General features: G+C 47.8%; 108 protein-coding genes (1 of these 108 running past the window's edge). 59 read left to right on the plus strand and 49 right to left on the minus strand.

Annotation, left to right across the window (positions count from 1 at the left end):
* The 4 genes from P1P86_08705 to P1P86_08720 form a co-directional block, all read right to left on the minus strand.
* The coding region (locus P1P86_08705; protein MDF1575253.1) for a hypothetical protein at positions 1 to 257 on the minus strand (257 nt) is incomplete at its 3' end.
* 163 nt (positions 258 to 420) lie between these two features.
* The gene (locus P1P86_08710) at positions 421 to 1,071 is read right to left on the minus strand and encodes a histidine kinase (GenBank protein MDF1575254.1); all 651 of its coding nucleotides are present in this window, start codon (positions 1,069 to 1,071) and stop codon (positions 421 to 423) included.
* 380 nt (positions 1,072 to 1,451) lie between these two features.
* Entirely contained in the window at positions 1,452 to 2,555 is a 1,104-nt protein-coding gene (locus P1P86_08715; protein MDF1575255.1) for a hypothetical protein, read from the minus strand.
* Positions 2,555 to 3,610, minus strand: a complete 1,056-nt coding sequence (locus P1P86_08720) for a histidine kinase (GenBank protein ID MDF1575256.1) — start codon at positions 3,608 to 3,610, stop codon at positions 2,555 to 2,557. The genes P1P86_08715 and P1P86_08720 overlap by 1 nt, the downstream gene beginning before the upstream one ends.
* Before the next feature lie 287 nt (positions 3,611 to 3,897).
* Between P1P86_08720 and P1P86_08725 the strand changes: the two genes are divergently transcribed.
* A complete protein-coding gene (locus P1P86_08725) occupies positions 3,898 to 4,617 on the plus strand; it encodes a LytTR family DNA-binding domain-containing protein (protein MDF1575257.1) in 720 nt (239 codons plus the stop codon).
* Positions 4,618 to 4,826: 209 nt separating this feature from the next.
* On the opposite strand, the gene P1P86_08730 is transcribed toward P1P86_08725, so the two are convergent.
* From P1P86_08730 to P1P86_08745, 4 genes are read right to left on the minus strand one after another with little or no spacing between them, the layout of a single operon-like run.
* Positions 4,827 to 5,690, minus strand: coding sequence for a hypothetical protein (locus P1P86_08730; GenBank protein MDF1575258.1), 864 nt, complete (start codon positions 5,688 to 5,690; stop codon positions 4,827 to 4,829).
* 17 nt (positions 5,691 to 5,707) lie between these two features.
* Positions 5,708 to 7,222: a SusD/RagB family nutrient-binding outer membrane lipoprotein gene (locus P1P86_08735; GenBank protein ID MDF1575259.1), complete on the minus strand. Its 1,515-nt coding sequence runs from the start codon at positions 7,220 to 7,222 to the stop codon at positions 5,708 to 5,710.
* A gap of 12 nt (positions 7,223 to 7,234) precedes the next feature.
* A complete protein-coding gene (locus P1P86_08740) occupies positions 7,235 to 10,258 on the minus strand; it encodes a SusC/RagA family TonB-linked outer membrane protein (protein MDF1575260.1) in 3,024 nt (1,007 codons plus the stop codon).
* Positions 10,259 to 10,267: 9 nt separating this feature from the next.
* The gene (locus tag P1P86_08745) at positions 10,268 to 10,447 is read right to left on the minus strand and encodes a carboxypeptidase-like regulatory domain-containing protein (GenBank protein ID MDF1575261.1); all 180 of its coding nucleotides are present in this window, start codon (positions 10,445 to 10,447) and stop codon (positions 10,268 to 10,270) included.
* Positions 10,448 to 10,803: 356 nt separating this feature from the next.
* Here P1P86_08745 and P1P86_08750 point away from each other — a divergent pair, with 356 nt between their 5' ends.
* Complete coding sequence (locus P1P86_08750; GenBank protein ID MDF1575262.1) at positions 10,804 to 12,177, plus strand: hypothetical protein; 1,374 nt, start codon at positions 10,804 to 10,806, stop codon at positions 12,175 to 12,177.
* A 774-nt stretch (positions 12,178 to 12,951) separates the two neighbouring features.
* On the opposite strand, the gene floA is transcribed toward P1P86_08750, so the two are convergent.
* Genes floA through P1P86_08770 form a run of 4 tightly spaced genes read right to left on the minus strand, consistent with a single transcriptional unit; the run spans position 12,952 to position 16,737 of the window.
* On the minus strand, positions 12,952 to 13,962 hold the full coding sequence (floA, locus tag P1P86_08755) for a flotillin-like protein FloA (GenBank protein ID MDF1575263.1): 1,011 nt from the start codon (positions 13,960 to 13,962) through the stop codon (positions 12,952 to 12,954).
* A gap of 2 nt (positions 13,963 to 13,964) precedes the next feature.
* A complete protein-coding gene (locus P1P86_08760; GenBank protein MDF1575264.1) occupies positions 13,965 to 14,435 on the minus strand; it encodes an NfeD family protein in 471 nt (156 codons plus the stop codon).
* Between the two features lie 7 nt (positions 14,436 to 14,442).
* Entirely contained in the window at positions 14,443 to 14,727 is a 285-nt protein-coding gene (locus tag P1P86_08765; protein MDF1575265.1) for an ATP-dependent Clp protease adaptor ClpS, read from the minus strand.
* A 54-nt stretch (positions 14,728 to 14,781) separates the two neighbouring features.
* The gene (locus tag P1P86_08770; GenBank protein ID MDF1575266.1) at positions 14,782 to 16,737 is read right to left on the minus strand and encodes an SPOR domain-containing protein; all 1,956 of its coding nucleotides are present in this window, start codon (positions 16,735 to 16,737) and stop codon (positions 14,782 to 14,784) included.
* Between the two features lie 132 nt (positions 16,738 to 16,869).
* Between P1P86_08770 and bcp the strand changes: the two genes are divergently transcribed.
* The 3 genes from bcp to P1P86_08785 are packed head-to-tail and all read left to right on the plus strand — an operon-like array spanning position 16,870 to position 18,810.
* Entirely contained in the window at positions 16,870 to 17,334 is a 465-nt protein-coding gene (gene bcp / locus P1P86_08775) for a thioredoxin-dependent thiol peroxidase (GenBank protein MDF1575267.1), read from the plus strand.
* Positions 17,335 to 17,347: 13 nt separating this feature from the next.
* Positions 17,348 to 18,367 (plus strand): recombinase RecA, encoded by a 1,020-nt coding sequence (gene recA, locus P1P86_08780; protein MDF1575268.1) that lies wholly within the window; start codon positions 17,348 to 17,350, stop codon positions 18,365 to 18,367.
* A 29-nt stretch (positions 18,368 to 18,396) separates the two neighbouring features.
* Positions 18,397 to 18,810 (plus strand): hypothetical protein, encoded by a 414-nt coding sequence (locus P1P86_08785; protein MDF1575269.1) that lies wholly within the window; start codon positions 18,397 to 18,399, stop codon positions 18,808 to 18,810.
* On the opposite strand, the gene miaA is transcribed toward P1P86_08785, so the two are convergent.
* Positions 18,797 to 19,711: a tRNA (adenosine(37)-N6)-dimethylallyltransferase MiaA gene (gene miaA / locus P1P86_08790; protein MDF1575270.1), complete on the minus strand. Its 915-nt coding sequence runs from the start codon at positions 19,709 to 19,711 to the stop codon at positions 18,797 to 18,799. The two genes, P1P86_08785 and miaA, sit on opposite strands and share 14 nt — an antisense overlap.
* A gap of 58 nt (positions 19,712 to 19,769) precedes the next feature.
* Here miaA and smpB point away from each other — a divergent pair, with 58 nt between their 5' ends.
* On the plus strand, positions 19,770 to 20,222 hold the full coding sequence (smpB, locus tag P1P86_08795) for an SsrA-binding protein SmpB (GenBank protein MDF1575271.1): 453 nt from the start codon (positions 19,770 to 19,772) through the stop codon (positions 20,220 to 20,222).
* A gap of 8 nt (positions 20,223 to 20,230) precedes the next feature.
* Here smpB and P1P86_08800 read toward each other — a convergent pair whose 3' ends face one another.
* The 7 genes from P1P86_08800 to P1P86_08830 all read right to left on the minus strand — a co-directional run bounded on the left by P1P86_08800 (position 20,231) and on the right by P1P86_08830 (position 29,589).
* Positions 20,231 to 21,583 (minus strand): EF-hand domain-containing protein, encoded by a 1,353-nt coding sequence (locus P1P86_08800; protein ID MDF1575272.1) that lies wholly within the window; start codon positions 21,581 to 21,583, stop codon positions 20,231 to 20,233.
* A gap of 24 nt (positions 21,584 to 21,607) precedes the next feature.
* Complete coding sequence (locus tag P1P86_08805) at positions 21,608 to 22,915, minus strand: hypothetical protein (protein ID MDF1575273.1); 1,308 nt, start codon at positions 22,913 to 22,915, stop codon at positions 21,608 to 21,610.
* Positions 22,916 to 23,000: 85 nt separating this feature from the next.
* The gene (locus tag P1P86_08810) at positions 23,001 to 23,711 is read right to left on the minus strand and encodes a TIGR00730 family Rossman fold protein (GenBank protein ID MDF1575274.1); all 711 of its coding nucleotides are present in this window, start codon (positions 23,709 to 23,711) and stop codon (positions 23,001 to 23,003) included.
* A gap of 33 nt (positions 23,712 to 23,744) precedes the next feature.
* On the minus strand, positions 23,745 to 26,576 hold the full coding sequence (uvrA, locus tag P1P86_08815; GenBank protein ID MDF1575275.1) for an excinuclease ABC subunit UvrA: 2,832 nt from the start codon (positions 26,574 to 26,576) through the stop codon (positions 23,745 to 23,747).
* An 18-nt stretch (positions 26,577 to 26,594) separates the two neighbouring features.
* The gene (locus tag P1P86_08820; GenBank protein ID MDF1575276.1) at positions 26,595 to 27,566 is read right to left on the minus strand and encodes a lytic transglycosylase domain-containing protein; all 972 of its coding nucleotides are present in this window, start codon (positions 27,564 to 27,566) and stop codon (positions 26,595 to 26,597) included.
* Positions 27,567 to 27,658: 92 nt separating this feature from the next.
* Positions 27,659 to 29,005: an outer membrane beta-barrel protein gene (locus P1P86_08825; protein MDF1575277.1), complete on the minus strand. Its 1,347-nt coding sequence runs from the start codon at positions 29,003 to 29,005 to the stop codon at positions 27,659 to 27,661.
* Between the two features lie 14 nt (positions 29,006 to 29,019).
* A complete protein-coding gene (locus tag P1P86_08830; GenBank protein ID MDF1575278.1) occupies positions 29,020 to 29,589 on the minus strand; it encodes a sigma-70 family RNA polymerase sigma factor in 570 nt (189 codons plus the stop codon).
* Positions 29,590 to 29,771: 182 nt separating this feature from the next.
* On the opposite strand from P1P86_08830, the gene P1P86_08835 reads away from it, so the two are divergent.
* Positions 29,772 to 30,992, plus strand: a complete 1,221-nt coding sequence (locus P1P86_08835) for a serpin family protein (protein ID MDF1575279.1) — start codon at positions 29,772 to 29,774, stop codon at positions 30,990 to 30,992.
* 31 nt (positions 30,993 to 31,023) lie between these two features.
* Here P1P86_08835 and lpdA read toward each other — a convergent pair whose 3' ends face one another.
* The 4 genes from lpdA to P1P86_08855 all read right to left on the minus strand — a co-directional run bounded on the left by lpdA (position 31,024) and on the right by P1P86_08855 (position 35,269).
* Positions 31,024 to 32,415 (minus strand): dihydrolipoyl dehydrogenase, encoded by a 1,392-nt coding sequence (lpdA, locus tag P1P86_08840; GenBank protein ID MDF1575280.1) that lies wholly within the window; start codon positions 32,413 to 32,415, stop codon positions 31,024 to 31,026.
* Between the two features lie 136 nt (positions 32,416 to 32,551).
* On the minus strand, positions 32,552 to 33,700 hold the full coding sequence (locus tag P1P86_08845; protein MDF1575281.1) for a serine hydrolase: 1,149 nt from the start codon (positions 33,698 to 33,700) through the stop codon (positions 32,552 to 32,554).
* A gap of 154 nt (positions 33,701 to 33,854) precedes the next feature.
* Entirely contained in the window at positions 33,855 to 34,784 is a 930-nt protein-coding gene (locus P1P86_08850; protein MDF1575282.1) for a paraslipin, read from the minus strand.
* Between the two features lie 41 nt (positions 34,785 to 34,825).
* Positions 34,826 to 35,269 carry an NfeD family protein gene (locus tag P1P86_08855; protein ID MDF1575283.1) on the minus strand — a complete coding sequence of 148 codons (444 nt, stop codon included), beginning with the start codon at positions 35,267 to 35,269 and terminating at the stop codon, positions 34,826 to 34,828.
* A 138-nt stretch (positions 35,270 to 35,407) separates the two neighbouring features.
* Between P1P86_08855 and ppk1 the strand changes: the two genes are divergently transcribed.
* The 3 genes from ppk1 to P1P86_08870 are packed head-to-tail and all read left to right on the plus strand — an operon-like array spanning position 35,408 to position 39,758.
* Positions 35,408 to 37,498 carry a polyphosphate kinase 1 gene (ppk1, locus tag P1P86_08860; protein MDF1575284.1) on the plus strand — a complete coding sequence of 697 codons (2,091 nt, stop codon included), beginning with the start codon at positions 35,408 to 35,410 and terminating at the stop codon, positions 37,496 to 37,498.
* Between the two features lie 7 nt (positions 37,499 to 37,505).
* Positions 37,506 to 38,606: a methylmalonyl Co-A mutase-associated GTPase MeaB gene (gene meaB, locus P1P86_08865; protein MDF1575285.1), complete on the plus strand. Its 1,101-nt coding sequence runs from the start codon at positions 37,506 to 37,508 to the stop codon at positions 38,604 to 38,606.
* Positions 38,607 to 38,666: 60 nt separating this feature from the next.
* The gene (locus P1P86_08870) at positions 38,667 to 39,758 is read left to right on the plus strand and encodes a TlpA disulfide reductase family protein (protein MDF1575286.1); all 1,092 of its coding nucleotides are present in this window, start codon (positions 38,667 to 38,669) and stop codon (positions 39,756 to 39,758) included.
* A gap of 37 nt (positions 39,759 to 39,795) precedes the next feature.
* Here the strand turns inward: P1P86_08870 and P1P86_08875 are convergent, their stop codons facing one another.
* Positions 39,796 to 40,881 (minus strand): DUF1573 domain-containing protein, encoded by a 1,086-nt coding sequence (locus tag P1P86_08875; GenBank protein ID MDF1575287.1) that lies wholly within the window; start codon positions 40,879 to 40,881, stop codon positions 39,796 to 39,798.
* A 185-nt stretch (positions 40,882 to 41,066) separates the two neighbouring features.
* Between P1P86_08875 and P1P86_08880 the strand changes: the two genes are divergently transcribed.
* From P1P86_08880 to P1P86_08900, 5 genes are all read left to right on the plus strand, one after another.
* Positions 41,067 to 44,342: a hypothetical protein gene (locus P1P86_08880; GenBank protein MDF1575288.1), complete on the plus strand. Its 3,276-nt coding sequence runs from the start codon at positions 41,067 to 41,069 to the stop codon at positions 44,340 to 44,342.
* 16 nt (positions 44,343 to 44,358) lie between these two features.
* Positions 44,359 to 45,573 carry a M20 family metallopeptidase gene (locus tag P1P86_08885; GenBank protein MDF1575289.1) on the plus strand — a complete coding sequence of 405 codons (1,215 nt, stop codon included), beginning with the start codon at positions 44,359 to 44,361 and terminating at the stop codon, positions 45,571 to 45,573.
* Between the two features lie 62 nt (positions 45,574 to 45,635).
* Entirely contained in the window at positions 45,636 to 45,803 is a 168-nt protein-coding gene (locus P1P86_08890; GenBank protein ID MDF1575290.1) for a 4Fe-4S binding protein, read from the plus strand.
* A gap of 72 nt (positions 45,804 to 45,875) precedes the next feature.
* On the plus strand, positions 45,876 to 46,688 hold the full coding sequence (locus P1P86_08895) for an ion transporter (protein MDF1575291.1): 813 nt from the start codon (positions 45,876 to 45,878) through the stop codon (positions 46,686 to 46,688).
* Positions 46,689 to 46,874: 186 nt separating this feature from the next.
* A complete protein-coding gene (locus P1P86_08900) occupies positions 46,875 to 49,196 on the plus strand; it encodes a glycoside hydrolase family 3 N-terminal domain-containing protein (protein MDF1575292.1) in 2,322 nt (773 codons plus the stop codon).
* 76 nt (positions 49,197 to 49,272) lie between these two features.
* On the opposite strand, the gene P1P86_08905 is transcribed toward P1P86_08900, so the two are convergent.
* Positions 49,273 to 50,289, minus strand: a complete 1,017-nt coding sequence (locus tag P1P86_08905; protein ID MDF1575293.1) for a hypothetical protein — start codon at positions 50,287 to 50,289, stop codon at positions 49,273 to 49,275.
* Positions 50,290 to 50,434: 145 nt separating this feature from the next.
* Here P1P86_08905 and P1P86_08910 point away from each other — a divergent pair, with 145 nt between their 5' ends.
* The 4 genes from P1P86_08910 (at position 50,435) to P1P86_08925 (ending at position 54,428) form a co-directional block, all read left to right on the plus strand.
* Complete coding sequence (locus P1P86_08910; protein ID MDF1575294.1) at positions 50,435 to 51,091, plus strand: porin family protein; 657 nt, start codon at positions 50,435 to 50,437, stop codon at positions 51,089 to 51,091.
* Between the two features lie 6 nt (positions 51,092 to 51,097).
* Complete coding sequence (locus tag P1P86_08915; protein ID MDF1575295.1) at positions 51,098 to 52,756, plus strand: NAD+ synthase; 1,659 nt, start codon at positions 51,098 to 51,100, stop codon at positions 52,754 to 52,756.
* A 70-nt stretch (positions 52,757 to 52,826) separates the two neighbouring features.
* Entirely contained in the window at positions 52,827 to 53,528 is a 702-nt protein-coding gene (locus P1P86_08920; protein ID MDF1575296.1) for a Crp/Fnr family transcriptional regulator, read from the plus strand.
* A 3-nt stretch (positions 53,529 to 53,531) separates the two neighbouring features.
* On the plus strand, positions 53,532 to 54,428 hold the full coding sequence (locus P1P86_08925; protein ID MDF1575297.1) for a lysophospholipid acyltransferase family protein: 897 nt from the start codon (positions 53,532 to 53,534) through the stop codon (positions 54,426 to 54,428).
* On the opposite strand, the gene P1P86_08930 is transcribed toward P1P86_08925, so the two are convergent.
* The 3 genes from P1P86_08930 to P1P86_08940 are packed head-to-tail and all read right to left on the minus strand — an operon-like array spanning position 54,429 to position 58,237.
* A complete protein-coding gene (locus P1P86_08930) occupies positions 54,429 to 55,190 on the minus strand; it encodes a glycosyltransferase family 2 protein (protein MDF1575298.1) in 762 nt (253 codons plus the stop codon). It lies immediately after the preceding gene.
* 2 nt (positions 55,191 to 55,192) lie between these two features.
* Entirely contained in the window at positions 55,193 to 57,649 is a 2,457-nt protein-coding gene (locus P1P86_08935; GenBank protein ID MDF1575299.1) for a bifunctional UDP-N-acetylmuramoyl-tripeptide:D-alanyl-D-alanine ligase/alanine racemase, read from the minus strand.
* Between the two features lie 6 nt (positions 57,650 to 57,655).
* Positions 57,656 to 58,237: a thymidine kinase gene (locus P1P86_08940; GenBank protein ID MDF1575300.1), complete on the minus strand. Its 582-nt coding sequence runs from the start codon at positions 58,235 to 58,237 to the stop codon at positions 57,656 to 57,658.
* A gap of 66 nt (positions 58,238 to 58,303) precedes the next feature.
* Between P1P86_08940 and P1P86_08945 the strand changes: the two genes are divergently transcribed.
* From P1P86_08945 to P1P86_08955, 3 genes are all read left to right on the plus strand, one after another.
* Complete coding sequence (locus tag P1P86_08945; GenBank protein MDF1575301.1) at positions 58,304 to 58,933, plus strand: hypothetical protein; 630 nt, start codon at positions 58,304 to 58,306, stop codon at positions 58,931 to 58,933.
* Positions 58,934 to 58,936: 3 nt separating this feature from the next.
* On the plus strand, positions 58,937 to 59,614 hold the full coding sequence (gene rsmI, locus P1P86_08950; protein ID MDF1575302.1) for a 16S rRNA (cytidine(1402)-2'-O)-methyltransferase: 678 nt from the start codon (positions 58,937 to 58,939) through the stop codon (positions 59,612 to 59,614).
* Positions 59,615 to 59,795: 181 nt separating this feature from the next.
* Positions 59,796 to 60,191 carry a hypothetical protein gene (locus P1P86_08955; protein ID MDF1575303.1) on the plus strand — a complete coding sequence of 132 codons (396 nt, stop codon included), beginning with the start codon at positions 59,796 to 59,798 and terminating at the stop codon, positions 60,189 to 60,191.
* A gap of 86 nt (positions 60,192 to 60,277) precedes the next feature.
* Here the strand turns inward: P1P86_08955 and dnaB are convergent, their stop codons facing one another.
* Positions 60,278 to 61,789 carry a replicative DNA helicase gene (gene dnaB / locus P1P86_08960; GenBank protein ID MDF1575304.1) on the minus strand — a complete coding sequence of 504 codons (1,512 nt, stop codon included), beginning with the start codon at positions 61,787 to 61,789 and terminating at the stop codon, positions 60,278 to 60,280.
* A gap of 130 nt (positions 61,790 to 61,919) precedes the next feature.
* On the opposite strand from dnaB, the gene ispE reads away from it, so the two are divergent.
* Positions 61,920 to 62,738: a 4-(cytidine 5'-diphospho)-2-C-methyl-D-erythritol kinase gene (ispE, locus tag P1P86_08965; GenBank protein ID MDF1575305.1), complete on the plus strand. Its 819-nt coding sequence runs from the start codon at positions 61,920 to 61,922 to the stop codon at positions 62,736 to 62,738.
* Here ispE and P1P86_08970 read toward each other — a convergent pair.
* From P1P86_08970 to tgt, 4 genes are all read right to left on the minus strand, one after another.
* Positions 62,735 to 63,085, minus strand: a complete 351-nt coding sequence (locus tag P1P86_08970; protein ID MDF1575306.1) for an acetyl-CoA carboxylase biotin carboxyl carrier protein subunit — start codon at positions 63,083 to 63,085, stop codon at positions 62,735 to 62,737. The two genes, ispE and P1P86_08970, sit on opposite strands and share 4 nt — an antisense overlap.
* A 9-nt stretch (positions 63,086 to 63,094) precedes the next feature.
* Positions 63,095 to 64,639, minus strand: a complete 1,545-nt coding sequence (locus P1P86_08975) for an acyl-CoA carboxylase subunit beta (protein ID MDF1575307.1) — start codon at positions 64,637 to 64,639, stop codon at positions 63,095 to 63,097.
* A gap of 93 nt (positions 64,640 to 64,732) precedes the next feature.
* A complete protein-coding gene (locus P1P86_08980; protein MDF1575308.1) occupies positions 64,733 to 65,866 on the minus strand; it encodes an LptF/LptG family permease in 1,134 nt (377 codons plus the stop codon).
* Positions 65,824 to 66,954 (minus strand): tRNA guanosine(34) transglycosylase Tgt, encoded by a 1,131-nt coding sequence (tgt, locus tag P1P86_08985; protein MDF1575309.1) that lies wholly within the window; start codon positions 66,952 to 66,954, stop codon positions 65,824 to 65,826. Before tgt ends, P1P86_08980 begins: the two co-directional genes overlap by 43 nt.
* An 86-nt stretch (positions 66,955 to 67,040) precedes the next feature.
* Here tgt and P1P86_08990 point away from each other — a divergent pair, with 86 nt between their 5' ends.
* From P1P86_08990 to P1P86_09035, 10 genes are all read left to right on the plus strand, one after another.
* On the plus strand, positions 67,041 to 68,183 hold the full coding sequence (locus tag P1P86_08990) for a glycosyltransferase (GenBank protein ID MDF1575310.1): 1,143 nt from the start codon (positions 67,041 to 67,043) through the stop codon (positions 68,181 to 68,183).
* Entirely contained in the window at positions 68,174 to 68,779 is a 606-nt protein-coding gene (locus P1P86_08995) for a sigma-70 family RNA polymerase sigma factor (protein MDF1575311.1), read from the plus strand. The genes P1P86_08990 and P1P86_08995 overlap by 10 nt, the downstream gene beginning before the upstream one ends.
* A 16-nt stretch (positions 68,780 to 68,795) precedes the next feature.
* The gene (rsmG, locus tag P1P86_09000) at positions 68,796 to 69,416 is read left to right on the plus strand and encodes a 16S rRNA (guanine(527)-N(7))-methyltransferase RsmG (GenBank protein ID MDF1575312.1); all 621 of its coding nucleotides are present in this window, start codon (positions 68,796 to 68,798) and stop codon (positions 69,414 to 69,416) included.
* 31 nt (positions 69,417 to 69,447) lie between these two features.
* A complete protein-coding gene (gene rpmH / locus P1P86_09005; protein MDF1575313.1) occupies positions 69,448 to 69,606 on the plus strand; it encodes a 50S ribosomal protein L34 in 159 nt (52 codons plus the stop codon).
* Positions 69,607 to 69,709: 103 nt separating this feature from the next.
* Positions 69,710 to 70,531: a PASTA domain-containing protein gene (locus tag P1P86_09010; GenBank protein MDF1575314.1), complete on the plus strand. Its 822-nt coding sequence runs from the start codon at positions 69,710 to 69,712 to the stop codon at positions 70,529 to 70,531.
* A gap of 4 nt (positions 70,532 to 70,535) precedes the next feature.
* The gene (locus P1P86_09015) at positions 70,536 to 72,407 is read left to right on the plus strand and encodes a T9SS type A sorting domain-containing protein (protein ID MDF1575315.1); all 1,872 of its coding nucleotides are present in this window, start codon (positions 70,536 to 70,538) and stop codon (positions 72,405 to 72,407) included.
* A gap of 9 nt (positions 72,408 to 72,416) precedes the next feature.
* Positions 72,417 to 73,439 carry an RluA family pseudouridine synthase gene (locus P1P86_09020; GenBank protein MDF1575316.1) on the plus strand — a complete coding sequence of 341 codons (1,023 nt, stop codon included), beginning with the start codon at positions 72,417 to 72,419 and terminating at the stop codon, positions 73,437 to 73,439.
* A gap of 134 nt (positions 73,440 to 73,573) precedes the next feature.
* Positions 73,574 to 74,545 (plus strand): D-alanine--D-alanine ligase, encoded by a 972-nt coding sequence (locus P1P86_09025; GenBank protein MDF1575317.1) that lies wholly within the window; start codon positions 73,574 to 73,576, stop codon positions 74,543 to 74,545.
* 31 nt (positions 74,546 to 74,576) lie between these two features.
* Positions 74,577 to 75,017, plus strand: coding sequence for a hypothetical protein (locus P1P86_09030; GenBank protein MDF1575318.1), 441 nt, complete (start codon positions 74,577 to 74,579; stop codon positions 75,015 to 75,017).
* Positions 75,014 to 75,730: a hypothetical protein gene (locus tag P1P86_09035; protein ID MDF1575319.1), complete on the plus strand. Its 717-nt coding sequence runs from the start codon at positions 75,014 to 75,016 to the stop codon at positions 75,728 to 75,730. Before P1P86_09030 ends, P1P86_09035 begins: the two co-directional genes overlap by 4 nt.
* A gap of 1 nt (position 75,731) precedes the next feature.
* On the opposite strand, the gene trpA is transcribed toward P1P86_09035, so the two are convergent.
* The 7 genes from trpA to P1P86_09070 are packed head-to-tail and all read right to left on the minus strand — an operon-like array spanning position 75,732 to position 82,186.
* Positions 75,732 to 76,523, minus strand: coding sequence for a tryptophan synthase subunit alpha (trpA, locus tag P1P86_09040; GenBank protein MDF1575320.1), 792 nt, complete (start codon positions 76,521 to 76,523; stop codon positions 75,732 to 75,734).
* Positions 76,524 to 76,528: 5 nt separating this feature from the next.
* The gene (gene trpB / locus P1P86_09045) at positions 76,529 to 77,710 is read right to left on the minus strand and encodes a tryptophan synthase subunit beta (GenBank protein MDF1575321.1); all 1,182 of its coding nucleotides are present in this window, start codon (positions 77,708 to 77,710) and stop codon (positions 76,529 to 76,531) included.
* 5 nt (positions 77,711 to 77,715) lie between these two features.
* Positions 77,716 to 78,348 carry a phosphoribosylanthranilate isomerase gene (locus P1P86_09050; protein ID MDF1575322.1) on the minus strand — a complete coding sequence of 211 codons (633 nt, stop codon included), beginning with the start codon at positions 78,346 to 78,348 and terminating at the stop codon, positions 77,716 to 77,718.
* A gap of 30 nt (positions 78,349 to 78,378) precedes the next feature.
* A complete protein-coding gene (locus P1P86_09055; GenBank protein ID MDF1575323.1) occupies positions 78,379 to 79,164 on the minus strand; it encodes an indole-3-glycerol phosphate synthase TrpC in 786 nt (261 codons plus the stop codon).
* A 1-nt stretch (position 79,165) separates the two neighbouring features.
* On the minus strand, positions 79,166 to 80,158 hold the full coding sequence (gene trpD / locus P1P86_09060; protein MDF1575324.1) for an anthranilate phosphoribosyltransferase: 993 nt from the start codon (positions 80,156 to 80,158) through the stop codon (positions 79,166 to 79,168).
* Entirely contained in the window at positions 80,155 to 80,757 is a 603-nt protein-coding gene (locus tag P1P86_09065) for an aminodeoxychorismate/anthranilate synthase component II (GenBank protein MDF1575325.1), read from the minus strand. Before P1P86_09065 ends, trpD begins: the two co-directional genes overlap by 4 nt.
* 7 nt (positions 80,758 to 80,764) lie before the next feature.
* The gene (locus P1P86_09070) at positions 80,765 to 82,186 is read right to left on the minus strand and encodes an anthranilate synthase component I family protein (protein MDF1575326.1); all 1,422 of its coding nucleotides are present in this window, start codon (positions 82,184 to 82,186) and stop codon (positions 80,765 to 80,767) included.
* A gap of 228 nt (positions 82,187 to 82,414) precedes the next feature.
* Here P1P86_09070 and P1P86_09075 point away from each other — a divergent pair, with 228 nt between their 5' ends.
* Positions 82,415 to 83,170: a signal peptidase II gene (locus P1P86_09075; GenBank protein ID MDF1575327.1), complete on the plus strand. Its 756-nt coding sequence runs from the start codon at positions 82,415 to 82,417 to the stop codon at positions 83,168 to 83,170.
* A gap of 9 nt (positions 83,171 to 83,179) precedes the next feature.
* Here the strand turns inward: P1P86_09075 and P1P86_09080 are convergent, their stop codons facing one another.
* From P1P86_09080 to P1P86_09090, 3 genes are all read right to left on the minus strand, one after another.
* The gene (locus P1P86_09080) at positions 83,180 to 83,704 is read right to left on the minus strand and encodes a hypothetical protein (protein ID MDF1575328.1); all 525 of its coding nucleotides are present in this window, start codon (positions 83,702 to 83,704) and stop codon (positions 83,180 to 83,182) included.
* Between the two features lie 16 nt (positions 83,705 to 83,720).
* Positions 83,721 to 84,902: a hypothetical protein gene (locus tag P1P86_09085; GenBank protein ID MDF1575329.1), complete on the minus strand. Its 1,182-nt coding sequence runs from the start codon at positions 84,900 to 84,902 to the stop codon at positions 83,721 to 83,723.
* A 183-nt stretch (positions 84,903 to 85,085) separates the two neighbouring features.
* The gene (locus tag P1P86_09090; protein MDF1575330.1) at positions 85,086 to 86,018 is read right to left on the minus strand and encodes an oxidoreductase; all 933 of its coding nucleotides are present in this window, start codon (positions 86,016 to 86,018) and stop codon (positions 85,086 to 85,088) included.
* An 87-nt stretch (positions 86,019 to 86,105) separates the two neighbouring features.
* Between P1P86_09090 and P1P86_09095 the strand changes: the two genes are divergently transcribed.
* The 11 genes from P1P86_09095 to P1P86_09145 all read left to right on the plus strand — a co-directional run bounded on the left by P1P86_09095 (position 86,106) and on the right by P1P86_09145 (position 96,863).
* Positions 86,106 to 87,398, plus strand: a complete 1,293-nt coding sequence (locus P1P86_09095) for a carboxypeptidase-like regulatory domain-containing protein (protein MDF1575331.1) — start codon at positions 86,106 to 86,108, stop codon at positions 87,396 to 87,398.
* Between the two features lie 110 nt (positions 87,399 to 87,508).
* Positions 87,509 to 88,057 (plus strand): RNA polymerase sigma-70 factor, encoded by a 549-nt coding sequence (locus P1P86_09100; protein MDF1575332.1) that lies wholly within the window; start codon positions 87,509 to 87,511, stop codon positions 88,055 to 88,057.
* Complete coding sequence (locus tag P1P86_09105) at positions 88,044 to 89,033, plus strand: FecR domain-containing protein (GenBank protein ID MDF1575333.1); 990 nt, start codon at positions 88,044 to 88,046, stop codon at positions 89,031 to 89,033. Before P1P86_09100 ends, P1P86_09105 begins: the two co-directional genes overlap by 14 nt.
* 9 nt (positions 89,034 to 89,042) lie before the next feature.
* Positions 89,043 to 90,596 carry a carboxypeptidase-like regulatory domain-containing protein gene (locus P1P86_09110; GenBank protein MDF1575334.1) on the plus strand — a complete coding sequence of 518 codons (1,554 nt, stop codon included), beginning with the start codon at positions 89,043 to 89,045 and terminating at the stop codon, positions 90,594 to 90,596.
* Between the two features lie 137 nt (positions 90,597 to 90,733).
* The gene (locus tag P1P86_09115; GenBank protein MDF1575335.1) at positions 90,734 to 92,020 is read left to right on the plus strand and encodes a hypothetical protein; all 1,287 of its coding nucleotides are present in this window, start codon (positions 90,734 to 90,736) and stop codon (positions 92,018 to 92,020) included.
* Positions 92,021 to 92,090: 70 nt separating this feature from the next.
* Positions 92,091 to 92,723 (plus strand): S9 family peptidase, encoded by a 633-nt coding sequence (locus P1P86_09120; GenBank protein MDF1575336.1) that lies wholly within the window; start codon positions 92,091 to 92,093, stop codon positions 92,721 to 92,723.
* A gap of 6 nt (positions 92,724 to 92,729) precedes the next feature.
* Positions 92,730 to 92,897: a hypothetical protein gene (locus tag P1P86_09125; GenBank protein MDF1575337.1), complete on the plus strand. Its 168-nt coding sequence runs from the start codon at positions 92,730 to 92,732 to the stop codon at positions 92,895 to 92,897.
* Between the two features lie 107 nt (positions 92,898 to 93,004).
* Positions 93,005 to 93,652 carry a Crp/Fnr family transcriptional regulator gene (locus P1P86_09130; protein ID MDF1575338.1) on the plus strand — a complete coding sequence of 216 codons (648 nt, stop codon included), beginning with the start codon at positions 93,005 to 93,007 and terminating at the stop codon, positions 93,650 to 93,652.
* Positions 93,653 to 93,705: 53 nt separating this feature from the next.
* On the plus strand, positions 93,706 to 94,287 hold the full coding sequence (locus P1P86_09135; GenBank protein ID MDF1575339.1) for a glutaredoxin domain-containing protein: 582 nt from the start codon (positions 93,706 to 93,708) through the stop codon (positions 94,285 to 94,287).
* 35 nt (positions 94,288 to 94,322) lie between these two features.
* A complete protein-coding gene (locus tag P1P86_09140) occupies positions 94,323 to 94,604 on the plus strand; it encodes a co-chaperone GroES (protein ID MDF1575340.1) in 282 nt (93 codons plus the stop codon).
* A 153-nt stretch (positions 94,605 to 94,757) separates the two neighbouring features.
* The gene (locus P1P86_09145) at positions 94,758 to 96,863 is read left to right on the plus strand and encodes a M3 family metallopeptidase (GenBank protein MDF1575341.1); all 2,106 of its coding nucleotides are present in this window, start codon (positions 94,758 to 94,760) and stop codon (positions 96,861 to 96,863) included.
* 53 nt (positions 96,864 to 96,916) lie between these two features.
* On the opposite strand, the gene P1P86_09150 is transcribed toward P1P86_09145, so the two are convergent.
* A complete protein-coding gene (locus tag P1P86_09150; protein ID MDF1575342.1) occupies positions 96,917 to 98,335 on the minus strand; it encodes a sugar transferase in 1,419 nt (472 codons plus the stop codon).
* Between the two features lie 112 nt (positions 98,336 to 98,447).
* On the opposite strand from P1P86_09150, the gene P1P86_09155 reads away from it, so the two are divergent.
* The 3 genes from P1P86_09155 (at position 98,448) to gcvP (ending at position 102,703) form a co-directional block, all read left to right on the plus strand.
* Positions 98,448 to 99,098, plus strand: coding sequence for a protein-L-isoaspartate(D-aspartate) O-methyltransferase (locus tag P1P86_09155; protein ID MDF1575343.1), 651 nt, complete (start codon positions 98,448 to 98,450; stop codon positions 99,096 to 99,098).
* 1 nt (position 99,099) lies between these two features.
* Positions 99,100 to 99,744 carry an MBL fold metallo-hydrolase gene (locus tag P1P86_09160; protein MDF1575344.1) on the plus strand — a complete coding sequence of 215 codons (645 nt, stop codon included), beginning with the start codon at positions 99,100 to 99,102 and terminating at the stop codon, positions 99,742 to 99,744.
* Positions 99,745 to 99,835: 91 nt separating this feature from the next.
* Positions 99,836 to 102,703 carry an aminomethyl-transferring glycine dehydrogenase gene (gcvP, locus tag P1P86_09165; GenBank protein ID MDF1575345.1) on the plus strand — a complete coding sequence of 956 codons (2,868 nt, stop codon included), beginning with the start codon at positions 99,836 to 99,838 and terminating at the stop codon, positions 102,701 to 102,703.
* 15 nt (positions 102,704 to 102,718) lie between these two features.
* Here gcvP and P1P86_09170 read toward each other — a convergent pair whose 3' ends face one another.
* On the minus strand, positions 102,719 to 103,174 hold the full coding sequence (locus P1P86_09170) for a MerR family transcriptional regulator (GenBank protein ID MDF1575346.1): 456 nt from the start codon (positions 103,172 to 103,174) through the stop codon (positions 102,719 to 102,721).
* Positions 103,175 to 103,333: 159 nt separating this feature from the next.
* Between P1P86_09170 and P1P86_09175 the strand changes: the two genes are divergently transcribed.
* From P1P86_09175 to P1P86_09190, 4 genes are read left to right on the plus strand one after another with little or no spacing between them, the layout of a single operon-like run.
* Positions 103,334 to 103,765 carry a cytochrome c3 family protein gene (locus P1P86_09175; GenBank protein MDF1575347.1) on the plus strand — a complete coding sequence of 144 codons (432 nt, stop codon included), beginning with the start codon at positions 103,334 to 103,336 and terminating at the stop codon, positions 103,763 to 103,765.
* 20 nt (positions 103,766 to 103,785) lie between these two features.
* Entirely contained in the window at positions 103,786 to 104,514 is a 729-nt protein-coding gene (locus P1P86_09180; GenBank protein MDF1575348.1) for a 4Fe-4S dicluster domain-containing protein, read from the plus strand.
* 31 nt (positions 104,515 to 104,545) lie between these two features.
* On the plus strand, positions 104,546 to 105,709 hold the full coding sequence (nrfD, locus tag P1P86_09185; GenBank protein ID MDF1575349.1) for a polysulfide reductase NrfD: 1,164 nt from the start codon (positions 104,546 to 104,548) through the stop codon (positions 105,707 to 105,709).
* Between the two features lie 13 nt (positions 105,710 to 105,722).
* Positions 105,723 to 107,384 carry a hypothetical protein gene (locus tag P1P86_09190; GenBank protein ID MDF1575350.1) on the plus strand — a complete coding sequence of 554 codons (1,662 nt, stop codon included), beginning with the start codon at positions 105,723 to 105,725 and terminating at the stop codon, positions 107,382 to 107,384.
* Positions 107,385 to 107,396: 12 nt separating this feature from the next.
* Here the strand turns inward: P1P86_09190 and ssb are convergent, their stop codons facing one another.
* Complete coding sequence (gene ssb / locus P1P86_09195) at positions 107,397 to 107,753, minus strand: single-stranded DNA-binding protein (protein MDF1575351.1); 357 nt, start codon at positions 107,751 to 107,753, stop codon at positions 107,397 to 107,399.
* Between the two features lie 342 nt (positions 107,754 to 108,095).
* Between ssb and P1P86_09200 the strand changes: the two genes are divergently transcribed.
* From P1P86_09200 to P1P86_09215, 4 genes are all read left to right on the plus strand, one after another.
* Positions 108,096 to 108,287, plus strand: coding sequence for a cold-shock protein (locus P1P86_09200; GenBank protein ID MDF1575352.1), 192 nt, complete (start codon positions 108,096 to 108,098; stop codon positions 108,285 to 108,287).
* Between the two features lie 96 nt (positions 108,288 to 108,383).
* Entirely contained in the window at positions 108,384 to 108,581 is a 198-nt protein-coding gene (locus P1P86_09205) for a hypothetical protein (GenBank protein ID MDF1575353.1), read from the plus strand.
* 244 nt (positions 108,582 to 108,825) lie between these two features.
* The gene (locus P1P86_09210) at positions 108,826 to 109,251 is read left to right on the plus strand and encodes an RNA polymerase sigma factor (GenBank protein ID MDF1575354.1); all 426 of its coding nucleotides are present in this window, start codon (positions 108,826 to 108,828) and stop codon (positions 109,249 to 109,251) included.
* Between the two features lies 1 nt (position 109,252).
* Complete coding sequence (locus tag P1P86_09215) at positions 109,253 to 109,972, plus strand: hypothetical protein (GenBank protein MDF1575355.1); 720 nt, start codon at positions 109,253 to 109,255, stop codon at positions 109,970 to 109,972.
* Here the strand turns inward: P1P86_09215 and P1P86_09220 are convergent.
* Both P1P86_09220 and P1P86_09225 read right to left on the minus strand, forming a co-directional pair.
* On the minus strand, positions 109,957 to 111,429 hold the full coding sequence (locus P1P86_09220; protein MDF1575356.1) for a hypothetical protein: 1,473 nt from the start codon (positions 111,427 to 111,429) through the stop codon (positions 109,957 to 109,959). The two genes, P1P86_09215 and P1P86_09220, sit on opposite strands and share 16 nt — an antisense overlap.
* 35 nt (positions 111,430 to 111,464) lie before the next feature.
* On the minus strand, positions 111,465 to 112,925 hold the full coding sequence (locus P1P86_09225) for a PQQ-dependent sugar dehydrogenase (GenBank protein MDF1575357.1): 1,461 nt from the start codon (positions 112,923 to 112,925) through the stop codon (positions 111,465 to 111,467).
* A gap of 116 nt (positions 112,926 to 113,041) precedes the next feature.
* Between P1P86_09225 and P1P86_09230 the strand changes: the two genes are divergently transcribed.
* The 3 genes in view from P1P86_09230 to P1P86_09240 are tightly spaced (at most 38 nt apart) and all read left to right on the plus strand, a layout consistent with a single transcriptional unit that may run on beyond the window.
* Complete coding sequence (locus P1P86_09230) at positions 113,042 to 113,470, plus strand: GNAT family N-acetyltransferase (GenBank protein ID MDF1575358.1); 429 nt, start codon at positions 113,042 to 113,044, stop codon at positions 113,468 to 113,470.
* 12 nt (positions 113,471 to 113,482) lie between these two features.
* Entirely contained in the window at positions 113,483 to 114,190 is a 708-nt protein-coding gene (locus P1P86_09235) for a class I SAM-dependent methyltransferase (GenBank protein MDF1575359.1), read from the plus strand.
* A 38-nt stretch (positions 114,191 to 114,228) separates the two neighbouring features.
* Positions 114,229 to 115,343: the 5' portion of a serine hydrolase gene (locus P1P86_09240; GenBank protein MDF1575360.1), read on the plus strand. 463 nt of this gene lie beyond the right edge of the window; only the first 1,115 of its 1,578 coding nucleotides appear in the window; its start codon is at positions 114,229 to 114,231; its stop codon lies off the right edge, out of view.

Raw genomic sequence — 115,343 nt, forward strand, 5'->3', positions numbered from 1 at the left:
AACATAAACTCGCCGTTGAAAGCGACAAATGAGGTACACTGGCCCTCGTTATTAACCGCAGTATTCATGTTCATCGACGGATCGTCGTAATAAACCCTGAATACTTCATACCCCCGACCCATATAATGAAACACGTCACTCGTAGTCTGCACCACAAAATCGCCAGCTGACGAAGTGGAAGTGCCTGTCAGATAAACCTCTGAGGTTTCTCCATCTGCAAATGCAAATGTGGTAAACACACAGAATGCAACGACCATAGCCGCCAATCTACTAAACAAACTAACCTTCTTCATAGCATTCACTTATTGAGATTTAGAATAAAACTACTGCGAAAGAAATGCAGAATCAATAAAGTTCAATCAACGACCCGAAGCAGGATATGTAATACAGGTAAAATAGTGTAAATGACTCTGATGCCTTTTAAGCAGCCACTCTGTCGATGATCAGGTCAACGGCATATACATTTCCGATTGGCCGGGCATTCAGATGAAAATGCTTTCTGTAAGAAGACTCCAGCATCTTTCTAACGGCCTTTATACCCAGTCCGGTGTTTGTTACCGTAGAAAGCTGATTGTCCTCCTCACTCTGCTGAGTACCGTTTCGAACTTTGAGCAGGATTTTATCGTCCTTAACCACCAGATGAATGGTCACCCAGCAGTTATTCCTGCATTTGCGGATACCGTGTTTAAATGCATTCTCAATCAGGGTATAGATAGTCAGAGGAGGAATGGTAACACCCGCCGTATCACCCTTGACCTGAAAATCCATAAAGAAGGAGCATTCACCCAGCCAGATCTTTTCCAGGGCAATGTATTCTTTGATGAGAGCAATCTCCTCCGACAAAGGGATCGTCTCCCTGCAGGAATAAGAAACAACCCGCTCCAGGAGGCAGGAAAGGCCAGCAATGGCTTCAGGAGTTTCTTCAGACCGCTTTAAAGAAAGTGCATACAGGTTATTCAGGGAATTGAAAAGAAAATGAGGCTGCAGGAGATTCTTGAACAACTCAAGCTTGTTGCTGTTTTCCTCAGGCTGCCTGTGATTCCGGTAAATCAAGTATTGATCTGCGACCATGGTATTATCTTCTTTATACCGTCTCTGTACATTCCCTAAAACGAATATCACTTATTATGCCAATTATTTTTATCACTTGAATACCTGAATATTACAATACTTTTCCCTGTATTCCTCAAAGGTTAAAAGCGTCCGAAATTGAACAAAGCTGTGCGTCTGGGTACGATTTTGAATCTTACATTAACAGCCTGGGTGCCTTAAACCAGCGGAGCCGGTTAAGCAGAGAAGCAGGAAATGAAAGTGGAGAAAAAAACTTGCCGTCGGGTGAGTTACTTATTAAACCTAAAACCTTAAAGTAAGACTGCTGACGGCAAGTTGTCAATTGATGTACATAGAGTCACTTCAAATGTAACAGAGAGATGCAGGGAATAAAAACTTATTCAGTTTACAACCTGTTGGGAGCTGTTAATAGCTTCCGGCCGGGGGTAAAAGGTCTTCTCAGTACCCGGGTCCATGTTTCTGACGATAATGTAATAACCATAAGCGTGCGACTCCGTACTCACAGAAACCTGTCCCTTAAAACAGGATTCTACCTGTTGGAGTGTTCTCAGGCATTCCTTCATACTCTCCTCTTGCTTTTTTGGTCCGCTGTAAAGTATCTGAATGGTTATCATATTGGAATACCCCGAAGCCTCAATATTTAACTCAGGCATGGCAGGCTCGCCTTCATACTTCCTGAATATTAGGTCCACCAGTGTAAACAGGATCATGGGGGGCATTTGAATCTGCCCGGGGTCGCCGGATACAAAAAATTCCACATCTGGTTTGCACTCCTTGATCAGAGAGACCAGCACCACCAGTTTTCTGACCAGCTCAATCTCCTCGGAGAACAGTTTATGCTGCTCCTCGTGGTAAGTCATCACGTCGTTCAGAAGTTCAGAAGTTAAGGCAATGGCTCTGGTTACATGGGGCGATGATTCGCTTACCATACGATCGATATGATCAATCGCATACAGCAGCATATGAGGCTGAACCCTCGTGATGGCATTCTCCACCTGCTGCTGCAATTCAATATGCTGCAACTCTTTACTTCTGGTATCGGCCCGGTACCATTCCCTGAAGGTCGTGACAGCCAGAAATACAAAAACAATATAAAGATTACCCAGACCGCTCATAACTACATTGGCCGGAGCCAGATAGAGCTCGGTCACCTCGCTGCTTGTCTGGTACCACTTGAATATGAATTCATTGCTCAGGATAAGTTCCAGCACTGAAAACCCGTAAAAAAACAAAAGAAACAGAACAAAGAACACGGGGAACAACCTCTTATTCAGGAAGTAGGGGATCAGAAAATAAGCCACTACATAGGTATGAGCCATAAAGATGGGCAGAGTGATCAGGTAGTAGGAGAACCAGCCCAGGTAAACTTCAAAAGATTCCCCAAAGCTCTTTATGAATGTAAATCCGATAACCCATATCAACCAGAATACCAGATGTCTGAAGCTCCTGTTACCTTCCGGTTTTATGAGGAGGTCCGGTCTCATTACAGGCTCATATGTAGTTCAACTTCATGCTCGCTTTTTCTCTCCCGGACAGCCAGTCTGTGACTGTTAGGATACTCCAGCTCCAGTCTTCTTATACTGTTTTCATTTCTTGTATGACTACCTTTGTCAATGTGATCTTGTGAATCGGAGAGCGAATTGGCTGCCACAAAACGAAGCCTGGAGTCCTGCACTTTCAACTCTATTCTGATCCATGACTTATAAGGATTTCGTTCAGCACCGTAGACAAAACAATTCTCAACGAACGAGTAGAGAATCAGGGGTGCAATCTTTAAACCGCTCATTTGACCCTCCACATCAAGATGAACCTTTAGGCGGTCGCCAAATCTTAAAGTCTCAAGGCCTACAAAGTTTTCAATCATCTCTACCTCTTTTTCCAGAAAAACCTTATCGCTTCTGCTCTCATTAAACAGATAATGAAGAATGGCTTTCATCTTTTTCACTGTAGATTTGAGATATTCGGGCCGGTAGATCGAAATGGAATATAGACTGTTAAAATTATTGAATATCACATGAGGATCCATATGGCGTTCTATCAGCTGCAGCTCTGCCTCCAGCTCCTTTCGCTGCAACTCCCTGTTGTTCAAATCGACCGTATAATGGTCCCTGGCAAACTTAACCAGTGCAAAAAGAGCAACAATGAAGGTCATGTCCTTCGTGTTCACCAGCAGCACTTTCAATGAAATCAAATTTACAGATGGTGCATTTTCAGGAGCTATGGCCTGGTAAAAAATATAATCCGAAAAGAGAAATTTCAGCATGGAAAGCCCCAGTCCGGCAAGAACGAACAAGCTCAGAAAAATGGCTGCCTTCTTCCTGATCAATAATCGCGGAATCAGCACGTATACCGTAAAATAGGCGTATCCGAAAAAGAAGAACGCATTGGTAAATACCATGGAAAATCCCCTCCAGAAGCCCCCGGGTTCCTCAGACCGCGAATACGCCACCCAGGAAAAAAGAAAGACCATGCCCAGAAACAGGAGCAGATGCCTGAAAATCCGGAAGGACAATTTCTGACTGATTAAGAAATCGTACATAACTTAAAAATAGCCTTCATTCGGTGAACTACCATCTCTTATCAATCAATGCAGCATGCCAGCCCCCCCAGTTACTGGTATGAGCGTATATACGCAGTTAACAGATGTTACTGAGTCATTTGCCGGGGTTTTCTCGCTTTTCACTGAAATATTTTAAGAAAAGCGTGTAAATTTGTTATGTTCAAGTGAGATTGTAGGATTGTTTTCATGTTCCTTTATTGTTTTAAGCCCAAACGAAGTAACATACAGCCACCTGTTGGTTGTGGACGACTTATAATTTTAAAAGCATGAAAACAAGGTGTTTGATCGTTGACGATGAACCCCTGGCCAGAGAGCTGATCCGGGGACATATCCATAAACTGGAGAATTTTGAGGTTGTTGATGAGTGCGACAACGCAATGAAGGCTATTGAAGTCCTGCGCAAGCACTCCGTCGACCTGATGTTCCTCGATATCAAAATGCCCCAGATGACAGGGATCGATTTTCTGAAAACCCTGAAAAGGCCTCCCAAGGTGATTATTACCACTGCCTACAGCCAGTATGCGCTGGAAGGTTTTGAACTGGATGTGATCGACTACCTGATGAAGCCGGTTACCTTTGAGCGCTTTTTTAAATCGGTCAATAAGTATTTCCAGTCGGGACACACGGAAGAAGTGGAAGTGGAAGGCGGTAAGGGTGTAAACAGTGATGCCTTTATCTATGTCAAGGAAAATAAAAAAGTCATAAAAATCTATCTGAAGGAGATACACTTTATCGAGGGATTGAATGAATATATCAGGATCCACACGGATAACCGGAGGGTAGTTGTGAAAAGCAGTCTTCAGGGGATTGAAAACAAACTGCCTCCGGATCAGTTTATCCGGATCCATAAATCCTATATTATCTCCATACCGAGAATCAGAGCATTCAATGCAACCACTATTGAACTGGAAAACGCCAAACTGAGAATCGGGAGGAACTACAAAAACCAGGTTTTCAGTGCACTTCACTACAAACAGGAGATATAGATTGATTCTCCTCGCAGCAAGCTGCGAGGAATCATCGATTAATTGTTTATTTTAAATGTGCTCGCTTACCCCGCAGCAGAGCTACGGGGAATGCGCTCGCGTAATTCAACATTTTTTCGTGTTGACCGGCCTTTTGCTGAAAAAAAAGAGGATGCCCATTTAAGACATCCTCTTTTTTATGAATCATGCACCTGCTAAAGTGCTACAGTCTATTGCTTGGTCAGCACCGCGGTCCATTCCTCGCCGTAACCGGTTCCGCCAACCACCGTAATTGTACCATCCGGATTGAAGGTGAGATCGCCAAATCCCACTTCCCCCCAGGGATCGAAGGTATTTACCATAAAGAAATTCCCGCAGACATCCTGGATCGTTCCGGGCCAGTCGCCAAAGGGACACCAGCCTACTGCAGCATAGAAATGATCGTAGGTGCCAAAGGTGAAATCGGAAATCGTATAGAACCCCTCATTCGCTGTAGCTGTGATGCTTACTTCACTCACCAGACCCCCAACCGGATCGGCAAAGTCAGGAAAAGTGGAATTGGTGACCGAAGTGTAGGTTCCCACAATCACATCGGGATCTGAAGGACATACCACTGCTGCAGATATTTTGAAACCCTGGAGTTGCTCGGCGCTGGCCACCAGGTTATCCTGCAGGTTATCGTAGGTGGCTACTTTGCCATCGGTGCCGGTGGCAACACCCCTGAACTCATAGAAGTTGGAAAAAGTCTCTTCCACCGGCACCCCGAACAGGGCTGCCAGTTCATTACCATCCATGGAGAATTGATAGGGGAAGCTGGTGATGGTTGTCACCGGCAGAAAATCTGATTCACTTTCCCCATTGTCGTAAATTCGTTTGACCGTAATCTCGTGACTGGCCACATTACTCGCAGGAGCATCGAAGGTTCCCGATATTGGGGTACCTTCAATATCCTCCGAATTAATATTGGTGTTCACCGGATCGAAGGTCACAAATATCCCCCGCTCCACATCTGCCGGATCAATCAGCATGGGAGTCTCACAGGCGTATAGCAAGGCTGTAAGGAAGATGAATGTAATATATCTAGTTATTTTCATGATCTTTCTCGTTTATGTTATTGAATTATCCCTGCAGGATTGGTATCCCAGAACACCTGCACCGTATGTGGTTTCTGTGCTATGGATGAGTTCAGATTCACACAGGTTGCAGGATAGTTAAAGGTTCTTGGAAAGTTTCCAGCATCGCCCAGCACTCCGGGCTGCAAATTGGATGGCATCCCCGTTCTTCTTACCAGGTTATAGGATTCGACGCCGTTCCCAAACAGGGCGATATAGTACTCCTTAACAATTACCTCCAGGCGCTCATCATCGGTGGCAGCAGCATCATACAGGGAGCCCACCTCGGCCAGGTAATCATTGATATCCTGCTGAGTCGGAATAAAGCTCTGCGCAGCCAGAACTTCGCCAAAGGCCAGCACGTGAGTAATGGAGGCCTCCACGGCATCCAGCAGGAGTTGCCTGGGATCGCCCGTAGTTCCAAGGGTAAGGGCCGCTTCAGCCAGCATAAATTTAACGAAGCTTTCCTGCATAATCACTTCGGCACCGGCGCCCAGCAGGCCTGAAGCGGCAGTACCGGGTACTCCCTGGTCCATGTCAAATTCACCACCGGCAGGATATACTCCCCACAGGGTTCTGGACCTGGTATCCGGTGGAATTCCGTCATCGTCCAGGTGATCCCGTCCCCAGTAACCATCTTCCAGGGTACAGTAGGGAGTTCCGGGTGAATAATGACTCGGAAAATCCGTACCGTAACAGGGAAGCTCCTGGAAATCCTCCGAAGAATAGGTCTGCTGACGATAGAAGTAGTAGCGCATTCTCGGATCCACCACTGCCTTTTCATCATAGAGTGTCCACATGAAGTAATTGGCCATATAGTCATTTCCCCCGTTCAGGTAATTATAGGTAAAATAGGGATGACGACTGTCCGGATTATCCGTATTACGGCTGTATAAGAATACCCAGTCCTCGGACGGATCATCAATCAGATCATTCCCGGAGATCAGGCTGTTAATCTCTGTCGTGGCTCCGGCTTCATCTACCAGCCTCAAATTCAGATACACTTTCAGCTTAAGTGTCTTTGCAAGTGTGATCCAGGCCTCAGTATCCCCCCCGTAGAATAGATCGTTGGATGGAGTTGCGAGGGCTTCTTTGCCCAAATCAGCGATGGCCTCATTCAACTTGCTGATGGCCACATTATACACGGTCTCATCATCCTCGGCTGCCGGATTGAAATTACTTGCATCAAAGGCTTCGGTCCAGGGAACATCGCCGAAGAAGTCCACCAGGGTCACCAGTACATAAGCCTCCAGGATCTTCGTAATTCCTGCATGAATCCACCACTTTTGCTCCTCGTAGATAGGCAGGAAACTATGGGCATCCATCAATAGGCCCTCAAAGGCATTGGCCCAGACATTATCAAAATTAGTGGGATTGTACGCATAGTCAGGATTGGCATCAGCCAGCACCACTGCATCGGGATCCGAGGTCAGCTCCAGTTCAAAAAAGTCGCATGCACCGGTAAGGAAGCCCAGCAGAAGGGTGACTGAAATAATTATAAATGTCTTTTTCATGTTTCTCAATATTTAATGTTCCTGGAATGTCACTTTTATGCTGGCACCATACCTGGTGGAACTGGGACCTGTGATAAAGTCAAATCCAAGTCCGTTCCCCACACCAAGGCTCAGCATATCGGTATCGAAGTTCACATGCTCCGGGAAATTGACGGCTTTGAACCAGATATTCTGGCCCACCAGGGAAATATCAATACTTCCAAAAGGTGTTTTGGCCATCCAGTTCTTGGGAAGGGAATAGGTCAGTGAGATTTCCCTGAGCCTGATGGTGGTGCCGTCAATCACATTGACCTCGCTGGGTGCCTGTGATCCGAAATTGTTAAAGTAGGCATCGGTAGCATTGATTTGAATGTCGTTGGGACTTCCGTCTGCCAGTACACCCGGCATAACAAAAGACTGCATACGGTCAATATTGGTATCTTCGGTGATCCCCCTTCCAATCAATGTATTCACAGTCTCTGAATAAATATCACCTCCCTGGCGATAGTCCCACTGCATGTTTAAGGATAAGCCTTTAAAGCGAAGGCGGTTGATGATGCTTGTCTCGAAATCGGGATGGGGATTTCCAATGATGGCTGGTTCATCCGATTGAAGGAAGTTCCCTTCGCCATCGATAATAAAATTCCCCTCCTCATCACGGGCCACTTCGTATCCGTACATAACACCGTATGGCTGACCGGCAATGGCATAGTTGCCCAGGTCGGTAAAGCCGTTGATCAGAACCCGTTCCAGTCCGGCCCCTAATTCGTCCACTATGCTTTCATACTTGGTGAAGATTCCCCGGACGGTCCAGCTGAAATTGGTGGTCCGGACCGGTGTTACATGGACCTCCAGCTCCAGCCCGCGGTTGGTCATCTGCCCGATATTTACATAGGTCTGCGAATAACCGGTCGAGGGATCCAGCCTGGCATCGGTAATCAGATTGCTGGTTTTCTTCTGGTAAACAGTGACATCGGCCCCCAGGCGGTTACCAAACATGGCAAATTCAACCCAAAATTCGGCCTCCGCATGCAACTCGGGTTTCAAATCGGGGTTCCCCAGGAACCAGTTAATGCTGTTGGAGGGAATCACTGTTCCGTCCCTGTCCACATAAGCCCTGGCGTTGGCCGACAGTACGCTTTCTGTCACGTACAGCGGCGGGAATCCGGCCGAGGTACCATAACCGATCCTAAACTTCAGTAAATCGAATTTAGCATTGGTCTTCAAGCCTTCAAAAAGCTGGGAAGGAATGAAGGAAAGGCTTGCACTGGGATAAAACTGGCTCCTGTTCTCCGGTTGCAGAGAGGAGAACCAGTCGTTCCGTGCAGAAAGATTCAGAAACAGGTAGTTGCTGTAACTGGTTGTTAACTGTCCGAAAGCACCCAGGGTATTTGCGGCGGCGTTGCTCTGGAGCGCATAACCATTAAAGCTGTTGTAGGTGCTGTGATCGCTGAAGTTGTAATGGTTCATCACCCCAAAAACCAGCTGGTTGGTACTCTCCATTCCATCGGTAGTCCGGATATCCCTGACAGAAGAGCCGCCCAGGAGTAAATCCATGGTAATCTTATCCCCGATGTCCTGTTGTAAGGTCAGAAGAACCGACTGGTCCCAGGTGGTACTCATAATATGCCGTGTACGATACAGTCCATTGATATAGTTGTCATTCTGAACCGATCCTTTGTTCAGCTGGTACTCCTGTGTCTCCGAGAAATGGTCAATTCCATACCGGTAGGTCAGGTTCAGTTTTTCCAGGATGTTATAGCTCAGGTTCCCCGATCCGTAGATACGGTTCACATTATCGATCGATTTGGCATATTTGGTCGTCCAGCGGGGATTCTGTATGTCGTTACCCCTTCTGTAATATACACTCCGGTGATCCACAGGGCTCTCAAAGGGAAGTCCCATCAGGTCCACAGACCGCGGTGTATAGAGCACGTCGGCAAAAACAGAAATTCCGCTGCCTCCCCCGATACCGCTTCCATCTCCATAACTGATGGGAGGGGTTACCATATCGGTTTTAACGAAATTCATGGTGCCACTGAAGGTAAGCCGCCTGGTAATCCGGGAACTACCCCCGATCCCTGCATTAAATTTATTCAGCTCATTTCCGGGAAGGAATCCTATATCGTTCAGATAGCTCACATTGGCACTGTAGCTGGCCTTGTCATTACCACCTCTCATGGTCACAGCGGTATTGGATGCAATCCCCGTGCGGAAGAACTCGGTCACATTGTCGTAGGGTTTCAGTTCATACTGAACTCCATCCTGATACTCCGGGAAAGCCCCTATCAGTGATTGATCGGCAAAAAGTGAGTAAGGATGATCTGTCAGAGTGGGAGGATCGGTAAAAGCAGCACCCCAGTTGCTGAAGAAAAATCCGTTCTGCTGGTTAAAGCCATTTCCACAGGAATTCTGAAAAGTAGGCAGATTGACCCTGTTCAGGAAAACAGATTGATTCACCGTAATTTCCGATTCCCCTTCTGCATTGGATCCGTTTTTGGTGGTGATGAGAATCACACCATTTCGTCCCTCAGCCCCGTAAATGGTTGTGGCGCTCAGGCCTTTTAGTACCGAGATGTTCTCCACACTGTTGGGATCAATATCCAGGAAGCGGCTCGAGGTGGCCTGGTTCCCTTCGAGGAATCCCTGTTCATTGTCGGTTCCTGAATTGGTGCTTCCGGAGAAGCGTACCCCGTCCACAATAAAGAGGGGCTGGTTGTTCCCCTTAATGGATGAATAGCCCCGGATGGTGATATTGGTACCTGACCCGGAAACCCCGCTGGTGGCGGTAACACGTACACCTGCCACCTTCCCGCTGAGTACCCTTCCGATGTCGTTTTCCGAATTTTGTTCGATATCCTCCGCATTGATTTGTGATACCGAATAACCCAGGGCTTTCTTCTCCCTGGAGATACCGAGCGCGGTGACCACCACCTCATCCAGTTCCAGCAGGTCCTGTTCCATCACAACATCGATCACTGTGCTGGAACCGATCTCCAGCTCCCGGGTGAGGAGCCCTACGAATCTGAATACCAGGATTTCACCGTCGGTCGGCACAGTAATTACTTAATTGCCATCGACGCTTGTAATGGTCCCCACCGAGGTTCCCTTTACGGACACAGAGACACCCGGCAAAGGTTCCCCGTTGTCAGCGCTGACTACCGTACCGGTAATTTCCCGGGCCTGCCCAAAGAGGGTCAGGGTGCCCAGCGCTATAAATAGCAGAAAGCTTACAAATCTTTTCATAGACTCAGATTTAGATTAACATTTAAGAAATTCGAATGAAAGAAAGCAGAAAGCGTTCTGATTATCCAATAATTTCAGGCAATGGCAGGCTGTTGCAGCCATTCGGTCATTTCACATAAGTTGATATCCATTGACAGCCGGATTGCAGTCATTGACGGGGCAACTTGGCGTCATTGGCTGACAGATTCCTATAGCAAGAGGGAAAAGAAGCCTATAGCTGAGGGTCAATAGGTATCTGAAAGGGGGTCAACGGCCCGGGTTGAGATTTGAATAGTAAAAAGCCCGTACACCGGCTAAATGAAGCCGGTATACAAATTTTCCTATATTTATGAACTTATATACCTAAACTAAACTCTATGCTGACTGTTGCCGACTACCTGATTATTTCCGCCTATTTTCTTGTTATTCTGATTGTTGGAGCCCTCACCGGAAGGAACCAGGAGAAAGAGGATTTTCTGATCTCCGGAAGGAAACTGACTTCCCTCCAGGCCACCACCACCATCTTTTCCAGTCGTATCGGGGCAGCCATCCTTCTTACCTATACGGCCCTGGTCTACATGTACGGAATGGGTGCCCTCTGGTACTTTGTGGGCTCTGTATTCGGGCTCTTTGTCTTCTACTTCTTCGGATTGAAGGTTAAAAAACTTGCCGATAAAGAGAAATTTTACACCATGCCGGACTTTTTCTTCTTCCTGAAAGGAAAAACGGCCGGTTACATGGCCACCATTACCACCATTATCATCATGTTCGGATGGGTCGTCCTGAACTTTACTGCCGGAGCCAAGCTGGTATCTGAGTATACCCCTATCACCTACGATCTGTCGGTCATTATTGTGGGAGGCATTATACTGATCTACCTGATAGCAGGGGGCTTCGATGCCGTGGTCAAGACCGATATCATACAGACTTTTGGAATTTTCCTGCTTTTCGTGCTGATGATGTATCTTCTGACCACCACCAACACCAAACCCGGGCTGGTTTTTATGGACCTCTTCAGCATCCCCGCCATGCAAATAATCAGCTTTTTCCTGGCCGGGTTCTTCATCCCCATGGCCTCACCGGAACTCTGGCAGAGGGTTTATGCCATCAAAAACAAGAAGCACTTCCGGAGAAGCATCTTTTTGTCTTCCCTGTTCTACATCATTGTTGGCTTTATCCTCCTGCTGATCGGACTGGTTATCCGTGCCGATATCCCCGGTATTGCACCCGATACCTCCCTGATCGTGGGTTTCAGTAGACTCTTGCCGGTGGGACTGGCCGGATTGTCCGTAGTGATCATTTACTCGTCGGTCTCCTCCTCGGCCGATACCTATATGTTTACAGCATCCGCTTCAGTGACCCAGGACTTCCTGGAGAAAACAGGTTTAACAAAAACGTATAAGCTGAAAACCACCATGCGGTGGAGCATGCTGGTGCTGATGATCCTGGGAGTAACCATGTCCCTGATTCTCCGGGATATTGTGGATGCCACCTTCTTTTTTGTCTCCCTGACCATGTCGCTTGGACTCCTGGTCCTGGTGCTCTGGATCTATCCAAAAATCAATCGGCTGAGCGTCTGGCTCGCTATCCTGTTCTGCCTGATCGGGGTGATTGTGCCGGCTATTCTGTTCGGAATCTCTGAGCAGTTGGTGATGTGGGCCTTTGCGGCATGTCTCTTTGGCGTGCTTCTGGGAATGATCGTGGAAGGGATCCGGAAATTAAGCGGCCGTTCGAAAAACGGACTGCAATAATCTTTCTTTAAGTGGATAAGAACAAAATGGGAGCAAACTTTTGGGTTTGCTCCCATTTCACTGATAAGTACCCATAGCCACCAATCAGTGCCGAGCTACAGTTATTATGGCCGGCCCAACCAATCATCCCCGAAGGGTTTATAAACAGGCAGGCCCGGGTTCTCGGCCCGTGTTCCGTAAAACACTGACCTGCAACCGTCCTTTCATCCAATGCTTTACACCGGATTTCCGGGACTGGCTCCTGAAGGCCCCTGCCTCAGCCATTTCTTAAGATATGTCTGAGACCAGAGTGAGAAAGCTTAGCGGAACCCCGGAGGATTCTTTTTGGCTCTTCATCCTTAAGGACCAACCATTAAAAGAACATCCAATAGGAGATCTGTGGTTAAATATACCCGGAGACTCTGTCTCCCGGCATATGCCTGGCTCTGGATGAATCTCCGGATCGGGGAAATCCCGATTCCGGCTGGTTCGCTAACCAGATCCCTTGGGTCTGGCTCTCTACACCAGGCGATTCTTCGAGCGGCCTGTTATCTCTTACTCGGTACAATCAAAAATAGACCATCGCCCGACGGAAATCAAGAAACAGGGACAAATCTATATTCACAATTCATCCACAGGGCTTATTAACAAATTGTGAATATCTCCAATCTCAAGCATAGCAAACAATACCTGCCATATCCCGTATGACTATCAACAGGTCCCTGTGCTCTCATGGACGTTTTTTGAAGGGAATCATATCAGCCTGGAGCAGTTTGAGCTCAGGGTACAGGAGTATTATTTCTCCGGATTATCGGACCGCCCCGGCTTTCTCCGGGAACCCTGTGTCCCTTTGGAAATGGAATCCCTCATGGTGGTATCCGCCTCAATATTCTTAAACTTATAGTAATCCATGATGCCCAGGTTCCCGCTTCTGAATGCCTCAGCCATGGCAAGCGGAATCTGCACTTCCGCCTCAATAACCTTGGCCCTGGCCTCCTGAGACTTGGCTTTCATCTCCTGCTCGGTAGCCACTGCCATGGCCCTGCGCTCCTCCGCCTTGGCCTGGGCAATATTTTTATCCGCATTGGCCTGATCCATCTGAAGCACAGCGCCAATGTTTTTTCCGATATCTATATCGGCCACATCAATGGATAGAATCTCAAACGCTGTTCCCGCATCCAGTCCCTTTTCAAGTACGATCTTCGAAATATAGTCAGGATTTTCAAGCACCTCTTTGTGAGATTTGGAGGAACCAATGGATGAAACGATCCCTTCACCAACCCTGGCCAGGACAGTCTCTTCACCGGCTCCGCCAACAAGTTGTTTGATACTCGCCCTTACAGTAACGCGTGCCTTGGCAATCAACTGGATCCCATCTTTAGCTACTGCCGTTACCGGAGGAGTATTGATCACCTTCGGGTTTACCGACATCTGAACCGCTTCGAGCACATCCCTTCCTGCCAGATCAATGGCTGTAGCCATCTTGAAAGAGAGGTCAATATTGGCCTTGCTTGCCGAGACCAGTGCGTGGATCACCTGTTCCACATGTCCACCTGCCAGGTAGTGTGCTTCCAGTTCATCCCGTTGAATTGAAGCAAGTCCTGCCTTATATGCTTCAATCATGGATCTGACGATAATGGTGGGCGGAACCTTCCTCCATCTCATTAGAATCAGCTGTAACAGAGAGATTCGAACACCCGAAAGCAGGGCGGTGAACCACAATCCGATGGGGATAAAATATAAGATAATCCAGAGGCCAATGATACTGGCCACAACAATAATAATCCATGTGAAATCAAATTCCATATCTATTTTTCTTTAACTGGTTTTACACTAATCCGGGTCCCCTCAACAGAGACTACCATTATATCGGAATGTTCATCAATATATCCTTCGGTAGACTTGGCTTCCCGGACAATTCCGTTCACCTCAATCTTACCCATGGGTGCAAGCCGGGTCAGGCTGGTTCCCATATCACCTGCTTTGATCTGGTCCTCGGTAATATTACTGTCCACCGTACTATTTACATCGGTCTTTAGCACCAGACGGTTCCAGGTCCTGGCCCTGAGCGACATGGCAATCACAAATACACTGAGCATCAGGGTGCCGATCAGGACCCATACCCCGGTGGAGGATCCAAAATCATTAAAAGCCTTATAAACACCGACAACAGTCAGCACAAGTCCCCCAATGCCCGCAATGGTAACTCCGGGCACCAGCAGGAACTCGATGACAAAAAGCAGAATCCCCAGTACAATTAAGATGATAATTACGGTCATAACAGAATTAATTATCCACGGAGGCATTCAAACCCCGCGAAATTAACTGGTACCTGAGTTCCCTCATCTCTGTCAGGGAACCGGATCTGACTTCGCACTTGCCTTTAAAATGGGTTATGGTGGCGCATTGCTCTGCCTGTGTCAGGGAGTGATCACAAATTTCCACCAGCACCTCCATCACATAATCGAAGGAATTGACATCATCGTTAAGGAGAATCAGTGTTGCCTGGTTCTGATTATCCACTCCACCCGATCGTAACTTATGAGGCCTGCTGGTAAAATTACTGTCCATCGTAAATGACTATCACACTCATCAAATATATAAAAAAACTTCTTCAATCAACACTCACTCCAATTGTTTTGCCTTCTGTGTGGATACCATGATTCCATGATACCACGCCACAATGAACGCATCTTCATAACCCTGGGAATGAACCCTGGGTATGGCCGTCGAAGCATCCTGATAGCGGGAGAATTTTCCTGCATAATATTTGACCAGGCCCTTCCCCTCCACGTGCTCTCCCGTAATGGGACTGATTCCGCCAAAAGCATCGGGTTCCACCTCAGCCCCAAATGCACCCAGTTGAATCCTGTAAAATGTTCCGGATGGCAATCTCAGGTCCATGGGGATGGGATTGACCTCACTATAAGGAGAACGAGTCAGAATATCGAAGCTGTGGACCACAGAGGAAACAGGGGGTGTTTTTACCCGGGATGTCCCGACCCCCGGCTTCTCCTTATGTTCAGGTTCCGCATAACGATAAACCGTAAGGCCATCCACGACCCTGTCGACTACAATGGTTTCAGGAGGATGAACTGTTTTACTGCTTGCACTTTCCGGTCTTTTTTTCTCCATTTCTGCATAAAGCAGATCTGCCTCTGCCTCCTCATCACGGGCCCTTTTCTCCCATACCATGATCTGTTTTTGCCAGACCCACCTGTCATTCGAATCGTCCGATTCCCTGACCTTTATCCTGGCAATGGCCGCCAGGTCCTTCAGCGAATCGGAAACAGCCTGATGCCTCAGGGCACCTGCCAGGGACTCCCGGTATATGGAAACCTGCTCAATTTCAGGTTCCTTTGAATCACCTGCAGGAGGAAAATCATTCTTTGAAACGGGCGTCTTTTTACTGACCGGCAAAGAATGCCCGGCTTTCCCGATTCCGGCCAGCATCATTTCAGCAGCACCTCCCAGCCGGGCTATCTCCCGGAGCCTCTGATGATCATCCGGGGCTACCTCCTTCTTCGGTTCGACCAGGTGAACCCGGTACACCGTTACCGTGGAATCGGTCCCCATCCTGGTAGAAAAGAAAAGAACCATACCCAGATCTGAACCAGGGAGCAAAAGGTATTCATCCATCACCGAATTCACCGGGAAGCCCAGATTTACAGGATCGGTCCACTGATCGCGGTCCTTATCGTAATGAGACTTGTACAGGTCAAAGCCTCCCACACCCAAGCGTCCATCGGAGGCGAAATAAAGATCATTTTCAATGGGATCAAAATAAGGGAGTATTTCATCTCCGGAACTGTTCAGTGCTGCTACCTCCTCCGGATCGCCCCATGATTTTCCCGCCCCTTTCCTGACTCTGAATATCTGAGCTCCATCCTTTCTGCTCCTGGAATATCCGGAAAAATAGAGATAATCCCCCCTGACCGGATCTTTCGGAATAAACATCAGTCCGGTCAAAGCTTCAGGGTCCTCATCTGACAGAAAATAGGCCTCCGGTTTCTTATTCAGTTCTCCACCTTTCATCTTTACCTGTGTGAATTGCAGGGAATCGGAGAGATCCATAAAAGTCACATTCATCACCTCGTAGGGATTATAAGAGGATGTAATTTCCATGGCACTCCTGCAGGTGCTGATCAGGTGCTTCACATCAAGCTTCTTCCTGTCCTGCCTGCTGGCCAGCATTTCATACTTTTCGTAGCAGTTCCTGGCATCCCTGAAATTATAATGGAGGTGGTAGGCCCTGCCCAGGTAAAAGACGGCATCGGGGAAGTCACTACTTTTGGAAGCCCCGTAAAGCAGCTCTATCGCCTCATCCAACTCCTCGTTCAATTCCACCAGGCATCTGCCGGTATAATAGCTGTAGAACGGATCCCTTCCCCGGACTTCCATTAGAGATCTGAATCCTGAAAGCGCAGCACGAAAATGGCCCTGATTGAAATGACTCAGCGAGGATTCCTTCAGCTCCTGCCTCCTGTCTGGCTGTTGCTGCCCGTAAAGGCATGATCCGGTGAAAAACAGCAGCAGGACCAGAGCTGCAACAAAAGTTTTGGAAACTTGTTTAATCATCATATAAATCCATCATTGGAGAGCAAAAATAGTAATAATCCGGTGCAAGCAGGCAGCCTGAATTGTTAATAAAGACTCTGCCTTACAGGCTACCTGTTTACAGCAATCTTCGTACCTTTAAACTTTAATTTTATTATGTCAGATCTGAAAGAAGGAGATCTCGCTCCTGCCATAAATGCCACAGACGAAAACGGACAATGGATCACCCTCGAAGAATACAGAGGTAAGAAAGTTGTGCTCTATTTCTATCCCAGGGATAATACACCCGGTTGTACTGCCGAGGCATGTGATCTGAGAGACAATTACGCCCGCTTCATTGAACAGGGTTATGAAATCATTGGAGTCAGTGCCGATAGCGAAAAATCGCATCAGAGTTTTAAAAATAAATACGATCTTCCTTTCCGGCTGATCTCAGATGTAAATAAAAAGGTTCTGCAGGATTACGGAGCCTGGGGTGAGAAAAAAATGTACGGGAAGAGTTATATGGGTATCTTGCGGAAAACCTTCATCATTAATGAAGAAGGCTTTGTTGATAAGATTATTGAAAAAGTAAAAACCAAAGAACACAGCAAACAGATATTCACAGAATCATCACATTAAGTAATAAAGTCATATGAGCAACGGAAATGGCAGTGATACGAAGCAGGAGAAACTAAAAGCTCTTCAGCTTACCCTGGATAAGATTGAAAAAGGATATGGTAAGGGTGCCATCATGAAACTGGGCGATAATGCAATTGAAGATGTTCAGGTGATCCCGTCAGGATCACTGGGTCTGGATCTGGCTCTGGGTGTTGGAGGTTATCCCCGGGGAAGAGTGATCGAGATTTACGGGCCGGAATCATCCGGGAAAACTACTCTGGCCATTCATGCCATTGCAGAAGCTCAGAAAGCTGGTGGAATTGCTGCCTTTATAGATGCTGAGCATGCTTTCGACCGCTTTTATGCAAAAAAACTGGGAGTTGATATTGAGAACCTGTATATCTCTCAACCCGATAACGGGGAACAGGCACTTGAAATCGCCGATCATCTGATCCGTTCAGGGGCCATCGATATTATTGTGATTGATTCAGTGGCTGCACTCACCCCCAAGTCTGAAATAGAGGGAGAGATGGGTGAATCAAAAATGGGCCTGCAGGCCAGGCTCATGTCCCAGGCCCTCAGGAAACTTACAGCCAATATCAACCGTACCAATACCACCTGTTTTTTCATTAACCAATTGCGGGAGAAGATTGGTGTGATGTTCGGAAATCCTGAAACCACCACCGGGGGTAATGCACTGAAATTTTACGCATCGGTGCGCATCGATATCAGGCGCATCGGTCAGATAAAAGAGGGAGAAGACATACAGGGGAACCGGACCAGGGTGAAAGTGGTTAAGAATAAACTGGCACCCCCCTTCCGAAAGGCGGAATTTGACATCCTCTATGGCCTGGGGATTTCTAAATCGGGTGAATTGATTGATATGGGGGTAGACCTGAACATATTGAAAAAGAGTGGTTCCTGGTTCAGCTACGGGGAGACCAGGCTGGGGCAGGGCAGGGATGCTGTAAGGAATCTTTTAAGGGATAATCCCGAATTAGCAGAGGAGATCGAAGAAAAAATCAAGCAGGCCATCCAGGATTCTGAAGTATAGATAAAAAAATACTAATCTGTCTGTCAGACATGAATTTCCTGTTACATTTCATATTTATCGCAGCTTTTCTGCTTATTTATATCATTGCGATTATTATTCTAAAACCATTCCGGATACATCGGAAACGCCCCGTTTCTACCATCCTTATCAAAGCCAGTTACCTGATATATCTGGCCTGCTTCCTGTTGATGGCCTATCTCATTCTTTTCTTTTCAGCCAGTTCAGAGCCGGCCGATGAGGTAGATGAGGAGAAGATACTCAACGCTCTCACGGTGTTTAGCATCTTCGCTTTTTTCATACCGAATATCGGGATCATGATTCGCCGCAGAATTGGCACCTGGCGTGTCACCTACAATTATATAGTGGCCGGTTTGAATCTTCTTATAGCCCTGGGAATGATCTGGTTTATTATGGACCTGCCCTGGAAATTCAGGACTCATTGAGCAGTCTCAATGCCGTTTCTATCTTCTCTTCCATGGAGAGAGTACCCTCCAGCCAGTGGATTTTAATGCCCCTGCGCTCCATCCCCCTGAAGTAGGTCATCTGCCGCTTGGCAAACTGGTGTATGGCGGTATTCAGTTGGCTGAACATCTCTTCAAAGCTGAGCTCGTTTAACAGGTACTTACTCACATAGCGGTATTCCAGTCCATAGTAGTCAAGCTGAGCGGCCTTCACCCCTCTCCTTAACAGCTCCTCCACCTCTTCCACCATCCCTTCTTCCATTCGCAAGCTTAGCCGTTGGGTGATCCGCTCCCTTCGCAACGTCCTTTCGAACCGGATTCCCAGTACAAGGGCACTCCGTTCCTTTTCCGGAGCCGGATCTTCTTCCCGGACAGACTGGTGCCTGGCAATCTCAATGGCCCGGATCAATCGTTTACGATGCGCTGTATCAGTAATATTATGAAGAGGGACATGCGACTTGAGAATAGCCGTCAGTTCCTCATCGCTCTTTTTTTCCAGCTCCTGTCTCAGAGAAGAATTCAAAGGCACATTCAACAAGCGGTAATTCCGGAGAACGGCTTCCAGGTACAGGCCTGTCCCCCCGCAAAGCACCGGGAAAATCCCTCTTTCGGAGATATCAGTAAACACCCGTAAGAAATCACGCTTAAAAAGATAGACATTGTACTCATATCCAGCATCCAGGATATCAATCAGGTGAACCGGCACCCGGCTGTGTTCTACCAGGTAATCATCGTAATCCTTTCCGGTTCCAATATCCATTCCCCGGTATACCTGCCTCGAATCGGCACTGATAATCTCTCCTCCCAGCTCCTTTGCCAGATGAGCGGCAAAAGAGGTTTTACCTGCTGCCGTATGTCCGAGAACCGTTAATATTTCCACCATTTCCTGGTCACGTGAAATCAAATATACCTTTTTTATATCTTTGAGGACATTTACAGTTTTGGGAAATAAAGTCCACATAAGGAACAAGAAGGCCTACCACGACTACGAGATTCTGGAAAAATACGTGGCAGGGATTCAGCTACAGGGGACCGAGATAAAATCGATCCGCATGGGTAAGGCAAGCCTGGCAGACTCTTACTGCCTCTTTGTAAACAAAGAACTTTATGTCCGGGGCATGCAGATCGCGGATTATACCTGGGGCAGTTACAACAAGCACACACCAGGCCGTGACAGAAAACTGCTGATGACGCGCCACGAACTAAAAAAGCTGCAGAGAAAGACCCGGGAAAGCGGCCTCACCATCACCACACTGAAAATCTTCATTTCGGACTCCGGATATGCTAAGCTAGAGATCGGATTAGCCAGGGGAAAGAGAGAGTTCGATAAGCGTGAAACCATTAAAAGAAAAGATACCCAGCGCCAGATGGATCGCTTGCATAAGATTAAATAGCCCGGGTCTTACTGAGAGAAAAAGAAATCATTAAGCTTTCTCACCTCCTCCAGGTCCAGCTGATAATCAAAAAACTGATCGATCACCTGCAGCAACTCCTCAAATGAGAGTTCGCCATCTCCGTCCGTATCAAGCATCTGGAAATTTTCCGGAATTTCAAGCTGCGAATCCAGCCGGTACTGACCGCTGATAATAGTCGTATATGCATCCACATCCTCCCGTGGCATGGCATTGTCCCAAGGCTCCATGACTGTCAGATAATCCTCATCCGTAACCGTAATACCTTCTTCATCGACCCAGGCGCCCGGTTGTGTGGACAGCTCTCTGTCCAGATAATCAGCCACTCCATCCATATCACCATCCAGCGGGCAGCCGAGTGAGTCCACCTCAACTCCGTAAGGTGAGCCCGGACAACGGTCCGTGACATCCAGAACAAAATCTCCGTCTTCGTCATCAAAGAGAAGGGGATCAAACTCCACATCCGCATACAGGAGCTCGACGGTCCTGGTACTAGGATCGGAGAACAGATCGAAGTGAAGGGACAGGTGGGAAAATACAAAACTGTCATTCCCCTTTCTTCCTGCAATGCTGGTTCCTTCAAAAGCCACATTATCGAGCATATCTGTCATGGCATAGTGATAGGAAATTCCCAGGCTGAAAAAGGCACGGCTGCTGATCCTGAAATGACTCCCAAGTCCAATGGGAAGCACCAGGGCCTTCTGACTATAAGCTCCCAGTCCAAATTCCTCCTGCTCCAGAAGACGAAGGTCGGTCTCATATTCGAAGTCCCTGTACAGTGGAAGAGCTCCTTCCGGAAGTGATTCCGGGCTATCCATGATCGAACCATCCGACCAGTAATAATATGTATGTCCACCGGCATCTGTCAGGTCCCCTTTTGCACTGAAGGTGAGGACCCCCACTCCCACCGACACATAGGGCCTGAGCAGGGCCTTTTTCTTAATCATATGGCCAAACCTGTATTCTACATTTGCCCCGATAGAAGACACCGATGATCTGAAATTCAGATTCCTCGATAAATCGCCATAAGAATAGGAGTTGCCACTCAGGTTTCCGAGCAGATAGGAGAAGTTCCCTGTGAAATGGTGCTTCCTGTCCACAAAAGTGGCGATATTCAACGATACAGCATTGTTTCCGATCACCGGGCTTAGCATACTGTTGCGCACATCGCCACGGAAATTTAACACCCCGTATGAAAATGAAACCACCGGCATATACACCGGATTCTCCACGGTGTCGATCCGCTGAAGCAGCGAATCATAATCGATCTCCTGTGCATTCAGAACAAAGGGGAGCATGGCGAAAACCAGAAACAGCTGCCTGTATGTGCGATTGTGTTGCAAAGGCCTTGAGAATTACTTTATTTCTTATCTGAGGGCCCCGGCAGAAACACGATTGCCATTTCTGTAACCCACCACAAATGCGCCCACGACCTGCGGATAAGTATCAACTCTCTCTTTGTACGAAAGAGCCTGCTCATAGGTTTGGAAAGGACCAACCGTATATTTAAAGAAACCCTGATGCTGCTCAACAAATACCTCCCTGTCCACTCCTATCTGCCTGTAAAATGCATTGGCATCAAAGGCATTCAGATTGGCCGACAGTTGTACCCGGAAATAGCTTCCTGTGCCAGGTTCAAGTACCTTCGTATTGGCTATCAGCTTTTCCGAAACCCGTCCTTCACTGGATGTGCTGACAGGAGGACTGCTCTCTCGCTCCAGGGCTGTTATTGTTCCTGTACTTCCCGACGGAATCGTTCCCTTTTCAAGAAGAGCACGTTTCTGAGACTGGTTCAGATTTTCCAGGGGCACATCCATCTCTACCACCTCGGTAACCCTGTTTTCATTTCCAGCTATATAGGTCAGCAATCCTTCCACCAGCATATTCCCCTGAGGTTCATTCTGTTTGGGCACAAGCCTGTAAACCACCTCAAATTCCGGCTGCTCAGGCAAGTTCATCCATATGAACTTTACAGTTGAGGCTGCATGTGAAACGATTCCATCATTTGAATTCACCTCTTCAAAAAGATAGCCCGATGGGATGGTCTCCTCAATTTTGGTATATTTGCTTCCAGCGGGAGTATTTATTAAAAGCCGAACCTGGTAAGCACCGCTGGACTGCAGCTCAGGCTTTTGCCTGATAGCCATCGTAAAAGTGGTCCCCTCCGGAGCCGTGGAAGGAGCCACAACATCCCACCCCCTGAAATCCCCGATATCGAGCATTAAGCCGGGATCGATGGAGCTGTTGGGTACGATGGTGATCTCCCTTTTTTGATCGAAATTCAGAAATTTACGTTCGTCTTCAACCACATAAGCAAAAACACCTCCCAATGTGAATGATCCCTTGAGCCTTGGATCCACAGACACTTTGTAGGATACAGAAATTTCGTTTGTATTGGGCATTTTCAGCCATATGATCCTCACCCTTTGTTCGTCAAAACTGAAATCTGCATTGGGGGAGCTCACATTCGTGGCAGACAGCCCCATAGGAAGGTCCTGAGAAAAACGGGAATAGTCTGTAAGTGAGCCCTTTTTGATGGTCACGGTCACTGTAAAATCCTCTCCGGCGTTCACCCTCAGAGGATGATCTACGGATAGTTCCACCTCCTGTCCGGAAAGAGAGTATGACAGGAGAAACATGGAAACGGCCAGACAATAAGACATGTACTTCATCATAAAGAAGGGTTAATTCACGATACAATGTACAAAATAATTTCTCAAATAGTCCCCGTAATTACTAACACTGAGCCATTAGAGCACTCTAGAAATTAGGACTCAGGAGATATTTTGAGTAGAACTTGTTGATTACACTCACAGCATCTTCCGCAGTGTCAACAATAGTAAAAAGACCCAGATCCTCCTGACTGATATTCTTCTGTTCCTCCTGTACCACATTTTCGATCCAGTCCACCATTCCTTTCCAAAAACCGGAACCAACAAGCACGATGGGAAATCGTCCGATCTTCCCGGTCTGAATAAGGGTCGCCGATTCAAAAAATTCATCCAGGGTCCCGAATCCCCCTGGCAATACGATAAATCCCTGAGAATACTTCTGAAACACCACTTTTCTGACAAAAAAGTGCTTGAATGTGATCAACTTATCCGCATCAATGTAAGGATTGGAGCCCTGCTCAAAAGGGAGATGTATGTTTAATCCCACACTGACCCCATCACCCCTCATTGCCCCTTTATTGGCTGCCTCCATAATACCGGGGCCTCCTCCGGTTATAACCCCGTAGCCACTCTGGGTCAATTGAAATGCAATCTCATCCGCCAGTTTATAATACTTGCTATCCGGATTTGTCCTGGCCGAACCAAAAACGGAAACGCAGGGACCGATGGAGGTCATTTTTTCGAAACCCTCCACAAATTCAGCCAGGATTTTAAAAATCTGCCAGGAATCAGAAGCTTTTATCTCATTCCAGGTTTTCTGCTTAAAGGCCTTCTTGATCTTATCTTCATTGGCAATCATTATCTTCTGCTTTTTATGAACAATTTAATATAATTATCTCGAAATCAGCTCATCCCTCAGGAAATTACCTGTATAGCTATCCTTCACTCCGGCAAGCTCTTCAGGGCTCCCTTCGGCAAGAATGCTTCCTCCCTGGCTGCCACCCTCCTTGCCCAAATCAATGATGTGATCGGCCACCTTTATGACATCCATATTATGCTCGATCATGATCACCGTGTTGCCCCTGTTTACCAGCCTGGCAATTACTTCCAGCAATACCCGGACATCCTCAAAATGAAGACCCGTTGTAGGTTCATCCAGGATGTAAAGAGTTTTGCCGGTATCTTTTTTTGCCAGCTCGGCTGAAAGCTTCACCCGTTGTGACTCTCCTCCCGAAAGAGTAGTGGAAGGTTGCCCGAGTCGGATATATCCCAGTCCAACCTCCTGGAGGGTAAATAATTTCCTGCGTATGGAGGGTATACTGGAGAAGAACTCCACGGCCTGGTTAATGGTCATCATCAGAACATCATTGATATTTTTGTCCTTGTACCTGACCTCCAGAGTTTCCCTGTTATAACGTTTTCCGTTGCACTCCTTGCAGCGTACATATACATCAGGCAAAAAATTCATCTCAATGGTTTGAAGGCCGGCACCACCACAGGTTTCACAACGCCCCCCTTTCACATTGAAGGAGAATCTGCTTGCTTTATATCCCCGTATCTTTGCATCGGGAGTCTGTTCAAACAACTTCCTGATATCGCTGAAAACGCCCGTGTAGGTCACCGGATTTGACCTGGGGGTCCGGCCCAGGGGACTCTGGTCCACTTCAATCACTTTATCAACCAGCTCAAGGCCCTCCAGTGACTCATAAGGAAGCGGCTCCCTGTTGGACCGGTAAAGCTTCTGGCTTATAATGGGGTGCAGTGTTTCATTAATTAATGTGGATTTGCCGCTTCCGCTGACCCCTGTAACACAGATAAATTTCCCCAGCGGAAAAGCAACACTCACATGCTTAAGGTTATTGCCGGATGCTCCGCGAAGGATCAGCAGCTCCCCGCTTCCGGATCTTCGCTTTTCAGGTACAGGGATCTTCTTTGTCAGGTTCAGGTACTGGGCGGTAAGCGTCCGGCCCTTCAGAATCTGCTCCGGTGAACCACTTGCCACCAACTCCCCTCCCAGCCGGCCTGCCCCCGGACCCAGATCCACAATATGATCGGCAGAAAGGATCATGTCCTTATCATGTTCCACCACGATCACTGAGTTGCCCTGGTCGCGAAGACTCTGGAGTGAAGCAATAAGCTTTCTGTTATCCCGCTGATGCAGACCGATACTCGGTTCATCCAGTATATAAAGCACATTGACCAGCCGGGAACCAATCTGTGTAGCCAGACGGATGCGCTGACTCTCTCCCCCGGATAAAGAACGGGCACTGCGCTGCAGCGAAAGATAGTTAAGCCCCACATCCAGTAAAAATCCAAGCCTGCTTCTGATCTCTTTCAGGATGTCCCTGGCAATGATATTTTGCCGATCGTTCAGATAATCCTCCATGTGGCTGAACCACCGGGAAAGCTCCCCAATATCCATGGCCGACAGATCAGCGATATTCTTTTCATTGATCCGGAAATATAACATTTCTGCCTTCAGCCTGTTCCCTTTACAAACAGGGCAGGTCACTTTCCGGATAAATTGCCTTGCTTGCTGTTTTCCCTGCAATCCGTTTCCCTCTCCTGCATGGTTCTGTATATGGTTGATAATGCCCTCGAAACTTAAAAAATAGTTGGAGTCGGCTCCCAGAGGGGTGTTCTGCAGTTTCAGGGGCTCCTCCGATCCGAAGAGAATACAGTTCAGAGCCTGTTCGGGGATCTCCTTCACCGGGATATCCAGGCTAAAACCGTACCTGGACGCAATGGCTTCCAGTTGCCAGAATATCAGGGAATTTCTGTACTTGCCAAGGGGCTCCAGGGCCCCGCTGCGGATGCTTTTACTATCGTCCGGAATGATTTTACGAATATCCACGTCATTAATGGTCCCCAGTCCGTTACAGTTCGGACATGCTCCCTGTGGCGAGTTAAAGGAAAAACTGTGAGGAGCCGGTTCATTATAGGAGATTCCCGAAGTGGGACACATCAGCTGGCTGGAGAAATAGCGGGGCTCACTTCCATCCTTCTCCATGATCATGGTAACTCCCTTGCCCTGTTTCAAGGCTGTTGAGAGGGACTTTCTGAGCCTTTCCCGGTCCTTGTCCCGGACAGTGAGCCGGTCTACAACCACCTCAATATCATGATTTTTATAGCGGTCTATACGCATCCCGGGGATGAGCTCCTCAATCTCACCATCGATCCGGGCATAGATATAACCATTCCGCCTGACCTGCTCAAAGAGCTCCCGGTAATGACCCTTTCGTCCCCTCACCACCGGAGCCAGGACATAGATTTTTTTCTCCAGAAAAGCATCCATAATGATGTTCAGGATCTGATCCTCGGTGTACTTCACCATCTTCTCGCCGGTCACATAGGAGTACGCTTCGGATGCCCGTGCAAACAATAGTCTCAGAAAATCATAAATTTCGGTTACCGTTCCCACGGTGGAACGTGGATTCTTGTTGGTCGTTTTCTGTTCGATGGATATCACCGGACTCAGGCCGGAAATCTTGTCCACATCGGGACGTTCCATATTGCCCAGGAACTGGCGGGCATAGGCACTGAGGGTCTCCATATACCTTCTCTGTCCCTCTGCATAGATGGTATCAAAGGCCAGGGATGATTTACCACTTCCACTTAAACCGGTAATGACCGTCAGGCAGTTCCGGGGTATAGTAACATCAATGTTTTTCAGATTGTGAACCCGTGCACCCAGCACTTCTATTTGTTGCTCTTTCTTTCTCACGGCAGATTGCTTTCCCTCTTACTTATGCGGGTCCCATGCATCACTGCGGCGAAAGCCTTGTTCCGGGATCAGAATCTCGTACTTCTTTCGGGAATTATTAGTTAACTGAATATCTCTTAACCAGGGATTCAGATACTTTAAAATCTTGTAATTGGTCCCATGGGCTTCTGCAAAATCAACGAAATCAGCTATGGTAGAATCCACTTCCAAGGTATATACAGGAATTTCGGGATACATTTCTTTATCTGACAGCTTAAAACCATAGGCCGCAGGGTCTTCAAAGATAAGTTTAAAAGCCAAAACCCTGTACAGGTAGCGTGCGGTCTCTTCATTCAGGAGCAAATCATAATAATTGTCCTTTTTTTGCCGGTCGATCTGCCGGTCCATTCCCCTTCTCCCGGCATTATATGATGCGGCAGTCATGGTCCAGTTGCCATATTTCTCAAAGGAATCAATCAGGTACTGACAGGCTGCCTCTGTGGATTTTCCCACATGATAACGCTCATCCACCTCGGAGTTCACCTCCAGTCCGTAGTCCTCGGCTGTACCCTTCATCAGCTGCCAGAATCCAACAGCCTTTGCGGGAGAGACTTCCTGTGTTAAGCCACTTTCAGCCACTGCCAGGTATTTGAAATCATCGGGCACCAGGTTTTTCTTGAGCACCGGTTCGATCTGAGGAAAATAGCGATTGGCCATCTTGATCAGCCTGATGGTCTGGGAATGAAAATATGTATTGGATAGCAACTCCCTGTCCAGCGCCTCGCTGACATCAAAGAGGTCCAGGGGAACCGGTTCACCCGCAAATGTAACCTGGCCGGGGACCTGCACCCCGTAAACCGTATACGACTCTTTATCTTCAGGCTCTGCCTCGCCCGGTCCGGCTCCGGTAAAACCTGTAGCCGCCAGTCCAACCGCCAGCATAGCTGTGATGGTGAATAACACAATGAAAAGGGAATGTTTTGCCCTTCTCTCCTTCTTCTCCCAAAGCATAATTTCTCAAAATAAAATGAAAATCCTTTTCTACAGCAACGTGTAAAATTACTTTTTTGTTTCCATTCTGCTAAAGAAAGAGATGAAAGCTGCTAGAAGGTGTAGCTAAGGCCGGTATAAAGCCCCAGAGAATAGGGTCTGGTGGAAGGAAGGGTGGCATCGTTGATCGAGTTGATGAAATAACGGAACCTGGGCTCTACCATAAGACTGAGTTTCCCTCCCAGATGATAGATCATCCCCAGGCCTGCATTGCCCGAATAATTAAAGGTGTTTACATTGGAAAGGTAACCAATCTCCTCCCTTCCCGCAGCGGTCTCCATGGTCACATAATTTCCGACCAGGATATTTGTGCTCATGCCACCCACAAGTTGTAGTTCAATGGTCCGGTCAATAAGCGAATAACGCAGGTTAAAAGGCACCTCCAGGTAATCCAGATGCTGCCGGATACCCGCTTCAGAAGCCTCTGCCTGGCTCAGGACTCCGTTTGAGTATGCTGCTGAATTGTTTTCAGCATTGATCTTGTATCCGTTCATATAGATATCTCCGGAATAGGCAACAATATTGCCCACCGAATTACTCACAGTCTTTATATCGGCCTGTTCTGTTCCGTTTCCGAAGAACATTTCATCGTAAATCTGATTAAATACCTGGATACCAGTGGCCCCGATAGCAATACCGGTTCTGTTGTAATAGATCCCCGTTTCGAAGGCGAGTCTGGAATTTCTCCGGTAACTTATATGGACACCGGTAGAATATGAGAGCACTCCGGTCTCGGCAGGATTGTCAGGGACAACTCCGGCTTCAGCATCACGGAAACTGTAGAGGGGCGACAGGGAAGCACCCAGCATCCAGCGGGGATCCCTCTTCCGCTCCGGAACGCTTACCGGGAAGGGATCCTGCTGAAGATCAGGGACTGAATCCGGAAGAGGGTCCATGCCTGGATGTTTCACCGGTTCAGGTTCTGAGGGGCTTACAGTGGCCGCTTTAACCCTTATTTCCGGTTCAGCTTCCTGTTCAGCCGGCCTCCCGCTTGCCGCCTCAGTCAGAGTTTCCATTTCACGCCCTGCTTTCACTGGCGTCTCACCAGCTTCATCTCTGGCCATGGCAATCTGCCTGGCGGCAGGAAGCGCTGAATCCTCAGGAAACGCAGCCAGGGCTTCAACGACCTTCTGCTCCAGATTTGTAGGCTTATCTGGTCCGGCAGGCCCTTCTGCATCCGTCTCACTTATCAAAGAGTCCTCCCGGGGCAGATCGGGACTAAAATAGTGTATTCCCAGGGTAACAACCAATGCAATAGATGCTGCCGAGGCCAGCAGCAGGATATAGATCCTCTTCCTGTTACGCCCGTCATGGATTTGGCCGGAAATACCCTCCCAAACCTTTTCCGGCGGATCCACCCGGTAATTTACCAGCTTATCCTTCAGCGTTGCTCTGTTCATATCTGACTGGTCCTTCATTTTACTAATGCTGATCCATACATGGTCCTGACCTTCTCCTGCAAAATAACCCTGGCTCTGGAAAGGTTCGACTTGGAAGTCCCCTCAGAGATTCCCAGCTCTTCACTGATCTCCTGGTGTGAGTATCCTTCGATGGCATACAGGTTAAAAACCATCCGGTACCTGGGGGTCAAAGTCTGAATCAATCCCACCAGCTCCTCGCTGGTGATCCTGTCCAGGGCCTCCTCCCCGCTTTCCTTATCATACTCCTCCTTCACCTCATCGACCCGCTGGAGAATGATCTGGCTACGGTATTTCTCCAGTGCCGTGTTGATCATGATTCTGCGGATCCAGCCAGGCAGGGCAGCCGGATTCTTCACCTGATCCAGTTTCGTAAATACCTTAATGAACCCCTCCTGCAAAATATCCTGGGCATCCTCTTCGCTGGTGGCATATTGCAGGCACAAACCATACATGGCTGAAGCGAAACGCCTGTAAAGCTCCTCCTGGCTTGCTGCCTTACCACGTTTGCACTTCTTTAATAATATATCCAGCGTATCTGCCAATCCAGTTTTCCTCCGAGACAAATTTATGCAAATTGGCAGGATTTCACATCCAATATCACAGGAACAGGATGCAAATGAGTTTACAGAGGTTGCGTACGCAACCTGCAGCTGTCCTGATACGTCTTATTTTTGAAAAGGACCTGCCGGATCACCATATGGCAGCAGCGTATTCGTAGTATAAACAACGTTAATAGGCAGGAAACATGAAACCAAACAGATTTATCCTCCTGTATTCCCTGGCACTCTCTGTGCTGGGATGCAGTTGCAGCCAGGAAATAATAGCTCCGGAATTCGACTACAATCTTAAGTCTGCCAGGCTTATCGAAACCAACAATGAATTCGGCCTGGAGCTTCTTAAAACGGTATTGACAGCAGAAGAGGAGCCTAATGTGATGATCTCTCCGACCTCTGTCAGCATCGCACTGGGCATGGCTTATAATGGAGCCGGGACCGCCACCAGAGAGGCCTTTGAAGAGGTCCTGAACTATGAAGGGCTCACCCGGGAAGAGATCAATGAGATCACCAGAGAGCTGATCCATGTACTGGTCACCAATGTCGATGGCAACCTCCTGGAGATCGCAAACTCCATATGGTACAGGGAGGCTTTCCCGGTGGAACCCGAATTCATCAGTTTAAACAGGCACTATTTTGATGCGGAAGTAAATGAGCTTGACTTCGGGAGGGCCGATGCCGTTAAGACCATCAACGACTGGGTGAATGACCAGACACATGGCAAGATCGAAGAGATCATCGATGCCATTGATCCTGAAGAGATGATGTTCCTGATCAATGCCCTCTACTTTAACTGTGTATGGGAGGTGGAATTTGACCCGGAAAATACCCGTCAGGAAAATTTTTACAACGAAGACGGAAGCCTTTTCGGAAAGGTGGATATGATGCAGATGGAAAGTAACTTTATGGTGGCAGAGGGCAGCTCTTTCAGAGCCATAGAACTACCTTACAAAAACGGAAAATTCAATATGCTCCTGTTCCTCCCTTCCGCAGAGAGCTCCGTAGACCAGCTGGTGCAGGAGCTGGATGGTGCAAGCTGGCAAAGCTGGATCGACAGTTTCCAGGAACAGGAAGAGTTTATGGTCTTCCTTCCCAGATTCGAGTTCGAATTTAAACGTTCACTGAAGGAGGATCTGGAAGCCATGGGACTGGAAATACCCTTTACAGACCAGGCCGACTTTAACGGAATCAGCCCCATTCCTCTATTCATTTCAGATGTGATCCACAAGACCTATATCAAGGTGAATGAAGAAGGAACCGAGGCTGCTGCTGTAACAGCGGTCGTCATGGGAGTAACCTCTGTCGGGCCTCTGAAGGAACTTCGTCTGGACCGCCCCTTCCTGTTTGCCATCACAGAAAAGAGCAGCCGGTCCATTCTGTTTATGGGGAAAGTGGACGAGCCGGACTATTGATCCTCCCGGCAGTATATACCCGGGTTCAGGTCTAGATGTGTATAACCTCCCCGTAAGCGGCTGCGGCAGCTTCCATAATGGCCTCCGACATGGTGGGATGCGGATGGACCGCTTTGATGATCTCTTCTCCGGTGGTCTCCAGTTTCCGGGCCACTACAAGTTCGGCGATCATTTCAGTCACATTGGCACCAATCATGTGCGCCCCGAGCAATTCCCCGTATTTGGCATCAAAAACCAGCTTGACAAATCCATCCTTTGCACCAGCAGCAGAAGCTTTTCCGGAAGCGGAAAAGGGAAATTTACCCACCTTCAACTCATAACCTGCATCCTTTGCAGCTTTTTCGGTCATCCCCACGGAAGCCACTTCAGGGCTGGTATAGGTACAACCTGGAATATTCGTATAATCCACGGGCTGCGGATGATGCCCGGCAATCTTCTCCACGCAGGTAATTCCCTCTGCCGAAGCCACGTGTGCCAGGGCAGGACCACCCACAATATCTCCAATAGCGTAAACACCGTTTACATTGGTCCGGTAGTAGTCATCCACCTTTACCTTGCCTGCTTCCATCTCAATTCCAAGCTCTTCCAGTCCGATACCCTCCACATTGGGGGTCACTCCAATGGCGGAAAGAACAATTTCCGCTTCCACCTCCTGCTCGCCTTTGGGGGTCTTTATCTTTACCTTGCAGAGCTTACCGGAAGTATCGACGGACTCCACCGAAGAGGAGGTCATGACCTTCATCTTTGACTTTTTAAAAGAGCGCTCCAGCTGCCTGGATACCTCTTCATCCTCCAATGGAACCACATTTGGCAGAAACTCCACCAGGGTCACTTCTGTCCCCATGGTATTATAGAAGTTCGCAAACTCGCTGCCGATCGCCCCTGAACCAACAACCACCATGGATTTAGGCAGGGAAGGAAGGGTCATGGCCTCCCGGTACCCGATGATTTTCTTCCCGTCCTGTTTCAGGTTGGGAAGCTCCCTGGATCTCGCTCCGGTTGCCAGAACAATATGAGATGCTTTTACTTCCGTGACTTTTCCGTCTTTATCGCTCACCTCAACAACACCTGGAGCTTTTAATTTCCCGGTGCCCTTGATCACTTCGATCTTATTCTTCTTAAATAAAAACTGGATCCCCTTGCTCATACCCTCGGCAACCGTCCGGCTGCGTCCGACCACCTTTTCAAAATCTGGTTTTACCGAGCCATCAAGCACAATGCCATAGTCGGCAGCATGCAGGAAGTACTCGTATACCTGGGCACTCTTCAACAAAGATTTGGTGGGAATACATCCCCAGTTCAGGCAGATCCCTCCCAGGGATTCACGTTCTATCACTGCAGTTTTCAATCCTAGCTGGGTGGCACGAATAGCCGCCACATAACCTCCGGGTCCACTGCCAATCACAATAAGATCAAAATTCATTTTGCTTGGGTTTTTGTTATCTCACGAATTTACGAGATTATAACAAGCAAAACGAATTAGGGTTTAATGAATCAGTAAAAATCCGCCGGATTCATGAAGCCACGATTGAACTGTTTTTAAGGTAATAAAGCTGATTTTAGATGGATTCCAGGAACAAATCCATGAATGCGGGCACACAACGGGACGCCAGGTCATTGGGTGAGTTCTGCAGGAAGGCAATACCTACATCTTCGGAGGGACAAAATGCGATCTCCGCTCTGTAACCCCGTATATATCCGCCGTGATAAATGATTTTTCTTCCCTGGTATTGATAGATTCTCCATCCCAGACTATAGTAACGTTCCCTGAAAGGCTTCCAGTACCTGGTGTATTGCCATTTCAGAGGAGTGTATATCACCGGAGTGGAAATCTTACTGATAAGCGTTTCGGACATCCACTCTTTCCGATGGCCCAGTAAGGCCAGCAGCCACTGCCCCATATCAGAGATACTTGCATTGACCCCGGCTGCAGGCAATACGTTATAATAACCCTCATGCGGTTGAAGTGCAACATACCCCTTGCTGGTCCTCACATGAGGGAAAGCCATATTTGAATTCTCATTCAGTTCAATGGGGCCGGCCGAAGCATCCCTCATTCCCAGGGGCTTGAATATCTTCTCCTGCAAGAGCACGGGGTAAGGGATCCCCGTACTTCTCCGGGCAATGGGATCAAACATGCTGAACATGACATTCTGGTAACCGTAGAGTTCCCCGGGGGGCGCCGAGATATCCACTTCATCCAGGTGGTCTATGATGGTATATAATTCCTGGTTTGCCTCCACCAGGTTATCAAAAGCATAAGGTACCAATCCCGAGGTATGGCTCAGGAGGTGTTTAATGGTAAGACCGGCTGTATTGACGGAATCCTTCAGGGAAAATCCCGGATAGTGATCCACGACCCTGTCGTTCAGGGAGAAAGCACCATCCTGCTCCAGCATTCCGGCCAAAACCCCGGCAAATCCTTTGGATACAGAGGCCAGCCTGAATAGGGTATGCTCATCCACCTCTTTCCGGCTTCCATATTCCCGCTCTCCGTATGTCCCCGTATAGACTATCTTCCCGGCATGAACGATCGTAAAAGCTGCTCCCACCGTGGAGCTGCTATCCAGTTCCTGTTCCATGAACCGGACAAATTCCCTGATTGGCGGGGCAAGGGGGACCGGGATCCTCTCTGCAACCGGCTGCTCCGTCATCTGTACCGAAGGAGTATCCAAAGATTTGGATCCGCTGGCAACAAAAATAGTCATTGCGGACAGCAGCACCGTTACTGATAACAATACCGCTGTTTTAATCCATCGACCGCTCATACTACACCCATCTTAAGCTCCTCTATCTGCTAAACAGGCAAAAGTATAACTATATCCAAAACTACAAGGCGGGTTTTGAAAAAAAAATCAACAATCAGGATTCTTTTGTTGCATCAAAGACCTTGGTTGCCGTAGCAATGATACTGGAAATATCGGCCAGGTTGGAAGGCATAATCATGGTATTGGACTCCTTCGCCAGTTTCCCAAATTCAAGAAGATACTGTTCAGCAATCCTCAGGTTCACTGCATCCTTTCCACCCTTTTCATTGATTGCCATGGCAATGGCCCTGATCCCGTTTGCAGTGGCCACAGCCACCTGTTCAATTTCCGAGGCCTTGCCTGTAGCCTCATTGATCCGCTTCTGCATCTCCCCTTCCGAATTCTTGATCAGCTCCTGCTTGGAACCTTCAGCCACATTGATCTTGGCCTGCTTTTCTCCCTCCGACTCGGCAATTACGGCGCGCTTTTCACGTTCGGCACGCATCTGTTTCTCCATGGCATCCTTAATGCTCTGGGGAGGAATGATATTCTTTACCTCGTAACGGGTCACTTTAACACCCCAGGGATCACTGGCCTTATCCACCGCATTCACAATGCTGTTATTGATGGTCTCCCGTTCTTCGAAGGTCCGGTCCAGCTCCAGCTTTCCAATAATGCTTCTCATGGTGGTCTGTGCAATCTGTATGGATGCGAACTGATAATTATCGATCCCGTAGGAGGCTTTCATAGGGTCAATCACCTGCAGGTAGAGGATTCCGTCAACCTCCACCGAGATATTATCTTTGGTGATACAGATCTGTGAGGCCACATCAATGGCCTGTTCCTTCAGGGTATGGCGGTAGCGTACCCGGTCGATAAAGGGAACAATGATATTAAAACCGGCCGTCAGGGTCACCCGGTATTTGCCCAAACGTTCTACAATAAAGGCGCTGCGTTGGGGGACCACTTTAATGGAGGATAAAAGGAGAATCAGTGCCAGGAAGATCAATCCGGCATACACAAGGGTGAGTGCATTCATTTCCATAAGATTGTATTAGATTGTTATAAAATCGAGAATGAAGGTGATTATGAGCCTTTACCGACCTTAAGGGTAAGACTATCCTTGCTGCGGATAAATACCCAGTCGCCTTTGGAGACAGCTTCATCGGATATGGCAGACCAGCGTGTCCCCTTAAACTCAACCTTTCCGGCTCCGTCCTTGAAATCATCAACAGCTTTGGCTTTTCTGCCAATAAACTCTTCCAGCTGATCGTCGGTTTCCTTATCGGACCGGCTGAAGAATTTCTTTTTCAGGTATTTCCGGAGTAAAACCAGCCCCAGTAAAGAGGCCACCAGAAAGATCAGTATCTGCCCATTCAGAGAAATATCAGAAATGGCGCAAACCAGTGCCGTTACCCATGCCCCGGCACCAAAGAACAGAATGACCAGGCCGGGCAGGACCAGTTCCAGAAGCAGCAGGCCCAGTCCGACCAGGAACCATATCACCGCGGGATCAGATAATATTTCCATGTCAGGGAGTTTTTTACTAAATTAAAAAAAAACGGGATATACTCCATTCAAATTCCAGGTAAAATGGGACCTGTATGGCTTATTTCATGCGCTTCAGTTTACAAACTATCATTACATTTGCAGATATATCTTCTCTCAATGGGCAAATACGAATACACAAACCGCGATATCAGCTGGCTCTCATTTAACTTCAGGGTGCTTCAGGAAGCCATGGATAAAACTCTGCCTTTGTATGAACGTATTAAATTCCTGGCTATCTATTCCAATAACACAGAAGAGTTTTACCAGGTAAGGGTGAGTTATTACAAACAGATGCTTCGGCACGAAGGGGAGTTTCCCAAACAACACTTCAGGGAGGTGAACCCGGCAAGCATTATCAGGCAGATCAATGAGATCGTGACCAACCAGCAATCGATCTTCCACCTGATCTTTGAGGAAGAGATCCTTCCGGAGCTTCGGAAAAACAATATCATCGTCGTAAATGAAAAGGATGAGCTGACCGAAGAACAGCACAGGTTTATCAGGGAGGTATTTTATTCGACCATCATCACATCCATTCAACCAGTTCTCCTGGTAAAAAAGAAGGTCCGGCCTTTCATGAAGACCGGTCAGCCCTACATGGCCCTTAAGATGGTCAGTAAAGACAGCAATAAGCATAAACAGCAGGAACGCTACGGAATGATAAAAATTCCAACCGATCATAATATCTCCAGATTTTTGGAACTGCCCGAAAAGGACGGCAAGCATTACATCATGTTCCAGGAGGATGTGATCATGAAGCACATCGATGCTATTTTTCCCGGATACCATGTCAAAGATTCTTACTCTTTAAAACTGACCAGAGATGCCGATATGGAGTATGACGACTATGAGGGAGAGGATCTCATTGACGCCATCGACCGGATCAGGTCGGTCCGATCGGTTGGGAAACCCAACCGTTTCCAGTACGACAGGGCCATGCCGGAGAAACTTCTGGAATACCTGGTCACCTCCTTCGATATCCCCAGAGACATCCTGGTGATGGGTGGAGACCGGCACAATTTCAGAGATTTTTTCAGTTTCCCGAATCCTGCCTATCCCAAATTTGAGATCCAAAGCCTGCCGCCCATACCCATCCCTGCTCTGGCCAACCAGAAAAAACCCATTGCCAGTCTGATCAGTAAGAAAGATTTTCTTTTAAGCGTTCCCTACCAGCCCTTTGAGCACTACCTGAGGTTCCTCCGGGAAGCTTCCACCGATCCCAGTGTTAAAGAGATTAAAGCCACCCAGTACCGGGTATCGGATCATTCAGTGGTAGTTAATTCCCTGATTGCAGCCGCTGAAAACGGAAAGAAAGTAACTGTGTTTGTCGAGTTGAAAGCCCGATTCGACGAGGAGGCCAACCTGAAATGGGCCTATGAAATGACCAAGGCGGGAATTCGCATCATTTACAGCATCCCCAAGCTGAAGGTACATGCCAAAATCGCCCTGATTATCCGTAAAAAGGGTACGAAATACGGAGATCAGGCCTATCTCGGAACCGGAAACTTCAATGAGAAGACAGCCCGCCTTTATGGAGATCACGGTTTATTCACTTCCAATCCTGAAGTTGTCAGTGAGGTTAAAGAGTTGTACAGGCACCTGGAGGATCAGGAGATCCGTCCCGATTTAAAACATATAATGGTGCCGGGTTTTAATATGGTTCCGGAATTTACCAGGCTGATCAACAAAGAGATAAGCAATGTGAAACAGGGTAGAATCGGGTATATCCTATTGAAGATGAACGGGCTGCAGGACAGAGAGATGGTGGACAACCTCTACAGGGCCAGTGAAGCCGGTGTAAAGGTGGACCTGATTATCAGAGGCGTATGCACACTCCGGACAGGAATGCCCTATAGCAGGAACATCCGGGTCATCCGCATTGTGGACAGGTACCTGGAACATGCCAGGGTCTTTATATTTCTGAATGATGGGGACCACCAGATCTACCTGGGATCGGCCGACTGGATGAAACGAAACCTGCGGAGCCGGGTGGAGTGCGTCTTCCCGGTTTACGATCCGGATTTGAAGAAAGAGTTACTGGATATACTGAACCTTCAACTCTCCGATAATGTGAAAGCCTGCGAGATAGATGAAAATCTGAAAAATCAGAGGATCATTACCAAAGGTCCCGATATCAGGGCTCAGATAGCCATTTATGAATATTTCAAAAATAAGTACACCATACCCAAGTATTCCGTGATTCCCTGACAATCCGATGCACGAGAGTAAGAAGAATATATCTGCCCTATCAGTCTCTGAAGGTGTCCCGCAACCGGGTTCCATAAACCAGCGGGCCGTGGATCAACGTAAAAAGGCTAAGAAAAGGCCCTACACCAGCGATGAACTGCTCCTGGAGATCCGCCGGGGAGACATCAGCATGCTGGGTCAGGGCATCACCCTCGTGGAGAGTTCCCTGGAAAGCCACTTTCTGACCGCCCAGGAGCTTGTTGCGGCTTGCCTGCCCTACTCAGGATCAGCCTTACGGGTGGGCATCACAGGGGTTCCCGGAGCGGGGAAGAGCACCTTTATTGAATCCCTGGGTAAGCATGTACTCCGTAAAGGGGGCAGGCTGGCAGTGCTGGCCATTGATCCAAGCAGCGAACGCTCCAGGGGCAGTATACTGGGCGATAAAACCCGGATGGAGGAGCTGGCAGGAAGCCACCAGGCCTATATACGCCCCTCACCCACCGGAGGCACACTGGGCGGAGTTGCAAGAAAAACAAGGGAAACCATAATTCTCTGCGAGGCGGCTGGTTTCGATACCATTTTCGTGGAAACAGTCGGAGTCGGACAATCCGAAACAGCAGTTCACAGCATGGTCGATTTCTTCCTTCTGGTCATGCTGGCAGGGGCTGGGGATGAACTGCAGGGCATAAAAAGGGGAATTATGGAAATGGCCGATGCCATTGTAATCAATAAAGCCGATGGTAATAATATGGGAAAAGCCCGGAGGGCACAGGCCGAGTTTGCCAATGCACTGCACCTGTTTCCACCTGCGCGCTCTGGCTGGACTCCCCAGGTAAAGACCTGTTCCTCCATTTACAACATTGGGATCACTGAAATATGGGAAATGATACAGGAGTATGCTTCCCTGGTATCAAAAAGCGGCTTTCTGAAAGAACGCAGGCTGGAGCAGTCCAGATACTGGATGTATGAGACACTCAGGGATGGCTTGTACAAGCAGGTATTTAATGATCCAGCACTGAAAAAGGAGCTGGAAATTCACGAAAAAGCCATTTCCGAGGGGCGCACTACTGCCTTCATGGCCGCCTCTGCTATCTTGAATAAATTTAAATCAGGTAATTCCTCTTTCTGACTCTTCCCCTCTTAAAGAATTAGTTGTATCATTGCGCTTCCATACAAAACTCAATTTGATATGCGCAAGTTAATCTGGATCATGCTGGCCATCATCGCCCTGCAGGCCTGTGATCAAAAAAATGAGACTTACAACATCGAAGTCAGCCTGGAGGGATCCGAAGGAAAATGGATCAAATTACTGGCCCGGGAAGACCGGAATTATGTGACCCACGATTCTGTCCTGGCGGAAGCCGGTTCGGCTGCAGTACTTAAGAAAGGTGTTAAGGGTGTAACTACCATGTACCTGACCGTGGAGGATGCCGAGGGATCCATCCGCTTGCTGGTGGATAACAGCAATTATTCCATTCGGGGGAACATGGATGATTTCGAGATTGAAACAGATAGTAAACCCCAGAGTGACCTGAATAACTATAATGAAACACTGAAGCTCGTCAGGGAAAAAATGAACGAATTGGTGACTGAGCTCCGAAAAAGTCCCGATCCTGAAAATCCTGCAAAAAGTGACAGCCTGCGAGAGGCATATTATGCCCTTTATGAAAAACAGGATGCCATGGACTCAATTTATATCGCGGAGAATCCAGCATCCTATGCTTCCGTACTTGCATTGAGGAACACCTTCTATACCCTGGATACCGAAGGACTGGAAACAGCTCTTGCCAGACTGGATGCACCTCTTCACCAGATGGAAGAGTATATCTACATGTACGGAAAACTGGAAAGAATGAAGGCGGTGAATATCGGACAGCCCTATACCGATTTTGGACTGGAAACACCGGAAGGCGAAATCCTGAAAGTTTCGGATGTTCACCAGGGTGGGGTGTTGCTGATCGACTTCTGGGCCAGCTGGTGCGGTCCCTGCCGTAGGGCCAATCCGGAAGTGGTTGAGATTTACCATGAGTATCACGATTTGGGCTTCGATATCCTGGGAGTATCCCTCGACCGGGATTCGGCCAGCTGGATAAAAGCCATCGAAGATGATCATCTGGTCTGGAACCATATTTCAGATCTGAAGTACTGGAATTCAGAGGGAGCAGAACTTTATGGGGTGCCGGCGATCCCGCATACCGTACTCATTGACAGGAACGGGATTATCACAGCCAAGAACCTGCGTGGTGATGAACTCCGCGAAGCCATAGAGTCCCTCTTATAATAATCCCGGGCAGCGGGTACCCCGAAAAGCGATCCCGCTAGCTGGTCTTAATAACTTCTCCTTTGACCCACAGGATCAGTTTACTCTTCCTGGGATCATTGGTTATGATTGTAACCGTTTTGTTCTGGTTCCCAAGCTTGCCGGCGGAGTTAAATACCGTCTTGATATTAACCGATTCACCCGGAGCAATTACATTTTTTTCAGGCTGAACGGCTGTACACCCGCAGGATGCCTTCACTTTCCTGATAAGAAGATCTGATTTGCCGGAATTGCTCAGCACATAGGTATGCTCCACCTTCTCTCCCTGACTGATCTTCCCAAACTGAAACTCCGTATCATCCACATGGATCACCGGGGCCCTGGCCAGTTCTGCTTCGCTCAGCGCAGAAAAATCCTCCTCAATATTAGCACTGACGACCAGGCTGTAGGTTCTCTCCGTTTTCCCGTTGATATCCAGCGGCATGCGGTCGATTACAAATCCCCAGTCATTTCTCTCAGGTGCGCTGTAGCCGGCAATGATCATGCCCTTTTGTCCGGGTTTCAGCGTGGCAGGTTCCATCTTAATGGTCACATGGCCGGGGACCCTCTGAAAAGCCACACTCACATTCTCATCCGAATTATTAATAACTTCCAGCTGCTTCTCGGTATTGGCAGTATGTTTCAGATTGCCAAAAGCCAGGTGATTAGATTGCAGGCGCAGGGGGCCCATGGCATACCTGTAGTCATCCTCTATAGTTCTGGGTTTGGGCTCCACCTCTCCGGCAATGGTCAGCCTCACACTTCCAGGATTGGAGTTTGAGATCACGGTCACATATTTCCTGAATGCACCGGGCCTGCCAGCCGGGTCATACGTGGCGGCTACATAGCCTTTCCCGCCCGGAGGAACCGGCTCCCGCGTCCATCTGGGTGCCGTACAACCACAGGACGCCGAAACATTTTGAATGATCAGGTCACTACCCCCCGTATTAACAAATTCAAACTTATAGCTTACTTTCCCATCCGCTTCTCTAAATTTACCGAAATCGTGCTCGATTTCGTTAAATGAAATTTTGGGCTGTACCGTCTGTGACATCAGCGGCATCATGAAAGCGGCCAAACAGATCAACAAAAATCTCCGTTTCATATTCCAAAAATTTATATTTATGCGCTAATAAAATAATTAGATTCATTCACAACTGTAAAATTAACACAAATAAACCAAAAATAGTTGCATAATTTTTGAGGTACCCTTAGGAGTACAAAAATCGGGCCGGGATTAAAAGCTCTGTTTTACGAATAATGCTTACTTTTAAAATGCCAAAACAGGAAATGAGAAGCGTTGCTAGAATAGGGCTCCTGTTGTTCCTGATGCTCAGTTCTGCAAATTTGTCTGCCCAGTTTTATAACGGGATGCAGATGAACTTCGGAAAGAACAGAGTACAGTATAACAACCGGTACTGGAAGTATTATCGTTTTGAGAGATTTGATGTTTACTCTTACGAAAACGGGACCGATCTCTCTTTGTATGTGGCCGATTTTGTTGAAAAAGAACTGGCTCTGATCGAGCGCTTTTTCGATTACGAGATAGAGCGGCGTCTAATTTTCCTGACCTATAACAAACTTTCAGATTTCAGGCAGAGCAATATAGGGCTGGTCTCCGAGGCCGAGGAGTATAATATCGGGGGAACCACAAAAATTATTCAAAACAAAGTGTTCCTCTATTTTGACGGCGATCATATGAACTTCGAGCGGCAGATCAGGGCTGCCATAGCAGAGGTATTGCTGACTGAAATGATGTATGGGAATGGGGTCAGGGACAATCTGACCAGCAGCACCATGATCAACCTGCCTGAATGGTACCTGGAGGGCCTGATCTCTTTTGTCTCCAATCCCTGGGACTATGAACTGGAGAACCGCGTTAAGGATGGGATTGTTTCCAATAAATACCGCAAGTTTGTCAACCTGCAGGACGATGATGCCCGTTATGCCGGGCACTCCTTCTGGAAGTATGTTGCCGACCTCTACGGAGCCTCCATCATCCCACAGATACTATACATAACGAAAATCAATAAGAGTGCCGAGAGCGGCTTTCACTATGTTCTGGGCAGCAAACTCAAAGAGCTTTCCATAGACTGGACCGCCTACTACCTGGGCCTGTATACCTCCACGGAAGAACGTGCAGGGCTCCCGGATCAGGGAAAAATACTGGAGAAACCCCATAAAAGGAGGGTTTACCAGAATATCAGGATTAGTCCCGATGGCCGCATGGTAGCCTATGTGACTAACCAGAAGGGTCAATACAAGATCTGGATACACGATGAAAGCTCAGGCAAGTCTAAGAGAATTTATAAAAGGGGGGAGAAACTGGACCAGATTAATGATTACTCCTTCCCTGAAATCGCCTGGCACCCCTCCTCACAAATTCTGGGTTTTGTGAGCGAAGAGAAGGGTGAGCTTAAATTCCATGTTTATAACCTGGAGACTAAACAGATCACTACCAGGAACCTGCTCTATTTTGAAAAAGTACTGGACCTTAGCTTCTCACCAGATGCACGAAAACTGGTCATCTCCGCGGTGGTTGACGGTCAGACCGATATCTGGGTCTTTGATATCGCTGCATCGACCAATGACCGGATCACCAATGACCTGGCCGACGATTTCAATCCGAAGTTCATAAACAATATGAACAACATCTCCTTTGTCTCGAACCGCAGAAGCGATACTCTTTACCTGGAAAACGATCCTGAAAACAATACGACAACCGCCTATGCGGTATTTGTATATGATTATGCGAACAGGAGCCCCGAACTCCAGAAAATATCAGAAGGAAATTATATCAATCATACACAGCCCCTTTCGCCAGGTCACAACGAATTCTTTTACCTGAGCGACAAGAATGGGATTGTTAACCGCTATTATGCCAGATACGACAGCACGATCAGCCTGGTCGACACCACCATTCACTACCGCTATTTTGCCAACAGTTTCCCTCTTTCCAATTATAAACGTAATATTCTGTCGCACGACATCAATACGGAAACCCAGGAGATTGCCGAGATCATTTACAACGATCGCAGGTATCATATGTATAAATATCCCATGGAATTTGACCGGAAATACGGAAATAAACTGGAAGCTACTGAATACAGGGACCGGCATGTGAGCAGGCTTACCACGGAAGACTCCATCCATCACGTGGAAAAGAAGGTTATTTCCATGAAGGATATTGCCAACAATCAACTGGTTCATGAGGGCGATACGATAGCCCTGCAGGAGTTTAAGATCGATATTAATAAGTACATCTTTGAGCGGGAAAAGCTAAATTACTACAATAACCAACTCCGAAACAGGAATCTGAATCTGGTGCTGGACTCTATGGAGAACAAGCAAATGGTGTATATCGATTACACTACTTCCTTCTATCCCAACAAGCTGGTTAACCAGATCGACTTCAGTTTCCTGAATGCCTCTTACCAGGCCTTCACCGGTGGGGCCTTCTACTTTAATCCGGGTCTGAACCTCTTGTTCAAAGTGGGGGCCAATGACCTGTTTGAAGATTACCGGCTGGTGGGAGGTGTCCGCTTTTCCACAGATTTTGACAGCAATGAATACCTGCTTAGTTTTGAAAACCTGAAACAGCAACTCGATAAACAACTGATTTTTCACCGCCAGGTGTTTAAAAACTATATCGATTACAATACCTGGGTCAAAACCTTCACGCATGAACTACTGGCTTCCGTGAAGTATCCCATAAGCCAGACCCTGGCTGTGAAAGGAACGGCCTCCTTCAGACATGACAACTCCGTGTTCCTCTCCACGAACAGTGAAAATCTCAACAAAGAGAATATACTGAAAGTCTGGGGAGGGGTAAAAGGGGAGTTAATCTTTGATAATACCAGGAAACTGGGGACCAATCTGTACAGCGGTATGCGATGGAAAGTATTCGGTGAAGCATACCGCCAGATAAATGCGGCTAAATCTGACCTGTTTGTAATCGGAGCCGATTTCAGGCACTATACCAGGATCCACCGTTCGCTGATCTGGGCCAACAGGATCGCAGGAAGCGCCTCCTTTGGCCGGAGTCCCCTGATCTACTACCTGGGAAGTGTGGATAACTGGGTCAACCTGAACCAGTCCAGGACCCCCACTTTCAATGAATCAGTAGCCATAGATTACTCCCGGAATTATGCCTATCAGGCTCTTGCAACAAATCTCAGGGGCTTCTCACAAAATATCAGGAATGGAAGCAACTTCCTGGTCATCAATACAGAGCTCAGGTGGCCCATCTTCCGCTACCTGGCTGGTCACCCTCTGGGATCGGGTTTTCTTAACAATTTCCAGGTGGTCGGATTTGCCGATGTTGGTACCGCATGGACCGGCCTTCATCCGTTTAACGATGACAATGCCTGGAACACGGAAATTATCGAAAATGGCCCCATGACCATTACCATTGATGCAAACAGGGATCCAATTGTTGGCGGATACGGATTTGGGGTCAGGAGCCAGCTGCTGGGATATTTTATCCGCCTGGACTGGGCCTGGGGAGTGGAGAACATGCAGGTGCAGCCAAGAATGTTTTATCTCTCACTGAGTCTGGATTTTTAAATCCGTATTAGCACTGATGAACCTGGAGCAGCTGATAGCCCACACCCTGACCGACACTCTTATGGAAGAGATTATCTCTATCCGTCGTCAGCTTCACCAGTATCCCGAACTTTCATTTCAGGAGTACAAGACCTCCGCACTGATCAGGGAAATTCTGGACCGGTGGGGAATCGGCTACACTTTTCCACATGTAAACACCGGTATCGTGGCCCAAATCAAGGGAACAAGTCAGGGCAAACGGATCGCCCTCCGTGCTGATATGGATGCCCTGCCCATTTCGGAAAAGAGCGGGCTTCCTTACACCTCAAAGCACAGCGGGGTGATGCATGCCTGTGGTCATGACATGCATATGGCTTCCATGCTTGGCACCATCCGTATTTTATCACAACTGAAACATGAGATTAAAGGAGAGATCCTCTTTGTTTTTCAACCAGGCGAAGAGCGAATCCCGGGCGGAGCTAAACGGATGCTGGAGGAAGGGGTCTTTAAAGGACGGGAACCAGATATGATTATCGCCCAGCACGTTCTGCCCGAGATGGATGCCGGACACGTGGGTTTCAAACCAGGGGTCTATATGGCAGCCAATGATGAGATCTATATAAGAGTCAGAGGTAAAGGCGGGCACGCTGCATTGCGTCAACAGATCAGGGACCCGGTCTTAATGGCCTCCCGGATCCTTCTCTCCCTTCAGGAGGAGATCTTGCGTTTGGCTCCCCGGGATTCTCCCACAGTTCTCTCCTTCGGGAAAGTACTGGCTGATGGTGCTATGAATGTGATTCCGGATGAGGTAATCATGGAGGGTACTTTCCGGACCATGAACGAGGAATGGCGAAAAGAAGCGCACACACACATCAAAGAGATTGCCACGGATATTGCCTACGCCGGTGGAGGATCTGTGGAGGTGGAGGTCAGACATGGTTACCCCTTCCTGAAAAACCATGAACAGATAACAAGGGAATCCAAAAGACTGGCCATTCAGCTGCTGGGAAAAGAAAAGGTGGAGGATATGGATATCCGGATGACTGCGGAAGATTTTGCCTGGTTTACTCAGGATATCCCCGGCATGATGTACCGGTTTGGAGTCGGGGTTCCTGGTTCCGGCCAGCCTTATTCCCTCCATACTCCTCAGTTCAGAGCTAACGAATCTGGCCTGCGTACCGGAATCTCACTGATGTCTTACCTGGCTGTAGAATTACTCAAAATAGAGCCTTTTGAAAAAATAAATCCCTGACAGGGATTGCTTAATAGAAATTTGAAATTAAATTTGCTGCGTAGGAATTAAAAAAAACAGATATGGCTTACGTAATTTCAGATGATTGTACTGCATGTGGCACCTGTATTGATGAATGTCCGGTTGAAGCAATAAGCGAAGGAGATATTTATATAATAGACCCTGAACTGTGTACTGACTGCGGCGCTTGCGCAGATGTTTGTCCCGTTGAAGCAATCAGCCCGGAATAGGGTCGGGATATTAAAGCATGAAAAAAAGACCGCCTCCCGAGGGGCGGTCTTTTTTTATAACTTTGTTCTGAGATGAATCTCAGGAACAGGATATTTGTGATCATTTTCGGCACCGATACCCGGGCCGGAAAAACCTTTGATGTGCTGCTGCTCTGGATGATTATTCTGAGCGTCACTGTAGTAATACTGGAGAGTGTTTCCTCTCTCATGGAAGCTCATCACCAGATTTTTATTTCCACTGAATGGTTTTTTACCATTGTTTTTAGTCTGGAGTATTTACTGAGAATATATAGCTCCCCCCGGCCATGGAGGTATATCAGCAGCTTTTACGGGATTATTGATATTATGGCCATTCTTCCCACCTATCTGGGACTGATTTCTGATCAAGCCACCTTCCTGCTTACCATCCGCGCGCTCAGGCTGCTCCGAATGTTCAGGGTGTTAAAGCTGGGAAGATATATCAGTGAAGCTGCCATTCTGGTGCGGGCGTTGAAAATGAGCATCCATAAAATAATCGTATTTTTCGGTGCCGTGATGAGCCTGGTTCTGATCCTGGGCTCTATCCTCTACCTGATTGAAGGCGAGGAGAACGGATTTACCTCCATTCCTCAGAGTATTTACTGGGCCATTGTGACTGTGACGACTGTCGGCTACGGTGATCTTGCCCCGGTCACGGTTCTGGGAAAAATCATAGCCTCCATGGCTATGCTCACTGGTTACTCCATCATTGCGGTTCCCACCGGGATCATAACCGTGGAAATGGGAAAGGCTGCAAAAGCGAGCCTGAATAGCAGACCGGCAAGCTGCACAAATTGTGGACATAAACAACACGATAAGGATGCCCGTTACTGCAAGATCTGCGGCACCAGGATAGTGGATTCGTAACAGTATGGTATATGTCTTGATTCGGGTAGTTTAATCAAAAAATACTACGCTTTCAGGAAACGAACTGAAGCTTCCTGCAGCTATACACGCATGCTCTTTTATTTCATATCCTGCTTTAAACTTTCATCCTTCGAATCTGTCTAACTCTCATAACACTAAGCTCAACCTGTACTAAATCAACTGACCATGAAAACATGCAACACCTTTTTACTTCTTTTTACAGGGCTCGCCCTTCTGACCCTGAGCGGATGCGGCCCCAAATATACCGTTGAAGACCAAAATGGTATATCCATCGTCCAAAACAAAGGCGGCCAGACCCTGGGGTTTTCTTCCGCTTCCGGAGTGACTCTGATCGAGAATAATGGCTTTGCCTTTAAGGACCTGAACAAGAATGGTGAACTCGACGTTTATGAAGACTGGAGGCAGGCCGTGGACGACAGGGCCAGGGACCTGGTCAGCCAGATGAGCGTGGAGCAAATGGCCGGACTGATGCTTTACAGCGGTCACCAGGCTATTCCGGCCGGAGGCCGTGGCCGCTTTGGCGCAACCTACGGGGGTAAATCCTTTCCGGAGAGCGGGGCCGCGCCCTCCGATCTTTCCGATGCCCAGGTGAAATTCCTTTCCGAGGACCATCTGCGTCATGTGCTGATCACCTCTGTGGAGAGTCCCAAAATTGCCGCAGAGTGGAACAACAACGCCCAGCAACTGGCGGAGGGACTGGGATTGGGTATTCCGGTGAATACCAGTTCAGACCCACGCCACAGAAGCGTGGCCGATACAGAATACAATGCCGGTTCCGGCGGGACCATTTCCATGTGGCCGGCCACCCTGGGAATCGCAGCCTCCTTTGATCCGGAGCTGATGAAACAATTCGGAGAAATCGCCTCGATAGAATACCGGGCACTGGGAATTGCCACAGCCCTTTCGCCGCAAATCGACCTGGCCACAGAACCCCGCTGGAGCCGTTTCAGCGGTACCATGGGCGAAGATCCGGACCTAGCTTCCGATCTGGCCCGTGCCTATGTGGATGGCTTTCAGACTTCCACCGGTGAAGATGAGATCCTGAATGGATGGGGATATCACAGCGTAAATGCCATGGTCAAACACTGGCCGGGGGGAGGACCCGAAGAGGGGGGCCGTGATGGACACTTTGGCTATGGGGCCTATGCGGTCTATCCGGGTAACAATCTGGAGGACCATCTGAAACCCTTTACAGAAGGAGCCTTTAAACTGGAGGGAGCCACCGGCATGGCCTCCGCGGTGATGCCCTACTACACCATTTCCACCGATGTCGATACCAAATACGGGGAAAATGTGGGCAATGCCTACAACAAATATATCATTACTGACCTCCTGCGCGATAAGTACAGGTACGATGGCGTGGTATGTACGGACTGGGGCGTTACCGGAGATGTAAGCAGCGTGGAGGAGTTCTCGGGAAAATCCTGGGGCGTGGAAACCCTGAGTGTGGCCGAGCGCCATTACAAGGTCATCGAGGCCGGAGGGGATCAGTTTGGCGGAAACAATGACATGGGGCCGGTGCTGGAAGCATACAAGATAGGAGTGGCCGAACATGGAGAGGAATATATGAAAGCCCGTTTTGAAAAATCGGCCATCCGGCTTTTGCGCAATATATTCCAGGTGGGTCTGTTTGAAAATCCTTACCTGGTCCCGGACGAGACAGCAAAAATCGTGGGGAATCCCGAATACATGAAAGCAGGATACGAAGCGCAGTTGCGTACGGTGGTCATGTTGAAAAACCATGAACAGGCCCTTCCCCTGGAGAAGCAATTAAAGGTTTACATTCCCCAGCGCTTTGTCCCCGGAGGAAGAAACTGGTTCGGACAGACCGCTCCGGACAGATGGGTGGATGCTTTCAGCAAGGAGATCGTAGCCAAATACTACCAGGTGGTGGACAAGCCTGAGGAGGCCGATTTCGCGCTTGTAGGAATCTCCAGTCCCGATGGAAGGGTCGGATATGAAGGTGCGGACCGGGAGAAGGGAGGCAATGGCTATGTTCCCATTTCACTGAAATACGGTCCCTACAAGGCAGAGTATGCCCGCGAGACCAGTCTGGCCGGTGGAAGTCCCTTTGAGGATTTCACCAACCGCAGCTACAAAAACAAAACCACTACCGCTCTGAACATCCCCGATATGACCCTGGTGGTGGAGACCCGGAACCAGATGGGTGAGAAGCCGGTGATCGTCCTGGTCAACGTGTCCAAACCCATGGTATTTGAAGAAATAGAACCCCTGGCCGACGCCATCCTGGTTCATATGGGTGTGCAGGACCAGGCCCTGCTGGATCTGGTTTCCGGTGAAGCCGAACCTTCGGCCCTTCTGCCATTCCAGATGCCGGCTTCCATGAAGACCGTCGAAGAGCAGTTTGAGGATGTCCCCAGGGATATGGAGTGCTACACCGACGCTGACGGCCATGTGTATGACTTTGCTTTCGGATTAAACTGGAGCGGAGTGATCAGCGACGACAGGGTTTCCAGATACAGGTAAGCTTATTATATAAGATTCTCAGGTATTAAATGAGGCTGTCAAAAGGGACAGCCTCATTTTTTTTGTCAGAATCCGCTTATGGATCATACTTCGAGAGTCTGAGCAATTCCTGGTAATTACGTTCAGCCATGATCTGGGGGACTGTCAGTTTCGGGTTCCTTTTCGCAAAGGCGTTAATAATCTGCCAGCCCTGCCATACCGCTGCCCTTCCGGGCGATTCGGAGGTATAAAATCTGGTATAGGGCGCATCTTCCACCAGTTTACGGATGTTCATCGGATCGGTGGAAAAGAGTAACTTCTCCTCCACCAGGTGGGTCCACATTTGTTTTTCATTGTTCCTGCACCACTTCATCTGGTCATCGGTGAAGCCCATAATCAGCTGCTCTTCCAGCTCAGGGAACATAGCTCCGACAAACCAGGCCAGCTGTCCAAAATAGATCATCCTGGAAAGTACGTTATCCACTGAGTCATTGAAAGGATATAGCTGGGTGGCCCAGGCAAGCATCGCATCTGCAGGTATTCGCCACGGCTCTTTTTTCTGAGCCAGGTAACGGGGCAGCCCCATCTGCTGGTAATAGTCACAATCACTCCCCAGGTACTGGTCCAGGCCAATCCCCACAAAACGATCCACCGTAAAAAGCCCCTGGTTGAACCTGCTCACATAAGCCACCACCCGGGGAGCCGCCGAATCGGGATAGTGATACAGATAGTGCCGGAATCCGTCACTCAGAACAGATTCAGTTTCAGAGGTGGAGGCAAAGACCTGATTGGTGTACTCAAATACCTCTCTGTTGGTGGGATCATTGATAAACATGGATAAGTAGGAGGAGTATCTTCTGGAGGAGGCCTGTCCGATGCTGATCACATGAACATTGAACACATCAAAAAAATCTCCGTATCGCCTGTATAGGCTTCCAATGGCAGCATCTATGGTATCCTGATCCATTTCAAACAGATCCCTGTCGAAACGCTCCAGTTCAAGCTGTAAGTCAATTCCTGAAATATCAACATCCAGGGGATCGCTGCTGCATGCGGTTATCAATAGGGCGATGCCCAACAGAAAAAGCCGGGTCCCATGGACAGGTCTCATCATAATCATTAAATTTGAGTTCTATTTCGCCAGACAAAAATATAAAATATGCAGCGTACGTTATAATAATTACACAAACAAGCCAGGTGAAAGGTAATTGTAGTTCTGATAAGTGACAAGAGAGCATTTAAAATCTAAATTATTTCGGATGAAACGAGTATTAGCCATATCCATTATTCTGGGAGGAATGATCTCTGTTCAGGCCCAGTCAAATATAAAATTCAATTTACATGCGGACCCGCAATTCTCCTGGTTCAGCTCGGATGAAGAGACTGTTGAACCCGATGGTTCCGTCTTTCACCTGCAGGCCGGACTGCATATGGATTATTTTTTCGCAGAGAATTATGCCTTTACTTTGGGACTGGGCATTAATAACCTGGGAGGGAACCTGCTTTATGCCGATTCCACCGAGTTCAGCTCCGGGGGCGAGACCCTGCTGGTGGAACCCGTTCAGTCTGTAAAACTGAATCTGCAGTACCTGGATATCCCGGTCGGGCTTAAACTGAAAACCGAAGAACTGGGATACAGCACCTTCTTTTTTCAGCTGGGCTTCAATCCGATGTTCAATCTGAATGGGAAAGCCACGTCCAACGAGGCCTTTATGGATAAGGAGGATATCCGTGACAACATTCACTTGTTTCATCTGGCTTATCATGCAGGTCTTGGTGTCGAATATAAACTGGGAGGAAGTACTGCTTTCTTAGGAGGTATCCGCTGGACCTCCGGGTTAACCGATGTGACCAAAAACGACCGGGCCAACGTGAAGATAAATACGGTCTCCATCCACCTGGGAATTCTCTTTTAATCTGTCATGAAGATTGCCCTTGCTCAGCTAAACTATTTCATCGGTGATTTTGAAGGAAACCTGGCAAAAATCACGGCAGCTGTTTCTGAGGCTGCTGCATCTGGTGCCGAACTGGTAGTTTTTTCGGAACTCTCCATATGCGGCTATCCTCCCCTGGACCTCCTGGAAAGAAAAGAGTTCATCTCTCAGTGCCTGGACTACGTGGGGAAACTGGCAGCCACGGTGGACCCGGGCACAGGGGTTCTGGTCGGGGGCCCTGAGTTTAATTCCTGCAGCGATGGAAAACTGCTGTTCAATTCAGCATTTTTTCTCTATGAAGGAAAGATTCAGCAGGTCTTCCGGAAAGCCTTGCTTCCCACCTACGATATTTTTGATGAGTACCGTTATTTTGAACCCAACAGGGAGTTCAGGATTCTGAAGTTCAAAAACAAAAAGCTGGCCGTGACCATTTGTGAAGACCTCTGGGATGAGCAACCTTTCGAGAATGAGTTTTCGCGCAGCAGGCTCTATACCACCAATCCCCTTGAAGAATTGGCCGGATTTGCACCCGATGCAATTATTAACATAGCTGCATCGCCCTTCTCCCACCGGAAAATGGATGTCAAACAATCCATCTTCACCGGAAAAGCAGCGCGATACAAACTCCCTTTACTCTATTGCAACCAGGTGGGTGCACAGACAGAACTTATATTTGAAGGGGGATCCATGGCCATTAACCCGGACGGACAGGTAGCCAGCAGGCTCCCTTACTTCAGGGAGGATATTCTGATCACCGATCTGGATGAACTGGCCGCATCCAGGCCACAGCTCTCTCTTGCCAGATTGCCCGGTCGTATCGAAGCCATGGCCGATGCGCTTATTTGCGGGATCAGGGATTATTTTGGTAAACTGGGATTCCCCACGGCCACACTTGGACTATCGGGGGGCATCGACTCGGCGGTAACGCTGGCCCTGGCAGCTGAGGCTCTGGGTACCGGCAATTTGCACGTCCTGTTGCTGCCCTCCCAGTACTCTTCTGATCATAGCGTGAACGACTCGGTAGAAATGGCCCGGAACCTGGGAATCAAATACAATATCCTGCCCATTGAATCTCTGTTTAATCAGTTCCGGGCGACCCTGGACCCTCTTTTTACCGGCCTGCCTGAAGATATTACGGAGGAAAATATCCAGGCCCGTATCCGGGGCGCTTTGCTGATGGCCCTTTCCAATAAATTTGGGAACATCCTCTTGAATACCAGTAATAAAAGTGAAACCGCTGTGGGATACGGCACCCTTTATGGAGATATGAGCGGCGGACTCTCCGTGCTGGGAGATGTATACAAAACCGATGTCTATTTACTGGCTGAATACCTGAACCGGGACAGGGTGATGATCCCGTCAAATATCATTGCCAAACCCCCATCGGCTGAGCTGAGACCCGGCCAGAAAGATAGCGATTCACTTCCCCCATACGAAGAGCTGGACCGGATCCTGGAGGCTTACATTGAGAAGCAGCTGCCGCCGGAGAAAGTCGCTGAGATGGGATATGATCCGGCACTGATCGACCGGATTATCAGGATGGTGAATCAGAACGAATACAAACGCTACCAGACACCTCCGATTCTGCGTATATCCTCAAAAGCCTTCGGTATTGGGAGACGACTCCCGCTGGTAGCCAGATATTAACGTGAAATCGATAATTTTTTCTAATTTTGTCTGTTATTCAACATAATTACGATCTAACCGGAAGATTACAATGCAGGAAAGGAACTATAATGCAGATGATTGCATAGACAATCCAAAATCTGTATTTACGGTACTTACTCCCAAAGAAAAAGAATTCCTGAAGCAGAACTACACCTGCGCTTTTTACAAAAAGGGTGAAATTATTTTCAAGGAAGGGGATAAACCCATGGGGCTGATGATCCTGGCTGAGGGGAAAGTGAAGATATTCAAGGAGGGTGTGGGCGGTAGAGAGCAGATTGTCCGGATGGCAAAACCGGTTGGTTTCATTGGCTACCGGGCGCTTTTCGCAGAGGAAAATCATACGGCCACTGCCGTGGCCATTGAAGATTGTGTATCGTGCGTCGTCGATAAAGAGAGTGTATTCAGGGTCATGCGAAGCAACGCAGATTTAAGTATGAGTGTTATTCAGTCTTTTGCTTCAGAACTTGGATTCTCACATGATCGTACGGTCACTTTGACTCAAAAACATATCAGGGGCAGACTGGCGGAGTCTCTGATCTTTCTGAAGGATACCTATGGCTATGAGGATGACAGCAAGACCATCAAAATATACCTCTCCCGGGAAGATGTAGCCAATCTCTCCAACATGACCACCTCCAATGCCATCCGCACCCTGTCCACCTTTGCACAGGAAGGGGTGATCTCCATCGATGGACGGAAAATCAGGATCCTGGACTTGCCCAAGCTGGAACGCATCAGTGAGCTGGGATAGAACATGAAGTTCCTGGCCTATATCTTCACCAACAGTTTTGTATGGCTGCTCCATCTATTGCCTGAGCGCTTCCTTTATCTGATATCAGATCTCCTCTACCTGCTCATGTACCAGGTGGTGGGCTACAGGAAAAAAGTAGTTTATGAAAACCTCGAAAAGGCTTTCCCTGAATTTGACAAACCCGGAAGAAAGCGAATCGCTAAGAAATTCTATCACCACCTCAGTGACTTGATCCTGGAATCAGCTGTATTCCCCTTTTATTCTGAATCAAAGGCCAGGCAAAGATTTCGGGTTAAAAATCCCGGACTGCTCAATGAACTCCACGGGAAAGGAAAAATGGTGATGGCCGTACTGGGGCATTATGGAAACTGGGAATACCTCTCCTCACTTGGACTGTCTGTCGATTACCCGGTTGTGGCCATCTATAAACCGCTTCGAAACAGCTATTTCGACAGAATGGTTCAGAAAAACCGGAAAACATATGGGGTGATTCCCGTCCCCATGAACCAGATTGCACGTAGACTGATCGAATTTAACAAGAATAAGAAAGCTGTTCTCACCCTTTTCCTCGGCGATCAGAGACCCCAGTATCATCAGATTCACTACTGGACCAAATTTATGGGCCGCGATACCCCCATGTTCCTGGGAACGGAAAAACTGGCCCGGAAATTAGATGCTGCTGTTGTATTCCTTAAGATCAGAAAGCTGGAAAGAGGCCGCTACGAAATGGAAGCGGAACTGATTTGTGAAGAGCCCGGAGATCTGAAGACTTTTGAAATCACAGACCGCCATGTGCGTATTCTTGAGGATCTGATTAGGGAGGAGCCCGCCCACTGGCTATGGTCGCACCGGCGCTGGAAACACTCATACGAAAAATACAGGCAGGAACACGGGGAGTAATTACTTTTCCTGTTTATAAATAGCCCTTAGTTTAACAAATCGCAGAAACACAGCCTGGGCTGAGTTGACACTTACCACAAATCCGTAAAACCCATCCATAAAACCTCTTAAAATGATAAAGTCCTTGAAGAAACGCCAGAACGGTCGAAAAACAAGCTTAAAAAAATCGACTTTTATGCCCTGTTCATAATAGGTACGTGCCATAATTGAAGAAAACGAATCTATCTGCTGCATGTGCTCACTCACTGAATAATAGGAGTAGTGCAAAAGATCTCCTTTCAAATAGGAGCGGCTAGCTCCCTTATTCAAAATAAACCTGTCATGAGGATTAAAACCACCCCAGCTACCTTTTCTGGAATCCCAAAGCCTCAGTTTCCTGGAAGGATACCAGCTGGTGTGACGGATCCATTTGCCGCAGTAAGAGGTTAGCCTCTTAAAATAGTAGCCGTCGTGCATCCAGTTCTCCTTGATCCTGAGGATGGAATCCATCAACTCCCTGGACAGAGCTTCATCAGCATCCAGAGAGAGGATATATGGATAGCTAGCCTGGAGAATGGCCCAGTTCTTTTGCTCGATATGTCCAATAAAGCGATGCGGGATGAATACCGTATCATAGGAACGGCATATTTCTTCGGTGCGGTCGCTTGAATAACTGTCCACAACCACGATTTCATCGGCCACCCCCTTCAGAGACTCCAAGCAACGCCTGATATTGGCCTCTTCGTTGTAGGTTATTATAACTGCTGAGATCTTAACCTTCATTTTTACTCCTGTAAATAGACCCTCTTTACCCGTTCGGGAACGGAGCTCAGTATTTCGTATGGTATCGTGCCGGCCTGTTTGGCCAGCAGAGTGACAGACTGGTGTTTCCCAAACATTTCGACAGTATCCCCCTCAGATACATCCAATCCGGTCACATCAATCATGGCCATGTCCATACAGATATCTCCGATGGTAGGCGCAAGGTGACCATTCACATATACACTTCCGGCTCCATTGCCCAGAGAACGGTGAAATCCATCTGCATATCCAACGGGTATTGTCGCAATGAGGCCCGGCATTTTCAAAAGTCCGCTACGGGAATAGCCCACTGTTTCACCTGCCTGAACCGATCTGAGCTGTGAAATGGTAGTTTTAAATGAGCTGACCGCCTTCAGGCCTGAGTCTTGTCCTATCCCATGCAGTCCAATCCCCAGTCGCACCATATCATACTGAGCATCGGGGAAGCGTTCTATCCCGGAAGAATTCAGAATATGCCGCCTGAAAGACCCTCCTGTTTCTTTTAACAATAGAGAACTCATCCTGTTAAAGCGATTTATCTGCTCCTCCGTAAAGCGATCATGGTCCGGATCGCCTGATGCTGCCAGGTGACTGAATACAGTGGATACCTCTATCTCTGGCTCCTGCAGCCAGGGAAGCAGCTGGCCAAGGTCCTCCTCACCAAAACCCAGACGGTGCATACCTGTATCCAGCTTCACATGAACCGGGAAACCAATGATTCCCCGGTTGTGCAATATTTTATGTAGTGCCTGCACTCCCCTCAGGTTATAAATCTCCGGCTCCAGATGATAATCGAGCATGTATCCAAAGCCGGAGGGATCCGGATTCAATACCATGATGGGCAGGTGGATTCCGGCCTTTCGCAACTCAACTCCTTCATCAATAAATGCAACTGCCAGATAATCGACCTGGTGATATTGCAATAGCCTGGCAATTTCAATATTCCCGCTGCCATAAGTGAGGGCCTTAACCATGACCATGGTTTGCACCCCCCGGCTTAAGAGTGAGCGGAAGTGATTCAGGTTGTGTACCATGGCATTCAGATCCGTTTCAAGCCTTGTCTGGTGTGTCTTTAGTTGAAGTTCCCGGGTTATCCTTTCGAAAGCATAGCTCCTGGATCCCTTGATCAGTACAGTCCTCCCATTAAACCGGGCCCGGTCCATTTGTGCCAGGAACTCTTCGGTATCGGGATAAAAAAGGGAGGTTGCAGGGAACAATGCTCTCTGGCCTGTCAGCGCAGGGCCAATTCCGATAAACTGATCCAGCTCTTTGCTTCTGAGCAGAGAAGCTATTTCGGAGTAGAGTACTTTATCCTCCATTCCGCTTTGAAGCAGATCGGAAAGAATTACAATCCGACCCTGATTTGTATCCTGCTGCCCCATCAGATCAAGAGCCGCAGCAACGCCACCCGTATCGGAGTTATAGGTATCATTAATCAGCATGCTCCCCCCGGTTCCCTGAAGGATTTCCAATCTCATGGAAACCGGTTCAAGAATAGCCATCCTGGCCCTCATATACTCCCTGGGTAATCCACGCTCCAGGCAGTAGGAGAGCACGTGCAAGGCATTTTCCACGGAGGCATCATCCGCGAATGGCAGGATGAAATCCGTCTCCTCATCCTCATGTTTAAGGTGAACCCTGGTCTGCGCAGGTGTCTGGCCGGTTAAGGTATAGATGTATCTGGCCTCCCCCCCGAGGCTCCAATCCACTATTTCTGTTTCAAGTTCTTCCATATAGGAGAGAAGTGAGCGGGAAGCAATCGTGACATCTGACCTGCAGATTACCTTTTTGCATCCCTGGAACAGTTTCAGCTTCTCTTTGAGTTTCTCCTCCAGGCTGTTGAAATTTTCCTGATGGGCAGTGCCCAGATTAGTAAAGATCCCGGTATCGGGCTGGATGATCTGCTGCAGTTTTTCCATCTCGCCGGGCCGCGATATTCCAGCTTCAATCAGGGCCAGCTCATGACGGGCATCAACACCCCACACCGACAGGGGAACGCCCACCTGGCTGTTATAGCTTTTGGGGCTTCTGTGGATCCGGATCCTCTCTCCAAGACACTGATGGAGCCACTCTTTCACGATGGTCTTTCCATTACTTCCGGTGATAGCCAGTACTTCCCCGTCAAACTGCAGCCTACTGGCATTTGCAATCCCCTGCAAGCCAAGCAGGGTATCCTTCACATAACAGAACCCTGCGTCCGGAAAGGCTTGACAATCGGGCAGCATGGAAACAAGGAAGGAACGTATCCCAAAACTGTACAATTCAGCGATATAGTTATGTCCGTCGTGCTGTTCACCTTTTATTGCAACAAAGAGCGTCTCTCCCGACCGTGTAAGCACCCGGCTGTCGATCGAGAGTCTCTTAACAGGAAGATCCCCTCTTCCATAAATTGTCCCATGGATGAATGTTGCTAACTTTTCAAGGGTCCAGTCGGGTATCATGAATCGCTATCTTCCAGCTTTCTCCTTTGCAAAGCAAACCCTGCAAAGAGGTTCGTAAATATCTGTTTCACCCAGAACGATCAGCTTATCATCCTCTGAGAGCCTGTGTGTGTAATTTGCAAGATTACCACATCTGACACAAATAGCATGCACCTTGGTCACATATTCAGCAACGGCAATCAGGCCGGGCATTGGTCCGAAGGGCACTCCCTTAAAATCCATATCCAATCCAGCAATAATCACTCGTATTCCGCTATCTGCCATTTGATTACAAACTCCAATCAAGCCATCGTCAAAAAACTGGGCCTCGTCAATACCAACTACCTCTACCCCACTTGCCAGAAGAAGAATATTGGCAGAGGAGTCCACCGGTGTGCTATGAATGGCATTCTCGTCATGTGAAACTACCTCTTCAAGCGAATATCTTACCTCAATCCGGGGCTTAAATATCTCCACCTTCTGCCTGGCAAATCTGGCCCTCCGGAGTCGTCGGATCAGCTCCTCTGTTTTTCCGGAAAACATAGATCCGGTGATAACCTCGATCCATCCCTGTCCTCTGGAGCTTCCGGCTTTATTTTCAAGAAACATGATACAAGATTATATGAAGATTATCGTTAGTTTTGTAATACCCCAGATAAAATTCTGTAGAAAACCATGGAGCTGAAATACACCATTGAAATCCTGACTAAAGATATACAAGATATCGAAAAACTGGTGGGGAACCTTAGGAATTCTGAGGATCCTTCGACCATTGATCTTGACCTTGCACTCTCCAAACTCCGGAATATATATGAGATCTTATCCTTGATCAAATCGGACCGTCTCAGTGAGCTGATCAACGAAAGAATAGTTCTCAAACAACCTGCAGTTGAATCAAAACCTGAAGCTGTGGAAAGGTCCGACGCTGTTGAAACCAGACCTGAAGCTGTGGACAGCACCAGGGCGGAGCCTGCAGATTCTTCAATTCTGGCCGAAAGATTTTCTGCAGAATCCAGCATCAATGAGAACCTGGCAGGAAAGCGGGGATATCATATAGATTCAAAATTATCCGGGCAGGCCATCGACAATATTAGCCGCAACATCGGGATTAATGACCGTTTTTTTATTATCCGCGAACTTTTCCAGGGGGATGCTGAGCAATTCATGGAGCTTGTTGGTCGTCTGGACAGCGCAGAGAACTGCGAGACTGCCTTGGGAATACTGGAGAAACAGTTTTCAGAAAACATGGATCACCAGGGAGTGATTATACTGTCGGGACTCGTTAAAAGAAGGCATATCCGCTAGTATATGTCCAAGCTCTACCTGGTTCCCACGCCCATTGGAAATCTGGGAGACATTACCCTCAGGGCCATTGACGTATTGAAGGAGGTAGATCTTATACTGGCCGAGGATACAAGGAAATCAGGGATTTTATTAAGACACTTTCAGATCAGTAAGCCGCTTCATTCCCATCATAAGTTTAACGAACACCGCACCATTGAATCCCTGGTCCAGCGCATCCTGGGTGGCACTTCCATCGCCCTGATTACGGATGCCGGTACACCCGGCATATCGGATCCGGGATTCCTGCTTGTAAGGGCATGCATAGAGCAGGAAATTCAGGTTGAGTCCCTCCCTGGTCCAACCGCCTTTGTTCCAGCCCTTGTGAATTCAGGACTTCCCTGTGAAAGATTTGTTTTCGAAGGCTTTCTTCCACAAAAAAAAGGCCGTCAGAAACGACTTGTTGAACTCTCTCTTGAAGGCCGTACCCTGGTACTCTATGAGTCGCCTTACAGGTTGCTCAAGACCCTTAGCCAGATGGCTGAATATTTTGGTTCGGACAGAAAAGGATCGGTCTCCAGGGAACTGACAAAAGTTCACGAGGAGACCGTAAGGGGTACCCTGAAGGAGCTGACACAATACTTCAGTACCGGAACCGTTAAGGGTGAAATCGTTATTGTGGTTGAAGGAGCAGGTAAGCAGTAAGCCCTGAGGCTGTCAACTTCCTGTACGTTATCGTACACCTCTGTTACACTTTCGTTCGAAATTGATCCCTGTTAACATTTTTACAAAGTGAGCATATATCATTGCCTGTTAGGCATTTATGGATTTTGGCACGACTTATGAAAATAGAAAGGAGCATTACATCTATAAATTTGCATGAGTCATGAAAACAACTAAGTTAATCGTAGTCTTCCTGCTGCTTACCCTGGGAGCTGCAATAAACAGACAGACAGGCCAGGAACGTTTTATTACTGCTGATTACAGTGTTAAAAACAACAGGTTTGAAGACCGGGTCAGCGGATTCTTGAGCAGAACGGAGAACATCATTAGCAAGGAGAACATGGAACCTGCGGTATATAAGTATTACTTCTATGATCATGCCGACATCGTTTACGAAGAGGTCTTAGGACTGGAAGAGTGGATGACAACTCCCTTCGAAAGTGCTGTAGCTGAAAATGAGATGACCCTGGAAGAGTGGATGACCACGCCCTTCGAAAGCAGGTTAACGGAGGAGGAGCTCACCATCGAACCCTGGATGCTTTCTCCATTCAATAGCTAAATAAAAATCCATTTCAGGATATTCATACAGACCTGGAATCTGTATATGTCAGGGAGGCTGTATCAAAAGGTACGGCCTCTTCCGCTTTAAAAGGGTGCCGAACCTTCAAAACCATCGTTCATGCCAATGTCATTGTTGGCCAATCCCCCCTCTTCCTGATTCATCTTCGAGGAGATCGTAAAGCCATTCTCGTCGTCATCTACCAGGGCCAGCGTATCGTCCATATCCACAAACTTGGCAAACTCACGCACAAATTTCAGATGAATATCTCCCGTAGGACCGTTCCTGTGCTTGGCAACAATGATCTCCGCAACCCCTTTCAGGGAGTTGCCTTCGTCGTCCATATCAATTCCGTAGTATTCCGGACGGTGTATAAACAGAACCAGGTCAGCGTCCTGTTCAATAGCCCCTGATTCCCGCAGGTCGGAAAGTTGTGGCCTTTTGTTCCCGGAACGCATCTCCACACTTCGGTTCAACTGCGACAGGGCAATAATGGGGATATCCAGCTCCTTGGCAATACTCTTCAGTGAACGCGAGATATTACTTACCTCCTGCTCCCGGCTGCCCGAATCTTTGGAACCGGTCATCAGCTGAAGGTAGTCTATCACCACTGCCTGAATATCATACTTCTGTTTCAGCCTCCTGCATTTGGCGCGGAACTCAAAGATGGAAATGGCTGGTGTATCATCCACATAGATCGGAGCTTTCTCCAGGTCCTTAATCTTATACTCCAACTGCTCCCACTCATAATTCTCGAGGCGCCCGGTCCGGATTTTATCCGAGGCCAGTTGGGTCTCTCCAATGATCAGGCGGTTCACCAGCTGAATGGAAGACATCTCCAGAGAGAAAAAGGCCACCGGACGATTATGATCCACTGCCATATTCCTGGCCATAGAGAGAACAAAAGCCGTCTTCCCCATGGAAGGACGTGCAGCCAGAATCACCAGGTCTGATTTCTGCCATCCGGAGGTTAACCGGTCCAGACGGGTAAAACCCGAAGGAACTCCACTCAGACTATCCTTTCTTTTCCCGGCCTCATCGATTTGTTCAAGAGCAATCTTAATCAGATTATTCAATTTGACAGTCTCCTTCTTGATATGGCCTTCAGCAATATTCAGCAACTCCCTTTCAGAAAAATCCAGGAGATCATCCACATCGGTGCCCTCATCAAATGCACGTTCCTGTATATCAGAGGAGACACGGATCAGCTCACGTTGAATATATTTCTGGGCCACAATTCGTGCATGGTATTCCAGGTGAGCTGCCGATCCTACCCTGGAGGTCAACTGTGAAATATAGACAGCTCCCCCTAATGCATCCAGTTGTTCTGTCTTTCTCAGCTCCTCAGTAACAGTGAGCAAATCAATAGGCTTTTCCGCCTGGGAAAGTGATTGCGCCACTTCAAATATACGTTGGTTAGCCTCCTTATAGAAACTGCCTGGCTCCAGGATATCCAGTACTGAAAGTATGGCATCCTTCTCCAGCATAATGGCTCCGAGAACAGCTTCCTCGAGATCAATTGCCTGAGGAGGAATTTTACCATAATCAAGGGCAATGGCAGGATTTTTTTTAAGGGTGTTGCTTTGCTGTTTAGCCATGAATTCTCGTATTGGGCTGTAAAGATAAGAAAGCACCCCCAGTGGTATGATGACCCTCCGGCTTACTTTTGCACACTGACTCCAAAGTTTTAATTAACAAATGTTGAAAAATGCAATATCTTTATGTGACATGATACTCTTTTCGCCGGCCAAGATCAACCTGGGATTACAGATCCTTGAACGCAGAGAGGATGGTTTTCATACGCTCCGGTCGGTCATGTATCCCACTGATCTATGTGATATCATCGAAATCAATCAGCTACCGGAAGGCAATCCTCCGGTCTGCTTCACCCAATCCGGAATCCGGTTTGATGCCGATCTGGAGGATAACCTTTGTATAAGAGCCTGGAAACTTCTGGCAAGCGAGTGTTCACTTCCTCCGGTTTCCATCCACCTTCACAAACAAATACCGGTGGGTGCCGGACTGGGAGGAGGATCTTCCAATGCATCCACGATCCTGAAAGGGCTGCATCAAATAGCGGGCTCCACTCTCCCGGCTGAAAAGATGGCGCAACTGGCAGGCCAGCTTGGAAGTGATTGTCCTTTCTTTCTCCAGGACGAGCCCATGATGATGGAAGGCAGGGGTGAGATCCTTAGCCAGGTGAAAGTCTCCCTGGATGATTTCTACCTGGTCTTGCTGTTTCCGGAGATACATATTTCGAGTGCTGAAGCCTATAGCACGGTCTCCCCTGCCATTCCGGAACAGCACCTCCGGCAACTGATCGAAAAACCAATTAATGAATGGAAAGAATCCATAGTCAATGACTTTGAGAAGAAAGCCTTTCGAAAATACCCCATCCTTGAAAAACTGAAACACTCCCTCTACAATTCGGGAGCTAGGTATGCATCCATGAGTGGAAGCGGTTCGGCCCTATACGGGATCTTCGAAACACTTCCCGACTTTCCCGGGCTGCTTAGACGCTTTATGATCTGGAAAGGGCCAGCCTAATCCATCTCCACAAGCAGATGTGATTTGGGCACCATCTCCCCGACAGTCACATGGACCCTGGTGATTGTTCCGGACAAAGGTGCCAGTACTTCATTTCTCATTTTCATGGCCTCCAGAATCAACAGAGGGGTACCAGCTGTGACTGTATCTCCCTCCTTCACCATGATCTTCTGGATCGTACCTGGAATAACCGCTTCGACCCTCTTCTCATCGGGCTTTTCCCAAAGCGGCCTGTTCTTGAACTTGTTGGTGAGCCTGGTTCTGTAAACGGCACTCCCTATCTCCAGTGATTCCAGTTTAGTGTCGCCCGACAGAGGCCTTTCTGCAGATTTCTCTTTCTTGCTCATGAATAGTTTTTAAAATGGTGGTATCCCGTGCTTTTTCATTGGCATTCCGACACTTTTTTCTCCAGACACTTCCAGTGCATGCAACAATGATTTGCGGGTCTCCCAGGGTTCGATGACAGAATCAATATAGCCTTTGGCAGCAGCCACATAAGGATTGGCGAACTTCTCTTTATACTCCTGGACCTTCTGTGCCCGCATTTTCTCCGGATCCTCTGCGGTGGCTATTTCCTTCCTGAAAATGATATTAGCGGCTCCTTCCGGTCCCATGACAGCCACCTCGGCATCGGGCCATGCAAAGACAAAGTCGGCCCTCAGATGCCTGGAATTCATAGCAATATACCCTCCGCCATAGGCCTTGCGGAGGATCAACGTGATTTTAGGAACTGTTGCTTCACTGTAAGCATACAATACCTTGGCTCCATGCCTGATTACTCCGGCGTGTTCCTGGTCTACTCCCGGCAAATATCCCGGCAGGTCAACCAGGGTAATAATGGGAATATTAAAGGCATCACAATACCGGATAAACCTACCGGCTTTATCAGAAGAATCCACATCGAGTACACCGGCCAGAACAAGCGGCTGGTTGGCTACAAACCCTACGGTGCGCCCGCTCATGGTTCCGAAACCAATCACTATGTTGGCTGCCCAGTTCTCCTGGATTTCGAAAAAATCCGATCCGTCAGTTACCGCCCTGATCACGTTCCTGACATCGTAAGGTTGTCGTTTGTCTGTGGGTACAATCTCTGCCACATTAAACTCCTTACCGGGTTCCACCATCTCCTTCCTGGCAGGGACATCCGTATTGGACCAGGGCAAATAACCGAGCAATGATTTAATCTGATCAAAACACTCATCCTCCGATTCTGCAAAAAAGTGTGCATTCCCCGTAATCTCACTGTGAACCCTGGCTCCTCCCAGCTCTTCCATGGAGATATCCTCTCCAAGCACCGTCTTGATTACCTCGGGACCGGTTATAAACATTTTGGAAATACTATCCACAACAAAAACAAAGTCGGTGAGCGCAGGAGAATAGACAGCCCCTCCGGCACAGGGTCCAAGAATAACTGAAATCTGCGGAATCACGCCTGAAGCCAGGGTATTCCTGAAAAAGATCTCTCCGTATCCAGCCAGAGAGTTAACCCCCTCCTGAATTCTTGCTCCACCTGAATCGTTGATCCCTATCAGCGGCATGCGCATCTTCAGGGAGTGGTCCATGATCTTGGTAATTTTACGGGCGTGCATAAACCCCAGAGATCCACCGGCTACCGTGAAATCCTGCGCATAGATACAAACAGGCCTTCCGCCTATGGTCCCGGTCCCTGTAATAACCCCGTCACCATGAAGCTTCTTACGATCCATGCCAAAGTCTCTGGCTTCATGCTCAACAAACATATCATACTCATTAAAGGATCCTTCGTCCAGAAGCTTAATGATCCGCTCCCTGGCGGTTAACTTCCCCATGGCGACCTGCTTTTGAATAGCCTGTTCACCACCTCCCCGCTGCACCTCTTCCCGGCGCTTCTTAAGTTCTTGAACTTTTTTGTTAGAGGACATTCTTATTGATTTTAGTTAGTGGTACAATCTTACGAAAAAAAAAATGGTCAAAAAGCTGTTTCAAAATACATTCCCGCACCCTGCCAAAACGCTCTATCTGGGTGCCATGCGCATCAGGAAAAGGGCAATGACCGAATAAAAAATATTGGGGAGCCAGACGGCCAGCATCACCGGTAACATTCCGCCAATGGCAAACTGTTTTGAAAACTGGGTGAAAAGAATATAGGTAAAACAGAATACCACCCCGATGGCTATCTGAAGCCCGATCCCACCCCTCAGTTTTCTGGAGGATACTGCCACCCCAATAAGGGTCAGGATAAATGTGGAAAACGGGAATGCGATGCGGTTTTGTCTCTCAATCTGATAGGAGGTCACATTGGTCTCGCCCTGCATTCGCTGTTTCTGGATAAATTCATCCAGCTCCTTCAGACTCATGGTCTCAACAATGGTCAGTCTCATTTTGAAATCATCCGGATGCATGGCCAGGGTGGTGTCGATCTGCTTACCCTCCTCTATGGTTTCATGAAGGCCGTCGATGGTGCGGATATAATACCTCCTTGCCCGCCACTTGTTCACGGCGGTATCCCACCGGATCTGGTCAGCCACCATCTTGGAGACCAGTTCCCCGTTTTCAAACTTTTCAATGGTAAACTGGTAGCCCACTTTGGACACATTGCTGTAGCTATGCAGGTAAACGTAAACTCCCGGTTCTATCTGCCTGTGAAAATCCTTGGTTTTAAAACTGATGGGGCGCTTTCTCACATACTGCTCTTCAAACTCCAGCTTTACCTTATTGGCAACGGGAATCACCTGATCGCTGAGGTAGAAGGAGACAGAGGCAATCAGGGTCGCCGAGATGAAATAAGGAAGCAGAAACCTCCGGAAACTCATGCCGCTGTTCAGGATGGCTATAATTTCAGTGTTGTATGCCATCCTGCTGGTGAAATAAATGACAGCCAGAAAGGCAAACAGTGAACTAAAAAGCACTGCAAAATAGGGCACAAAATTCAGATAATAGTCAAACAGAATCACCTTCAGTTTAGCCCCGCTTTCCAGAAAATCATCGATTTTTTCACTGAGATCAAAGATCACTACAATAGAAAGGATCAGAAAGATGGAGAGCAGGAAAGTGCTCAAAAACTTCCGGATCACATAAAAGTCCAGGATCTTCAGCCTAAAAAACCTTACAATCTTGTACTTAAAGCTGGTATCATTTTTTCTTTCCATGCAGTGAACGTACCCTGTTTAATTTCTTCAAATGCCACCCTGACCAGCCAGAGATAGAAGGCCAGATTGTGCAGACTTGCGATCTGTGCCCCGAGCATCTCACCCGCTATGATTAAATGACGCAGATATGCCCTGGAATATTGCATATCCACATAACTACTGCCAGAGGGATCGATGGGTGAATAATCGTCCATCCATTTCCGGTTCTTGATATTGATGATCCCTTCCGAGGTAAACAACATGCCGTTTCGCCCATTCCGGGTAGGCATTACACAATCGAACATATCCACCCCCATGGAAATGGCCTCCAGGATATTAGCCGGAGTCCCCACTCCCATCAGATAGCGTGGCTTATCTTCAGGCAATACCTCATTGACCACTTCGAGCATCGAATACATTTCTTCTGCCGGCTCACCAACCGACAGTCCTCCAATGGCATTTCCCTCCGCCCCTATCTCCGCTATATACTCGGCAGACTGCCTTCTCAGCTCCTTATAAACACTTCCCTGAACAATGGGAAAGAATGCCTGGGCATGACCATAAAGTGGCTGGGTTTCACGAAAGCGATTAACTCCGCGGTCGAGCCACTGATGTGTCAGCATCAATGAATCCCTGGCATATTTCAGATCGCAGGGCCAGGGGGTGCATTCATCCAGAGCCATTATGATATCAGCACCTATGATCCGCTGTGTATCGACCACATTTTCCGGCGTAAAAAAATGCAAGGACCCATCAATGTGCGAACTGAACCGGGCTCCTTCAGCAGTCAGTTTACGATTGGCCGCCAGCGAAAACACCTGATAACCTCCACTATCGGTAAGAAGGGAACGGTTCCAGTTCATAAAGCCGTGCAAACCTCCTGCTCCCTTTAATACATCCAGGCCCGGACGAAGGAAAAGGTGGTAGGTATTCCCCAGAATAATGGATGCCCTGGTATCGTTTTGCAGTTCGCTCTGATGCACTCCTTTAACACTGCCGACAGTACCCACAGGCATAAATACGGGGGTCTGGATCTCGGAATGGTCTGTAACAAGAGTGCCGGCTCTTGCCTTACTCGCTTTGTCCCGGTGTAAAATTTTAAATTCCATGAAAATCCTGAAGAACAGCCAAAGATAAGCAATTGTTGAAAACCTGCTTTTTCTTTTCCCCAATTGCCAGCTAAATTTACACTTTGATGTACCTGAAAGAAATGATTGCCGGAACACTCCCGCACCAATGGTTTGTACTTGCCTTTTTCCTGCTTGCATTCCTGATTCAAATGGGGATTTATCTTTTTGTCTTTTTGAGATTACCGCTCTTTAAACAAAAAAAGAAGAGCTCTGCTGAGCCAGGAATCACTGTCATCGTTTCTGCAAAAAATGAAGAGAAGAACCTGGAGAAGTTTCTTCCGCGGATCCTGCAACAGGATTATCCTGAATTTGAAGTAGTGGTGGTCAACGACAGTTCCACAGACAATAGCGAGCAGGTACTTATTCGGCTGGCAGCACAGTTCAGGCAACTCCGTTACACCACCATCCCGGCCAACGATAAAGCTATGAGGGGAAAAAAACTGGCCCTTACCATCGGACTCAAGTCGGCCAGGTACGATCTGGTTCTGCTCACCGACGCAGATTGTTACCCGGTGAGTGATCAGTGGCTAAAAAGTATGGGGAAACACTTCACAGCAAAGAAAAAGATTGTACTCGGATACGGAGGCTACGAGCCTAAAAAGGGGCTCCTGAATCTGCTTATCCGTTACGAAACTACCTTTACAGCCATTTCGTATCTCTCTTATGCCATAAAAGGGGAACCCTACATGGGGGTGGGACGGAATCTGGCCTACCATAAGGCACTTTTTTTTGATAATAAAGGATTTGCAGGACATTACCATCTGCTATCGGGAGATGACGATTTGTTTGTCAATGAGAATGCCACAAAAACAAACTGCGCCGTAGAGTTTTCGCCCGAGAGCCATACACGTTCCCTGCCGGAAACAACATTCAGAGCCTGGATCCAGCAGAAAAAAAGACATTTATCGGCTGGAAGCCACTACCGGAGAGGATCCAGAATCAGACTTGCCAGCGAATGGATCAGCCGGATCGTTCTGTATATCACGGGGATATGGATCTGCACTTCCTATATCTGGGCCCTGCCTGCCGGCATTCTTCTGGGAGTGGCTATCATGACCCACCTGATCGTGTTCAAATTGGGAATGCGTCGGTTGGATGAGAAATATTTATTATTACCTTCACTGCTGTTTAATCCAATTTTTCCAATTTTTCTTGGTATGATCTGGTTCAGTAGCCGTTTTGACAAAAAGTACCAGACATGGAGATAAATACCAATCTGTCCCTTAAAGCACAACAAGACATCCAGCTGGTAGAAAAAGCCAGGAAAGGTGACCAGCTGGCCTATGCTGAACTGCTCGGAAGATACCGCGATGCCATCTATTTTATGCTGCTAAAGATGGTGAACAGCCCGGTGGATGCCGAAGATCTTACTATTGAAGCATTTGGAAAAGCCTTTAAGAACCTCGAGCAATACACCCCTAATTTTGCTTTTTCAACCTGGTTGTTTAAGATCGCCACCAATAACTGCATTGATTTCATACGGAAAAAAAGGGCCTGTCATGTTTCTCTGGACCAGACCATAGACGGCGAGGATTCTCTTTCCCCATCCACGCTGATCCAGTCTGACGATCCGGACCCGGAATCCTATATGATCAACAAACAGAAAATCAAGCATATGCGTAAGATTGTTTCGCGGCTGAAGCCTCGTTACAGACAGTTGGTCGAATTGCGCTACTTTAAGGAGTACTCCTATGATGAGATCGCCGTAGAACTTGATATACCCATAGGGACTGTAAAAGCACAACTATTCAGGGCCAGGGAGCTGCTTCTGAACATCCTGAACCGTTCGCAGGAGAAACCCTGACCTACCAGAGATATCCATGGAACTGATCAGAAAATACTTTCCTGATCTTAGTGCTCAGCAGATCAATCAGTTCGATAAGCTGATAAAGATTGTCCCCCGGCTGAATCAAAAGGTAAATGTGATCTCCAGGAAGGATATCGGCCACCTGGAAGAGAGGCACATTCTGCATTCACTCTCCATTGCCCTGAAGTTCCCTTTTGACTCCCGCACCAGAGTTGTTGATGTGGGTACCGGCGGAGGCTTTCCGGGCATCCCCCTGGCCATCATGTTCCCCCGTACCTCTTTTACCCTGGTAGACTCCATCGCTAAGAAAATGGACTTAGTCCGTGAGATTGCCGGCTACCTGGATCTGAAAAATGTTACTCCCTTGAACGGAAGAATGGAGCAGATGAGCCTGAGGACCGACTTTGTGGTATCCCGGGCAGTGACCACTCTCCCTCAACTGCATCAGTGGACACAAAAAATCATCAGGCCCGGGAACACCCATGTTATGCCCAACGGATTGATTTCATTGAAAGGAGGAGATCTGGAGAAGGAACTGGCACCCTTCGGGAACCGTGTCGAACTCTTTCCCCTGGCAGGCTGGTTTGAAGAGTCTTTTTTTTATTCAAAAATGATTGTATATCTAAAAAAATGACTTATTTTTGCACCCTCAAAACAGAGATCTTATGAAGCGTACATTTCAGCCATCCAACAGGAAGAGAAAGAACAAGCATGGTTTCAGAGAGCGGATGTCTTCGTCCAGCGGACGTGGCGTGATTGCTGCAAGAAGAAAAAAAGGACGTAAAAAGCTGACCGTTTCTGACGAGCTCAAACATAAAGCATAAGGAATTTATTTTAATTCTTACTGAATAACTGACCGCTTCCCGGTTGGTTATTTTTTTGTCTTGTTTTTTACAATAAACATTACCTTTGAGCAAAGCTCAAAATATGGATTTCCTCAGGTTTCTAATTACAAAAAAGTTCCTCCGGCATCTTGGACTGGCAGCGGCCATCACCCTGATCTTAATACTGGGAACACTCCTCTGGCTAAAAGTATATACGCACCACGGGAAGACAATCCTTGTCCCCGATATGACAGGCCTCACCATGGAGGAAGTGGATGATGTGACTTTCTCCAGACGATTGAGGTTCGAAGTGGTCGATTCGGTTTTTTCCATTGAAATGCCGCGTGGAACTGTGGTTAAACAAAATCCAGGTGCCAGTTCCAGGGTTAAGAAAAACCGAAAGATCTTCCTGACTATGAATGCGGTCAACCCGGAAATGGTCTCCATGCCCCAGCTAATCGGGCTCTCTTTCCGTCAGGCCAGACTTGCTCTGCAAAATGCAGGCTTGGTGCAGGGTACCATCGAATACAGACCCGATTTTGCAAAAAATAATGTGCTACAACAAATGCACGGCGGCTCCGTTATAAATGAAGGAACCGTAATCACTAAGGGAGCAGTCATTGATCTGGTCCTGGGCATGGGATTGAGCAATAAAACGACCAGGGTCCCCGAGTTGGTGGGACTGGGTCTGGAAGAGGCCGCCGGGATCATATCTGATTATTTTCTGAATCTGGGTGCTGTAACCTACGATGAAAGCGTGAAGGTGGCAGAGGACAGCGCTGCTGCATTTATCTGGAGGCAGTATCCTGATTTCGATGAGTTTAAACGATTAAATATGGGAATGGAGATGGATCTCTGGCTCACTCTGGACTCCACGCTCCTGTCTCAGTCCGATTCGACCCCGCCTGGTGATGATAGAGAATGACTGAATGAATAGAACCACAAGTTTATTTGCATCTATCCTGATCTGTCTTCCCGGGATTACAGGGCTTCAGGCACAGGAGCTAATCACCCCCCTTTACCGTAACCAGAGAGCCGCACAACAGCATGTGGAACTACAGAGTACAAAAAAAACTGCTGCGGCCACCTTGCTGGAACTTCCGGTATTTGATGACTTCTCGAACAGCACTCTTATTACCGACACGGGCATCTGGAGTGATTCTTATGCGTATGCAAATAATCATTTCCCGGTAAACCCGGTCTCCAACGGAGTGGCTACCCTGGACGCCCTGGACGCCAATGGCTCCATGTATGATCATGCCGTACTCTCCCCCCTTACTTTCGAGGCAGATCACCTAAGCAGTCATCCCATTAACCTTGAATACCCTGCTTCGGACAGTATCTACCTGAGTTTTTTATACCAGCCGGGCGGACTCTGCGACCTGCCGGAGGAGGAGGACTCGCTGATGGTCGATTTCTTTGCAAGCGATTCCAGCCGGTGGATCAATGTCTGGCGTGCCCCCGGTGCCGCACTTCACCCCTTTAAAACGGTGATGATCCCCATTACCGCTGAGCGCTTTCTGAACAGCAATTTCAGATTCAGGTTCAGAAACAGGGCCAGCCTTCCCAGAAATAATGAGACTCCGGATAAGAGGAGTAATGTGGATTACTGGCACGTGGATTATGTGCGGCTACATGAAAACCGGTCCTCCTCAGACACCATTCTGAGGGACGTTGCTTTCCATACCGGTCTCTCTACTGTCTTCAAAGAGCTAAGTGCGGTCCCCTGGTCCCATTTTGAAAAAGCCTACAATACCAGCCTGGCTCCTTTCGTGTCGGCCGGCTACAGGAATAACGATTCTATTACCCGGAATGTAACTCGTTCCCTGACTATTCTGGAACCCCTTTATGATGAATCAGAACTTATCGGAACCCCAAGCGCCCTGGACGTCCCGGCCCAGGAAGAGATGCTGGTCGACTTTCCTTTCCCTTACGATCTGGACTTCCAGCGTGGCGACTCGGCCCTGGTCAGATTTGAAGCAGCACTGCGGACCGATGAATTTGATCCCAAAGTCAACGATACAGTGATTCATGATCAGCTCTTCCGGGATTATTATGCCTACGATGACGGAACAGCGGAGGCAGGTTACGGATTGCGGGGCGACGGGACAGCTTACGGCATGGTGGCCATAAGGCACTATTCCTTTGAACCGGATATGCTGGGCGGCATTTATATCTTTTTTAACCAGGTTTATGATTCCGTTAACCTGAAGGAGTACCCTTTTAATCTGATGGTCTGGAACGATTCGGATGGGATGCCGGGCACTGTCATCTGGGATGATGAAGTCAACCATAAACCAAAGTATACCCCCGCCTATAATGGATTTGTAAAATATGAATTTACCGATCCTGTTCCGGTAAACGGGCTGTTTTATGTGGGGTGGAGACAAGAGAAGGAGTATATTCTTAATGTGGGACTGGACCTGAACAACCCTCCCGCTGCGCCTGTCATGTTCTACAACCAGGGCGCCTGGGCTGGCTCCGAAGCACCCGGCATGTTGCTTTTCAGACCCTTTATGTATGACAGGAGCACGGGAATGGAGAGCCCGTCAAAAAAAGCAAAGACAGCTCTGAACCTTTACCCCAATCCGGCCAGTGACAGGATCTGGATCCAGCTCCCCGCTTATAAACCGGGCGATCCTGTCCTGGTGGATATCTATGATAGCTCAGGCAGGCAGGTTCACCGTTCAGAGCTGCAAAGCAACAGCCTGGATGTGTCGGGGTTTTCTCCCGGACTCTACCATATCAGAGTTATCATCTCAGGCGAACCTTACTATTCAAAAGTGTTGATTAACCGCTAGATAAGAATCGTGGATCCTTTAGAAAGCAATGAATTATTTGAGCATTTCAGGTTCTCAGCTGATCCTGGTCAGACCCCCCTGCGCATTGATAAGTTTCTTTCTAATAAACTGGAAAATACCTCAAGAAGCAGAATTCAGGCTGCTGCCAGTGCAGGAAATATTCTTTCAAACAGCCTGCCGGTCAAACCTAACTATCGAGTAAAACCAGGTGATCTGATTACTATCGTTCTCCCGCATCCTCCGCGTAAAATTGAGTTGATCCCTGAAGACATACCTCTGGATATCATATTCGAGGATGAAGATGTGATTGTAGTCAATAAGAGCCCCGGACTGGTTGTTCATCCGGGATATGGCAATTACACCGGGACCCTGGTCAATGCCCTGATGTTTCATCTCAAAGACAATCCGCTCTTTCACTCGCGGGAGGAAAGGCCGGGCCTGGTGCACCGGATCGATAAAAACACCTCTGGCTTGCTGGTGGTTGCAAAAAATGAACTTGCATTGAATAAACTGGCCAGCCAGTTCTTCCATAAAACATCCACCAGGACCTATACGGCTCTGGTCTGGGGTGATATGAAGGAGGATAAAGGGACCATAAGCGGACACATTGGCAGAAATCCCAGGGACAGAAAACAGATGCATGTATTCCCCGATGGCGAACAGGGTAAGGAGGCTGTTACACACTACCGCGTAATGGAACGGCTGGGCTATGTAAACCTGGTTGAATGCAAACTCGAAACAGGGCGCACCCACCAGATCAGGGTGCATTTTCAATACCTGTCACACCCCCTTTTTAATGATCCGGAATATGGGGGTGACCGGATTCTCAGAGGAACTACCTTCACCAGGTACAGGCAGTTTGTGCAAAATTGCTTTAGCCTTCTGCCAGGCCAGGCCCTGCATGCCAGGACACTCGGTTTTGTGCATCCCACAACGGGAAAAGAGATCTTATTCGACGCTCCGCTCCCTGACGGTTTCAGTACAGTACTGGAGAAATGGCGCACCTATATTCAGGGACGTCGTGAGGATTAGTCGAAAAATCAACTTATTTTCTACATTCATGGACGATTGGCCTCATTGGTCAAAATTGAGTTCACTCCAATGTCACTCCTTCTTATAAAAGGTCGTACATTTATCTTAGAAGAATATATCAAGCCATAAAAAATATGAATATTGCCATTTTTACCGGAGGAGATTCTTCCGAATATGTCATCTCCATGAAAAGTGCCGGTCAGGTTCTTAAGTGGCTCGAAGCAGCAGGCCATTCCTGTTACCTCGTTGAGATTAAAGGTGCTTCCTGGATGGTGCATCATGGGAAAAACAGAGTGCCCCTGGACAAAAATAACCTCAGCTTCCGGAAGAATGGAGAACAAGTTACCTTCGATTTCATATGGAACATGATCCACGGAACACCGGGAGAAGATGGAAAGCTGCAGGGATATTTTGACATTATGGGTATTCCATACAGCAGTTCCAGCCACCTTTCCTCTGCAATGACCTTTGATAAATACACCTGCAAGAGTTTTCTTAAACAGCACGGCGTGCTTACCCCGGAAGCCAGTCTTGTAAGAAAAGAACTGGAGCCTGATCTGGAGGCTGTTGCCGAAATTGTTGGCTTCCCATGCTTTGTGAAGCCTAATAGCGGGGGATCCAGTTTTGGAACCTCCAAAGTTGTCCGGTTCGAGGACTTACAAGCTGCCCTGGAGAAAGCCCTGAAAGAAGATCATGAAGCCATTGTTGAACGCTATATTAAAGGGACCGAGGTGACTTGCGGACTTATGAAAATAAAAGATGGGTTCCAGCTGTTCCCCCTCACCGAAATTGTATCCAAAAATGAGTTCTTTGACTACGAAGCCAAATATACCGTGGGAAAGGCCGAAGAGATCACACCGGCCCGGATTGATGAAACTGTGAAAAAGAAGTGCTACGACATGGCCGAAAACATCTATAAACTGACCAATTGTTCCGGTATTATCAGGGTCGATTTCATTATAAAAGGCAACCAGGTATACTTCCTGGAACTCAACTCTATTCCCGGAATGTCTGAGGAGAGTATTATCCCCAAGCAGGTTCGCAGTATGGATCTGTCCATGGAAAGTGTGCTTCAGCAGGTTATTGATACGGTCACGGGATCCTGAAAACACTTTTTTTGCTACTTTTACTGCCCGCATGAGAAAATCTCATTTTTTCCTGATTGCGGCATTTTTATGCTGCATGTTTCCGGCCTGTTTCTACTCCGATACAGAGATGTACGAGGTAGATCCGCTTGCAGGCGATCCTCCGAATATATCCATAAGTACCAACCTGGACACGCTTGACCTTCCTCAGGTAAACGACAGTCTTGCACTTATCTACCATGTTCAAATAAGCGGAGGTGAGCTTTACTACGTGTATGCAGAAGTGGCAGGCCACATGGTCTTTGACTCGGACAGTACTCAGGGAATATTCTGGATATATCCCCAAATGGCAGATTCATCTGGTGTGGATACCCTCTCTATGGAATTCTACTACTCCAGTAACAGCAACAGTCTGGCCGACAAGGTGGGATATGAAGCGCTGCTGGAACGGCTGAAATTTGCTTTGGACTTTAACCAGGGGGAGCAGCAATGAGAAAGTTCACCATGTATATGATCCTGCTGACTCTGGTACTTCTCGCCGTTCCACCTGCCCATGGGCAGGACGGGGGGATAAAGTTTTCCTTAGGAGTGGCAGCTGTTCGAATGGATGATTTGAAAGCTCTCCAGAAGCATATACTCAGCACCTATCCCGTGGAGGGGAAAATAACGAGTTCTTTTCCACCCTTTACCTCCTCATCCGTCATTGTCTTCAAGCAGCTGTTCGAACAGATCCGGATTGGGGGAGGATACAGTTACTCCACCACAGGAGGTAAATCCAGTTACGCCGATTACTCCGGAACCCTGTACACAGAAATGTCGGCCACTGCGCACCGGCTGGGAGCATACCTCTCTTACTCCGTATGGAGCGGTGAGCATCCTGAGCTCTCTATCTATGGAAAAGTGGAAGCCAATCTGAGCGACATCACAATTCAGTCCTCCTATACCATCCTGGGACTCTCAAATACTATTTTCAACAAATACCGGTCTATAAGCCCTATTGGCACGGTAGGCACAGAACTTAGCTACAAGATTAAAAATTTCACCCTGGGTGTAAGCGCAGCATACCTGGTGGACCTGACAGGCGATCTGAAAAATGTGGACGGGGCTGACCCCCTGGTGAATCCCGGCGACAGGGAGCGGGTACTGACCTCTGACTGGACCGGCTGGCAGGTGCAACTGAGTGCCCGGATACCGCTTCGGTTTTAGCTTAGTCGTTGTTCCCCCTGATGCCCCCAATAAACTTCTCCACCCTTTGTTCCAGGCTTAGGGTATTACTCTCACCAAGGGCCCTGATAAAGGCGCTTCCAATAATAGCTCCCCGGGCATAGCTGCAGGCTGCCCGGAAGGTCTCCCGGTTTGAGATCCCGAAGCCGATGAGTCCGGGTACAGGAAGGCTCATCTCCTTCAGTCTCCGGAAATAGGCTCTTTGATGGTCCACTACCGAATTCCTTGCCCCGGTCGTGGAAGACTCTGCCACCAGGTAGACAAATCCTCGGCATAAGGATACAATCTTCTTTATTCGCTGATCATCTGTATGAGGCGTGATAAGCAAGGAATGGTATATTCCATTTGCCTGGAAGAGCGCCCGGTAACGGGCTTCGTATTCAGCGGGTGGCAGATCCGGAATAATCACACCATCAATTCCCGTTTCCCTGCATCTTCTTAAGAATTCCTCCATACCCATCCGGAGAACAGGATTCAGGTAACCCATCAGTACAAGGGGAATGTGAACGCTTCGGCGAATCTCCTTTAACTGGGTAAATAGCAGCTCCAGATTCATGCCATTGCTCAGGGCAATCTGACTGCTCTGCTGAATCACGGGGCCATCAGCCAGGGGATCGGAAAAGGGAATTCCTATCTCCACCATATCGGCTCCATGCTCCTGAAGCGCTTTCAACACTCTTACGGTATCCTGGAGCCGGGGATAGCCCGCTGTCATATAGATGGAGAGAATTTCTCCTTCCTTCTCGCTGAAAAGCTGATCAATCCGGTTTTTCATCATTTTTAAAATTCCAGTCGTTGAATATATGTTTCCATATCCTTGTCGCCCCGTCCTGACAGATTCACCACGACAACATCATCGGCTCCTGCACCAATTTTTTCCAGGCATGCCAGTGCATGGGCGGTTTCAAGAGCAGGTATTATCCCCTCTTTCCTGGTGCACAGAAGAGCTGCCTGAAGGGCTTCATCATCTGTAACTGCATACACAGTGGACCTTCCCGATCTTGCCAGCCAGGCATGAAGGGGCCCGACTCCGGGATAATCGAGTCCCGCCGATATGGAGTAGGGCTCCTCTATCTGTCCATCCTCATCCTGCATCAGCAGGGTCCTGCTTCCGTGAATAATACCCGGGGTGCCAATCAGGGAAGTGGCTGCGGTTTTACCACTGTCCACCCCCAGTCCCGCAGCTTCGGCAGAAATCAAACGCACACGATTATCTTCCAGGTAATGATAATAAGCGCCGGCAGCATTGCTTCCTCCTCCAACACAGGCCAGCAGGAAGTCCGGATAGTTTCTGCCGGTTTTCTCCTCCAGCTGTATCCGGATCTCCTCAGAGATCACTGACTGAAAGCGGGTAACCATATCGGGATAGGGATGCGGCCCCACCACCGATCCAATGATATAATGGGTATCCACAGGGTGATTGATCCAGTCCCGTATGGCCTCGTTAGTAGCATCCTTCAGGGTCTTATTTCCGCTGTGTACCGGAACAACTCTGGCTCCCAGCATGATCATCTTCTTCACATTAGGCGACTGGCGGTCCACATCCAGGGCTCCCATATAGACCACACACTCCATTCCTGTGAGGGCACAAACGGTGGCCGTAGCCACTCCATGCTGCCCGGCCCCGGTCTCTGCAATGATCCGCTTCTTCCCCAGTTCTCTGGCCAGAAGGATCTGCCCGATGGTATTATTGATCTTATGAGCACCTGTATGGTTCAGGTCCTCTCTTTTCAGGAAAACCCGGGTATTATAATGTTCCGAAAGTCTCTCAGCCCTGAAAAGAGGAGTGGGCCTTCCGGCGTAATCTTTCAGTAAGAGCCTGAATCTGCTCTGAAAATTATCAGATCTGATAATATCCAAATAGTTTTCTTCCAGCTCCCTGATGTTTGGGAAGAGCATTTCAGGAATATAAGCACCTCCAAACTCTCCGTAATACCCTCTCTGATCGGCTTTCATGTTCATGTTTTCTATGTTCTCATATGATTGATAAATCCCCTCAAAGCCTCCACATCTTTGATTCCGGGTGACACTTCAAACCTGCTGTTGACATCCACTCCGGTCATTTCAGGGAGATGTATGCTCCGTATAGCTGTTGCATCTCCGGGTCCTATTCCCCCGCTAAGGAAATAGGGGGCCGATACCTGGACCGCCTCCAGCACTTTCCAGTCAAACTTCTTTCCCGTTCCCCCGGCTCCCCTTCCGGCTGAATCAAAAAGGAAATAGTCCACCACCCCCTTGTATTCATTGATCCCGGGATCCTGCTCATGCGGATCAAGCACCTTAATCACATGCACCTTATCCGCCGCCAGGCTCCGGCAATAAGCGGCAGGCTCATTCCCATGCAGCTGAACCGCATCCAGGGCATAAAGCTCGATTTTCTTTTTCACCTGCCCGAGCTTCTCATTTATAAAGACTCCTACCCTCCTGGTTCCCGGTCCGGGAATTCTGAACAGGGCAGGGTCGGGACCAGTCCCCACGAAGCGTTTGGACCCTCGATGGAAAATGAATCCAACATACTCCGGTTCAAGTGCACATACCTGTTCCAGGTTTTCAGGATCGCGCATCCCGCATACCTTAATCTGCAATGGCTCTCTGTTCACCTGTAATTATTTAAACAAGTTCAGTTTATGCTAGGCCTGTAAACTATCTATCAATCTCCTGCAGGCACTGCCCGGGTCGCTCTCTTTCATAAAAGTCTCTCCCATCAGAAATAATTTGTACCCTGCCAACCAGAGTTTCCGGATCTCTTCCGGGCCGGTGAGTCCGCTCTCCGATACGGGGACCACACCGGGGGGCATCTCTCCGATCAGTTCCAGGCTCCTGCCCGTGTCCACGGTGAATCTTTTAAGGTCCCGGTTGTTTACACCCACAAATCTGATCCCCGGATGAAACTTCTCCAGCTCCTTCGAATGGTGTACTTCAAAGAGAAGGTCCAATCCCAGTGATGCAGCCTCCAGGGTCAGATCTTCCACCTCCCTTTGATCCAGGACAGAGGCGATCAGCAATACTATATCGGCTCCATAGGCGCTGGCTTCATGCAACTGGTAAGGATCAATAATAAAATCCTTTCTTAACAGAACCAGCTGAGGATTCGACTCCCTGACTTTCCTGAGGTCCCGGAAGGACCCGCCGAAAAAGCTCCGGTCGGTGAGGATGCTCATGGCGGCCACCCCGGCAGCTTCATAGGCACCAGCCACCTTTACAGGATCTGCTTCCATATTTATGGCCCCTCTTGAGGGCGATTTTCGCTTGAACTCCGCAATAATACCCGGTTTCTTTTCCAGATCCGGCAGGGAAATCCTATTGCAAGGGCGCCTGTAATATGGGAATGTCTTCAGACTGGAGAGTGGTCGTTTCTGTTTTCTTGTCAGGATTTCCACCCGCTTCTGTTCTACGATGGCTTCAAGAATATTCATCTTATTTGTTCTCGATCAGTTTCTTAAATGCGCTGTAAGCAGATCCCGACCGGAGCGATTGCCCTGCCCGTTCCAGGCTCTGCTCCATGCCTGCCGTCTCGTCCATGCAGTACAGGGCCAGCGCAGCATTGGCCACCACTACCTCGTTCTGTGCCTGGCTCCCTTCTCCCTTAAGGATCTTCAGAAAAACGGCAGCGGCTTCCCCGACTGTCGATCCTCCGTATATGTCCCGGGAGGTAACCATCCCCAGCCCGAAATCGGCCGGAGAATAAGTCCGCTCCATGCTGCGGGTAAGCACTCTGAAGCTTCCAGTGAGCGAGATTTCGTCATATCCGTCCAGGGAGTGTATGATGCAGAACTGTTTCTCTGTTTCCTGGTAGAGGTAATGATAAAGCCTGGCGACGTCCAGACTAAAAACCCCAACCAATTGATTATGAGGGTTCGACGGGTTAACCATGGGGCCGAGCATATTAAAGAATGTCTTAATCCGAAGGCTTCTTCTGACAGGCGCTACATTCTTCATGGCCGGATTAAACAGGGGAGCATGAAGGAAACATATATTGCACCGGTCCATCTCCCTCTTCAGCCGGTCCGCATCGCTGCTGAATGCGTATCCAAAATATTCCAGAACATTGGATGATCCGCAGGCCGAAGAAACGCTGTAATTACCATGTTTGGCCACTTTCTCTCCGGCTCCGGCCACCACAAAAGAGGTGAGTGTAGAGATATTAAAGGTATTCTTCTCATCTCCTCCGGTCCCGCAAACGTCGATGGTATTAAATTCTGTCAGATCCACCGGGGTACAGAGCTCCATCAGAGCATCACGGAATCCGGCCAGCTCTTCCACGGTGATGCTCCGCATCAGGTAAACCGAAATAAAAGCTGCAATTTCAGAATCATTGTATTTCCCTTCTGCCATATTCCGCAGAATAATTTTGGCATCCTCCTTTCCCAGGGTTTTGTGATCAAAGAGGTATTGTAGAGTATCTTTCATGCTTTCTCTGTTTCTCTGTGAGTATTCCGGGCATTATTAATCCAGTTCAATATCATTCTTCCCCCATATTCGGTAAGTACCGATTCGGGGTGAAACTGGACACCTCTGACATCATACTCCCTGTGCCTGATGGCCATGATATATCCCTCATCATTCTCCACGGTAATCTCCAGCTCCCGGGGAAGGGTCTGATGATCCACCACCCAGGAGTGATATCGTCCTGCATCAAAGAACTCAGGAACTCCCTCAAAGAGATATTCATCCCCGACCAGCTGCTTCATCTGACCTGTTACTCCGTGATAAACCGTGGACAGATTTGAAATGCTTCCTCCATAGGCTTCGGCTATTGCCTGGTGCCCCAGGCAGACTCCAAGGATGCTTTTACGGGAACCATATGCTCTGATGATATCCAGGGAAAGACCTGCTTCGCAGGGGATACCGGGACCCGGACTGATCAATATCTTATCATAGGCTTCCACCTCCTCCAGAAGAAGCTGATCGTTCCGTTTCACATCCACGGATCGCTTTATCACCCGCTCGATATACTGCACCAGGTTGTAGGTAAAGGAGTCGTAATTATCCAGTACAAGAATTTTCATATCCATGCTAATTTGACAGGTTCATCTTTCCGGCCATCCCGATGGCCGATTTCAGGGCTGCCAGTTTATTATTCACCTCCTGCAGTTCTCCCTCTTCGGTCGATTCAGATACAATTCCGGCACCAGCCTGGTAATAGAGTCTGTGGTCGCGTGATAGGAATGAGCGGATCATAATGGCGTGATTGATATCTCCGTTAAAGCGGATGAAGCCGATGGTCCCGCCATAGAAACCCCTCCGTTTCCGCTCATAGTGGTCGATCAGTTCCATGGCTCTGTATTTGGGAGCACCTGAGAGAGTCCCGGCGGGAAATGATTCGGCCAGGATACGGATGGTATTGGCCCCCTCGCTCAATATCCCTGAGACCTTCGATACCATGTGGATCACATGAGAATAAAACTGGATTTCCCGATACTCCTCCACCTTAACATGAGAAGTGGTTCGGCTCAGGTCATTCCTGGCCAGGTCCACGAGCATCACATGTTCCGAATTCTCTTTCTCATCTTCAGCCAGTTTTTTTGCCAGTTCCTGGTCCTCACGGTCATTTCCTGTGCGCCTGAAAGTTCCGGCTATGGGGTTGATATAGGCTTTCCCTCCCGCTATTACAATCTGGGCTTCGGGAGAGGAGCCAAAAAGCTTGTAACTTCCATAGTCGAAATAGAACAAATAGGGTGAGGGATTTATGGAACGAAGCGCCCGGTAAACATTGAACTCATCCCCGGTAAAATCCTGGGTAAACTGTCTGGAGAGTACAATCTGAAAGACATCTCCCCTGTAACAGTGCTCTTTCCCTGCGGCAACCATGGCCCTGTACTCCTTGTCGCTCAGATTGGAGGACTCTTCACCGGAAGTAGCAAAGGAGTAACTGGCAATATTCCTGTTATGCAACAAAGTGCTTACATGGTCGATCTGACTCCTGCCCCCGTTAACGATGTTTTCAAAAAGCTGCAATTCATTGGTCAGATGATTTATCGCCAGCACAAACCTGAAGAAATTATATCTGATTTCAGGGATATCTTCCTTTTCCGGGATAGTGGACTGAAAACGGATATCTTCAAAATACTGGACAGCATCGAAGGTGCTGTATCCGAAAATACCGTCAGCCATCAACTCCTCTTCTCCGGGATAATCGATGGCAAAGGCCGATAAAAAATCCCTGAGCCGGTCCACCACCTCATTTTCAGGTCCCGCCTGTTCCAAACTGACTTCCCTGCCAGGAAGTGAGATTCGCATCTCCTGGTGATGCACCTGGAATTCAGCGATGGGATCCATGCATATAAAGGAATAAGAATCCTCCTTCCCGTGATAATCAGAACTCTCAAGAAGCAGGGAGTTTGGATATATATCCCTGATTTTCAAGTATATACTCACCGGGGTAATGATATCTGCCAGTATCTTTCGTGTAACTACTTTTACCGGTACCTTGTCCATGAAATGGTTCTTTTTGGGTTAAAAAAAAAGCTTCCCCCGAAGAGGAAGCCCTGATTATTGTTTTGCACAATGTGTCGCTACCTATGCTCCGGTCTGTCGGAAAAAGGAGTGCCACCACCAGTTTGTGCGAATCAAAGTCATCTTTTTCAATTATGAAAGGCAAATTAAAGGAAAGATTTCAATTAATCCAAATTTCACTACATTCGCCTCGCATATCCCTGTATAAATATGATCCGGCTCTATCTCCGAAACATCTCCATTTTCTTTTCTATCTGGCTCGTAGTCATGGTTATATATGCGGTAAGCAAAGGGGTCACGGACCTCGACTTTCTCTGGAAATTCTTTCTGCTTCCTGCTTTTTTCCTGGGATTTCTGGCTGCCCTGAGCACCTTTCTGGGTAAGAGCATACCCGTTAAGAAGGGGATCAACTGGTTCTTTTTGCTGGCTGCCCTGGCTGTGGACCAGGGAGTCAAAGCCTATCTCTTTTCCCTGGATTGGGAGTCCATTTCTATTCCGATCATTGAACCTGTTTTCTTTCTGGAACCTACCCACAATACACTGGGCTCCTACCTGTGGGTGCTCCTGAAACTTAAAGAGGGCTCCCACCTGCTCAATATTATCCTGTTTAGCCTGGCAGGCATCGTCTTCGTTGAGATCTGGAGGTTTTATGTGCACCGAAAACGGAACAGTTTCTGGATCAATGGATTTATCCACCTTTTTCTTGCCGGACTCCTTGCCAATTTGATCGATAACGCTTTCTGGGGGGGATCGCTCGATTACATCACCATCAAACCCTTCTACACCTTCGATCTGAAGGACCTGTATATCACCCTGTGCGAACTCTTTCTGATCACCGAGTTGATCGACAACCGCCTGCTCCGGCGCCTTATCCATATGCCCAAAGACGAGAGCCGGCAGCTGAACCGGGATTTCTTCAACTTTGTGAAGAAAGACTTCGGGATCGGGCAAAAAAAAGAGGAATAGTCCACTGCGTCAGGGCATCTTTCCATCATTCTCAAGCCTTCTTATTAAGAGATGAACCCTTCTAATATCAGCCACCAGGGAGGTGGCAGAAATGGTGGCACCAGAAAGGGCATCCACCTCCTTCCCGAGTGAGAGCTCCTCCCCCTGGTACCCTTTAAATTGAGACAACCATCGCTTCTGGCAGATGGCCGCTCCGTGAGAGGAGCGATATACAGTTATGATAAGGCCCAATACAGTAAGATCTTCCGAGAAAGCAACACTGTAATCAAAATAGTCATACCTTCCCTTTGCCCGGGTCGATAGCAGGTATCCAAGGACTTTCCATTGATTCTTAAACAGGTACATTCGATCCCCATCCATGACCAGGCCTTCATAGGCGGGTTCCCGGACAGGAAGAGGAACGGATTCTGCCAGGAACTCCCCTGCAAAGATCCCGGACACAAATTTCGCCTCTTTTTTTGTTAAAAGTTCAGGGGCCTGTGTGCGGCCCCATGAACAAATAAGCAGAAAACAAAGCGTATAAATATATCGCATTTTTCTTATCTGATTGTTAAAACCACACAGCCACTCCGGCATTAAACTGCCTGTTTATGCTTTCGGAACCCTGATTCCCAAACCACTGAAGATCTGCTTTCAACATCGCACCGGCCGTCAGCTTCCAGCCCAGGCCCAGGGTCAGGTCCCTGCGGCTGAAGCCCGGATTCAGGGGGACTGAAGCTGTGGTGGAGATTTGTGTATTATATTGCTCATAGCGGATGAACGGGATTAATTCCGAATGGATATTTCCGGCCCCGTGGAACAGGTCATAGGCCAGCTCGGCATACCAACCACCCAGCGAGCTGCCCAGGTCGCTTCCCGTATATTGATTGTAGGAGGAGGTATTGGATACCCAGCCCAGGTTGGCCTGCGCACTTAGTCTCAGCCCTTCATACCGGAACCTGGCATCCAATCCGAGCATGGACAATCCCACCACGGATGAATCGGCCGATGCAATGGCCTGGTTATCTGATTTGTCAAGGGCTCCATACAGCGAGGATTGTGTTTGGCCAGTATATCCTGAAAAGCCCAGTTGCAAACCCGGCAGGCCAAAATAATTGATCTTGAAAGTCAGGTTGGGTGAACCGATTATGGACTCGGCCCCTTTTTGCCGCCCCTTTCGGAAACCATTGGAGCCGCTCAGGGTGGCTTCATCATCATATCCTTTAAATCCGTTGACCAGATAGAGCTGGTAAGAGAGTGCCGCCGAAGGGAAAGTTCCGGTGAAACCAGCTCCAATTTCGCGCCAGGTGGAGGGTACAATATATGTATCCAGGTTGGGTCTTTCCACTCCGTTGAAGGTTGACGGCTCATGATATTCGTTGATAATACCCATGGGTACCAGCATCAATCCACCTCTGAGTTTCAGCCAGGGGAGTATCTCATGCTGAAGGAAAGCCTGTTCCACAAATGCTTCCTTTACATGCTCAAACTCGATTTCAGTAATAAACTGGGTTTTCCCGCTAAACTTATATCCAAACATCAAAACAAGACGGTGCACATCCATGATTCCGTTGTTGTAAGTTCCCTGTTGCAGTAACTGGTTATAATCAATTTGTCCATATCCTCCCAAAGTAAGTTTATCCTCCTCCTGCATCATTCTTCCGGCAGTATTGGTCCCTTCCTGGCCATGCAGCCAGACTGGAAAAAAGATCATAAGCGCTAAACCGAAACATATTCCTCCAATTGCTCTCATTTTACTATATTTTTTAAAGTTAAGACACTGCAAATCTATAGCAAATTCGCTGATTGGTAGAATTTTACAGGTAGCTTGAAGAATGATTCTAAATAAAGAAACAGCGTGAGATGATGATAATCCAGCACTTAAGGATTTTACACGACTGCTTATTTAGACGAAAATACCTACAAATGGGTAGGCTCAGAGAGAGAACACGATTCCGGTCAGCTCCTCAGAAATTTCCCAGAGCCTTCCCGACACTTCCCTGGTGACCAGTTTCGGACTCGGGGTGTCGCGGACAGGCCACCCCCGCAATTTCATGAATCCATCCGGACCAAAAAAGGAGCCCGGTTCCACGTCACCGGCAGTAGCCGCATACAGGGAAGGAAGAGCTCCCATCTCGGCAGTCTGGGCCACCAGCCGGTTGGCCATATTAAAGGATCCTGCCCCAAAACTGGAGCCCTTCATGCGGGCACCTTTGGCCTGTAACTCTGTATCCGCATATCCGGGATGGGCCGCAGCGGCTATCACCAATACTCCTGCTTGCTTTATCCTGGCGGCCAGTTCATGAACAAAAAGCAGGTTGGCCAGCTTGCTCATACCATAGGCCCCCCATTTTTTATATCCCTTTTCCCAGTGAGGGTCCTCAAAACGTATTTTCCCCATGTAGTGCGCCAGGCTGCTTACCTGAACCACCCTGGACCGGCCAGTTTTTTTCAGATGTGGCCAGAGCCGTGCGGTAAGTGCAAAATGCCCCAGGTGGTTCACTCCGAACTGCATCTCAAACCCATCGGTGGTCCGCTGGTATGGAATTGCCATCAGCCCGGCATTATTGATCAGCAGATCCAGACCGTCACCTGACTCAGAAAACTTTTGTGCAAACTGTTTTACCGACTCCAGGCTGGCCAGGTCCAGGTGCCACAGTTCGGGTTCCACAAGCGCACCCTCCTCCCTGATCCGGGCCCTGGCCAGTTCGCCCTTATCCAGGTTTCTGCAGGCCATAATTACTTTCATCCCTCTAACAGCAAGCACCTTTGAAGTATGAAACCCAAGTCCGCTGTTGGCTCCTGTTACCACGGCTATCCTGCCCGTCTGTGACGGAATCTGATTTGTGGTCCATCCATTCTTTCTCATAAAATATCCATTTCCAGATAGGGTAAAATACTCCCCGGGCATCTTATTGGCAAAGCAGGTTTAATATAACACTAAAAACAAATAAACATGAAAACTAAAACGAGAAACTCAAGAATTTGGTTCGTGGCAGCTCTTTTGTTCCTGGGAACTTCACTTTACGCCTTTCCCGGCAGTGATAAGGAGCCGGCCGATACCATCAAGTACACATCCTATTATGGTAAGGTAATCGACGCCGAATCAAGCAAGGCCCTTCCCTTCGCAACCATCGAAGCGCTTGGTAGTAATACCGCGACTGTAAGCAACATTGATGGTGATTTCACCATTAAAATTGAGCGGAATGCCAATGTTTCACAGTTGAAAATCTCATATATCGGCTTTCAGAACAAAATCATGGATCTGGGGAACTTTTCAGATCAGCGGTCATTCACGGTTGAGCTAAGCCCCAGCACCATTCAGTTAAAGCAGGTAACCATTCGTCCCAAAGATGCCATGGAGCTAATCAACGATGTCCTGTACAACATCAGGAACAATTATAGTGAGATGCCCATGATGATGCGCGGATTCTACAGGGAGACCATTCAGAGAGGGAATAATTATGTTTCCATCTCCGAAGCCGTTATTGATATTTATAAAGGAAGTTACTCCAATGATTACCAGGTAGACCAGGTGAAACTATTCAAAGGGCGCAAGAGTGCAGATGTGGAGAAAATGGATACCGTCCTGTTCAAAGTCCAGGGTGGCCCCAATACCACCATCCTGATGGATGTGGTTAAAAACCCCTACATCCTGCTTTCCGAGGAGTACCTGAATATTTACAATTTCCGCCTTACCGATGTAATCACCATCGATGACAGGCTTCACTATGTCATCTCTTTCAGTCAGAAGGATTATGTGGATGATCCCTATTACAAAGGCCGTCTCTATATAGAAATGGACAAACTGGCCATATCTGAAGCCGAATTCGAGCTCAATGTGGAGAACGAGGATGAAGCTGCCAGGCTCTTTATCCAGCGTAAACCATTTGGAATGAGAATTATTCCGGAGAGAGCTGTCTACCGGGCGAAGTATACCATTGCTGAGGATCGCTGGTACTTCAGTTATGCGCGTGCCGAAGTGAAGTTCAAGGTGAACTGGAAGAAGAAACTCTTTAACACCACCTATTCCACCATGTCGGAACTGGCTATTACGGATCGTACGTACGAGGGAATTGAGAGATTTATCGGAAAGGAAAGGTTCAAGAGCAATGATATCCTGAATGAGAAGGTTTACGTATTCTTCGATCAGGGATTTTGGGAAGGTTACAACGTCATTGAACCAGATCAATCCATAGAGAGCGCTATCCGGAAACTGAACAGGAAATACCTGAGGCGGAACGGATGATGAATGGCAAGCATCTATCTATATAGCTCAAAGCACTGTCTGTAAGAATTGTGTAACTTTACCATCCCTGTACAGTCGCCCAATGCAGACAGTGCTTTCTAAAAAGAAATATGGTCCTGAAAGAACAACAGCAGCTCAGAAAGATCCGGAAAGGGGATATCTCCTCCTTTGAGGCTCTTTTTCATCACTATTACAGTGGTTTATGCGGGTATGCGGAAAGCCTTCTGGGTCTGAAAGAGGTGGCCGAAGAGGTAGTCCAGGATGTGTTCTATAATATCTGGAAAAACAGGGAGACGCTGCGAATCAGGAATAGTCTTCAAAGTTACCTGTATCGTTCTGTATACAACAACTCTATGATGTACCTCAGAAAGATGAGAAGGGAACACTTCCTGGAAGACCTTTCACAGCCTGAACCCCGGATGGATGCACCGGATCCCTCCCAGATCATTCAACTGGATGAGGTTTCCGGTCTGATTACCCAGACTCTGGGAAAACTTCCGGAAAGGACCAGGGAGATATTCAGATTGAATCGACAGGAAGGATTGAAGTACAGAGAGATAGCCCAGAAGTTGGCCATTTCGGAAAAAACGGTGGAGGCAAATATGGGGAAAGCTCTGAAAGCATTAAGAAACAGCATGGAGAAATATGAGCAGGACTAAAGATATGGAAATGGCCCGCTACCTGGCCGGGGAGATGAATACCAAAGAGGAAATAAACTTTTTAAGTGAATCGGGGAAAAGCCGGGAACAATTGTCAGAACTAAAAAAAATGGAAAAGCACTGGAAATATTTCGATCAGAATCCCTCCCGGAAAAAATGGAATTCTGGAAAGGCCTGGAACCTGCTTTATAAAAAGCTGGAATCGGATGGTCTCCTGGAGGACCGGACCGTTAAGGAGGATCGAAGAACCTTTGTCCCCCTGTTCAGGATCGCTGCAACCATTGCATTGATGCTTGCCATCGGTTTACCGGCACTCTATTTTGGAGTGATTCGTGATTTTTCAGGAGACGGTAACCGGCATTATGTGGCCGAAGAAGGAATGGCCATGGTGGATCTGCCCGATGGCAGCCGGGTCTATCTCAATAAAGGCGCTGAAATCTCCTATTCGAAAGCATTCAAAAACCAGAGGAATATTTCGCTTCTTGGTGAAGCTTTCTTCGAAGTGATGCCTGATCCTCAGAACCCGTTCACCGTTCGATCCGGAGAGCTGCTCGTATCGGTGCTGGGAACCTCATTCAATGTGAAGGGGAAGCCAGCCTCGGATGTCGAGGTCTACGTGAAAACAGGATTGGTGAAAGTATCGCTGGAGGACTCTGACCAGTTTATCTACCTGGAGCCCGAACAATTCGGAGTGCTCGAAAACAAGAATCTTACTTCTTCATTACAGGAGGATCCCAATTATATCTCCTGGAAAACAAAAGATTTTAAATTTGTAAATTCAGCTCTTGCAGAGGTTCTTCAGGAACTGGAAGAGTCTTATCATGTGGATATTCAGACCGGAGATACGGACCTGTCAGAAATGAGAATCACTACTTCTTACAGCGGACAATCCATCAATGCCATCCTGGAAACCATTGGTACAGCCTTTGGCCTGAGTGTCAGTCAAAAAGGCAACACCTATCTACTGAACAAATAAGGCATTCACATGGGAAACACATCAGGAAGATATTTGCGCGAAACTCTTCGTACGGTCCTGATCCTTTTGTTTCTTTCTCTGTTGCCTCTGCAACATGTGTATTGTCAGGAAACCCTCCCTTCTGTCAGGATTACAGTTTCCTCCAGAAACCAGAGCATTAACGGGGTTCTCGATGAGATTACCCTGCAATCGGGCTATCATTTCACCTTTGATGCAAGCATCATCGACGGGAAGCGAAAAGTAGAATTCCGGGTCCGCGAACTGCTCCTGAAAGAGGCACTCGACTCCCTGCTTAAGGATCCGAACCTCGATTACCGGACTATCGATAAGAACATTGTGATATATCGTATAAATGAAGGCTCCCCCACTCCCATCAGCAGTACGATCGACCGGGCCCTTCTCAGGGGCAGGGTGGTGGAAATGCGCACGGGCAAAGCACTCTCCTATGCGACCATCGCCCTCCTGGAAACCAGCCTGGGTACCATAACAAACCAGGAGGGAGAATTCTCTTTCAAACTGCCCCTTGATCTTCCCGATCCCATGATTGTTGTCTCCTTTATAGGTTACAACAGCAAAGTATTTCCGGTAAGTTATCCTCTGGCAGAGAAACTTGAAATTCAGCTCGAAAGAGAATTGATCCCGCTTCAGGAGGTGATCATCAGGTACAGCGATCCGGCCAAGCTGCTTCGTGAAGCTATAAGCAGGTTCCCGGAAAACTACCTGGAGAACCACTCCACCATGACAGCCTTCTACCGGGAATCCGTGAAACGAAATGACCACTGGATGGTCTACTCGGAAGCTGTGCTTGAGGTGGCAAAAGCTCCATATGGATTATTATCATCCGGAGATCATATCCGCATTGTAAAGCAAAGGAAAATTACGGATGTAAGCACCGAAGACACTGTACTGATCAAGCTGAGATCGGGGATCCCCACCTCCCTGAACCTGGATGTGATAAAGAACCGGCCCGATTTTCTGAAAGAGGACTTTCAATCCAGGTACAATCTGGAGTTCACCGATATGATGAGCTATGGCGACCGGCTGGTCTATGTGATAAGCTTTCATCAGAAAGATGAAATCCCCGACCTCCTCTTCCAGGGACAGCTCTACCTCGACCAGGAAAGCCTGGCATTGCTGGCAGCCGATTTTGAGTTCAATCCGGATTTGCTGCATAAGGAGCCCGAACTCTTCCTGGTGAGCCGCTCTCCAAAAATTAATATTCGTCCCGTGATGGCCAGATATCATGTAGATTACCGCTCGGTGGAAAGCAGGTACTACGTAAGCCAGGTCAGGGGCGAGGTGGAATTAAAGGTGCGTAAAAAAAGAAAGTGGTTCGGCTCCAGGTATAAGATCGCCATTGAGATGGCCATCACAGACCTGATCCCTGATCAGAGGCTGCGGATCGATCCAGCCGACCGAGTTAGCCGTAATATTGTACTGGCTGATGAACCTTTTCAGTTTGATCCGGAGTTCTGGGGCGTGCATAACAGTATTGAACCAGAGGCATCGCTGATGGAGTCCGTCCAGAAACTGGTGCACAACAACCAGGAAATAATGGAATGATCCCCTGGCCCTCCGGGCAAGCACCAGCCTTTCATTTAAGCGCTCCACAGAATTCGGGGCGGGTCCTGAGAATCATTTCCGATTGACTTTCTGTGCGGTCTGCATTAACTTTACCGGTGCAAATAAAACATTGATTCATGAAAAAAACTCTGGGATTTACCATTCTGGCCATGATGGCAGCCTGTACCCAGGTGCCTGAAAAGGTCATGCAGTACACCATTGAACAGTTTTTTGACAACCTCTCCATTGGAGGAGGAAGTTTCTCGGCCGATGAAACCCGGCTGCTTGTTACCAGCAACCAGACCGGTATCTACAATGTATTCGCCCTGAAACTGGATGGTTCCGGAGAAGAACAGCTGACATTTTCCGAAGAAGAGTCCTTCTTTGCCGTATCCTTTTTCCCGGAGGACGACCGTTTCCTCTACTCTGCCGACCAGGGCGGGGATGAGAATGCGCATATTTATATGCAGGACCCGGATGGACAGGTCACCGACCTGACTCCCTGGGAAGGAAGTACTTCGCAATTTGCAGGATGGAGCCGTGATTTCCAGTATCTCTACCTGGTTTCCAACAAAAGGGACCCTCGCTTTTTCGATTTGTATAAAATGGATCTGGAAAATTTCGAATCGGATATGATCTATGAAAATATGGAAAACCTGAGTCCGTCAGCCATCTCAAATACAGGCAGGTACCTGGCCCTGACCAGAGATCTGACCACCTCAGACAACGAAATGTACCTGCTTGACCTGAGCACGGGAAATCTCCAGCATATCTCTGAACATGAAGGCGATGCCACCTATTCTCCGGCAGACTTCTCCCTGGACGATGAGTATCTCTTTTATCTGACCAACGAGGGAAGTGAATTCACCTATCTCTCTTCCTATCACCTGGAAACGGGAAAAAAAGAGCTGGTGTATAAAGCCGATTGGGATCTCTTCTATGCCTATTTTTCTTTTCATGAAAAATACCAGGTAATCGGAATCAATGAAGACGCCAAAACCGTTGTAAAGGTATTTGAAACTGGCAGCGGAGCGGAAGTGGAGATGCCCGATTTTGGAAACAGGGATATTTCAGGAGTATCCATATCCCGTTCGGAAAAACTGATACGTCTGGCTGCAGGAAGTGGCACCTCCCCCACGGATCTCTATTTGCACCAGTTTGGAGAGGAAGATTTCACCCGACTGACGCACTCCCTCAACGAAGAAATCCATGAAGCGGACCTGGTGACCGGGGAGGTAATCCGCTATCCCTCCTTCGACGGGCTGGAGATCCCGGGCATCCTGTACAAACCACACGAAGCTTCGGCCAGGAACCAGGTGCCGGCCCTGCTTCAGATTCACGGTGGCCCTGGTGGACAGAGCCGCCTGGGATTGATTCTCCTCGCAGCAAGCTGCGAGGAATCATCGATTAATTGTTTATTTTAAATGTGCTCGCTTACCCCGCAGCAGAGCTACGGGGAATGCGCTCGCGTAATTCAACAGTACAACCCAATACCTGGTGAACCATGGCTATGCCATCCTGGCCGTGAACAACCGGGGCAGTTCCGGTTATGGAAAGACCTTTTACAACCTGGATAACCAGCGCCATGGGGAGGATGACCTGATGGACTGTGTTAAAGCCAAGGAATACCTGTCGGAACTGGGCTATATTGACATGGACAGGGTCGGGATTTTAGGAGGCTCCTATGGAGGATACATGACCCTGGCAGCCCTGACTTTCCAGCCGGAAGAATTTGCCGTTGGAGTGGATCTGTTTGGAATTTCAAACTGGGTGCGGACCCTTAAATCCACCCCGCCCTACTGGGAAGCTTTCCGGAAAGCACTGTATGAGGAACTGGGTGATCCCTTTACCGAAGACTCTGTCCGTTTGTATAGAATAAGCTCCCTGTTCCATGCTGATCAGATTACCAAACCGCTGATGGTGCTTCAGGGAGCCAACGATCCGAGGGTGTTGCAAGTGGAGTCAGATGAAATTGTGGCCGCTGTTAAGGAAAATGGAATCCCGGTGGAATACCTTATTTTTGAGGATGAAGGTCACGGTTTCGTGAAGAAAGAGAACCAGATCGAAGGATATGGGAAAATCCTGGAATTTCTGGACAAATATCTGAAAGGAGTGACCGGGGAGTAAGGTTTTATGAACAGGAATTCTGATGAAAATATAGAGCAACTGGCCCGGGAAAAGATAGGGGGTAAGAGTTATTCCACCATCCGGGAAGAGTTGATGGCAGCGGGGATGGCAAAGGAGGAAGCCAATAAGCTGATCCGGAAGGGTATTGCAGCGAAAGCACTCCTCTCCCGCTGAGACGGGAACGGGTGCCATCCGGAAGAGGCGACCGTATAAATGAGAATCCCACAGCCCGGACACCTTAAAATTTATGCATTCTTCCTACCTTCACAGAAAATTGGATGATGCTAGAGGAGATAGTAAAGAAACGTTTTCCGTTTTTTGAGTCGGGACTCAGATCAGCCATCAGTGAAACCGGCACCTTAAGAGAATTTGAAGCCCAGGAGGAGCTGATCAGGGAGGATCAGTATATCCGGTCTTTTCCCATTGTGCTGGAGGGCCTGATCAAGGTTTGCCGTACCGATGAGGAAGGTAATGAACTGCTGCTTTACTATCTGAGGCCCGGTGAAGTCTGTACGGTTTCCCTGATCTGTTGCATGGACCGGACCCGTAGCCGTGTGAAGGCCATTGCCGAAGAGAAAACCACTGCCATAGTGGTTCCGGTGGAGCTTCTGGACAGCTGGATGAGCAAATACCAGACCTGGAAAGAGTATGTGATGCACTCGATGCAGCTACGCTTTGATGAATTGTTGAACGTCCTGGACAGTGTCGCTTTCCTGAAAATGGACGAAAGGCTGGAAAAATTCTTTACCAATCGCTACCGCTCTTCCGGTTCCATGATTTTTGAAGGATCGCACCAGGACGTGGCGCTGGCCTTGAACAGTTCCAGGGAGGTCATATCCAGACTCTTGAAACAGATGGAGAAGAAAGGGCTGATCCGCCTGTCGCGGGGCCGGATCGATTACTCACCCTTGTGTGACAAAAGTTACTGAAAAGCCTGAATCACTTTAATTACTTTGTGCAGTTCAAAATCAAAGTATAATAAATGGAAGCAATAGCTGTACATTCATATAAAGAGCTGGTGTCCGGCCTGTCCGGAGAAGAGAGGGCATTTTTACTCATCTATAAAAGTGGTGCCGGGCAAAGCGATTGTGCACTGGAGAGGATTGAAAAAATGAGTAGAAATGATTCACAGAAGCTGTTTACTGCCGATGTGAATAGTGTCCGCGATATACACGAGAAACTGGAGATTACCACTGCTCCCAGCCTGGTCATTTTTGAGAAGGGCAAAAAGGTGAATGTAGTCAAAGGGTGTCAGACAGAGGCTGCCTACAGCTCCATTCTTTCCGGCAGAGAAATTGGCGGGCAAAAAGGAGGAGAAGCGGGAAAGAGCAAACAAGTTACCGTGTATACTACTCCAAGTTGCAGCTGGTGTACTACTCTAAAAACATACCTGGATCAGAAGCAGGTCCGGTACAGAGAGATTAATGTAGCAGCAGACTCAACGGCGGCAGAAGCCATGGTTCGGAAAAGCGGACAGCAAGGGGTCCCTCAGACAGAAATAAACGGACAGATGATTGTGGGTTTTGACAGGACCCGGATCAATCAACTGCTGGAGATAAAATAAGTTCGACGCTTATAGTAAACCTAAATTAAAGAAAAATGAAAGAGTTACAGCCAATCAATCAACATGTGCTTCTGGAAATTGAAGCAAAAGAAGAGAAAACTGCTTCGGGAATTATCATTCCTGACACCGTTAAGGAGAAACCTCAATTCGCAAAAGTGCTGTCTATCAGTGGGATAGAAGATCCTGAGATTTCAGTAGGTGATGTGGTTTTTTACAAGAATTTTTCAGGAACAGAACTGGAATTCAACGGTAAAGAATACCTGATGATGCCCTACGCCGATATTCTCGGAAGAATTGTTGAAACAGACAAGATCTAGTATCATGCCTGACCGGCTGTAGGCATTTTTATCATTATCAAAATCTTTAGGTTTCTGCCGAAGGGCTGCTACTCGACATGGCAGCTCTTCTTTTTTATACCCCGGATTAGTCCTATCTTGCACCCACCTTTTATTCATCTTAAAACTTGTACTGTGAAAAAACTGATATCGGCTATGGTTGTTGCCACCGTAATCCTTTCCGCATGCAACTCAATAAAAAAAGAACCCATGAATCCATTCCTGACAGAGTATACAACTCCATTCAAAGTACCCCCGTTTGATGCGATAGAGAACGAGCACTTCATTCCTGCTTTTGAAGAAGGGATGAAATTGCAGCAGGCAGAAATTGAAACCATTGCAGGAAACACGAATGAAGCTACCTTCAGGAATACCATCGAAGCTCTGGATAAAAGCGGAGAATTGCTAAACAAAGTAGAAGGCGTGTTTTTCAGACTCCGTTCGGCCGAAACGAATGATGAGCTGGACTCCATTGCACGGATAATACAACCAGTGCTCACCGCCCACAACAGCAGCATCAGCCTGAACCCCGGATTGTTCGAAAAGATCAAGGCCCTCTATGCAAAAAAGGAGTCCCTTGAACTTAACGAGGAACAGTCCAGGGTCCTGGAGAAAACCTACCGCAGGTTTGTCAGGGGTGGCGCCAACCTGGAGGGAGAGGATAAAGAGAGGATCATGGAAATCGACAAGAGACTCTCCATGCTGACCATGCAGTTTGGCGATAACCTGTTGAAAGAGACCAACTCCTATCAATTGATTATTGAAGACGAAGCCGACCTGGCCGGACTGCCTGAGTCGGTGCGTTCTGCAGCATCTGATGCCGCCCGTTCCGCAGGTTTGGAGGGCAAGTGGGTATTTACCCTGCAAAAGCCAAGCTGGATCCCTTTCCTTCAGTATTCTGAAAAAAGGGAATTAAGAGAAGAGATTTACAGGGCTGTGTTTATGCGCAGTAACAACGGGAACGAATATGATAACAATAATTTGATTACAGAGATACTGGAACTCAGGATCGAACGCGCAAAGCTGCTGGGTTATGAAACACATGCAGCCTACGTCCTGGAAGAGAGAATGTCCAAAAAAGCGGAGAATGTTTATGACCTGCTTATGCAGGTCTGGGAACCTGCTCTGAATAAAGCCAAAGAAGAGGCTGATATGATGCAGCAGATAATCGACCGGGAAGGCGGGGCTTTTCAGCTGGCTTCGTGGGACTGGTGGTACTATGCCGAAAAGATCCGTATGGAGAAATATGATCTGGATGAGGAGGTGGTCAGAGACTATTTCAGCCTGGAAACCGTTAAGGAAGGGCTCTTCTCAGTGGTGAACAATCTGTATGGCCTGAGTTTTGAACCCCGCAAGGATCTTCCCGTATACCACGAGGAAGTTATGGCCTACGAAGTGAAAGAAAGGGATGGATCTCATCTGGGTATTCTGTATATGGATTTCCATCCAAGACCAGGAAAGAGAGGAGGTGCCTGGAGTACCAGTATCCGAAGGGCCCATGTCAAAGAGGGCAGGCAGATCACTCCGGTCCACCTGATTGTTATGAATTTCACCAGGCCCACGGGCGACAAACCGGCCCTGCTTAGCTTTGATGAGGCTCTCACTTTCTTCCATGAATTCGGACATGCACTGCACTCCATGCTCACCAGGTGTGAGTACCTGGCCGTTTCCGGAACCTCGGTGGCAACAGATTTTGTGGAACTTCCTTCCCAGATCATGGAGAACTGGGCCGCACACCCCGATGTTCTGAAAACCTATGCAAAACACTACCAGACAGGTGAGGTAATTCCGGACGAGCTGATTGACAAGCTGGAAGCTGCCAGCAAGTTCAATCAGGGATTTGTGACTGTGGAGTATACGGCCGCATCGATCCTGGATATGGATTATCATACACTTACAGAGGCATCCCAGGTGAATGCCAATGATTTTGAAGAGGCTTCCATGGACCGGATCGGCTTAATTGATCAAATCATCCCTCGCTACAAATCCAACTATTTTCAGCACATCTTTGCCGGAGGGTATTCTGCTGGTTATTACAGCTATATGTGGTCAGAGGTGCTGGATAAAGATGCTTTTAATGCATTTGTCGAGACCAGCCTTTTCGACCAGGCAACAGCCACTTCATTCCGTGAAAACATCCTGGAAAAAGGAGGTTCTAAGGAGGAAATGGAAATGTATGTCAATTTCCGGGGTGCTGAACCCACTATTGAGCCACTGCTGAAAGGAAGGGGACTTAATTAAAACAGGAGAATACAGTAATAACTACGGGGAGGAGTATGGCTGTCAGATGGCACCTATACCCCTCTCCCTTTCAGGATAGTAATTACTGTGTAAAAAAGAATCTTTGCATCCACAAAGAGGGACATGTTTTCTATATATAATATATCAAATCTGAGCCTCTTGATCATTTCCTCCACATTCTCGGCATAGCCATACTTCACCTGGCCCCAGGAGGTAATTCCCGGTTTCACCTTCTGCAGATGGGTAAAATGCGGAGCGGTCCTGATAATTTTTTTGATAAAATATTCCCTTTCGGGCCGTGGTCCCACCAGGGCCATATCGCCTCTCAGGACATTAATGAAGTTAGGGATCTCGTCCAGCCGGTGTTTGCGCATCATTTGCCCAAAACGGGTCACTCTGGGATCGTGTTTTGAGGAGAGTTCAGGGCCATTCTCTTCTGCATTGTGGTACATGGAGCGAAACTTGTAAATCTGGAATTCCCGGCCATACCTTCCTATCCGGTCCTGTTTGTATAATACCGGGCCGGAGGAAGAGAGCTTTACTCCAATGATCAGGGCCAGGTTCAGAGGAGTTAAAAAAATCAAAGCCAGTATGGAAATGACAATATCCATCAACTGTTTCACATTTTGTTGCCAGGCGGGCATTACATCCTGATTTATCTCCAGCAGGGGAGTTCCGAATATGGTGGTACTTTTTACTTTACCGGTAAGAATATCCGTGATACTGGGTATGGCACTGATTTTCACATCAAGCAGGGAGAGCCTGTTCACAATATCTCCAATCTTATCGTGTTCCGCCGGATCCAGGGCAATGATCACCTCCTCGACACCCTGCTCCATTAAAATAGACTCCATATTCTCATGCCCGCCCAGGTGGGGCAAATGGTCCTGCAACTGATAATGCTCTTTCCATTTCACGTTGATGAATCCTAATATCTCATATCCATTGGATCTGTGTTGATTTATAATATCCAGATATACATCCACTGCATTTTCATTACTTCCGATCATCACCGTTTTAAAACCGATTTCCCGCCGGTGGACTTTTCTAACCATCCTGGTGGTTAAAAACATCCTTGGTATCAGGGTCAGCGTAAACTGCAGGAGAAAAAGCGTAATCGCAAGGGTGTAATAGTTGGTGTAATTCTGAATGATATCATCCAGAATAATAAGAAAGAAAATAATCACAACTCCAAGCAGCGTGCTTAACAGGGTCCGGATAAAATCATCCAGCCTGGAACGGCGAAACATATCCTTATAAAAACCGGTAAAATAGTATAACAGTATCCATGCAAAAGGAAGGCCTGTGACCCCAGTCCAGAACCTGGGGCCAAAGGTGATGGGGACATCTGTTCCAAATGCCTGGGATTCAATAAAAATCTTTCGAAACAGAAAGAATAAAACCCAGGCCACCATGGCCGCAAGAAAGTCAAATAAAATGTATAATAATCTCTGTTTTCTCTGGTTCTTCATTCAGTTGGTCGAGCTCTGATTCTATAACTGCAAGTCCAGGCCGATAATTGCTTCAGGTGTCAAAAAAAACTCCATATATGTTGAAGAATATCCCTTATATTTGTCCATCCAAATGGAACAGGCAGACAGTTTTAGACATAAAGGTTTAAGAAAGAAACTCATAGAGTCGATCAGATCCAAAGGGATCATGAATGAAGAGGTACTTGAAGCCTTAAACAGGGTTCCCCGCCATCTTTTTATGGATAGTAGTTTCGTTAACTTTTCCTACACAGATAAAGCCTTCCCCATTGCATCCGGACAAACCATTTCCCAACCCTATACTGTGGCATTTCAAACCGAACTTCTGGATGTGAAAAAGCATATGAAAGTCCTGGAAGTTGGTACCGGATCAGGATATCAGACTGCCGTCCTGCTTGAACTTGGGGCAAGGGTCTACACCATTGAAAGACAGCGGCAACTTTTCCTGGAAGCTCAGAAAACACTGGGCCCGCTTCACTATAAACCCATTTACTTTTTCGGGGACGGTTATGAAGGATTACCGGCCTACCAGCCTTATGACAGGATCCTGATTACCGCAGCGGCCCCGGAAATTCCTGAACTTCTTCTTAAGCAGCTGGCTGTGGGCGGAATACTTGTTGTTCCGGAAGGCGACCGATTCGGTCAGAAAATGATCCGTGTGGTTCGGGAAACTACAGATCATTATCAGCGTAGTGAGCATGGTCACTTCTCTTTTGTCCCCCTGCTCAGGGGTAAAAATCAATAATATGCTTCGTATAGAGTCACTTGTGTTTAACGCTTTCCAGGTAAATACCTATCTGATTATACACGATAACGGGGAGTGCCTGGTCATCGATCCGTCTTTCTACTCCCCGGAAGAAGTCAGGAACTTTGACCAGTTTATTATCAAACAGAAATTGCAGGTAATCGGACAGCTCAATACTCATTGTCATGTGGATCATGTTCTGGGGTTGCAGCATATGCAGACTGCCTATAAGTGTCCCCTGCGCGCTCACCCGGAAGAAGCCAATTTGCTGATCAACGCACCCCTTATGGGAGATATGTTCGGCCTTCAGGTGGAAGCACTCTCGGGCATCGAATCACCCATCCTGAATGATGAATCGATTACAATCGGTGATACCTTTTTAAAAGCCATTCATGTTCCCGGACACTCACCGGGCAGTCTCTCCTTTTACTCTCCGGAAGGAGGGTTTGTGGTCACGGGCGATGCTCTGTTTCAAGGCAGTATCGGACGTACCGACCTGCCGGGCGGCGATTACGATACGCTGATCAGGTCCATCCGGAACAACTTATTAAGCCTTCCAGGGGAAACAACTGTTTATCCGGGACACGGAGCTCCGACTAGCATAGGAGAGGAAGCAATAAACAACCCCTTCCTGTCCATGGCTTAACAACATGATTTCCTTCACATTTTTTCAGCAAAGGTTTCTTTATATTTACCCTTCAGCATATAAATCCTGCTGAGATAAATTTGCACTATTTATGAAATCTGATCTGTTTAGTCAGCGCCACCTGGGTTCCCGGCAGCCGGAAATTGAAGAAATGCTGGAATCCATTGGAGTGAAATCCATGGATGAACTTATCCGCCTTACTATCCCGGATTCCATTCTGAAAAATGAATCCATGAACCTGCCCCCGGCAGAAGACGAACATAGTTATCTCGAAAGGTTAAAAGAGATGGCCGGCAAGAATCTGATGTTCCGTACTTATATGGGACTTGGCTATTATAATACCATTCTTCCTCCGGTTATCCAGCGCAATATCCTGGAGAATCCAAACTGGTACACCTCCTACACTCCGTACCAAGCAGAAATTTCCCAGGGCAGGCTTGAAGCTCTTTTGAATTTTCAAACCATGGTAATGGAGCTGACCGGAATGGAGATGGCAAATGCCTCGCTGCTGGATGAGGCGACGGCTGCTGCAGAAGCCATGATCATGCTTTTCAATGCACGCTCCAGGACCGCAGCCAAAGAAGGCAGAAACAAGTTCTTCATTGATCAGAATATATTTCCACAAACCAAAGCGGTTTTGTCGACCAGGTCCGAACCTCTGGGCATTGAACTGGTTTTCGGAACCTACCGGGAAACGAAGTTCGAAGGAGCTTTCTTCGGCGCTTTGGTTCAGTATCCGGCTGCCAATGGCGAAATCAGGGACTATGCCGGGTTTACCCGGCTGGCTCATGAAAAGGAAGTTCCAGTGACTGTGGCAGCAGACCTCATGAGCCTTGTGCTGCTTACCCCGCCGGGGGAATGGGATGCTGATGTGGTGGTAGGATCCACGCAGCGCTTTGGGATCCACATGTTCTTTGGTGGGCCCCATGCAGCATTTTTTGCATGCCGGGAAAATTTCAAAAGATATATGCCTGGCCGTATTATCGGGATCTCCCTGGATGTAAATGAGAAACCTGCTCTCCGCATGGCGCTCCAAACCAGGGAGCAGCACATCAAACGTGAAAGAGCCACTTCCAATATCTGTACAGCTCAGGCACTACTGGCCAGCATGGCCGGGATGTATGCGGCCTATCACGGACCGGAAGGCCTGAAACGGATCGCTTCCAATATTCATACCGGGGCCGCCTATCTGTCTGCCCAACTCAAAAATCTGGGTTATAAACTGGCACACGAAAACTACTTTGATACCCTGAGTGTGGAGCTTCCCTCCAGCCTGAAAGCTGATGATTTCAGGAAGATCGCGGAAGAGAGGAAGATCAATTTCTACTATCCTGATCCGAATACGGTACAGCTCTCCACCGATGAAACCACCCGCGAAGAACGTCTCAACGAGATCCTGGAGGTCTTTTCCGTAGCTGTAAAAAGAGGAATTCAATTCCGGGAAAACCTGGAGCCGGTCATTGCCTTCGCACCCGAATTCAAAAGAAAGTCGGAGATTCTTCCACAATCTGCCTTCCACGCCTATCGTTCCGAAACAGAGATGATGCGCTATATCAGGATGCTGGAACAAAAGGACATTTCCCTGACGCAGTCCATGATTTCACTGGGATCCTGTACCATGAAACTAAATGCAGCATCCCAACTGATGTCCGTAAGCTGGCCCGAGTTTGCTACGCTTCACCCCTTTATTCCAATAAATCAGACAGAGGGATATCACCAGCTGATCAATGAACTGGAACAGGCTCTGGCAGAGATCACCGGCTTCGAAACCATCTCCTTCCAGCCCAACTCAGGGGCTGCCGGAGAATATACGGGGCTGATGGTGATTCAGGCCTACCATAGGGACCGGGGCGATCATGGAAGAAATGTGGTCCTGATCCCTGCATCTGCACATGGCACCAATCCTGCCAGTGCAGTAATGGCTGGTCTGGATGTCAAGGTGGTGAACTGCGATAATCGCGGTAATATCGATACAGACCATTTAAAGGAGCTGGCCGAAGAAAACAAAGAGGTGCTCTCGGCTATTATGATCACTTACCCGTCCACCCATGGAGTATTTGAAGACAATATCCGCGAAATTATTGGCTTTGTGCATGATTGTGGCGGACAGGTTTATATGGACGGGGCTAATATGAATGCCCAGGTTGGCTTGACCCATCCGGCTCTTATCGGGGCGGACGTCTGTCATCTGAACCTGCACAAAACCTTTGCCATCCCTCATGGGGGAGGCGGTCCCGGAGTCGGTCCCATAGGCGTGGCCAACCACCTGGTGGAATTTCTTCCTACCCACCCACTGGTAGAAACCGGAGGGGTGAAAGGCATCAGCAGCGTAGCAGCTTCACCCTATGGAAGTGCAGGGATCCTGGCCATTTCCCATGCCTATATCAGGATGCTCGGAGCTGAAGGACTCACCGAATCGACCCGGTTGGCCATCCTAAACGCCAACTATGTGGCTCACTCCCTGAAGGATTATTACGACATTCTCTACACCGGCACATCCGGGAAAGTCGCTCACGAAATGATCCTCGATTGCAGGAAATTTAAAACACTGGCTGATATCACCGAGGCCCATATCGCAAAACGGCTGATGGATTATGGTTTCCACGCTCCCACCCTCTCCTTCCCGGTAAATGGAACGCTGATGATGGAGCCTACAGAAAGTGAATCCAAGGCTGAACTGGACCGTTTTATCCAGGCTATGATTGATATCTATAAGGATATCATGGAGATAGCAGAAGGAAAGGTAAAAGCTGAAGATAGTGTTCTCAGGAACGCTCCCCATACCGCCGCGATTCTGCTAAGCGATAATTGGAATCGCAGCTATTCCAGGGAGAAAGCCGCATTCCCTTTACCCTGGGTAAGTAAAAATAAATTCTGGCCCGCAGTAAGCCGTGTGAACGATGGCTATGGCGACCGGAACCTGGTCTGCTCCTGTGATCCCATTGATGCTTACCGGTAGTAATTATTGCAGGATCTATATAAGCTCCTCCAGGACAGATTTAATTCCGGAATGCTTATGCAGGGATTGATATACTTCGCAATCCCTGCAGTTCTCATTTCTGCAAGGTCCGCTCTTGGCCGAAGCTTCCCAACAAGGTTGAAAATCTTCCTTATATGCCCCACATGACTTTTTTTCATTCTCCGGACATCTCCTGATCGCCCAGCAAAGGATCGCTGCCATCAGAGTTCTTACGCCGGCAAAATTGAGCCCCTTCTCATGAATGAGTTTCCGGATAAGTCTTAATCTGCCGATATCATTGGGTGAGAATAAATGCCTTCTGGACTCTAGTTTAAATGGAATGATCATCCCCATGTCAATATACTGCCTGATAGAATGGGCCGGAATGTCAGAAAGCCGGGAGGCTATTCCGAGGGTATATACCGGTTTGTTATTATCCAACTGGAAGTGGTCTTCCATTTGTGCAAGCATGGTTCAAAATTTATTTGGTTTTAATATAAATTAACTGGTTACTAATCACTTCCCATACACAAATATAGTAATTGTATGGTATTTTATGTATAATTAGATACTCATATTGTGTATTATTTAATACACATTCTGCTTATGCCGCCACAAATAAACAGAATATTGCTACTATTCGTTGTCTTCATCGGCGTGTTTCTTATTATCCGCTCCATCTTAGTTCCTGATACATTCGGGCAGTACGGTCATTACCGGGGTGAATCATTAGAAGATAATGCATCCGAAAAGTTAGTATTTGCGGAAGCAGAAGACTGCAAGGCCTGTCATGATGATATTCTGGGAAAACTTCAGAATGAGATGCACTCCGGGCTCTCCTGCCTGATATGTCATGGCCCCGGCAGGGCTCATGTCGAGGATCCACAGTTAGGGAACATTACAAAAGAAAGCGGAAGAGAATTTTGCGGCAGGTGTCATAACTACCATCCGGCAAAATCTACCGATGTCATTTTCCAGGTGGATATCCTTACGCATCATACAGAGAAAACGGACTGCATTGAGTGTCATAATCCACATTCATTATGGGAGGGAATGGAATGAAATCATCACGAAGAAAATTCATGAAAGCTTCAATTGCTGCCGCAGGTACTGTGATCTTGTCCTCGGCTGCAAGACCATTTGAGATGCTTTTAATCGCATCTGATCCTCCTCCCAAAGAGGGACCATGGTGGGGAATCGGAATTGATATACATAAATGCATAGGATGCGGGCTTTGCGCCAGGGCCTGTAAAACGGAGAACCAGGTACCGGATGAACCCTTTTATTACCGGACCTGGGTAGAGCAATACACCATTTTAAACAACATGGAAATCAGAATCGAGTCGCCGAAAGGGGGAATGGATGGTTTTGAACCATCTGTACCTGAAGAAGAGATCTTCAAAACTTTTTTCGTTCCAAAAATGTGTAATCAATGTGCCAAATCTCCCTGTACCCAGGTTTGCCCAGTGGGAGCAACCTACGAGAGTCCCGATGGTGTGGCATTGATTGATGAATCCTACTGTATCGGATGCTCATATTGTGTCCAGGCTTGTCCTTACGGTTGCAGGTACATACATCCGGAAAAGAAAGTCGCAGATAAATGCACACTCTGTTATCACAGGATAAAAAACGACCTGGCTCCTGCCTGCATGGAAATATGCCCCACCAAAGCCAGAATATATGGGAATTTAAGAGACAGAGGCAGTGAGCTTGTCCGCTTTCTTCGTGAGCATGATTACCAGTTCTTAAAACCACATTTGAATACAGGCTCAAAACTATTCTATAATGGACTCAGTGCCGAGGTAAGTTAATATGACAGATCATATTAAACATTTATACGAGATGTTATCCAAAGTGGAAGGATACATCTATCCCAATGAAATAGAACTTCAATGGGGAATTCTGATCGTACTTTACCCCTATCTGACAGGTCTGGTCGCAGGGGCATTCATACTGGCCTCCCTGGAAAGGGTCTTCAAGATAAAGATACTTGGCCCCACTTATCAGCTTGCATTATTAACGGCATTGTCCTTCCTGATTGTGGCCCCGTTCACGCTGATCTCACACCTTGGACAACCGCTTAGGGCTTATGAGATCTTGATTACTCCAAATGCAAACTCGGCCATGGCCATATTTGGATTTGTCTACCTCTGGTACCTTTTAGCTGTGCTGAATCTGGAGATCTGGCTGGATTACCGCCGTGATTTTGTTATTTGGTCCAGGGAGAAGAAAGGCTTCATGCGGATTGTATATAAAGTATTGAGTCTGGGGATCAGTGACACTTCACCAAAAGCGGTAAAATGGGATGAGCGCCTGGGCTACATGATTACCGTGATCGGAATCCCTTCGGCATTCCTTCTTCATGGCTATGTAGGATTTATTTTTGGATCCGTTAAAGCCAATCCATGGTGGTCGACCGTGCTGATGCCGGTAATCTTTATTTTTTCCGCTATGGTTTCCGGAATAGCTCTCATTATGATCATCTATATGGTGGTCTCCTACCTGAGAAAAGTGACAATTGACATGCCCTGTCTGGATATGATCGGAAAATACCTTTTCTATATGCTTATCCTGGATTTTACTCTTGAATCGCTGGACCAGGTTCACAGGATCTATGAAGCAGAGGAATCCTTTGACATATTACATATGCTTGTCAATGGCCGGTTATTTATAACTCTTTTTGGCTTTCAGATCACCCTGGGGATGGTGATCCCTTTGATCAGCCTGGGTGCCATACAAATATTAAAAATCAAAGAACAGATACGTAAGATTATCTACTTCGTCTCTGGCTTTCTGGTACTTATAGGTATCTTTTTCATGCGCTGGAACGTCGTAATAGGCGGACAACTCTTCTCAAAAGGATTTCATGGATTTACCAATTTCAAACTAGGTCTGGTAGGTTCGGAGGGATTGTTCATGGCAATCGTATGGATTGTTCTCCCGTTCCTGATCCTGGCGTTTTTACTCTGGCTACTTCCTCCATGGAAAAAGCAGGAAGTAGTCTGAAAACGGAACAGTGATGAATAACAAGATTCAATCCAGCACAGGGGAATTCGATCTCCTTAAAAAAAGGATCGAAGCTCTGGAGCAACGGATAACCCACATGGAAAACGATGTTGCATCTTCAGGCCACCGCAGGACTGGTCTATTTCGTTTAGAACTTTCGGCTGAAGAGAATACCCTTCCAAAAAAGGAGGCATCGCAGGATCATTCCATAGAATCAAGAATCGGGGAATACGGCATGGCCTGGATGGGTAATATAGTCCTGCTCTTTGGTATCCTGTTTCTGTCACAATATTTACAAAACAACAATCAGGAAATTATTTCCCTGGTGTTTGGATTTGTTTCAGTAGCATTTGTATACCTTCTCGGACATCTAACCCGGAAATCGCTTCCGTATATGTCCAGACTTTTTAACTACAACGGACATCTGCTTCTATATATCCAGGCTATGAGGATCAGCATGTTCCCGGGTAGTCAGATAATTAACAACACACTACTTAGTCATCTACTGGTTCTTGTTGTACTCTTTTCGCTGCTATACCTGGCATACAGGAACAGCTCTCAGCTACTGGCTGTCATTGTCTGGCTAATGGCTGTCATTACTGCAGTTGCAGAAGGAAACACTCATTTCATGCTTCCTTTAATGCTTGGTATAAGTGGCTCTGCCATCTGGTTTACCATTAAAAAAGACTGGTGGACCGGGTTGTATATCTCGGTATTCCTCGCCTATTTCATATACTTGATGTGGATCATCGGGAATCCGATCATGAGCAAATCACTCGAATTCGTCAACATCCATCAGTCGGGACATTTTTACCTTTTTGCATGTGCACTGGCCTATTCTCTGATGGCCTTGCTTCCTGAGTCGGAAAAAGTATCCCGGAGCCAGCTGAATCCTATAATTGTCTGGAATGGTCTTGGCTTTTCTTTTATTTTTACTTTGTCTGTACTGGCTTTCTTCACTGAAGACTATTACAATTATTTCGGGCTGATTGCAGCATTTTGTATCATTTATTCCATATGGCTTCAGTTAAGAGAGACGTGGAAATCAGTTGCTGCTATGTATGCTGTTTACAGTTTTGTAGCCTTCAGTATTTCCATTGCAGGAATTTTCCATTTTCCTCTGGCTTTCTTACTCCTTTCTATCCAGAGCATCCTGGTGGTAATAGTGGCCCTTTGGTTCCGGTCCAGGTTTATGGTGATAATGAACAGTATCCTGTTCCTGGGACTGTTACTCGCTTACTTAATCATGGGAAATATACTCCATGAGATTAATTTCGCCTTTGCCATAGTTGCCCTTGGGACAGCCAGGATCCTGAACTGGAGAAAGCAGCGTCTGGAAATTCGGACAGAATTGATCCGGAATATCTTCCTTAGCACGGGAGCTATGATGGTTTTGTTCAGCCTTCACCAGGCCGTTCCGGCAAATTTTGTCACCCTGTCCTGGACGTTTTCCGCCATGTTGTTCTTTATCCTGAGCTTATTGATCCGGAATGTGAAATATCGCTGGCTGGGCATTATCACCATCGTGGTAACAGTATTTTACCTTTTCATCGTTGATCTAAGTAATATAAGCCTGGGATATCGCATCGTGGCTCTTATGTTCATTGCCTCTATCTCTCTGGGGATATCCATTTTTTACTCCAGACGAATGAAGAGCAGGAAAAAGGAGCCTTAGTAAATTATCAAATTACCCTTCAGCCTCCCCCATGCTTCTGGGAGAAAGGAAGAGGAAGTGATCACAGACAATCTCTGTGCTGTAGTGCTTATTCCCCTCCTTATCATCCCATGAATTGGTGGATATCTTTCCTTCTACATAAAGGGCATCCCCTTTTTTCACATGAAGCTTCACAATTTCAGCAGCTTTGTTCCAGACCACGATCCGGTGCCACTCAGTACGGCGAACCTCCTCGCCTTCCTTATCGCGCCAGACTTCATTGGTGGCCAGCGGGAAATTGGCCACAAAGGCCTCTCCATCCCGTTCTGAGACTCTGGGCACCTCCCCCACATTTCCTACGAGCGTCACCCTGTTTACTCCGTATTTCATAATGCTAAAGATTTGGTTACAGGGATTAATGTGATCAGAGACGGGCAGATCGGTCACAGAACCTCGATCAGCCGGTTCCGGCACAGACTGTATCGACAATTTTCGGTAATTTTGAAATAAAATTCGCAGGCAGCAGCGCTTCGGGGAATACGCTCGCGCAATTCAGTTTTTGTGATTCATTCCTTGAATAGAGTGAGCTTGCCGGGGCTTTGTATATGGTCAAAATCAGCCTGGATGGTAATTATTTGTCTTCCAGAATAATAATTAAGCAATAATTCGGTAAAACAAATTACCTTTACAGTTGTTATTAGTTTGAGTTATGTATCATTTTAATTAAAAGTTATGAGTAACGGAACAGTAAAATTCTTCAACAATGTAAAAGGTTTTGGTTTTATCAACCCTGATGAAGGAGGTAAAGACGTTTTTGTTCATCAAAGCGGATTGATCGACGAAATCACTGAAGGCGATAAAGTTAGCTACGAAGTAGAAGATGGTCCTAAAGGACTTAGCGCAAAAAACGTCAAATTAGTATAACATACACTTTGACTCTAAAGCACTGCACAGCCCGTCGGTTTTGACGGGCTTTTTTTATTGCTATTTTTATGCGATTAATCAAACTTGTTTACCATCATGAAATATAGTGAAAGTGCCGGACGGCTAAGGGTAATGATAGAAAAAGCCATTGAGGATCACAAAATTACACGTGCCGAAATGGATTCCATACTGTTCATCGCAACAGAAGATGGCCACATAGATCCCCAGGAACAGGCTCTGCTCAATCAGCTTCAGGAGATGATCGAAAACAAAACTGTAAAACTTACTATGTAGTTTTTTGTCCAATTCATTGACTTACTAAGTAAACAAGCTTAGTCAATGAGGCATGAACAGGACCATCGGAAATTCCTTGAGCTGATTTATAAACATCAGAGTATCATTCACAAGATTTGTTTTGTCTATTGATTCTCCTCGCAGCAAGCTGCGAGGAATCATCGATTAATTGTTTATTTTAAATGTGCTCGCTTACCCCGCAGCAGAGCTACGGGGAACCGAGTTTACGAGCTCAGCGCAGCTAATGCGCTCGCGTAATTCAAAGAACAGGCAGGACCGGGAAGATCTTCAACAGGAGATCACTTTGCAACTATGGAAATCCTTTCCCTCTTTCAAGGGAAAATCTGCATTTTCTACATGGATGTACCGGGTGGCACTAAATACGGCCATCAACCAGACCAGGCGGCCCGGATTGTTCATTGACGCATCCTCTTCCCCGGAAATCCCCTGCGACCCTTCCGACTCCTATAGACTATCCGAAGAGATACAAATTCTATATCGGGCCATCTCTGGTTTAAAAAAGGTGGAAAAGGCCATTATTCTTATGTGGCTGGAAGAAAAGAGTTACGAAGAGATTGCAGAGGCTATCGGAATTACTGTAAAGAATGTGAGCGTCAGACTCGTCCGGATAAGGACAAAACTGGCCGAAATTATCTCAAAACTTCAATAAGATGAAATCCATAGATTTAGAAGCCATAAAAACTACCTGGAAAGGTGAAAAAGGATTCGAAGTTAGAAGATTGTCGGAAACCGATATTGAAAATTATCTTGGAAAACGTTCCAGGGATATCAGTCAGTTGTTCAGAAAAGGACTCATTATTGATTTGTTTTTAAAAAGTCTGATCGGGCTGTCCCTCGCCGGCATCCTGATTCTTTTTCACACCAATCTGAAGGTCGTCCTGATGAGCAGTGCGATTCTGCTGGGGACCATCTGGACCATCCGCTACCAGTGGAAGATGATTGGAAAAATCCCCAAGGCCGAAGCCTCAGATCCCGTAATCAGGACCACCCTGATGAATAAGCTGGATTATTACCATCAAAGGTTTATTAAATCGCTCTATGTGGGAGCGCTTTCCAATGCCCTGATTATTCTGTCAGGCATGCTCTACTATTTCTACTTCAAGTATGGCGGGATGCGGCCATTCACCTGGGATGATTACCTGGTATTCGGCAGTACGATTATTTTGGGCTACGCTTTAGGTGCCTATGTTCAGATCGCCCACTACAATTTCCAGATCATACAGCTGGAGAGTTGCCTGCAGGAGATTGATGAGGAGGCCATAACCACGCGCACCATCAGGGATCAGCGGAACAAAAAAAGGCGCCTGACACTTATCTTCGCACTGGCCCTAATCTGCGGACTTTTGCTGCTTGCTTATTTCATTTCATGAGCCGGTTTGAGGGTCCAGAGCTGCATCCGGGTCATCTCCACCAGGTGCGACATATCCAGGTCTTTCCTGTGCACGATCCAGTCCTTGTAGCTTTCCACCTCTGAAGTGATAAGCTCTTCATATTCCATGGGATATGGATCGAAAGGGATTACCTTGTAGTTGTCACGCGGATCTTTCCCGGCAATATCGAGATATACGGTGCTGAATAAATGCATCAGCGATCCGGTCCCCACTCCGGCCCCCTCCAGTTCAAGCCCGGAAGGAAGATAGCCCCGGTTCTGGATCATATCTCCGGAAGCAATGGCCAGTTCAATGACCTGTTCCATGGCAACCGAGGTGATGCCGGGCCGGCCGGAAGGCATCTCCATGGGTCCAAGAGGGCTTTCACGCAAGAGCTTTCGCGGCATCTTTCCCTTTTCTCCATAGGATTGAATCGACTTCGCAAGTGCGGCAAATACTTCCGCAGGGGCATAAAACTCATCGTAAACGACCTGACTGGTCCCCCGGATCTTCTCCGCAATCCTGATAAGGTCCTTTTTGCGTATATATTCTGGTTGATAGGAAAATCGCTCCATCAGATTCCCGATGGTGGTGACCTCTATACTTTCCTGGTCTTTCAGAAACTGCATCAGGCGCCTGAAATTCTTCCTGGCGCTTACCATGCTTTCAGCCGGCCGGAGTGCGGGAGCTTTAAGGCTGTCTTTGTCCGGATTGGCACCTTCGTAAAAATTGAAATCCCAGAACTGTTCCGCCCTGACTTTGGTGGGGTGACAGGCAAAGAATGATATCATATCGAATCCTTCGATATCCCGGAGAAAATTTTCTTTCAGCTTCTCAAACACGGGATTAAAAAGTTCATCCATGTAATAAACATCATCGAAGCCTCCGTAATCGCCATGGAAGTTCAGGGTATTGCAGAACCATACTGCATGTTTGCCGGGCAATCGCACCGGTGAATAGACATAACCTTTGCCCATTTGACCGAGGGCAAATACCAACTGGGGGCCATAGGACCCTCCGTGACGGGCCAGGGTGCTCACCGGAACCCCGAAAATCCTCTCCAGTTCATCAAAACCCGCCGATTCGTTCTCGAGCATCGCCTGCACGCCCTGATCCCAGCCGGCATACTCCAGGATCTCAGTGACTGTGGGATGGATGGAGCCCAGGTTGGTATGGCTTCCAATATCATGGGCGGCCATGGCCGCTATCACATCATTCCTCCCACGCTCTTCCAGCGAACGTGCTTTCTCCCCGATCACAAAAAAAGTGCCCGTGACTCCCACCTCGGTCATGGTTTCGGCCAGCCACTTGGGAATTTCATCCACACTATCGGATACCGGTGAAATATAATCTTCTACATCAAAAACTACGCTGACATAAGTTTTTTTGGGGGTGGGCGTGCAGCTTTGCAGGAAGGTATAAATGAATAAGAATGTCAATAAATCACTGATTTTCATAGCATGAAAGTTTTTGGTTAATAACATATCAGAGCTTACTGTCCGGTGCGCTCAGTCAGAGGACGAAGCCGGATGATTCTATCGGGTTTATTAACCACCACGTAGATGTTACCCTCAGGATCCAGGCCTATATCCCGGACCCTGCCGTAATTCTTCATAATAAGCTCCTGGTGCATGACCCTGTCGGCTTCAATATCAAGCAGCCTGACCTCTTCATATTTCAGTGCGCCAACCAGCAGCTTATTCTTCCATTTGGGGAATGCCTCCCCCTGGTAAAACTCGATCCCGCAAACAGCAATGGAAGGTTTCCAGTAAAGGGCCGGCTGTGCGTAACCCTCCATCCTTGTGAAATTTGAAACAGGGTTCCCGTCGTAATTGCTCCCATAGGTAATGACCGGCCAGCCATAATTGGTACCCCGGGTAATCAGGTTCAACTCATCTCCACCCAGGGGACCATGTTCCGCGGCCCAGATCTCATCGGTTCCCGGATGCACTGAAACCCCCTGGGGATTCCTGTTTCCAAGGGTATACAGAGATGCCAGTCCCTCTCCGATGAAAGGATTATCATCCGGGATACGTCCATCCGGGAAAATCCGGTGAATCTTTCCATTGGGCCGTTTAGGATCCTGGGCCTGGTCCTGTGCTCCACGATCTCCGATACTGAAATAGAGATAACCCTTTTGGTCAAAAACTATCCGGTTGCCATAGTGATGCCTGGTGGACCTGTAGGTTTCATAGGGTGCTTCATAAATCAGCTCCTCATCCACCCATTGTAAGTCACGAATCCTTCCCCTGACAAGGCGTGTCATGGCCAGGGCCCTGTCTTCCTCTCCGGCCGGTTCAATCTGATGGCTGTAGGAGAGGTAGATCCATCCATTCTCCGCATATTGGCGATCAATATTTACATCCAACAGGCCACCCTGTCCTTCAGCCAGGACCTGGGGAGTGCCTTTCACCGGTGTGTCAAGAAGCTTGCCCCGCACAAGCATTCTCAGCATGCCGGGCCGCTCTGTGAAGAGAGCTGTATCGCTGTTCAGGAATACAATGGCCCAGGGGGTATCCAGCTTATCCACCCAGACTTCGGCTTTAATCGTATAATCGAGGCTTTCCAGCTGAACCGGGGGATCCGGCTTCTCAACACCTGCTCTGGACTGCTCCTCATACAAATATTCCACCAGCAGCCGGATCTCTTCATCATCCAGGGAACTTTCATAGGAGGGCATTCCCAGGTGTGGGATTCCATACTTGATGTTCCGGCTTACATAGCCCGGCCCATCGCCAAATTGCCATACCCCATCCAGCAGGCTCTGTGCATTTCCTCCCCGGAGATCCTGCCCGTGACAATTGGAACAATACTGATCGTAAATCACTCTGGCATGCTGATCAGGTTCATCCTGGGCATTTGCATCATTCTCTTTACAAGTCGTAAAAATAGAGGAGATAATCAAAATCATAACAAAAGTCCTGAGCTCGAAGTTGTTAATCCTGGATTTCATGGCGCTTTTTATATGTAAGTAAATGAATTTGAATCAGAAATGCTATTTTTGGGGCCATGCAATCAGCAACAATTTTCAGAAAGGTTGAGAAATCAGATAATTTACCTCTTGCCCGAATGATCAGGCAGGTTTTCAGGGAGCATCATGCTCCTGAAAACGGGACCGTGTTTTCGGATCCCACCACAGATGATCTTTATGGCCTGTTCCGAAAAAGCGGTTCCGTACTCTGGGTGGCCGAAGTAAATGGTAAAGCTGCCGGATGTTGTGGAATCTACCCTACGGAAGGCCTGGATGCGAGCTGTGCGGAGCTTGTAAAATATTATCTGCATGAATCGGAGAGAGGCAAGGGTACAGGACGGGAGTTGATGGAAAAATGTATTGAATCTGCCAGGGAACTGGGATACGGAAAGCTATATCTTGAGAGCATGCCTCACTTTTCAAAAGCGGTGCGCATTTATAAAAAACTGGGATTCCGCACACTTGATAAAGCGCTGGGGAACTCGGGACACAGCTCCTGTAACATCTGGATGTTGCTGGAACTTTAACAAGCAAACCCTATGGCAACAAATCAGATAAAAGAAGAGATCCGGCCCATCACCATGCCGGGAGTCCATTCAAGATTTTTAAGGTTTTTCAAAGAACAATCTGAACCCGGAGGACTGAGGATCCTGGATGTGGGAGCCGGAGAGGGAGCGCTGACCCAGAAACTGCATGACATGGGTTACCGGATGCAGGCCTGTGACTTTTCACCGGAGTCTTTTAAATTCAATCCGGTACAGTGTGATGAAGTGGATATAACTTTACCCTTCCCTTATGAAGACCATAGCTTTGACCGTGTAATAGCCGTTGAGGTCACAGAGCATATACTGGACCACGAAAACTTTTTCAGAGAAGTTTACCGGATCCTGAAGCCGGGGGGGAAGTTATACGTTTCCACACCCAATATTCTCTCCATGAAATCCAGGTTACGTTTCCTTTTTCAGGGCTTTCCTTATGGCTTCAAACCACTGGATATGAACCTGCACGACGGGATGCAGCATGTCGCATCCCTGAGCCTCGACCAGTATAACTATCTGGCTTTAAAAAACGGCTTCAGGGAGGCCGAATACGCCATCGACCGTAAACAAAACACTTCACGTTGGCTCAGGATCATATTCTCACCGCTGATGTTTCTGAGCAGAATTCTAAAAGGGTACAGCCCTGTACACAACCGCAAGGAATTGCTCCTTGGAAGATTACTGTTTATGGTTTTTCGAAAACTTTAACGTGATTCTGAAAGATTTTATCTTTAAAACCTTATAACATGAGTACCATGAAAACGATGAATACGCTACTATCCTTGCTGCTTATTTGTATAATGGTGAGCCCGGTCTCGGGACAGCTGACCTCCAGAGAAATAGATAAGCTTGTAGAGGATACCATGGAAAAATTTACCGTGGCCGGCGTAGCGGTCGGGGTGGTCAAGGATGGGAAAATTCTCCATGCAAAAGGCTACGGTCTGAAGTCCGTGGATACGGGAGAGAAGGTGAATGAGCACACCTCCTTTGCCATCGCCTCCAACAGCAAGGCCTTTACTACTGCAGCCCTGGCAATTTTAGTCGAGGAAGGCCTGTTATCCTGGCAGGACCGGGTCATTGATCATATCCCCGAGTTTAAAATGTACAATGATTATGTAACGCAGAATTTTAATGTTCAGGATCTTCTGACTCACCGGAGCGGACTGGGCCTGGGAGCCGGCGACCTGCAGAAATGGCCTGCTGGATCTGACTTTACCATAAAGGACATGCTGGTGAATTTTCAGCACTTTGAACCTGTTTCGGCATTTCGCACCAAATATGATTACGACAACATCCTCTACCTGGTGGCAGGCGAACTGATCAAACGGGTAAGCGGAATGCCCTGGGAAGTGTTTGTGAAGAAACGTATCATGGAACCCCTGAACATGGACCACTCCTTCACACTCCCCCCCGGGATGGTTAATTCGGAAAACCTTGCTTCTCCCCACCTGGCAGAAGCGGGCAAGCTGCGAACAATCTCCTATTATGAACTGGATCCCGAAAAAATCAACGGGGCCGCCGGAGGCGTACTTTCCAATGTGGACGATTTGTGCCGCTGGATGCTGGTCCACCTGAACCAGGGAAAATATGGCGAAAACCTGGAGCATCAACTCTTCTCGGAGGCCAGTCAGCTGGAAATGTGGAAGATTCATACCCCCATTCCAATGAAGCCAAATGAGAGGTACAATCCCCATTTCTCGGGCTATGGACTGGGTTGGAGACTGTCGGATATGAATGGGAACATGAGTGTGTCACATACCGGCGATTTGTCCGGGATGCTCTCGAAAACCATGATGATCCCGGATCTGGAACTGGGTGTGGTGGTACTGACCAACTCCTATTACGGAGGCGCAGGAGTTTT

Source organism: Bacteroidales bacterium (genome assembly GCA_029210725.1).
Lineage (GTDB): Bacteria > Bacteroidota > Bacteroidia > Bacteroidales.

Excerpts from the sequence above, each read along its gene's own strand:
- P1P86_08720 (MDF1575256.1), bottom strand. The coding sequence starts at position 3,610 with ATGTACGATTTCTTAATCAGTCAGAAATTGTCCTTCCGGATTTTCAGG.
- P1P86_08920 (MDF1575296.1), top strand. The coding sequence starts at position 52,827 with ATGCAGGAAAGGAACTATAATGCAGATGATTGCATAGACAATCCAAAA.
- P1P86_09080 (MDF1575328.1), bottom strand. The coding sequence starts at position 83,704 with ATGCGATATATTTATACGCTTTGTTTTCTGCTTATTTGTTCATGGGGC.
- floA (MDF1575263.1), bottom strand. The coding sequence starts at position 13,962 with ATGGAATTTGATTTCACATGGATTATTATTGTTGTGGCCAGTATCATT.
- P1P86_08750 (MDF1575262.1), top strand. The coding sequence starts at position 10,804 with ATGCTGACTGTTGCCGACTACCTGATTATTTCCGCCTATTTTCTTGTT.
- trpA (MDF1575320.1), bottom strand. The coding sequence starts at position 76,523 with ATGAAAAACCGGATTGATCAGCTTTTCAGCGAGAAGGAAGGAGAAATT.
- P1P86_09135 (MDF1575339.1), top strand. The coding sequence starts at position 93,706 with ATGGAAGCAATAGCTGTACATTCATATAAAGAGCTGGTGTCCGGCCTG.
- P1P86_08735 (MDF1575259.1), bottom strand. The coding sequence starts at position 7,222 with ATGAAAAAGACATTTATAATTATTTCAGTCACCCTTCTGCTGGGCTTC.
- P1P86_08895 (MDF1575291.1), top strand. The coding sequence starts at position 45,876 with ATGAATCTCAGGAACAGGATATTTGTGATCATTTTCGGCACCGATACC.
- P1P86_09220 (MDF1575356.1), bottom strand. The coding sequence starts at position 111,429 with ATGAAAATCAGTGATTTATTGACATTCTTATTCATTTATACCTTCCTG.
- miaA (MDF1575270.1), bottom strand. The coding sequence starts at position 19,711 with ATGGTGGAAATATTAACGGTTCTCGGACATACGGCAGCAGGTAAAACC.
- P1P86_09100 (MDF1575332.1), top strand. The coding sequence starts at position 87,509 with ATGGTCCTGAAAGAACAACAGCAGCTCAGAAAGATCCGGAAAGGGGAT.
- P1P86_08850 (MDF1575282.1), bottom strand. The coding sequence starts at position 34,784 with ATGGAAATGAATGCACTCACCCTTGTGTATGCCGGATTGATCTTCCTG.
- P1P86_09210 (MDF1575354.1), top strand. The coding sequence starts at position 108,826 with ATGCGCTCGCGTAATTCAAAGAACAGGCAGGACCGGGAAGATCTTCAA.
- P1P86_08785 (MDF1575269.1), top strand. The coding sequence starts at position 18,397 with ATGAATTTCCTGTTACATTTCATATTTATCGCAGCTTTTCTGCTTATT.
- P1P86_08875 (MDF1575287.1), bottom strand. The coding sequence starts at position 40,881 with ATGAAACGGAGATTTTTGTTGATCTGTTTGGCCGCTTTCATGATGCCG.
- gcvP (MDF1575345.1), top strand. The coding sequence starts at position 99,836 with ATGAAATCTGATCTGTTTAGTCAGCGCCACCTGGGTTCCCGGCAGCCG.
- P1P86_09110 (MDF1575334.1), top strand. The coding sequence starts at position 89,043 with ATGGGAAACACATCAGGAAGATATTTGCGCGAAACTCTTCGTACGGTC.
- P1P86_09085 (MDF1575329.1), bottom strand. The coding sequence starts at position 84,902 with ATGAGAGCAATTGGAGGAATATGTTTCGGTTTAGCGCTTATGATCTTT.
- P1P86_08745 (MDF1575261.1), bottom strand. The coding sequence starts at position 10,447 with ATGAAAAGATTTGTAAGCTTTCTGCTATTTATAGCGCTGGGCACCCTG.
- P1P86_08825 (MDF1575277.1), bottom strand. The coding sequence starts at position 29,005 with ATGAACAGAGCAACGCTGAAGGATAAGCTGGTAAATTACCGGGTGGAT.
- P1P86_09200 (MDF1575352.1), top strand. The coding sequence starts at position 108,096 with ATGAGTAACGGAACAGTAAAATTCTTCAACAATGTAAAAGGTTTTGGT.
- P1P86_08880 (MDF1575288.1), top strand. The coding sequence starts at position 41,067 with ATGAGAAGCGTTGCTAGAATAGGGCTCCTGTTGTTCCTGATGCTCAGT.
- P1P86_09030 (MDF1575318.1), top strand. The coding sequence starts at position 74,577 with ATGAGAAAATCTCATTTTTTCCTGATTGCGGCATTTTTATGCTGCATG.
- P1P86_08890 (MDF1575290.1), top strand. The coding sequence starts at position 45,636 with ATGGCTTACGTAATTTCAGATGATTGTACTGCATGTGGCACCTGTATT.
- P1P86_09010 (MDF1575314.1), top strand. The coding sequence starts at position 69,710 with ATGGATTTCCTCAGGTTTCTAATTACAAAAAAGTTCCTCCGGCATCTT.
- P1P86_08725 (MDF1575257.1), top strand. The coding sequence starts at position 3,898 with ATGAAAACAAGGTGTTTGATCGTTGACGATGAACCCCTGGCCAGAGAG.
- P1P86_08915 (MDF1575295.1), top strand. The coding sequence starts at position 51,098 with ATGAAGATTGCCCTTGCTCAGCTAAACTATTTCATCGGTGATTTTGAA.
- rpmH (MDF1575313.1), top strand. The coding sequence starts at position 69,448 with ATGAAGCGTACATTTCAGCCATCCAACAGGAAGAGAAAGAACAAGCAT.
- ppk1 (MDF1575284.1), top strand. The coding sequence starts at position 35,408 with ATGGGCAAATACGAATACACAAACCGCGATATCAGCTGGCTCTCATTT.
- P1P86_08845 (MDF1575281.1), bottom strand. The coding sequence starts at position 33,700 with ATGACTATTTTTGTTGCCAGCGGATCCAAATCTTTGGATACTCCTTCG.
- P1P86_09055 (MDF1575323.1), bottom strand. The coding sequence starts at position 79,164 with ATGAATATTCTTGAAGCCATCGTAGAACAGAAGCGGGTGGAAATCCTG.
- P1P86_09070 (MDF1575326.1), bottom strand. The coding sequence starts at position 82,186 with ATGGACAAGGTACCGGTAAAAGTAGTTACACGAAAGATACTGGCAGAT.
- P1P86_09105 (MDF1575333.1), top strand. The coding sequence starts at position 88,044 with ATGAGCAGGACTAAAGATATGGAAATGGCCCGCTACCTGGCCGGGGAG.
- P1P86_09115 (MDF1575335.1), top strand. The coding sequence starts at position 90,734 with ATGAAAAAAACTCTGGGATTTACCATTCTGGCCATGATGGCAGCCTGT.
- P1P86_08810 (MDF1575274.1), bottom strand. The coding sequence starts at position 23,711 with ATGATTGCCAATGAAGATAAGATCAAGAAGGCCTTTAAGCAGAAAACC.
- P1P86_08760 (MDF1575264.1), bottom strand. The coding sequence starts at position 14,435 with ATGACCGTAATTATCATCTTAATTGTACTGGGGATTCTGCTTTTTGTC.
- lpdA (MDF1575280.1), bottom strand. The coding sequence starts at position 32,415 with ATGAATTTTGATCTTATTGTGATTGGCAGTGGACCCGGAGGTTATGTG.
- P1P86_09035 (MDF1575319.1), top strand. The coding sequence starts at position 75,014 with ATGAGAAAGTTCACCATGTATATGATCCTGCTGACTCTGGTACTTCTC.
- P1P86_08730 (MDF1575258.1), bottom strand. The coding sequence starts at position 5,690 with ATGAAAATAACTAGATATATTACATTCATCTTCCTTACAGCCTTGCTA.
- P1P86_09090 (MDF1575330.1), bottom strand. The coding sequence starts at position 86,018 with ATGAGAAAGAATGGATGGACCACAAATCAGATTCCGTCACAGACGGGC.
- rsmG (MDF1575312.1), top strand. The coding sequence starts at position 68,796 with ATGGAACTGATCAGAAAATACTTTCCTGATCTTAGTGCTCAGCAGATC.
- P1P86_08935 (MDF1575299.1), bottom strand. The coding sequence starts at position 57,649 with ATGATACCCGACTGGACCCTTGAAAAGTTAGCAACATTCATCCATGGG.
- P1P86_09095 (MDF1575331.1), top strand. The coding sequence starts at position 86,106 with ATGAAAACTAAAACGAGAAACTCAAGAATTTGGTTCGTGGCAGCTCTT.
- P1P86_09235 (MDF1575359.1), top strand. The coding sequence starts at position 113,483 with ATGGCAACAAATCAGATAAAAGAAGAGATCCGGCCCATCACCATGCCG.
- ssb (MDF1575351.1), bottom strand. The coding sequence starts at position 107,753 with ATGAAATACGGAGTAAACAGGGTGACGCTCGTAGGAAATGTGGGGGAG.
- P1P86_09160 (MDF1575344.1), top strand. The coding sequence starts at position 99,100 with ATGCTTCGTATAGAGTCACTTGTGTTTAACGCTTTCCAGGTAAATACC.
- P1P86_08940 (MDF1575300.1), bottom strand. The coding sequence starts at position 58,237 with ATGTTTCTTGAAAATAAAGCCGGAAGCTCCAGAGGACAGGGATGGATC.
- nrfD (MDF1575349.1), top strand. The coding sequence starts at position 104,546 with ATGTTATCCAAAGTGGAAGGATACATCTATCCCAATGAAATAGAACTT.
- P1P86_08885 (MDF1575289.1), top strand. The coding sequence starts at position 44,359 with ATGAACCTGGAGCAGCTGATAGCCCACACCCTGACCGACACTCTTATG.
- trpD (MDF1575324.1), bottom strand. The coding sequence starts at position 80,158 with ATGAAAGATACTCTACAATACCTCTTTGATCACAAAACCCTGGGAAAG.
- P1P86_09190 (MDF1575350.1), top strand. The coding sequence starts at position 105,723 with ATGAATAACAAGATTCAATCCAGCACAGGGGAATTCGATCTCCTTAAA.
- P1P86_08995 (MDF1575311.1), top strand. The coding sequence starts at position 68,174 with ATGGAGATAAATACCAATCTGTCCCTTAAAGCACAACAAGACATCCAG.
- P1P86_08715 (MDF1575255.1), bottom strand. The coding sequence starts at position 2,555 with ATGAGACCGGACCTCCTCATAAAACCGGAAGGTAACAGGAGCTTCAGA.
- dnaB (MDF1575304.1), bottom strand. The coding sequence starts at position 61,789 with ATGGCTAAACAGCAAAGCAACACCCTTAAAAAAAATCCTGCCATTGCC.
- P1P86_08805 (MDF1575273.1), bottom strand. The coding sequence starts at position 22,915 with ATGATGAAGTACATGTCTTATTGTCTGGCCGTTTCCATGTTTCTCCTG.
- P1P86_09170 (MDF1575346.1), bottom strand. The coding sequence starts at position 103,174 with ATGCTTGCACAAATGGAAGACCACTTCCAGTTGGATAATAACAAACCG.
- P1P86_08905 (MDF1575293.1), bottom strand. The coding sequence starts at position 50,289 with ATGATGAGACCTGTCCATGGGACCCGGCTTTTTCTGTTGGGCATCGCC.
- bcp (MDF1575267.1), top strand. The coding sequence starts at position 16,870 with ATGTCAGATCTGAAAGAAGGAGATCTCGCTCCTGCCATAAATGCCACA.
- P1P86_08900 (MDF1575292.1), top strand. The coding sequence starts at position 46,875 with ATGAAAACATGCAACACCTTTTTACTTCTTTTTACAGGGCTCGCCCTT.
- P1P86_08910 (MDF1575294.1), top strand. The coding sequence starts at position 50,435 with ATGAAACGAGTATTAGCCATATCCATTATTCTGGGAGGAATGATCTCT.
- P1P86_08835 (MDF1575279.1), top strand. The coding sequence starts at position 29,772 with ATGAAACCAAACAGATTTATCCTCCTGTATTCCCTGGCACTCTCTGTG.
- P1P86_08870 (MDF1575286.1), top strand. The coding sequence starts at position 38,667 with ATGCGCAAGTTAATCTGGATCATGCTGGCCATCATCGCCCTGCAGGCC.
- P1P86_08770 (MDF1575266.1), bottom strand. The coding sequence starts at position 16,737 with ATGATGATTAAACAAGTTTCCAAAACTTTTGTTGCAGCTCTGGTCCTG.
- P1P86_08710 (MDF1575254.1), bottom strand. The coding sequence starts at position 1,071 with ATGGTCGCAGATCAATACTTGATTTACCGGAATCACAGGCAGCCTGAG.
- ispE (MDF1575305.1), top strand. The coding sequence starts at position 61,920 with ATGATACTCTTTTCGCCGGCCAAGATCAACCTGGGATTACAGATCCTT.
- P1P86_08970 (MDF1575306.1), bottom strand. The coding sequence starts at position 63,085 with ATGAGCAAGAAAGAGAAATCTGCAGAAAGGCCTCTGTCGGGCGACACT.
- tgt (MDF1575309.1), bottom strand. The coding sequence starts at position 66,954 with ATGGAATTTAAAATTTTACACCGGGACAAAGCGAGTAAGGCAAGAGCC.
- P1P86_08980 (MDF1575308.1), bottom strand. The coding sequence starts at position 65,866 with ATGGAAAGAAAAAATGATACCAGCTTTAAGTACAAGATTGTAAGGTTT.
- P1P86_08765 (MDF1575265.1), bottom strand. The coding sequence starts at position 14,727 with ATGGACAGTAATTTTACCAGCAGGCCTCATAAGTTACGATCGGGTGGA.
- P1P86_09025 (MDF1575317.1), top strand. The coding sequence starts at position 73,574 with ATGAATATTGCCATTTTTACCGGAGGAGATTCTTCCGAATATGTCATC.
- P1P86_09125 (MDF1575337.1), top strand. The coding sequence starts at position 92,730 with ATGAACAGGAATTCTGATGAAAATATAGAGCAACTGGCCCGGGAAAAG.
- P1P86_08930 (MDF1575298.1), bottom strand. The coding sequence starts at position 55,190 with ATGAAGGTTAAGATCTCAGCAGTTATAATAACCTACAACGAAGAGGCC.
- P1P86_09180 (MDF1575348.1), top strand. The coding sequence starts at position 103,786 with ATGAAAGCTTCAATTGCTGCCGCAGGTACTGTGATCTTGTCCTCGGCT.
- P1P86_09075 (MDF1575327.1), top strand. The coding sequence starts at position 82,415 with ATGATCCGGCTCTATCTCCGAAACATCTCCATTTTCTTTTCTATCTGG.
- rsmI (MDF1575302.1), top strand. The coding sequence starts at position 58,937 with ATGTCCAAGCTCTACCTGGTTCCCACGCCCATTGGAAATCTGGGAGAC.
- P1P86_08925 (MDF1575297.1), top strand. The coding sequence starts at position 53,532 with ATGAAGTTCCTGGCCTATATCTTCACCAACAGTTTTGTATGGCTGCTC.
- P1P86_09140 (MDF1575340.1), top strand. The coding sequence starts at position 94,323 with ATGAAAGAGTTACAGCCAATCAATCAACATGTGCTTCTGGAAATTGAA.
- P1P86_08945 (MDF1575301.1), top strand. The coding sequence starts at position 58,304 with ATGGAGCTGAAATACACCATTGAAATCCTGACTAAAGATATACAAGAT.
- P1P86_09215 (MDF1575355.1), top strand. The coding sequence starts at position 109,253 with ATGAAATCCATAGATTTAGAAGCCATAAAAACTACCTGGAAAGGTGAA.
- P1P86_08955 (MDF1575303.1), top strand. The coding sequence starts at position 59,796 with ATGAAAACAACTAAGTTAATCGTAGTCTTCCTGCTGCTTACCCTGGGA.
- P1P86_08855 (MDF1575283.1), bottom strand. The coding sequence starts at position 35,269 with ATGGAAATATTATCTGATCCCGCGGTGATATGGTTCCTGGTCGGACTG.
- P1P86_09230 (MDF1575358.1), top strand. The coding sequence starts at position 113,042 with ATGATCAGGCAGGTTTTCAGGGAGCATCATGCTCCTGAAAACGGGACC.
- recA (MDF1575268.1), top strand. The coding sequence starts at position 17,348 with ATGAGCAACGGAAATGGCAGTGATACGAAGCAGGAGAAACTAAAAGCT.
- P1P86_09065 (MDF1575325.1), bottom strand. The coding sequence starts at position 80,757 with ATGAAAATTCTTGTACTGGATAATTACGACTCCTTTACCTACAACCTG.
- P1P86_08990 (MDF1575310.1), top strand. The coding sequence starts at position 67,041 with ATGTACCTGAAAGAAATGATTGCCGGAACACTCCCGCACCAATGGTTT.
- P1P86_09155 (MDF1575343.1), top strand. The coding sequence starts at position 98,448 with ATGGAACAGGCAGACAGTTTTAGACATAAAGGTTTAAGAAAGAAACTC.
- P1P86_09015 (MDF1575315.1), top strand. The coding sequence starts at position 70,536 with ATGAATAGAACCACAAGTTTATTTGCATCTATCCTGATCTGTCTTCCC.
- P1P86_09205 (MDF1575353.1), top strand. The coding sequence starts at position 108,384 with ATGAAATATAGTGAAAGTGCCGGACGGCTAAGGGTAATGATAGAAAAA.
- P1P86_08975 (MDF1575307.1), bottom strand. The coding sequence starts at position 64,639 with ATGTCCTCTAACAAAAAAGTTCAAGAACTTAAGAAGCGCCGGGAAGAG.
- meaB (MDF1575285.1), top strand. The coding sequence starts at position 37,506 with ATGCACGAGAGTAAGAAGAATATATCTGCCCTATCAGTCTCTGAAGGT.
- P1P86_09130 (MDF1575338.1), top strand. The coding sequence starts at position 93,005 with ATGCTAGAGGAGATAGTAAAGAAACGTTTTCCGTTTTTTGAGTCGGGA.
- P1P86_09225 (MDF1575357.1), bottom strand. The coding sequence starts at position 112,925 with ATGAAATCCAGGATTAACAACTTCGAGCTCAGGACTTTTGTTATGATT.
- P1P86_08820 (MDF1575276.1), bottom strand. The coding sequence starts at position 27,566 with ATGCTTTGGGAGAAGAAGGAGAGAAGGGCAAAACATTCCCTTTTCATT.
- P1P86_09150 (MDF1575342.1), bottom strand. The coding sequence starts at position 98,335 with ATGAAGAACCAGAGAAAACAGAGATTATTATACATTTTATTTGACTTT.
- trpB (MDF1575321.1), bottom strand. The coding sequence starts at position 77,710 with ATGAACATGAAAGCCGATCAGAGAGGGTATTACGGAGAGTTTGGAGGT.